The sequence below is a fragment of the Actinopolymorpha cephalotaxi genome, from assembly GCF_013408535.1.
Classification (GTDB): domain Bacteria; phylum Actinomycetota; class Actinomycetes; order Propionibacteriales; family Actinopolymorphaceae; genus Actinopolymorpha; species Actinopolymorpha cephalotaxi.
This window is the reverse complement of the sequence record NZ_JACBZA010000001.1, coordinates 5,447,642-5,562,249: the sequence shown is the minus strand read 5'-3', so window position 1 is coordinate 5,562,249 and position 114,608 is coordinate 5,447,642. Positions and strand designations below refer to the sequence as shown.

The 114,608-nt window shown below is 68.6% G+C and carries 98 protein-coding genes, 4 tRNA genes and 4 pseudogenes (1 of these 106 cut by a window edge); 47 read left to right on the top strand and 59 right to left on the bottom strand.

The window, feature by feature from the left end:
- Positions 1–804, top strand: the 3' portion of a protein-coding gene (locus tag FHR37_RS24710) for a phytanoyl-CoA dioxygenase family protein (protein ID WP_092885639.1). The gene continues 12 nt to the left of window position 1, outside the view; only the last 804 of its 816 coding nucleotides appear in the window; the start codon falls outside the window, past its left edge; the stop codon is at positions 802–804.
- 27 nt (positions 805–831) lie between these two features.
- On the opposite strand, the gene FHR37_RS24705 is transcribed toward FHR37_RS24710, so the two are convergent.
- Both FHR37_RS24705 and FHR37_RS24700 read right to left on the bottom strand, forming a co-directional pair.
- Entirely contained in the window at positions 832–1,320 is a 489-nt protein-coding gene (locus tag FHR37_RS24705; protein WP_092885637.1) for a vitamin K epoxide reductase family protein, read from the bottom strand.
- Positions 1,307–2,212, bottom strand: coding sequence for a DUF929 family protein (locus FHR37_RS24700; RefSeq protein WP_175542646.1), 906 nt, complete (start codon positions 2,210–2,212; stop codon positions 1,307–1,309). Before FHR37_RS24700 ends, FHR37_RS24705 begins: the two co-directional genes overlap by 14 nt.
- 398 nt (positions 2,213–2,610) lie before the next feature.
- On the opposite strand from FHR37_RS24700, the gene FHR37_RS24695 reads away from it, so the two are divergent.
- The 3 genes from FHR37_RS24695 (at position 2,611) to FHR37_RS24685 (ending at position 6,751) form a co-directional block, all read left to right on the top strand.
- Positions 2,611–3,630 carry a Fic family protein gene (locus FHR37_RS24695; RefSeq protein WP_092885633.1) on the top strand — a complete coding sequence of 340 codons (1,020 nt, stop codon included), beginning with the start codon at positions 2,611–2,613 and terminating at the stop codon, positions 3,628–3,630.
- 157 nt (positions 3,631–3,787) lie between these two features.
- On the top strand, positions 3,788–4,849 hold the full coding sequence (locus FHR37_RS24690) for a glucose 1-dehydrogenase (protein WP_092885631.1): 1,062 nt from the start codon (positions 3,788–3,790) through the stop codon (positions 4,847–4,849).
- A gap of 51 nt (positions 4,850–4,900) precedes the next feature.
- Positions 4,901–6,751 (top strand): glycoside hydrolase family 15 protein, encoded by a 1,851-nt coding sequence (locus FHR37_RS24685; RefSeq protein WP_202818224.1) that lies wholly within the window; start codon positions 4,901–4,903, stop codon positions 6,749–6,751.
- An 11-nt stretch (positions 6,752–6,762) separates the two neighbouring features.
- Here the strand turns inward: FHR37_RS24685 and FHR37_RS33285 are convergent.
- Together FHR37_RS33285 and FHR37_RS24680 are read right to left on the bottom strand one after the other, a co-directional pair.
- A pseudogene (locus FHR37_RS33285) lies at positions 6,763–6,858 on the bottom strand (VOC family protein); the annotation flags it as partial.
- 153 nt (positions 6,859–7,011) lie between these two features.
- Positions 7,012–9,750 (bottom strand): cation-translocating P-type ATPase, encoded by a 2,739-nt coding sequence (locus FHR37_RS24680; protein ID WP_092885629.1) that lies wholly within the window; start codon positions 9,748–9,750, stop codon positions 7,012–7,014.
- Between the two features lie 66 nt (positions 9,751–9,816).
- Between FHR37_RS24680 and FHR37_RS24675 the strand changes: the two genes are divergently transcribed.
- Together FHR37_RS24675 and FHR37_RS24670 are read left to right on the top strand one after the other, a co-directional pair.
- Entirely contained in the window at positions 9,817–10,785 is a 969-nt protein-coding gene (locus tag FHR37_RS24675; RefSeq protein WP_092885627.1) for a phosphotransferase family protein, read from the top strand.
- Between the two features lie 83 nt (positions 10,786–10,868).
- Positions 10,869–11,372 (top strand): DUF2510 domain-containing protein, encoded by a 504-nt coding sequence (locus FHR37_RS24670; protein WP_092885625.1) that lies wholly within the window; start codon positions 10,869–10,871, stop codon positions 11,370–11,372.
- On the opposite strand, the gene FHR37_RS24665 is transcribed toward FHR37_RS24670, so the two are convergent.
- The 5 genes from FHR37_RS24665 to FHR37_RS24645 form a co-directional block, all read right to left on the bottom strand.
- Positions 11,349–12,011, bottom strand: a complete 663-nt coding sequence (locus FHR37_RS24665; protein WP_092885623.1) for a nucleotidyltransferase domain-containing protein — start codon at positions 12,009–12,011, stop codon at positions 11,349–11,351. The two genes, FHR37_RS24670 and FHR37_RS24665, sit on opposite strands and share 24 nt — an antisense overlap.
- 28 nt (positions 12,012–12,039) lie before the next feature.
- Positions 12,040–12,933 (bottom strand): NYN domain-containing protein, encoded by an 894-nt coding sequence (locus FHR37_RS24660; RefSeq protein ID WP_092885621.1) that lies wholly within the window; start codon positions 12,931–12,933, stop codon positions 12,040–12,042.
- 15 nt (positions 12,934–12,948) lie between these two features.
- A complete protein-coding gene (locus FHR37_RS24655) occupies positions 12,949–13,920 on the bottom strand; it encodes a magnesium transporter CorA family protein (protein WP_092885619.1) in 972 nt (323 codons plus the stop codon).
- 132 nt (positions 13,921–14,052) lie between these two features.
- On the bottom strand, positions 14,053–14,316 hold the full coding sequence (locus tag FHR37_RS24650) for a GlsB/YeaQ/YmgE family stress response membrane protein (RefSeq protein ID WP_092885617.1): 264 nt from the start codon (positions 14,314–14,316) through the stop codon (positions 14,053–14,055).
- 160 nt (positions 14,317–14,476) lie between these two features.
- Positions 14,477–14,899: a pyridoxamine 5'-phosphate oxidase family protein gene (locus FHR37_RS24645; protein WP_092885615.1), complete on the bottom strand. Its 423-nt coding sequence runs from the start codon at positions 14,897–14,899 to the stop codon at positions 14,477–14,479.
- Between the two features lie 143 nt (positions 14,900–15,042).
- Here FHR37_RS24645 and FHR37_RS24640 point away from each other — a divergent pair, with 143 nt between their 5' ends.
- The gene (locus FHR37_RS24640) at positions 15,043–15,228 is read left to right on the top strand and encodes a hypothetical protein (protein ID WP_237768945.1); all 186 of its coding nucleotides are present in this window, start codon (positions 15,043–15,045) and stop codon (positions 15,226–15,228) included.
- A gap of 64 nt (positions 15,229–15,292) precedes the next feature.
- Here the strand turns inward: FHR37_RS24640 and FHR37_RS24635 are convergent, their stop codons facing one another.
- Positions 15,293–16,366 carry a DUF3048 domain-containing protein gene (locus tag FHR37_RS24635; protein ID WP_092885613.1) on the bottom strand — a complete coding sequence of 358 codons (1,074 nt, stop codon included), beginning with the start codon at positions 16,364–16,366 and terminating at the stop codon, positions 15,293–15,295.
- A gap of 140 nt (positions 16,367–16,506) precedes the next feature.
- Here FHR37_RS24635 and FHR37_RS24630 point away from each other — a divergent pair, with 140 nt between their 5' ends.
- The 3 genes from FHR37_RS24630 to FHR37_RS24620 all read left to right on the top strand — a co-directional run bounded on the left by FHR37_RS24630 (position 16,507) and on the right by FHR37_RS24620 (position 19,868).
- Entirely contained in the window at positions 16,507–17,325 is an 819-nt protein-coding gene (locus tag FHR37_RS24630; protein ID WP_092885611.1) for a PIG-L deacetylase family protein, read from the top strand.
- A 101-nt stretch (positions 17,326–17,426) separates the two neighbouring features.
- Complete coding sequence (locus FHR37_RS24625; protein ID WP_092885609.1) at positions 17,427–18,362, top strand: trypsin-like serine protease; 936 nt, start codon at positions 17,427–17,429, stop codon at positions 18,360–18,362.
- 285 nt (positions 18,363–18,647) lie between these two features.
- Positions 18,648–19,868, top strand: coding sequence for a Gfo/Idh/MocA family protein (locus FHR37_RS24620; protein WP_202818223.1), 1,221 nt, complete (start codon positions 18,648–18,650; stop codon positions 19,866–19,868).
- A gap of 156 nt (positions 19,869–20,024) precedes the next feature.
- Here the strand turns inward: FHR37_RS24620 and FHR37_RS24615 are convergent, their stop codons facing one another.
- Positions 20,025–20,552 (bottom strand): AAA family ATPase, encoded by a 528-nt coding sequence (locus FHR37_RS24615; protein ID WP_237768944.1) that lies wholly within the window; start codon positions 20,550–20,552, stop codon positions 20,025–20,027.
- A gap of 77 nt (positions 20,553–20,629) precedes the next feature.
- Positions 20,630–21,337, bottom strand: a complete 708-nt coding sequence (locus FHR37_RS32050) for a YciI family protein (RefSeq protein WP_237768943.1) — start codon at positions 21,335–21,337, stop codon at positions 20,630–20,632.
- A gap of 326 nt (positions 21,338–21,663) precedes the next feature.
- On the opposite strand from FHR37_RS32050, the gene FHR37_RS24600 reads away from it, so the two are divergent.
- Positions 21,664–22,782, top strand: a complete 1,119-nt coding sequence (locus FHR37_RS24600; RefSeq protein WP_092885607.1) for a phosphotransferase enzyme family protein — start codon at positions 21,664–21,666, stop codon at positions 22,780–22,782.
- A 9-nt stretch (positions 22,783–22,791) separates the two neighbouring features.
- Here the strand turns inward: FHR37_RS24600 and FHR37_RS24595 are convergent, their stop codons facing one another.
- Positions 22,792–23,205, bottom strand: a complete 414-nt coding sequence (locus tag FHR37_RS24595) for a DUF6069 family protein (RefSeq protein ID WP_092885605.1) — start codon at positions 23,203–23,205, stop codon at positions 22,792–22,794.
- Between the two features lie 238 nt (positions 23,206–23,443).
- Between FHR37_RS24595 and FHR37_RS24590 the strand changes: the two genes are divergently transcribed.
- Positions 23,444–23,986, top strand: coding sequence for a DUF7144 family membrane protein (locus tag FHR37_RS24590; RefSeq protein ID WP_092885603.1), 543 nt, complete (start codon positions 23,444–23,446; stop codon positions 23,984–23,986).
- A gap of 16 nt (positions 23,987–24,002) precedes the next feature.
- Positions 24,003–24,125: a hypothetical protein gene (locus FHR37_RS32715; protein WP_269086095.1), complete on the top strand. Its 123-nt coding sequence runs from the start codon at positions 24,003–24,005 to the stop codon at positions 24,123–24,125.
- 132 nt (positions 24,126–24,257) lie between these two features.
- On the opposite strand, the gene FHR37_RS24585 is transcribed toward FHR37_RS32715, so the two are convergent.
- The 3 genes from FHR37_RS24585 to FHR37_RS24575 form a co-directional block, all read right to left on the bottom strand.
- Positions 24,258–28,769 carry a DUF4082 domain-containing protein gene (locus tag FHR37_RS24585; protein WP_175542645.1) on the bottom strand — a complete coding sequence of 1,504 codons (4,512 nt, stop codon included), beginning with the start codon at positions 28,767–28,769 and terminating at the stop codon, positions 24,258–24,260.
- Between the two features lie 27 nt (positions 28,770–28,796).
- A complete protein-coding gene (locus tag FHR37_RS24580) occupies positions 28,797–31,925 on the bottom strand; it encodes a DUF4082 domain-containing protein (protein ID WP_202818222.1) in 3,129 nt (1,042 codons plus the stop codon).
- A gap of 256 nt (positions 31,926–32,181) precedes the next feature.
- A complete protein-coding gene (locus FHR37_RS24575; RefSeq protein WP_092885597.1) occupies positions 32,182–34,596 on the bottom strand; it encodes a glycoside hydrolase family 2 TIM barrel-domain containing protein in 2,415 nt (804 codons plus the stop codon).
- 130 nt (positions 34,597–34,726) lie between these two features.
- Here FHR37_RS24575 and FHR37_RS24570 point away from each other — a divergent pair, with 130 nt between their 5' ends.
- Entirely contained in the window at positions 34,727–35,965 is a 1,239-nt protein-coding gene (locus FHR37_RS24570) for a glycerophosphodiester phosphodiesterase family protein (protein ID WP_092885595.1), read from the top strand.
- A gap of 13 nt (positions 35,966–35,978) precedes the next feature.
- Here the strand turns inward: FHR37_RS24570 and FHR37_RS24565 are convergent, their stop codons facing one another.
- From FHR37_RS24565 to FHR37_RS24540, 6 genes are all read right to left on the bottom strand, one after another.
- The gene (locus FHR37_RS24565; RefSeq protein ID WP_202818221.1) at positions 35,979–36,446 is read right to left on the bottom strand and encodes a pyridoxamine 5'-phosphate oxidase family protein; all 468 of its coding nucleotides are present in this window, start codon (positions 36,444–36,446) and stop codon (positions 35,979–35,981) included.
- A gap of 11 nt (positions 36,447–36,457) precedes the next feature.
- Positions 36,458–37,084 (bottom strand): dihydrofolate reductase family protein, encoded by a 627-nt coding sequence (locus tag FHR37_RS24560; RefSeq protein WP_092885591.1) that lies wholly within the window; start codon positions 37,082–37,084, stop codon positions 36,458–36,460.
- Positions 37,085–37,158: 74 nt separating this feature from the next.
- Positions 37,159–38,001, bottom strand: coding sequence for a helix-turn-helix domain-containing protein (locus tag FHR37_RS24555; RefSeq protein WP_092885589.1), 843 nt, complete (start codon positions 37,999–38,001; stop codon positions 37,159–37,161).
- Positions 38,002–38,103: 102 nt separating this feature from the next.
- Positions 38,104–38,640 (bottom strand): NUDIX domain-containing protein, encoded by a 537-nt coding sequence (locus tag FHR37_RS24550; RefSeq protein WP_092885587.1) that lies wholly within the window; start codon positions 38,638–38,640, stop codon positions 38,104–38,106.
- 98 nt (positions 38,641–38,738) lie between these two features.
- Positions 38,739–39,704 (bottom strand): sensor histidine kinase, encoded by a 966-nt coding sequence (locus FHR37_RS24545; protein ID WP_092885585.1) that lies wholly within the window; start codon positions 39,702–39,704, stop codon positions 38,739–38,741.
- A complete protein-coding gene (locus FHR37_RS24540; protein WP_139239073.1) occupies positions 39,701–40,579 on the bottom strand; it encodes an MEDS domain-containing protein in 879 nt (292 codons plus the stop codon). Before FHR37_RS24540 ends, FHR37_RS24545 begins: the two co-directional genes overlap by 4 nt.
- Before the next feature lie 201 nt (positions 40,580–40,780).
- Here FHR37_RS24540 and FHR37_RS24535 point away from each other — a divergent pair, with 201 nt between their 5' ends.
- Together FHR37_RS24535 and FHR37_RS24530 are read left to right on the top strand one after the other, a co-directional pair.
- A complete protein-coding gene (locus FHR37_RS24535) occupies positions 40,781–41,836 on the top strand; it encodes a glycerophosphodiester phosphodiesterase family protein (RefSeq protein WP_202818220.1) in 1,056 nt (351 codons plus the stop codon).
- A gap of 25 nt (positions 41,837–41,861) precedes the next feature.
- Positions 41,862–42,452, top strand: a complete 591-nt coding sequence (locus FHR37_RS24530) for a peroxidase-related enzyme (RefSeq protein WP_092885579.1) — start codon at positions 41,862–41,864, stop codon at positions 42,450–42,452.
- Between the two features lie 41 nt (positions 42,453–42,493).
- On the opposite strand, the gene FHR37_RS24525 is transcribed toward FHR37_RS24530, so the two are convergent.
- Positions 42,494–43,006 (bottom strand): hemerythrin domain-containing protein, encoded by a 513-nt coding sequence (locus FHR37_RS24525; protein WP_092885577.1) that lies wholly within the window; start codon positions 43,004–43,006, stop codon positions 42,494–42,496.
- 34 nt (positions 43,007–43,040) lie between these two features.
- Positions 43,041–43,829, bottom strand: a complete 789-nt coding sequence (locus tag FHR37_RS24520; RefSeq protein ID WP_092885575.1) for a mechanosensitive ion channel family protein — start codon at positions 43,827–43,829, stop codon at positions 43,041–43,043.
- A gap of 261 nt (positions 43,830–44,090) precedes the next feature.
- Between FHR37_RS24520 and FHR37_RS24515 the strand changes: the two genes are divergently transcribed.
- From FHR37_RS24515 to FHR37_RS24505, 3 genes are read left to right on the top strand one after another with little or no spacing between them, the layout of a single operon-like run.
- Positions 44,091–44,441 carry an ArsR/SmtB family transcription factor gene (locus tag FHR37_RS24515; RefSeq protein WP_092885573.1) on the top strand — a complete coding sequence of 117 codons (351 nt, stop codon included), beginning with the start codon at positions 44,091–44,093 and terminating at the stop codon, positions 44,439–44,441.
- Positions 44,438–44,908, top strand: a complete 471-nt coding sequence (locus tag FHR37_RS24510) for an SRPBCC family protein (protein ID WP_092885571.1) — start codon at positions 44,438–44,440, stop codon at positions 44,906–44,908. Before FHR37_RS24515 ends, FHR37_RS24510 begins: the two co-directional genes overlap by 4 nt.
- Entirely contained in the window at positions 44,895–45,470 is a 576-nt protein-coding gene (locus FHR37_RS24505; RefSeq protein WP_092885569.1) for a TIGR03086 family metal-binding protein, read from the top strand. Before FHR37_RS24510 ends, FHR37_RS24505 begins: the two co-directional genes overlap by 14 nt.
- 7 nt (positions 45,471–45,477) lie before the next feature.
- On the opposite strand, the gene FHR37_RS24500 is transcribed toward FHR37_RS24505, so the two are convergent.
- Together FHR37_RS24500 and FHR37_RS24495 are read right to left on the bottom strand one after the other, a co-directional pair.
- Positions 45,478–45,960 (bottom strand): YkvA family protein, encoded by a 483-nt coding sequence (locus FHR37_RS24500; protein ID WP_092885567.1) that lies wholly within the window; start codon positions 45,958–45,960, stop codon positions 45,478–45,480.
- Positions 45,961–45,978: 18 nt separating this feature from the next.
- Positions 45,979–46,605 carry a Chromate resistance protein ChrB gene (locus FHR37_RS24495; protein WP_175542643.1) on the bottom strand — a complete coding sequence of 209 codons (627 nt, stop codon included), beginning with the start codon at positions 46,603–46,605 and terminating at the stop codon, positions 45,979–45,981.
- Positions 46,606–46,722: 117 nt separating this feature from the next.
- On the opposite strand from FHR37_RS24495, the gene FHR37_RS32710 reads away from it, so the two are divergent.
- Positions 46,723–46,851 carry a hypothetical protein gene (locus tag FHR37_RS32710; protein ID WP_269086094.1) on the top strand — a complete coding sequence of 43 codons (129 nt, stop codon included), beginning with the start codon at positions 46,723–46,725 and terminating at the stop codon, positions 46,849–46,851.
- Between the two features lie 5 nt (positions 46,852–46,856).
- Entirely contained in the window at positions 46,857–47,585 is a 729-nt protein-coding gene (locus FHR37_RS24490; protein ID WP_237768942.1) for a sulfite exporter TauE/SafE family protein, read from the top strand.
- Positions 47,586–47,663: 78 nt separating this feature from the next.
- On the opposite strand, the gene FHR37_RS24485 is transcribed toward FHR37_RS24490, so the two are convergent.
- Together FHR37_RS24485 and FHR37_RS24480 are read right to left on the bottom strand one after the other, a co-directional pair.
- Positions 47,664–48,641, bottom strand: a complete 978-nt coding sequence (locus FHR37_RS24485; protein ID WP_092885876.1) for an aldo/keto reductase — start codon at positions 48,639–48,641, stop codon at positions 47,664–47,666.
- A gap of 53 nt (positions 48,642–48,694) precedes the next feature.
- Positions 48,695–49,573 (bottom strand): helix-turn-helix transcriptional regulator, encoded by an 879-nt coding sequence (locus tag FHR37_RS24480; RefSeq protein ID WP_092885563.1) that lies wholly within the window; start codon positions 49,571–49,573, stop codon positions 48,695–48,697.
- 539 nt (positions 49,574–50,112) lie between these two features.
- Here FHR37_RS24480 and FHR37_RS24475 point away from each other — a divergent pair.
- On the top strand, positions 50,113–51,129 hold the full coding sequence (locus FHR37_RS24475; protein WP_092885874.1) for an aldo/keto reductase: 1,017 nt from the start codon (positions 50,113–50,115) through the stop codon (positions 51,127–51,129).
- 44 nt (positions 51,130–51,173) lie between these two features.
- Here FHR37_RS24475 and FHR37_RS24470 read toward each other — a convergent pair whose 3' ends face one another.
- From FHR37_RS24470 to FHR37_RS24455, 4 genes are all read right to left on the bottom strand, one after another.
- Entirely contained in the window at positions 51,174–51,761 is a 588-nt protein-coding gene (locus tag FHR37_RS24470) for a dihydrofolate reductase family protein (RefSeq protein WP_092885559.1), read from the bottom strand.
- 4 nt (positions 51,762–51,765) lie between these two features.
- Positions 51,766–52,362: a dihydrofolate reductase family protein gene (locus tag FHR37_RS24465; RefSeq protein WP_092885557.1), complete on the bottom strand. Its 597-nt coding sequence runs from the start codon at positions 52,360–52,362 to the stop codon at positions 51,766–51,768.
- Positions 52,363–52,515: 153 nt separating this feature from the next.
- Entirely contained in the window at positions 52,516–53,403 is an 888-nt protein-coding gene (locus tag FHR37_RS24460; protein WP_092885555.1) for a phytanoyl-CoA dioxygenase family protein, read from the bottom strand.
- A 132-nt stretch (positions 53,404–53,535) separates the two neighbouring features.
- Positions 53,536–54,321 (bottom strand): hypothetical protein, encoded by a 786-nt coding sequence (locus FHR37_RS24455; protein ID WP_092885553.1) that lies wholly within the window; start codon positions 54,319–54,321, stop codon positions 53,536–53,538.
- A 257-nt stretch (positions 54,322–54,578) separates the two neighbouring features.
- On the opposite strand from FHR37_RS24455, the gene FHR37_RS24450 reads away from it, so the two are divergent.
- The gene (locus FHR37_RS24450; protein WP_092885872.1) at positions 54,579–55,166 is read left to right on the top strand and encodes a GNAT family N-acetyltransferase; all 588 of its coding nucleotides are present in this window, start codon (positions 54,579–54,581) and stop codon (positions 55,164–55,166) included.
- A gap of 93 nt (positions 55,167–55,259) precedes the next feature.
- Here FHR37_RS24450 and FHR37_RS24445 read toward each other — a convergent pair whose 3' ends face one another.
- The 3 genes from FHR37_RS24445 to FHR37_RS24435 form a co-directional block, all read right to left on the bottom strand.
- On the bottom strand, positions 55,260–55,778 hold the full coding sequence (locus FHR37_RS24445; protein ID WP_092885551.1) for a hypothetical protein: 519 nt from the start codon (positions 55,776–55,778) through the stop codon (positions 55,260–55,262).
- Between the two features lie 61 nt (positions 55,779–55,839).
- Positions 55,840–56,277 (bottom strand): hypothetical protein, encoded by a 438-nt coding sequence (locus FHR37_RS24440; RefSeq protein WP_092885549.1) that lies wholly within the window; start codon positions 56,275–56,277, stop codon positions 55,840–55,842.
- An 89-nt stretch (positions 56,278–56,366) separates the two neighbouring features.
- Positions 56,367–57,155: a class I SAM-dependent methyltransferase gene (locus FHR37_RS24435; protein ID WP_202818219.1), complete on the bottom strand. Its 789-nt coding sequence runs from the start codon at positions 57,153–57,155 to the stop codon at positions 56,367–56,369.
- 285 nt (positions 57,156–57,440) lie between these two features.
- Between FHR37_RS24435 and FHR37_RS24430 the strand changes: the two genes are divergently transcribed.
- Positions 57,441–59,048 carry a long-chain fatty acid--CoA ligase gene (locus tag FHR37_RS24430; protein WP_092885547.1) on the top strand — a complete coding sequence of 536 codons (1,608 nt, stop codon included), beginning with the start codon at positions 57,441–57,443 and terminating at the stop codon, positions 59,046–59,048.
- Positions 59,049–59,645: 597 nt separating this feature from the next.
- On the opposite strand, the gene FHR37_RS24425 is transcribed toward FHR37_RS24430, so the two are convergent.
- From FHR37_RS24425 to FHR37_RS24410, 4 genes are all read right to left on the bottom strand, one after another.
- Positions 59,646–61,016 (bottom strand): DUF1254 domain-containing protein, encoded by a 1,371-nt coding sequence (locus FHR37_RS24425; protein WP_175542642.1) that lies wholly within the window; start codon positions 61,014–61,016, stop codon positions 59,646–59,648.
- 950 nt (positions 61,017–61,966) lie between these two features.
- A complete protein-coding gene (locus FHR37_RS24420; RefSeq protein WP_175542641.1) occupies positions 61,967–62,827 on the bottom strand; it encodes an NADP-dependent oxidoreductase in 861 nt (286 codons plus the stop codon).
- Between the two features lie 383 nt (positions 62,828–63,210).
- Entirely contained in the window at positions 63,211–63,804 is a 594-nt protein-coding gene (locus tag FHR37_RS24415) for a hypothetical protein (RefSeq protein ID WP_139239072.1), read from the bottom strand.
- Positions 63,805–64,258: 454 nt separating this feature from the next.
- Entirely contained in the window at positions 64,259–64,813 is a 555-nt protein-coding gene (locus tag FHR37_RS24410) for a hypothetical protein (RefSeq protein ID WP_092885539.1), read from the bottom strand.
- Between the two features lie 961 nt (positions 64,814–65,774).
- Between FHR37_RS24410 and FHR37_RS24405 the strand changes: the two genes are divergently transcribed.
- On the top strand, positions 65,775–66,641 hold the full coding sequence (locus FHR37_RS24405; RefSeq protein WP_092885537.1) for an MEDS domain-containing protein: 867 nt from the start codon (positions 65,775–65,777) through the stop codon (positions 66,639–66,641).
- Entirely contained in the window at positions 66,638–67,666 is a 1,029-nt protein-coding gene (locus tag FHR37_RS24400) for an anti-sigma factor RsbA family regulatory protein (protein ID WP_092885535.1), read from the top strand. The genes FHR37_RS24405 and FHR37_RS24400 overlap by 4 nt, the downstream gene beginning before the upstream one ends.
- Positions 67,667–68,219: 553 nt before the next feature.
- Here the strand turns inward: FHR37_RS24400 and FHR37_RS24395 are convergent.
- Positions 68,220–70,571 carry an ATP-binding protein gene (locus FHR37_RS24395; protein WP_175542640.1) on the bottom strand — a complete coding sequence of 784 codons (2,352 nt, stop codon included), beginning with the start codon at positions 70,569–70,571 and terminating at the stop codon, positions 68,220–68,222.
- Positions 70,572–70,688: 117 nt separating this feature from the next.
- On the opposite strand from FHR37_RS24395, the gene FHR37_RS24390 reads away from it, so the two are divergent.
- From FHR37_RS24390 to FHR37_RS24370, 7 genes and pseudogenes are all read left to right on the top strand, one after another.
- Entirely contained in the window at positions 70,689–71,171 is a 483-nt protein-coding gene (locus tag FHR37_RS24390) for a GNAT family N-acetyltransferase (RefSeq protein WP_092885868.1), read from the top strand.
- Positions 71,168–72,118: a hypothetical protein gene (locus FHR37_RS24385; RefSeq protein WP_139239070.1), complete on the top strand. Its 951-nt coding sequence runs from the start codon at positions 71,168–71,170 to the stop codon at positions 72,116–72,118. The genes FHR37_RS24390 and FHR37_RS24385 overlap by 4 nt, the downstream gene beginning before the upstream one ends.
- A 443-nt stretch (positions 72,119–72,561) precedes the next feature.
- A pseudogene (locus FHR37_RS33525) lies at positions 72,562–72,900 on the top strand (hypothetical protein); the annotation flags it as partial.
- A gap of 73 nt (positions 72,901–72,973) precedes the next feature.
- Positions 72,974–73,126 (top strand): hypothetical protein, encoded by a 153-nt coding sequence (locus tag FHR37_RS32045; RefSeq protein ID WP_237768941.1) that lies wholly within the window; start codon positions 72,974–72,976, stop codon positions 73,124–73,126.
- Positions 73,127–73,153: 27 nt separating this feature from the next.
- Positions 73,154–73,744 carry a hypothetical protein gene (locus tag FHR37_RS31035; protein WP_202818217.1) on the top strand — a complete coding sequence of 197 codons (591 nt, stop codon included), beginning with the start codon at positions 73,154–73,156 and terminating at the stop codon, positions 73,742–73,744.
- On the top strand, positions 73,734–74,618 hold the full coding sequence (locus tag FHR37_RS24375; protein ID WP_092885527.1) for an aminoglycoside phosphotransferase family protein: 885 nt from the start codon (positions 73,734–73,736) through the stop codon (positions 74,616–74,618). The genes FHR37_RS31035 and FHR37_RS24375 overlap by 11 nt, the downstream gene beginning before the upstream one ends.
- Positions 74,619–74,625: 7 nt before the next feature.
- Entirely contained in the window at positions 74,626–75,057 is a 432-nt protein-coding gene (locus tag FHR37_RS24370) for a hypothetical protein (protein ID WP_092885525.1), read from the top strand.
- Between the two features lie 334 nt (positions 75,058–75,391).
- Here the strand turns inward: FHR37_RS24370 and FHR37_RS24365 are convergent.
- The 5 genes and pseudogenes from FHR37_RS24365 to FHR37_RS24345 all read right to left on the bottom strand — a co-directional run bounded on the left by FHR37_RS24365 (position 75,392) and on the right by FHR37_RS24345 (position 79,221).
- Positions 75,392–76,298: pseudogene (locus tag FHR37_RS24365) on the bottom strand (IS5 family transposase).
- A gap of 542 nt (positions 76,299–76,840) precedes the next feature.
- Positions 76,841–76,917, bottom strand: a tRNA-Phe gene (locus FHR37_RS24360).
- A 35-nt stretch (positions 76,918–76,952) separates the two neighbouring features.
- Positions 76,953–77,026, bottom strand: a tRNA-Asp gene (locus FHR37_RS24355).
- A gap of 53 nt (positions 77,027–77,079) precedes the next feature.
- Positions 77,080–77,152, bottom strand: a tRNA-Glu gene (locus FHR37_RS24350).
- A gap of 200 nt (positions 77,153–77,352) precedes the next feature.
- Positions 77,353–79,221, bottom strand: coding sequence for a metallophosphoesterase family protein (locus FHR37_RS24345; protein ID WP_092889074.1), 1,869 nt, complete (start codon positions 79,219–79,221; stop codon positions 77,353–77,355).
- A 102-nt stretch (positions 79,222–79,323) separates the two neighbouring features.
- On the opposite strand from FHR37_RS24345, the gene FHR37_RS24340 reads away from it, so the two are divergent.
- A complete protein-coding gene (locus FHR37_RS24340; protein ID WP_202884560.1) occupies positions 79,324–79,725 on the top strand; it encodes a metallopeptidase family protein in 402 nt (133 codons plus the stop codon).
- Between the two features lie 134 nt (positions 79,726–79,859).
- Here FHR37_RS24340 and FHR37_RS24335 read toward each other — a convergent pair whose 3' ends face one another.
- Positions 79,860–80,384 carry a GreA/GreB family elongation factor gene (locus FHR37_RS24335; RefSeq protein WP_139239190.1) on the bottom strand — a complete coding sequence of 175 codons (525 nt, stop codon included), beginning with the start codon at positions 80,382–80,384 and terminating at the stop codon, positions 79,860–79,862.
- A 197-nt stretch (positions 80,385–80,581) separates the two neighbouring features.
- Here FHR37_RS24335 and FHR37_RS24330 point away from each other — a divergent pair, with 197 nt between their 5' ends.
- Entirely contained in the window at positions 80,582–81,115 is a 534-nt protein-coding gene (locus FHR37_RS24330) for a flavin reductase family protein (protein WP_237769083.1), read from the top strand.
- Positions 81,116–81,127: 12 nt separating this feature from the next.
- On the opposite strand, the gene FHR37_RS24325 is transcribed toward FHR37_RS24330, so the two are convergent.
- Positions 81,128–82,603 carry a dihydrolipoyl dehydrogenase family protein gene (locus FHR37_RS24325; RefSeq protein WP_175542793.1) on the bottom strand — a complete coding sequence of 492 codons (1,476 nt, stop codon included), beginning with the start codon at positions 82,601–82,603 and terminating at the stop codon, positions 81,128–81,130.
- Positions 82,604–82,726: 123 nt separating this feature from the next.
- Here FHR37_RS24325 and FHR37_RS24320 point away from each other — a divergent pair, with 123 nt between their 5' ends.
- Entirely contained in the window at positions 82,727–86,200 is a 3,474-nt protein-coding gene (locus FHR37_RS24320; protein ID WP_139239189.1) for an AfsR/SARP family transcriptional regulator, read from the top strand.
- 28 nt (positions 86,201–86,228) lie between these two features.
- Here FHR37_RS24320 and FHR37_RS24315 read toward each other — a convergent pair whose 3' ends face one another.
- Positions 86,229–87,152 carry an alpha/beta fold hydrolase gene (locus FHR37_RS24315; protein ID WP_092889061.1) on the bottom strand — a complete coding sequence of 308 codons (924 nt, stop codon included), beginning with the start codon at positions 87,150–87,152 and terminating at the stop codon, positions 86,229–86,231.
- 147 nt (positions 87,153–87,299) lie between these two features.
- Between FHR37_RS24315 and FHR37_RS24310 the strand changes: the two genes are divergently transcribed.
- Positions 87,300–87,375: transfer RNA gene (locus tag FHR37_RS24310), tRNA-Lys, on the top strand.
- A gap of 222 nt (positions 87,376–87,597) precedes the next feature.
- Here FHR37_RS24310 and FHR37_RS24305 read toward each other — a convergent pair.
- Complete coding sequence (locus FHR37_RS24305) at positions 87,598–88,014, bottom strand: hypothetical protein (RefSeq protein ID WP_139239188.1); 417 nt, start codon at positions 88,012–88,014, stop codon at positions 87,598–87,600.
- Positions 88,015–88,420: 406 nt separating this feature from the next.
- Between FHR37_RS24305 and FHR37_RS24300 the strand changes: the two genes are divergently transcribed.
- Positions 88,421–88,687, top strand: coding sequence for a hypothetical protein (locus FHR37_RS24300; protein ID WP_092889055.1), 267 nt, complete (start codon positions 88,421–88,423; stop codon positions 88,685–88,687).
- Between the two features lie 32 nt (positions 88,688–88,719).
- Here FHR37_RS24300 and FHR37_RS24295 read toward each other — a convergent pair whose 3' ends face one another.
- Positions 88,720–89,424, bottom strand: coding sequence for a hypothetical protein (locus FHR37_RS24295; RefSeq protein ID WP_139239187.1), 705 nt, complete (start codon positions 89,422–89,424; stop codon positions 88,720–88,722).
- A 129-nt stretch (positions 89,425–89,553) separates the two neighbouring features.
- On the opposite strand from FHR37_RS24295, the gene FHR37_RS24290 reads away from it, so the two are divergent.
- Positions 89,554–90,129 carry a hypothetical protein gene (locus FHR37_RS24290; RefSeq protein ID WP_139239186.1) on the top strand — a complete coding sequence of 192 codons (576 nt, stop codon included), beginning with the start codon at positions 89,554–89,556 and terminating at the stop codon, positions 90,127–90,129.
- A 161-nt stretch (positions 90,130–90,290) separates the two neighbouring features.
- On the opposite strand, the gene FHR37_RS24285 is transcribed toward FHR37_RS24290, so the two are convergent.
- Positions 90,291–91,025 carry a hypothetical protein gene (locus tag FHR37_RS24285; protein ID WP_139239185.1) on the bottom strand — a complete coding sequence of 245 codons (735 nt, stop codon included), beginning with the start codon at positions 91,023–91,025 and terminating at the stop codon, positions 90,291–90,293.
- A 49-nt stretch (positions 91,026–91,074) separates the two neighbouring features.
- Here FHR37_RS24285 and FHR37_RS24280 point away from each other — a divergent pair, with 49 nt between their 5' ends.
- Entirely contained in the window at positions 91,075–91,617 is a 543-nt protein-coding gene (locus FHR37_RS24280; protein ID WP_092889046.1) for a hypothetical protein, read from the top strand.
- 21 nt (positions 91,618–91,638) lie between these two features.
- Here FHR37_RS24280 and FHR37_RS24275 read toward each other — a convergent pair whose 3' ends face one another.
- The gene (locus tag FHR37_RS24275) at positions 91,639–92,922 is read right to left on the bottom strand and encodes an FAD-dependent oxidoreductase (RefSeq protein ID WP_092889043.1); all 1,284 of its coding nucleotides are present in this window, start codon (positions 92,920–92,922) and stop codon (positions 91,639–91,641) included.
- Positions 92,923–93,240: 318 nt separating this feature from the next.
- On the opposite strand from FHR37_RS24275, the gene FHR37_RS24270 reads away from it, so the two are divergent.
- On the top strand, positions 93,241–96,135 hold the full coding sequence (locus tag FHR37_RS24270) for an MFS transporter (protein WP_092889040.1): 2,895 nt from the start codon (positions 93,241–93,243) through the stop codon (positions 96,133–96,135).
- A gap of 73 nt (positions 96,136–96,208) precedes the next feature.
- Here the strand turns inward: FHR37_RS24270 and FHR37_RS32040 are convergent.
- Positions 96,209–96,280, bottom strand: a pseudogene (locus FHR37_RS32040) (BBE domain-containing protein); the annotation flags it as partial.
- Between the two features lie 153 nt (positions 96,281–96,433).
- On the opposite strand from FHR37_RS32040, the gene gdhA reads away from it, so the two are divergent.
- The 6 genes from gdhA (at position 96,434) to FHR37_RS24235 (ending at position 101,670) form a co-directional block, all read left to right on the top strand.
- Complete coding sequence (gdhA, locus tag FHR37_RS24260) at positions 96,434–97,783, top strand: NADP-specific glutamate dehydrogenase (RefSeq protein ID WP_092889037.1); 1,350 nt, start codon at positions 96,434–96,436, stop codon at positions 97,781–97,783.
- A gap of 76 nt (positions 97,784–97,859) precedes the next feature.
- Positions 97,860–98,030 (top strand): hypothetical protein, encoded by a 171-nt coding sequence (locus FHR37_RS24255; RefSeq protein WP_175542792.1) that lies wholly within the window; start codon positions 97,860–97,862, stop codon positions 98,028–98,030.
- A 236-nt stretch (positions 98,031–98,266) separates the two neighbouring features.
- The gene (locus FHR37_RS24250; protein ID WP_202818375.1) at positions 98,267–99,016 is read left to right on the top strand and encodes an alpha/beta hydrolase family protein; all 750 of its coding nucleotides are present in this window, start codon (positions 98,267–98,269) and stop codon (positions 99,014–99,016) included.
- A 75-nt stretch (positions 99,017–99,091) separates the two neighbouring features.
- Positions 99,092–99,532 carry a very short patch repair endonuclease gene (locus tag FHR37_RS24245; protein ID WP_202818374.1) on the top strand — a complete coding sequence of 147 codons (441 nt, stop codon included), beginning with the start codon at positions 99,092–99,094 and terminating at the stop codon, positions 99,530–99,532.
- A gap of 47 nt (positions 99,533–99,579) precedes the next feature.
- A complete protein-coding gene (locus FHR37_RS24240; protein WP_202818373.1) occupies positions 99,580–100,680 on the top strand; it encodes a DNA cytosine methyltransferase in 1,101 nt (366 codons plus the stop codon).
- 54 nt (positions 100,681–100,734) lie between these two features.
- The gene (locus tag FHR37_RS24235; protein ID WP_139239184.1) at positions 100,735–101,670 is read left to right on the top strand and encodes an HNH endonuclease; all 936 of its coding nucleotides are present in this window, start codon (positions 100,735–100,737) and stop codon (positions 101,668–101,670) included.
- A 195-nt stretch (positions 101,671–101,865) separates the two neighbouring features.
- On the opposite strand, the gene drmB is transcribed toward FHR37_RS24235, so the two are convergent.
- The 6 genes from drmB to FHR37_RS24205 form a co-directional block, all read right to left on the bottom strand.
- The gene (gene drmB / locus FHR37_RS24230; RefSeq protein ID WP_092889025.1) at positions 101,866–103,572 is read right to left on the bottom strand and encodes a DUF1998 domain-containing protein; all 1,707 of its coding nucleotides are present in this window, start codon (positions 103,570–103,572) and stop codon (positions 101,866–101,868) included.
- Positions 103,562–106,738: a helicase-related protein gene (locus FHR37_RS24225; protein WP_092889022.1), complete on the bottom strand. Its 3,177-nt coding sequence runs from the start codon at positions 106,736–106,738 to the stop codon at positions 103,562–103,564. Before FHR37_RS24225 ends, drmB begins: the two co-directional genes overlap by 11 nt.
- Positions 106,735–108,459, bottom strand: a complete 1,725-nt coding sequence (locus FHR37_RS24220) for a UvrD-helicase domain-containing protein (protein WP_139239183.1) — start codon at positions 108,457–108,459, stop codon at positions 106,735–106,737. Before FHR37_RS24220 ends, FHR37_RS24225 begins: the two co-directional genes overlap by 4 nt.
- Positions 108,459–113,114, bottom strand: a complete 4,656-nt coding sequence (locus FHR37_RS33280) for a sacsin N-terminal ATP-binding-like domain-containing protein (protein ID WP_092889016.1) — start codon at positions 113,112–113,114, stop codon at positions 108,459–108,461. The genes FHR37_RS24220 and FHR37_RS33280 overlap by 1 nt, the downstream gene beginning before the upstream one ends.
- Positions 113,115–113,437: 323 nt before the next feature.
- Positions 113,438–113,830 (bottom strand): ferredoxin reductase domain-containing protein, encoded by a 393-nt coding sequence (locus FHR37_RS24210; protein ID WP_202884559.1) that lies wholly within the window; start codon positions 113,828–113,830, stop codon positions 113,438–113,440.
- Positions 113,831–113,887: 57 nt separating this feature from the next.
- Entirely contained in the window at positions 113,888–114,607 is a 720-nt protein-coding gene (locus FHR37_RS24205) for a TMEM175 family protein (RefSeq protein WP_202818371.1), read from the bottom strand.
- Between the last annotated feature and the right edge of the window lies 1 nt (position 114,608).

Below are 114,608 nucleotides of genomic sequence, written 5' to 3'. Positions count from 1 at the left end.
GTCGGGCACGGACAGGTGCTCGCAGACACCGAGGCGGACTTCTTCTGGGAGCGTGGATACCTACGGGTCCCCCAGGTCTTCACCCCGGAGGAGACCGCCGAGCTGAAGCGGGAGCTGGACCGGCTGATCCTCGAGTGGGCCAACCGCGACTCCGAGTGGACGGGGCCGTGGCGGCAGGCGTACATGGACGAGGAGACCGAGCGCGCCGGGAAGTTCGCCGGGATGCACGACCTGCAGTACTACTCGGCTCCCTGGCTGCGGGCGATCTCCAACCCGAAGCTGGTCGCGGTCCTGTCCAAGCTGCTCGGGCCGGACGTGGAGTTCCACCACACCACGATGCACGTGAAGGTGCCCGAGACCGGGATGCCGTTCCCGATGCACCAGGACCACCCGTTCTACAAGCACGACGACGGCCGGTTCATCGACGTACTCCTGCATCTGGACGACACGAACAGCGGGAACGGCGAGATCCGGTTCCTGGAGGGCTCGCATCAGGGCGGCGCGCTGCAGCACATCACCGAGACCGAGGACGGTCCGTGCTCTCCGCACCTGCCGATGGACGAGTACCGCCTGGCCGACACGGTGCCGGTGCCTGCGAACGCCGGTGATGTCGTCCTGATGACGATCAACACCGTGCACGGGTCCGACATCAACCGGTCGTCGCAGCCGCGGCGGCTGGTGCGGATGGGCTACCGCCACCCGCACAACCGGCAGACCGCCGGGCAGTCCCTCGGGCGGCCGGGCCTGATGGTCGCCGGAAACCGGGAGCGGCGCGAAGGGGACCAGGCCTTCCCGACCGAGTGACCCCGGGAGCGACTGTGGCGGGTCTGGCTAGGGCACTTCCTGGGCCAGGCCCGCCGCGTCCAAACGGCCGATCGACATGACGTCGGCGGCGAGGATCGCCACGAACAGCAGGAACGTCACGACGTGGACGGCGGTGCAGTACAGGCAGACCGCGCCGACGACGAGTAGCTCGACGTAGATCAGGTAGCAGACCATCGCGACGCCGACGACTCCGCCGGCGAGCCGCAGCCGGCGCAGCAGCGCCGATCCGGAACGCCAGGCGACCGGCAGGCAGAGGATCGTCATGCCGATGAAGTACGCCAGGCCCGCGACCGCGACCGGGACGAGCCCTGCCAGCATCGACTGGGGGCTGGTGGTGACCCTGACGCAGTTGACCGTTCCGTTGTCGGGACAGGCCAGCGCGCTCGCGCTGGTGAAGTGGGCGTACGTCAGATAGACCGACAGGCCGAGCCCGGCAAGACAGAACACCAGCGACACCGGTGCCGCCCAGGTCGGCGCAACCCTAGCTTGCGGCATCGAGTTGCCTCTGCAACTGCTTGACGGTGCTCGTCCCACACACGTTGCCGGGCTGGTTGTTGGTCAGCTTGCACAGCGTCGCGGTGATCGTGTTGGCGGAACCGTCGACGGCCTTGGCGACCGGATCGTTCGGATCCTTCAGCGCGGACGCGATCTGTCCCATCGTCTTGCCCTGCAGGACCGACGGGTCGTACTGCGAACCGGACACCAGGTAGCGGCCGCCAAAGTCGACGGTCGGGAACGACAACTGGCCGCCGCCGGTGACCTGGTCGATCTGCTTCTGCTCGGTCGCGGTCAGCTTGTCCAGCGGGGTGTAGCCGTTTCCGCTGCGCTGGTTGGTGGTCAGCTCCTTGCCGACGAAGCTGAGGTAGCGGCTGGAGTAGCTCGCGCCGTGGAAGCTGAACGTCGCGGTGTTGGGGTAGACGTCCTCGGATGCGGAGTGTGTCGTACCGAGGTTCTTGAAGCTGCCGAACCTGCTCAGCGCCACCACCATCGACCAGCGCTCGGCCGCGCAGTAGGGGCAGTACTCCGCCCCGACGTAGAGCACCTTCGGCTTTCCGCCCTCCGTGACCGGCTTCGCCTTCACCGCCTGGGGCCACTGCTTGACGCTGCCCTTGCCGACCGAGGCGAAGGTTTCGGCCGGGACGTTCGCCACCGCCTTCTCCACCGACGGCTGGGGCCCTTTCCCGCCGGCCTGCGGGGTGCTGCCGCCGCCCCTGGTCAGGTAGATCCCGACGATCGCCGCGATCACGACCAGGACCACGGCCACCGCACCGCCCACGATCGCCAGCCGGCGACGCTGCGCCTGGCGGGCCTGCTCCGCGCGGAGCGCCGCCACCTTCGTACGCGTGGACCGCTCCGCGTCCCCGCCCTGCCCCTTCGGCCTCGCCATCGCACGCTCACTTCCGGTCATGGCGTCCTGCGTTCCCCGATGCCTTGGTGGCCACCCGGTCCGGTGACCGGTTGCCACCGAGCACTATCCCATCCCGACCCCGGAGCGGAGCGGACCTCCCGCCTGGCCGCGCCCACTGCCGCGTCGTACGGGTTGATACCAGGCCCGGCGGGAACATATCGCCCATGTCGTACATACGGTCAGGACGCGATCGCCGTCAGGAAGGCCCATCGCCGGCTGACCGAGGCGGCCGGGGCGGAACGGCGAGTGACCTGGGAGATCATCCCGCCGAGAAGTTGTCCTGTGCACTTCACCGCCTATCTGGTGTATCAACTTCGCAAAGTTGTCCTGTACATTTAGCCGTCGACCGGGTGTATCAACTTTGGAGAGGACCGTAGATGGCGCCGAACGGGAGGCCGAGCCGGGAAACGGTCTACGCGCGGTTTGCGGCTGCTGCTGAAGAGTTGCGGCGGTTCGGCGGCCTCCCTCAGCCCGCTGCCGCGGAGCAGATCTGGGACGAGATCTGGCACCTGGAGGCCCACAACTCGACCGCCATCGAGGGCAACACGCTGGTGTTGCGGGAAGTGGAAATGCTCCTAGACGAACGCCGGGCGGTCGGAGCCAAGGACCTGAAGGACTATATGGAGGTCCTGGGCTACGGGGAGGCAGCGCGCTGGGTTTACGGGCAGGCTCTCGAACCCGAGGAGTGGCGGCTGGACGGGCTGATCACCATCACCGAAGTTCGCCAGATCCATTACGAGACGATGGCGAAGGTGTGGGATGTGGCACCGCACCCGGATGCCACCGCGGACGAGTCGCCCGGCAAGTTCCGCCGCCACGACATACGGCCGTTCGGCAAGGGGATGCGGCCACCGTCCTGGACCGACGTGGAGCCACAGCTGACGGGCTGGGTGCGTGCGGCCAACGACTTCGGCGAGGCTGTGCACAGCGGCGCATGCTCCCCGGCTGAGTTGCCGGTCTGGCTGGCCGGGCTGCACTGTGGGTTTGAGCGGATCCACCCGTTCATCGACGGCAACGGCCGGGTGGGCAGGCTGGTGCTCAATTTGGTCCTCGTTCGCCTGGGCTATCCGCCCGCCATCATCTTCAAGCGGGACAGGGATCGGTACCTCGACGCGCTTGCCCGAGCCGACAACGGCGATCCAGGAGCGCTGGGGGAGCTGATCGCGCGTTCGGTCATCGACAACCTGCATCGCTTCGTCCTACCCAGCGTCGCCGGGCCGGAGCGGTTGGTGCCGCTGAGTTCTCTGGCCACGAAGGCCCTTTCCTACCAGGCGCTGCGGCAGGCGGCGCGCCGAGGAAGGCTCGAGGCCGAGCTCGCTTCGGACGGCACGTGGCGGTCCAGCCGTAAAGCGGTCGAGACGTACAAGAAGAACCGCTTCAGGCGTTCGAAAACCTAGGGTCTCGCAGAGGCAGCCCCCTCCGCCCTTGAACATTTCTTTGCCGTGCGCGCCTGTCGTCGTGGACAAGCCGTGGGCGAGGGTCGACTGCTGGGAGAACAGGCGTACGTTGCTTCTCCCACGGCATGCGAACCCGAGTCGACTTGGAGCCAGCCAGATGCGCGCACTCACCGTCCAGCCAGGCGCCGCCGGCAAGGGCAGCTCGGTACCCGTGTCGGTGGAGGAGCTGCCCGACCCCACGCCCGGCGACGGCGAACTGCTCGTACGCGGACTGGGGATCGGCATCTGCGGCACCGACAGGGAGATCATCGGCGGCCACTACGGCTGGGCGCCTCCCGGGTCCTCCCGGCTGGTGCTCGGGCACGAGTCGTTCGGCCGGGTCCTCGGCGCACCGGACGGTAGCGGCTTCGCCGAGGGCGACCTGGTCGCGGGAGTGGTCCGCCGCCCCGACCCGGTGCCCTGCGGGGCATGCGCCAGGGGTGAGTTCGACATGTGCCGCAACGGCAAGTACACCGAGCGCGGGATCAAGGAACTCGACGGGTACGGCAGCGAACTGTGGACGGTCGAGACGGAGTACGCGGTCCGGGTGGACCCGCGGTTGGAGTCGGTCGGAAACCTCATGGAGCCGACCAGTGTGGTGGCCAAGGCATGGGACCAGGTGGACCGGATCGGCGCGCGGTCGTGGTTCGAGCCGCGTCGGGTGCTCATCACCGGGGCAGGTCCCATCGGTCTGCTCGCGGCACTTCTGGGGCAGCAACGCGGCCTTGACACCCATGTCGTCGACCTGGTGAAGGACGGCCCGAAACCCGAGGTGGTGAAGTCGCTCGGTGCGGAGTACCACTCAGACCCGATCGGCGACGTGGTGGGCAAGCTGCAGCCGGACGTGGTGATCGAGGCGACCGGCATCGGGGAGGTGGTCTTCGACGCCATCGCGGCCACCGCGCCGTACGGCATCGTCTGCCTCACCGGCGTGTCCGCCGGCGGGCACAAGCTGACCATCGACGCCGGGGCCACCAACCGGAGCATGGTGCTGGAGAACGACGTGGTGATCGGCTCGGTGAACGCCAACCACCGCCACTACGCCGCCGCCGCGTCGGCGCTTGCCGCGGCAGACCTGGACTGGCTGAACCGTCTCGTCAGCCGCCGGGTCCCGCTGGAGCGGTTCACCGAGGCGCTCACCGCCGAGGCCGACGACATCAAGGTCGTTCTCACACTCTGACGGCCTACACTCTCGCCAGCCCCACCGCGTCGTCGTCGAAAGGATCGGCCGTTGTCCGCTTCGATCGAGAGCTACGCCATGATCGGGGACCTGCAGACCGCGGCCCTGGTCGGCCTGGACGGCTCCGTCGACTGGGCGTGCCTGCCCAGGTTCGACTCCGCCGCCTGTTTCGCGGCACTCCTGCACGACGAGCAGGCCGGTCACTGGCGCATCGCGCCGGCGGGGAGCGACGGCGACGGTGGCGGCAGCGGCGGAAGCGCTTCGGGACAGGCCACCTCGCGTCGCTACCGTGGCGACACGCTGGTCCTGGAAACGTTGTGGGAAACCCCGTCCGGCTCGGTCCGCGTCATCGACTTCATGCCGCCCCGGGGGCACGCCGCCGACATCGTCCGCATCGTCGAGGGCGTGTCCGGCACGGTGCCGATGACCATGCAGCTACGGATCCGCTTCGACTACGGGCACATCGTCCCGTGGGTGCGGCGCGAATCGTCCGGGCTGTGTGCCGTCGCGGGCCCGGACGCGCTCTGGCTGCGTACGGACGTACCGCTGCACGGGCGTGACATGACCACCCACAGCGAGTTCACCGTGCAGGCCGGCCAGCGGGTTCCGTTCGTGCTGACATACAAGCCCTCCCATCACTCGCCGCCGCCGCCGATCGATCCCGACCGGGCACTCGCGGAGACCGAGGCCTTCTGGACCGGGTGGATCGAGCAGTGCCGTTACGACGGGCCGTGGTCGAGCGAGGTCCGCCGGGCGCTGATCGTTCTGAAGGCACTGACGTACGCACCGACCGGAGGCATCCTGGCCGCGGCCACCACCTCGCTTCCGGAGCAGTTCGGAGGAGAGCGCAACTGGGACTACCGATACTGCTGGCTACGCGACGCCACGTTCACCCTGCAGGCCCTGCTCGGCGCCGGTTTCGTCAACGAGGCAACGGCCTGGCGCGACTGGCTGCTCCGCGCGGCGGCCGGCGATCCGGCCGACCTGCGGATCATGTACGGACTGGACGGCACCCGCCGCCTGCCGGAGTACACCCTGGACTGGCTGAAGGGGTTCGACGGCTCGTCGCCGGTACGGGTCGGCAACGCGGCCGCCGACCAGTTCCAGCTCGACGTGTGGGGCGAGGTCCTCGACGGTCTGCACCTGACCCGGGAAACCCGCATCGGCGCCACCGACGACGCGTGGGATCTGCAGCGCGCACTGCTCGACTACCTCGAGGGCAACTGGCGCGAGCCGGACAACAGCCTGTGGGAGGTACGCGGGGCACGGCAGCACTTCGTGCACTCCAAGGTGATGGCGTGGACCGGCTTCGACCGGGCGATCAAGGCGGTCGAACGCCACCACCTGGACGGCCCGGTCGACAAGTGGCGCGCGCTCCGGGACGAGGTGCACGCCGAGGTGTGCCGGCGCGGATTCGACGCCGAACGCAACACCTTCACGCAGTACTACGGCTCCGGCGGGCTCGACGCGGCCCTGCTCCTCATCCCGCGTACCGGCTTCCTGCCCTGGACGGACAAGCGGGTCGCCGGCACGGTCGACGCCATCGTGCGCGAGCTCAGTGTCGACGGATTCGTGCTCCGCTACGACCCGGGTCACGAGAACGTCGACGGCCTGGCGGGCAGCGAGGGAGTGTTCCTCGCATGCAGCTTCTGGCTCGTCGACGCCCTGCACGCGCTGGGCCGCCGAGAGGAGGCACGGAACCTTTTCGAGCGTCTGCTCTCGCTGCGCAACGACGTCGGCCTGCTCAGCGAGGAGTACGACCCGTCCACGGGCCGGCAGCTGGGCAACACGCCGCAGGCGTTCAGCATGGTCGGCCTGGTCAACAGCGCCCGGCACCTCAGCGACGCGACCGGCTCCCTCGCGACCGCGTCCGAGCCGCACCACACCCTCGACCTCCGCTGACGGAGTCGCTCTCAGGCACGTGCCAGGGCTACGGGGTTGCCGTCGGGATCGGTGACGTACGCGATCCGCTCACCCCACGGCATGTCCTCGGGCTCGCGCAGAGCTGGACATGCCGCTCGAAGCCGAGGCTCTCGTAGAAGCGTGCGGTCTCGGACACCGCGCCGGCGACGATGACGGGGAACGCTCGGTCAACCATCCGGCGAAGCTACCGCCGGCTTGCGGCCGCCGAGGTGAGCCACGCGGATGGCGCGGGCCGCGAGCTACCGACTCTGCTTCGCGGCTGCTCTACGGCGTACGAGCCAGCGGCGGATCTCGTCGGCACCCCACACGATGAACGGGAACGGAAGGACGAACGCGATCATGTCCGGGGTGAGCGCGGCGGTGCCGAGCAGGTCCTGGAACGGCGGGGTGTAGATGAGCAGGGCCGCGAGTGCGAGTTCGAAGCCGATTCCCCACAGCAGCAGGGGATTGGAGAACACCCCGACAGACCGCAGCGAGGCGCGGTCGGTGCGGGCGGCGAACGCGGTGCCGACCTGCCCGGCGATCATCCCGAGGAACGTCATCGTGGTCGCCTGTTGGTAGACGTGGTGGAGTGGCGCACCCGGCCCGGTGGGATCACCCGGATGCCAACCCGCACTCAGGAGTACGTAGAAGAAACCCGCCATTGACAGCACCGAGCTGATCACGCCGAGGAAGAGCCAGGCCCGCACCAGCATCCCCGGCCGGATCACTCCCTCCGAACGCCGGCGCGGTGGTCTGTTCATCAGGCCGGGCTCGGCGGGTTCGCGGCCGAGCGCGAGCGCGGGCAGGGTCTCGGTGCCGACGTCGAACGCCAGCAACTGCAGCACTGTCAACGGCAGCGGAATGGATCCACCGGACAACGCGAAGACGAGGAACGGCGTGATCTCCGGTGTGCTGTGGGCGAAGATGTAGACGATGAACTTGCGGATGTTGTCGTACACCTGCCGGCCCGCCCGCACCGCGGTCACGATGGTGGCGAAGTTGTCGTCGGTCAGCACCATCGTCGCCGCTTCCTTCGCGACGTCGGTGCCCGCGCGGCCCATCGCGACGCCGATGTCGGCGCGGCGCAGCGCCGGTGCGTCGTTCACCCCGTCACCGGTCATCGCGACGACGTGACCCTCGGCGCGTAACGCGTCGGCGATCCGCAGCTTCGCCTCGGGTGAGCTCCTGGCGAACACGAGTTCTTTCTCGTTGCGCAGCAGGACGTCCAGGTCGGGTTCGTGCATGCGCTCGAGTTCGTCGCCGTTCACCACGGTCGGGTGCTCGCCGGTGATTCCGACCTGGGACGCGATGGCGGTCGCGGTCAGGCCGTGGTCACCGGTGACGACGATGATCCGTACGCCCGCGGTGTGGCACTGCGCGACCGCGTCGGCCACCTGGGGCCGGGGCGGGTCCTGCATGGCCACCAGGCCGAGGAGTTCCAGGTCGCGTTCGGCATCCTCACGTCGTAGGGGAACCGGCTCGTCGGGGCGCAGGCGGCGTTCGGCGACCGCGAGGACGCGGAGACCTGCCCGGGCGTAGGAGTCGACGCGTTCTCCGAGTTCGTGCCGCAGGCCTTCCGAGAGCGGACGGCTCGTTCCGCCGTCCTCGGCCATGGTGGCGCAGTGCGGCAGCAGTGCCTCGGGGGCGCCCTTCACGTCAACCCAGATGCCACCGTCGCGTTCGTCGACGGTGGACATCAGCTTGAGCACCGGATCGAAGTGGAACTGCCGTACGCGCCGGCGCCGCCGTTCGTCGGGGTCCACCTGGCAGCCGAGTGCGGACGCGGCTTCCAGCAGGGCGATCTCGGTCGGGTCGCCCACGTGGGCACCGGCGTCACCGAGTTCGGCGTTGTTGCAGGCCGACATGGCGGCGGCGAGCCGGTCGGCGACCTGCCGGGACGACGCGGGTGCACTGTCAACACCGTCTTGCATGCGTACCGCACCGGCATTGGTCCACACGGTGGTGACGCGCATGTGGTTCTCGGTGAGGGTGCCGGTCTTGTCGGTGCAGATGACGCTGGTCGAGCCCAGCGTCTCCACCGCACTCAGGCGTTTGACGACGGCCCCGGCATGGACCAGGCCGCGTACTCCCAGCGCGAGCGCGAGGGTGATCACCGGCAGCAGCCCCTCCGGCACGTTGCCGACGAGCAGCCCGACGGCGAACACGACCGCGTCTCCCAGAGACAGCCCGGCGAACACCATCGCCACCGGGATGAACGCCACCCCCAGCGCCACGGCGATGATGGCGATCAGCCAGGCGACCCGGCGTACCTGGGACTCCAGCGGGCTCTCCGCCCGCTCGACCCGTTCGGACAGTGCGGCGATCCGCCCGATCTCGGTGTGCATGCCGGTCGCGAACACGACCGCCCTGGCCTCGCCCTCGGTGCAGGTCGTGCCGCTGAAGACGAGGTCCCGGGCCTGCAGCAGGCTCACCCGGGTGTCCAGCAGGTCCGCCGAACGGTAGGCCGGCATCGACTCACCGGTCAGCGTGGACAGGTCCACCTCGAGTCCGCCCTCGACGAGGCGGGCGTCGGCGCAGATCCGGTCACCCTCCCCGATCACCACCACGTCGCCGGGTACGAGAGTGGTCGCCTCGACGGTCTGGACGCGGCCGTCCCGGACCGCCTTCGCGCGCACCGGCAGGTACGCGGCCAGCGCCTCCACCGCGCGTTCGGCCTGGGTCTCCTGGACGAAGGCGAAGAGCGCGTTGACGACGATGACGATCACGATCGCGATGGCGACCGGCACGATGCCGGCCAGCCAGGCGAGACCCGCGGCGACCCACAACAGCAGAGCCAGCGGATGGGTGAACTGGAAGGCGAGTTCCTTCGGCCAGCGTCGGCCACCCCGGCGGGTGATCTCGTTCGGGCCGTAGTGGACCAGTCGCCGCTCCGCCTCCCGCGAGGACAGGCCGTGCCGGGACGTACGGAGGTCACGCAGCAGCAACTCGACCCGCTCGGTCGGGTCGAAGCGCGGTCGCTCGTCCTGCTCGGTCACTCTCGCCCTCCGTCGTGGGCCCTGCCTGCCTCTCTCCCTACCCAGAACGTGGCGGATACTGGCCCGATGGGTGCCGACGAGTTGACCAAGGACGAGGTCGAGGCGTTCCTGGCCGGACGGCCGGGGGGCGCGGAGGATCTGGAACCGCTGTCGGGCGGGGCGTGGTCCTCGGCGTGGGCCTACCGGGCGGGCGGCGAGGACCTGGTGGTCCGCTTCGGTCCGGACGCGAGCTGGTACGAGGCCGACCGGACCGCGATGACGTTCGCCGGTCCGGACCTGCCCGTGCCGGAGGTCCGCGAGGTGGGCACCACCGCGTTCGGCCGGGCGTACGCCATCTCGGTACGCCACCACTACGGGTGGTTCCTGGAGGACACTCCGGTCGAGCTGGCCGACGCGATCAGCCCGACCCTCACCCGCCTGCTCGTCGCGCTCTTCCAGGTGCCGGGGTCCCCGGACTCCCCGGTGGTCTGGCACCAGCCGGTGGCGTCAACCCGGAGTTGGCGGGAGTTTCTCCTTGCGGGACTGGCCGACGACCCGGACAAGATGGTGAACGGATGGGCGGACGCCCTGGCCGAGGACCGGGAACTCGCGGCGCTGTCCGCCGCGGTGACCGAGCGGGTGACAGCCCTGGTCGACGCCTGCCCGGAGCGACGCGACCTCGTCCACGGTGACCTGCTGCACGGCAACGTGCTGGTGAGTCCGGACGCGAGCCGTATCGAGGCGGTGCTGTCCTGGAAGTGCTCGGTACGCGGCGACTTCCTCTTCGACGCCGCCTGGTGCAGCTTCTGGGCGCCGTGGCATCCGGGGATCGCCGCCGCGGATCCGCTGTCCGGCGTGCTGCGGGACCCGGGCGTGCGGGCCGACCCCGGCGCCCTGGTCGACGCCGCCACCCGCCACCACTGCTACGAGCTGCACATCGGCTTCACTCACCTGGGCTGGAACGTGTGGACCAAGAACCACGAGGCCCTCGCCGCTACGGCTGCTCGGCTCGCCGAAGTCCTCGAGCGCGGTCCTCTGCCGCTGTCGGTCGAGTGAGCACGACCGAACCACTCCCGCGGATCGCAGTGTGCCGCTAGTCTCCCTGCCACGACACAGTCGTCGAGCCGCAGGAGCGCCGGATGAGCAGCGAGCCGGTCGTACCTCCGCCACCAGGGTGGTACGACCCCGGGACGAACTCCGGCGAGCTCAGGTACTGGGACGGCGGGCAATGGACGGATGACACCGCGGCCGCGACGGAGGTGGCTGCCGGCCCAGTCCCGGTCGGTCGCAAGCCCCGCGGTGTGATGTTGAGGGCTCTGCTGACCCTCCTCCTGTGGATCGGAATCTGGTGGAGTGGAGCGCAGGTAGCGCTGATCCCCGGGGCGAGCATGGCGAGCGACTCGGGTTCGGGCCTGACGGCCCTCTACGTCCTCGTGGTCTACGGCGCGCTTGGCAGGTTGGTCTCCTATCGGAGGCGGGACTGCTTCTTCGTTCTCATCCCGTTCTGGAACATATTCTGGACCTTGCGAATTGCTTGGCGAATTGCCTTCCTGCCGTGTCGGGACTGGAAACCTCGGCCCGACGAACTCAAGGATCTGGTTCCGGTCCCTCATGCAGGCTCAAGGGTCTATGTGCGCAGGTGAACCGCCCCCACTCGAGGAGCGGTGCTGGTCGAGGACGGTTAGCCAGGGGTGGTCCGGGTGGGTTAGCTCGATCGTCTCGCGTAGCCAGGCGATGTCGGCCGGCTCCAGGAGCGGAAGCGTAACGGCGAGGTCGGTCCGGTCCTTGGCCCGGTTGAGCTTCGCCTTCATGTGCAGCGAGACCTTGGGAGCCAGGTAACGGATTCCGTCGGTCGCGACGAAGGTGGCCTGCTCGAGCGGCAGCCGGATACGCGAGTCCCGCTTGGAGATCCAGGTCGTACCTTCGTGCGGGGTGAGTCCGAGATCGGCAAGCCACCGGCTCGTTCCGTCCCTGCGTACCCACAACTGCTCGCATCCGTCCAGCAGTTCGTCCGGTGTTCGCAGCGGCCGAAGCGTTCCACCGTGGTTGGACCAGACGCACACCTGCGGGAGCAGATGCGTGAGCACGGCCGGGAGGTCGGAGCGGAAGAACCCGACGTCGACGTCCTCGTGTTCGCGAGCGATGCCGGTGAACGCCTCGATCGACCAGCCACCGAAGATCCACCAGGGAACGGAGATGCCGTCCAGCAGCGCGGCGACCTCGGGTGGGGACAGGCTCGCCCACGGGCCGTACCAGCGGTAGAACTCGTCGTCGTCCATCATCGTCCGTCGATGGTACGGCGCGGTGGGGTCACGCGGAGGATCGGCCAGAAGCCTTCTTCGCCGTCTTCGCCGCGGTCTTCTTCGCTGCCTTCTTGGCGACCTTCTTCACGGCGGCCGCCTTCTTGACAGGCTTCTCCGCCACCGCGACCGGTGCCTTCTCCTCGGCGGGCCGGCGTCCCTTCAACCGTAGCCACAGCCGGCCGCGCCCACCCGCGCCGATGACTGTCTTGGTCTCCAGGAACGGTTGCGCCTTGACGAGTTCGCTCAGTTTGCCGAACCCGTAGTTGCGTGCGTCGAACGCCGGGTCGGTGCGGTTCAGGTGGTTGCCGAGCGCGCTGAGGGAAGCCCAGTCGTCGTCATCGGTGTCGACCCGGTTCAGTGCCTTGGTCAGCACGCTCTGGATCGGCCGCGGCTGGTCGGCCTTCGTCGACTCGGTCGTCGAGTCGGTCGTCGTCCCGGTTACCGTCTCGGGCGGCGTCTGGACGCCGGTGAGGACCTCGGTGAACACGAACTTCTCGCACGCCTCCACGAACGCCTTCGGCGTCTTGCGTCCCCCGACACCGATGACCCGCTTGCCCGACTCGCGCAGCCGGGTGGCCAGCGGGGTGAAGTCGCTGTCAGAGGAGACGATCGCGAAGCCGTCGACGTTGCCGGAGTACAGCAGGTCCATGGCGTCGATGATCAGCGCCGAGTCGGTGGCGTTCTTGCCGTAGGTGTAGGCGAACTGCTGCTGCGGTGCGATGGCGTTGCCGAGCAGCACGTCCCGCCAGCCGGTCAGGTGGGGGTTGGTCCAGTCGCCGTACGCCCGCTTCACGGTGATGGTGCCGTAGCCGGCGAGCTCCTCGAACATCTCCTTGATCAGCTTCGAGGAGGTGTTGTCGGCGTCGATGAGTACGGCGAGGCGGGTGCTGTCGTCGGTCATGGGCGGTAGAACTCCCTAAAGCCAGTCGCGTCGTTTGAACAACAGGTACAGGCTGCCGGAGATGACCAGGATGGCGAGGGTGGAAAGCCAGAAACCCCACGCCTGTTGGAAGCCAGGGTAGGGGACGTTCTGACCGTAGAATCCGGTGATGGCAGTGGGCACGGCGATCACCGCCGCCCAGCTGGTCACCTTCTTCATGATCGTGTTGAGCCGGTTGGCCTGCAGGCTGAGCTGGGTCTCACGGATGGTGGCCACCAGGTCGCGCAGGGATTCGGTCCACTCCGTGGCTCGCAGCACGTGGTCGTACACGTCCTGGAAGTACGGCATCAAGGTGTCGTCGACGATGTGGAGGTCGCGGCGCATCAGTGCGTTGACGAGTTCACGCATGGGCAGAACGACGCGACGTAACACGACCAGGCTCTTGCGAAGGTACAGCGAACGCCGCTGCATGTCCGCGTGGTCCACCTGGTCGGCGAAGACCATGTCCTCCAGCGCCTCGATCTGCTCGTCCAGTGCCTGCACCGCGTCGAAGTGACTGTCCACCACGTAGTCCATCAGCCCGTGGACGAGGAACCCCACACCGCTCTTGGTGAGGTCGGACGAGGAGTCCCATCGGCTCAGTACCGCGTCCATGTCGAACTGCTCGTCCTTGCGAACCGTGACCAGTGCGCGGGCGGTGACGAACGCGGCCGCTTCCGAGAGGGCGAGTACCCCACTCTCCTTGTCCAGCCGCACCGCGTACACGGTGAGAAAGGCGTGGCTGTCGTAGCGGTCGAGCTTGGGGCGCTGGTGTTCGTGTACGGCGTCCTCGACCGCGAGCTCGTGCAGGCCGAGCTCCTCACTGATGGAGGCGAGGTCCTCCTCGGTGGGAGAACACATGTCCAGCCAAACCGTGGCATTCGGGTCCGAGAGGTGGTCCGAGACGTCGGCGACGGGGAAGTTCTCGGCTTCCAGAACACCGTGGCGGTAGAGGCGGGTACGAGCCATGACGGCTCAGACTAACCACAGAACCCCCTCGGGGCTCGACCGAGCCGTCGTGTCCCCGTAGACCTGTGAGGAGGCGAGCCCCTTCGTCAAGATTCGTGGGTTATGCGGGTTATGGCCGCCGCGCACGTCGACTCAGCGGCGGCGTGTTCCGCCTGCGACCAGAGCAACGCCGACAGCAGCGAATCCGACCTGGATCGCAAGCTGGATCCAGTTGATGCCGGGAGTGTGCGCGACGTTGAGAGCGCCGGCGACAACGGTGCCGAGCAGTGCCGCGAGGATACCGATGCCGACCGTGAGCAGGCAGCCGATCTTCTGCTTCCCGGGAACCACAAGACGTCCGAGGGCGCCGATGATGGCGCCGACGACAACCGCAGCGACGATTCCACTGATGACCACGACAGCCTCCTGCTTCGCCGCGCGGTCACCCGGTTGACCGCGGGGAGGTGTGACGCTACCAGGGCAGGGTGGCCGCTGCTCGTCAACGTGGCCTTGTCAGCTACCGGATGAGTCAGCTACCGGATGAGGAGCGGGAAGGCTCCGGCGGGCCTCGGTGCTGCTACGGCACGAACGCGGGGGCCTGGAACTTCCGTCCTTCGAGGTAGTCGACGTAGACGCACACGACCTCTCTGCCCGCGTCAGACGCCCAGGGCTGCGGAAGCTCGCTGAGCACGTGCTCGACCTGGTAGGGATCGGTGACGTGGCTGGCCGGACCGCTGGCCACGACGCTCCAGCCGTGCCCGTTGATCGGGTCGATGTGGTCGATCTCCACGCTCACGTCCTGGCGTTTGTCCCCGACCTCCACCTTGGTGCCGTTCTCGGTCCGGAACAGGATCCGCGCGTCGTCCTCACACATGTACCGCACCGGGTGGACGGCGTAGTGAGTCCGGTCCCAGAACACGAACCGGCCGATGGTGGTCTCGCGAAGCAGGTGGCGGCACTCCGCCAGGCCCAGGGCCTCAAGCGCACCGGATTCGTACATCCCGGACCTTCTTTCGGCATGACAGAAAAGCCAACGACTCCATCTTCCACGCGTCGCCGCAGGACCACAGCCGCACAGCCAACGAAGTCGGCCGGGCCCGCGCAGGACGAACTGGGACAAGCGGCCGTTGTTACAGTGCGGCCGTGCATCGCAGCCGATTCTCCACCCTCCTGATCGACGTCCCCCGCGACGAGGTGCCTGCCGCGACAGGCTTCTGGTCGGCGGCGCTGGGAGTTCCGGCACGGCCGGAACCAGGCGAGGAGCAGTTCACGTCTCTGCCCGGCGCGTTCCCGCAGCCACCTCCTGTGCGTGATTCCGCTGCACAGTGATCCGGAGACCTTCGAGAAGCACGCCCAGGTCTGGGACTGACGCCACCGGGCTGCGCCAAGCCGGTCACCTGGGAGCGAGCATCACCCAGGTCTGGCCCGGAGCGAAGGTCATCGGCCGCCCCGCACTGGTGGTGAACTTCGTTCCCCCGGCGGCGCGTGGGCGGGACCAGCGGGCGTCGTACGCACGGCCGTTCCGCAGCACCAGCGCGCGACCTGAGCCGACGGTCTCGGTGTACGGCGTGTAGTTGCCCGCCGAGTCCTTCAGCGCCGAGCGGCGAATCCTGGAGTACTGCACCACGACCGTCGCCGGGGTGGGCGGCGCGCCGTCGGTGGCCCGCATGGGCGTGCCGTCCATCGACACCCGCCAGCGGTGTTCCTTCGCCGACCAGCGGAAGTCGGCGCGGAACGAGGGGAAGCGCACCTGCTGCGAGGTCACGGCCCGTCCGCCCGCCGGCTGGGCGCCGAAGCGGAAGCCGATGTCGCGCGGGGTGCTCGCCTTCGGCGCCCGGGCCAGCAGCCGGCCCGTCCGGGCGTACAGGTTGTGCGGGGCCGGCCGCGCACCACCACGGAAGTACGCCGAGCCGGCGTGCGCCGGTGAGACGTCGTACACCGGAGCCTTCGTGAGCTTCGAGAGCACCGTTGAGTTCGCGCCGGAGTAGGCGAACGCCGGCCGCCCGAACTGGCGCAGCAACTCGATGTCGGACTCCCGCGCGCTCCGGACGGGCCCGAGAGCCGTCGGCGTCCGGGAGGAGAAGACGGCGAGGATCCGGGAGAGTCCACCCTCGACCTGTTCGACGTAGATGATGTCCGCTCGCGCCAGCCCGGCGGCCGGTCTGGCTGCCGGCACGTTGTCGATCTTCACCGCGAGGACGCGCTTCGCCGGCCCCCGCGCCGGCAGGCCCGTGAACGGCGACCCGCCCCGGACGGCCGACGGCTTCGGCGTGGCTGAGGCCGTGGGTGAGGCCGTGGGTGAGGCCGTCGGTGAGGGCGTACGACTCGCCGCTGTCGGTGGCGCGGTGGTGGGGGAGGGGTCCGCTGTCCAGAAGTGGTCACGGCCCGCACCCAGGGCCACCACTCCGGCGGTCACGACGAGGATGCCGACAGTGGCGGCGAGAACGATGCGGAGGGTCCGGTTCATCCAGCTATCCGAGGTCTGTGTGGACGAGCCCGAAGGCCCGTCGCCCTGTCGTACAAGGAAAATCCCCCGCAGTGCGCGGCCGACGTTGCCCCGTCCGGGCGTCCCGGTCAAGTCCGCGCTGTCGGGTACTCTCCGCGATCATGGAGCTGTCCGGGGCGAAAGTGCTCGGGGTGTTCGCTCACCCCGACGACGAGACCTTCTTCGCTGGTGCGACGTTCGCCGCGTGCGCCGAGGCCGGAGGTGACGTGCGGCTCGCGACCCTCACGGCCGGCGAGGCCGGTGCGATCGGGGCGGGGCCCGCACGTGCCGCGCTCGACCGGTCCGATCGCGGCGCACTGGAGGCGGCGGCCACCACCGGACTGTCGCGGTACGCCGCGGCGTGCACCGCGCTCGGCGTTCGCCGGTTCGGTGTCGTCGTCCCTGGTCGCTGGCGCGACGCCGGTGACGCGGGTGCGGGTTCGTTGGCCGCCGGGGACCTGGCCGAGCTGGCGGAGGCGATCAGGGAACTGGTGGCGGACCATCGGCCGGACGTCCTGGTCACGGTCGACGCCGACGGGGTGACCGGCCACCCCGACCATGTGCGCACCCACGAAGCCGTCCAGCGGGCACTCGACCTTCTGGGACGCACCGGGACCCCGGCCCTGATGCTCGGCGGCTGCGTCCGCTCCGACGACGTCGCCACCGCCCGCGAGCGCCTCGCCGGGCTCGTGCAGGGCCGTGAGATCGGTACGACCGGGATCGTCGGGACGTCGGCCGAGGACCTGGTGGCGGCCGAGTGGTCCGCCGAGGCAGGCGCCGCCAAGCTGGCGGCGTTGGACGCCTACGCGCCCGGCCTCGGCACCGCGCCGCTCGCCGAGCTGGTGCCCGACCGGCCGCCGGTGGGCGACGGGGTCCTGCTCAGGACGATCGCCGAGGTGGCCGGCCCGTCGCGGGAGTACTTCCGTCCGCTCCGCCCCTGACGGCGTTCCGACCGCGCTTCGGGCACTTCTCCTCGCCTCGATCCGGGTGCACTATATGCGGCACCACATGCGGCACCACGCACCTGACAAGGGAGCCCCGGATGCGTATCAGAATCCTGCTCGTCGCCGTGGCATCGGTCCTCGCCGTGGTCGCGGGCACCGTACCCGCGCAGGCGATCACCCACGGCACCCCCGACGGCCAGGGACACCCCTTCGTCGGGGAGCTGTTGTTCTACGTGCCCGACGAGGCCGACAGCCGGTTCGACGATCCGGGCTCGTGGTTCACCTGCTCGGGCACGCTGCTGAACGGCCACATCGCGCTGACCGCCGGCCACTGCACGTACGCCATCGGCCGCAACGGCGCGTCGACCACGGCCGGCGGCGGCTCGGGGTCGGGCGGCAACGACGTGTGGATCAACTTCGACGAGAAGCCGAACTTCGACATCCTCAAGCCCAGTTCGTCGTACGGGCGGGACCAGAACGCCCAGCGCTACCACGACTGGTCCACCGCGCTGAACTCCTCCACCAGCTGGCACCGCGCGACGTCCCACCCGCACCCGCAGTTCGACCCGGACGCGTTCTACCTCCACGACGCCGGCGTGCTCGACCTGCAGGACTCGGTGTCGATGCCGACGTACGGCAAACTGCCCACGCAGGGCTACCTCGACCAGTTCCAGACCGGGCCGCGGCCCGAGGCCCTGTTCACCGTCGTCGGGTACGGCCTGAACAAGGTCCTCCCCGGCAGTGACGTCGGCGGCGACACCAGGGTGCAGGGGACCACCCAGCTCGTCACCCTGCAAGGCCTCTTCGGTATGCCGTACGGCACGGCCGCTCGGTTCAGCAACAACAACGGCAAGGTCCACCAGGGCGGCACCTGTTTCGGTGACTCGGGCGGGCCGACGTTCCACGGCGCGAACACCGTGGTCACGGTCACGTCGTTCGGTGTCAGCCCGAACTGCACCGGCACCGACGACGAGTACCGCATCGACCAGCCCGACGACCTGGCGTTCCTCGCGGGCTTCGGCGTCACGCCCTGAGCTGTGGCCGGTACCCGGCACGGCCGGTCGCTCACGCGACGTACCGTGCCGGGTACCTCTCTGTGACCTGAGAGGTGGAGCCGCGCCGGTCGACCGGGGCGTCGGCGATCGTCCGGAGTCCGACTCCGGACTTCTGCGGCCCCCAGTGCCCAGCGATCGAGAGGGGCGCGGGGAGGACCTGGGAAGATTGACACGATTCACGGAAACTACGAAGTACGCCGGTGTGGAGCCGGCGGGGCAGTCCCCGCTCGAACCTGATCAAGACCAGCGGCAAGGATGATCTACATGAAGATCGGCGTCATAGGTACCGGGCAGTTCGCCCGCAGCTTCATCTCGTTGTGGCAGATGCATCCCGACGTCGAGGCGGTCTACGCCTGCGATGTCGTTCCGGAGCGTGCAAAGGAGCACCAGGAGAAGTACGACCTGGCCGGTGTCTTCGCCGACGCCGACGAGATGCTCGCCTCCGACGAGGTGGACTCGGTGGCGGTCATGACGCAGCGCTGGAGCCACGGCCCGTTGGTGCTGCAGGCCCTGGAAGCCGGCAAGAACGTCTACTCCGCGGTGCCGATGGCGATCTCCGTCGACGAGATCAAGGCGATCATCGACAAGGTCGCCGAGACCGGCCTGATCTACATGATGGGCGAGACCAGCTACTACAACCCGGCCGTCGTCTGGGCCCGCGGCAAGGTCGCCGAAGGTGCGTTCGGGCGGGTGTTCTACTCCGAGGGCGACTACGTCCACGACATGGACAACGGCTTCTACGCCGCCTACAAGTACAGCGGCGGCGAGGACTGGAAGAAGACCGCCAGCTACCCGCCCATGCTCTACCCGACGCACGCCATCGGCGGTGTCCTCGGCGCGCTGCCGACGTACGCCACCAGCGTCAGCTGCATCGGCATTCCCGACGACCGCGGCGACGGCGTGTTCGACAAGAACGTCTCGCTGTGGGGCAACGACTTCTCGAACATGAGCGCGCTGTTCCACCTCGCCGACGGCGGCGCGATGCGGACCAACGAGTTCCGCCGGGTCGGCTACTGGCAGGGGCACGAGTCCCGGTTCCGCTTCTACGGCACCGAGTCGGTGATGGAGCAGACCGGTCACGGCGCCACCTGGAGCATCAAGACCGAGGGCGAGGACTACCGCAAGGGCGACACCCTCGACATCAGCGACCTCTTCTACACCCGCGGCGGCCAGGTGCCCGAGGGCTTCGGCGACGTCGACCCGGCGCTGATGCAGAGCTTCGCCTCCGGCAACGCCAAGGTGCAGGACCGCAGTCGGCTTCCGAAGGAGTTCGAGGGCGCGCACAACGGCCACGAGGGCTCCCACCACTTCCTGGCCGACGACTTCGTCCGCGGTGTCACCACCAAGACGCAGCCGCCGGTGAACGCGTGGAAGGCGGCGAGGTTCACGCTGCCGGGCGTGATCGCGCTCGAGTCGGCCCGCCAGAACGGCGCCCGGCTGGAGATCCCGGACTTCGGCGACGGCCCCGAGAACCCCGCCTGGTAAGGCAGATGTAGCGGACTCACGGGAGCCGGGTCCGAGTCGCCGCCGAGTGTCGCGGCGTCTCGACCCGGCTCCGGCTCGTGACCTCATCGGGGTCATGCGGGACGTGGCGCCGGACTCGTTCGAACTGGTGATCTCGCAAGCGTGAAGGTTCGCGAGCTATTGCGCCTCGCCGAGGGTCGCGGTCCAGGAGAGAATCCGTAGCGCGATCTTCTCCGCGTCCTCGTCGTCGGTCGTGATGACGGTGGGGATCAGCTCGCGGGTCTCGGCCGCATCGGCCACCGCATCCTCGATCCACTCAGTGGACCAACCGCGCGTGCGCAGGCGGGCACGCCTGAGTTCGTCGGCGCAGTCGAGCAGAGCCCAGTGCACGGGGCCGTCCGGATCCGCTGTCGTGGCCGGCTCCTCCGGGTACGGCGTGGGGCCGAGCAGGAGGACGGGGTGGCCTGCCCGCCGGACGATGTGGACGATGCGATCCCACATCCGGTTGTACGCCGGCCAGTTCGGTGCCGCGTCCGGGAAGGCGATCGGTACGCCGAGCAGTGCGCCCTCGTCCAGTAGCTCGTCCTGGTCGATCACCACCAGCCCCTTCCCGAGCCGGACCAGTTCGGGCAGGAGTGTCGTCTTCCCGACGCCCGGTGCGCCGGTGACCAGGAACAGGGGAGCGGAGGCAGGTTTCGACGTCACCCGCCGCACGGTAGCGCCGTCGGCCGACGGCAACGCAACGGGATTTCCTGCTCCGTCAGATCGCCGTCACCGGGGTCTCATTCGACCATCGGGTCGTACATGAACATCCGAACGTCCTGCGCGCGGCGGCCGGCGACCGCGAACTTCGCGGCCCACTCCAGCGCGGCCTCGTGGGAGGGCGCCGTGATCACGGTGAAGCCGGCGAGAGGCTTCCTGGTCTTCGGGCGCGGGCCGTCGGCGACCGTCCCGTCGCCGGTGACCGCGCCGACCCATGCCGGCGTACTGTCGTCCTGCGGCTCGTAGTTCAGCCCGCCGCTGAAGACGTACACCCCGGCGTCCATGCAGTCCTGGATCGCCGCGTGGGACGTCTCGCCCACCGCGACCCAGTCCTCGGTGGTGGGGAAGTCCATGTCGCCGTTGTCGAACGAGATCAGGTAGCGCGCAGGCTCGCCACCGCCTCGCCTGAACGCACGGACCTTCTGCGGAGTCCGGCAGCCGGCCGCGACCCTCGCGCCCCACTCCAGGCCTGTCTCCCGATCGGGACCCTCGACGATGGTGACGCCGCCGAGGAGTTCCTTGCTCTCCGGGTACGGGCCGTCGGTGATCATCCCGTCGATCGCGATCACGACGGGCTTCACGTCGTGGTCCAACTCGCCCGCGAAGACGAACGCACCGGCGTCCCTGGCCTCCTGGCGTACCGACTCGACGGCCCTGGCCACCTCGGGCAGGTCCTCCCCGGGAAGGTCCGTCGCACCGCTTTCGAACGAGATCAGGTACCGCGCCATCTCATGACTCCTTGTCGCAGGCGACCTCGTCCGGCCGCGTCTCGTTCCTCCTACGAACGCGCCGCCCCGGATCCGACAGGCCGACGGCGGAGAATCTAGCTCCTTTTCAGCCGGGGCCGCGTTCTCGGGGGCGAAGGTTGACGTCGTGTGGGTTTTCGCATGATGATCTGCCGGGTGGCGTTGACCTGACGCCGAGCCTGCGAGGACCTGCCCCAGCCGGGACCTCGGGATGGCGAAGGGGAATCTTCCCTCAGGGGTCGCGATCGGTTCAGGCCTGTTCGAGTGTCACGTTGCTGGGGAGCGACGACACGTCGAGGAGGCTTGTCATGACCAGGCAGAGCAGTTTCAAGCGCGTGGTCCGCGAGAGGGCCCGCGCGACCGGGCAGCGGTACACCCAGGCGCGCGCGGATCTGGAACTGGCGAATCGCCAGGAGTTCGTCCATTCCCGTCCGTTCGAACAGGTGACGCTGAAGGCCCACCTCGAACAGCACTACGGCATCGAGATCACCTCGATCCTGCCGATCGACGACGATCCCGCCACGCGACCCGACGGCTCCTGGCCGGGCCACTATGCCTCGACCCTGGTCGTCACACACGCCGACGGCCGGCGGTGGATCGCGCGGGTCTTCTCCTCGTCAGCCGACCGGGTCAGCCGCGTGGAGGGTGACGCGGAGATCCTGCGGTTCCTCGCCTCCCACGACTTTCCCGCCGAACGGATCGCCCACGATGATCCGGTGACTGTCCTCGACGGCAAGGGGATCATCGTCACCAGGTTCATCGACGGCGGACGCCCGCGCGCCGGCACCCCCGTGTGGGAGGAGATGGCCGAGATCCTGGGCCGGCTGCACACACTTCCCGCGGCCGGTGGCGCTGTCTCCCGGGACGGCGGTGCCGAGGAGACCGACGGCGGCTTTCATGTGGGACGGCCGAAAGAGGATCTGGCAGCTGCGATGGGCTTCCTGGTCAGCGTCGAGGACAAGGTGAACACCGCGGCTCGGGAGAAGTTCGAGTGGCTGCGCGCCCAGGTCGAGAACGCCGACGACGCCGAAGGCCTGCCCGAGGCGCTCACCCACGGCAACTATCACCCGTGGGCAGCAGTCGGCACGCCCGGCAACCTCGCGATCATCGGCTGGGCAGGATCCGGGTGCGGGCCCCGACTGCCCGCCCTGGCCTGGCTCCTGCGCACCGCCGCCGAACACAACGCCACCGAGAACATCGCCGCGGTCATGCACGGCTACTCCAGGCACGTCCAGCTCACCGACGAGGAACTCCACCGGCTCCCGTCGATCCTCAATATGCGGGCGCTCTGGCTGGAATGCCTCGGCTTCCGGATGACCGTCAACGACGGCGGTACTCCCATGATGGACGAGGGCTGGATGCAGCCGGCCAGCCGCGAGCGTGCCGAACGCGTCGTGGCGCAGGCGATCACCGCACTGCGGGGCTAACCCCGTCCGTCATCCGGCGAGCCGGCGCGCGATCGCGGGGACCACGATCGCCGCCGCGACCAGGTGGGTGAGCATCAACAGCGCCTTGGTGGCCGGGGCGGCGTCCGCGAGGATGTCCGGGACGAACGAGAGGGCGAGCAGCGCAACGGTCGTACGGACGAACGCCCGCCGCGGGTGCCGGGCCCAACGCGCCAGCGCCACGGCGATGACCAGGCCGATCAACGAGAAGCCGGCCGTCAGCACGCCGAAGCCGGTGACCGGGATCGGGGCTCCGGCCATGTCCAAACTGATCCCCGCGGCGTGGCCGGCGGCGGCGACGGTCATCGTGGCGACGCTCGCGACCGCCGCGGCGGCCACCCCGGTCACCGGAAGGGTGGCGAAGCGGGAGGTGGTGATCCGGGCAGTGTTCAGCGTGGTGGTCATTTCTGCCTCCGGTGAGTTCCGGACGGGCAGTGTGCCCGTCGCTCACTATGACTTCGAACGAGGCGGGCACTCATCGACAGGCGGACGCCGGCTTTTTCGTCCCGGCGGGAAATGCCGAGCTTTCACGAATTCGCGTGCGCTGCCGGATATCGCCCGGTGGGTGGGGACCCCGCTCCGGAGTAGCGTTTGTGGAGGACCTTCCGAACCGTTGGAAGGGACGAAGTATTTGGGGGTTGCCATGACCGACATGGGACGGCGCGACACCGGCGCCGGTGCGCAGGAGAAGCGGGCGGAGATACCGGAGCAGGCCCAGCGGGGTGAGGTCACCACCTCCTCCGCCGAAGCGCCGGCCGGGCGGATGACCGCCGAAACGGAAGTGACACGATCGGCCGGCGGCGAAGGACTCGGCTGGATCATGTTCGCGGGAGCGGTGCTGATCACGGTAGGCGTGTTCGAGGCGATCTGGGGCCTGACCGCACTTTTCCGGACGACGTACTTCGTGGTTCCGTCCAGCGGGCTCGTCGTTTCCTTCAACTACACCGCATGGGGATGGGTCCACATCGGGCTTGCCGTGCTGTTGGTCGCGACCGGACTGGCGGTGCTCGCGGGTCAGCGGTGGGCACGCTACGTCGGTATCTGCCTGGCGGCTCTGGGCATGATCGCGAACTTCCTGACGTTCGCGGCCTTCCCGTTCTGGTCGCTGGTGATGGTCGCCGTCGACATTCTCGTCATCTACGCCCTCTCCGTTCGCGGACACGAAATGGAGAAGTTGCGTACCTGAGCAAGGGGGAATCAGCATGCATGTCAAGTCACCCGCAGTCGCGGCCGCCGCCGTCGGACTCGGTGTCGCGGGCACCATCGCCGCGATGCGGCATCGCCGGCACGGGAAGCACTACAGAAAGCACCACCACCACCACTGAGTACGGCTGACGCGACAACTCGGCGACCACGCCGAGAACGTGAGGGCTGTCAGGACCCGGGCATCGCCCGACTCCTGACAGCCCTCACTCATGCCCGTCGTGGCACTGTCCGTCGCTCAGCGCCCGTGGCGCTCAGCGTCCTTCGGCATCCTCGGGCGGGGCGGTGCCGTTGTGGGAGAAGCCGACGGCCCACAACGACGGGGCGTTCGCGCCGATCCCGGCGGTGAGCTCCAGCCGGTACTGCAGGTACCGCGACGCGCCGCCGATCCGTCCGTTGGCCGGCACCCTGGTCCAGTCCGTCCAGGTCGCGTCCGGATCGGCGGTGCTGCCGGTCCGCACCTGCAGCGACGCGGTGGCGCCCTTCGGAATCGTGCCGTCCCACACCGCCCGGTCCCAGACGACCATCGCCCGGGTGTCCAGCAGGCCGGAGACGAAGGTGCCGGACCTCGCCGTGCCCGACCCGCCGGACAGGGTGACCCGGCCGAGCGCGTCCTGGTCGTCGACGGTCGCGTCACCGTCGACCGTGCCCCGCCTGAACACCGGCGCGCTCTGCTCGCCGACGCCCCAGGCGGGCGTGACGAACTTCAGGGTGCCTGACCGGCCCTGGTTTCCGGCGGCATCGGTCGACAGCCCGTCGACCAGGTACGTCCTGCCCGGGTCGAGCCCGGTCAGCACGAGGGCGTGGCCGGTGGAGAGCTCGTCCGCCCGGGCGACAGGTGCGAGGTCGCCCTTGCTGGTGCCCACCTGCACCACCGCCGTCGACGGCTCGTCGGTGGTCCACCGGACGGTTGCCGTACCTCCGGGTAGTGGGGTCACCCGCGTGGACGTGACCCTGGGTGCCCTGCCGTCTGTGGTGGGTGTGGTGAACGTGGCCGGCGCCTTGTCCGCTGCCGGGTAGGTGCCCGACCGGCCCTCCAGGTCGGTCGAGGTGACCCGGTAGTAGTACTTCGTGCCGGCCCTGAGCCGCCGCGCCTCGAGCCGGTGCTTCCGGGTGGCGCCGCCGAGCTTGACCCTGGTGTTCAGGGCGGTCGGGGACGTGCCGATCGCCACCTCGCTGGTCGCCACCCGGGACGTGGTCCAGGACGCCGTGGCACTCGGGGTCGCGGTCGCCGCTCCGTTGTCGACCGTGAGGGCCGAGAACGCCATCGCGCCGGCGGGCGGTGCCGAGTAGGTGGCCGTGTAGGCGCCGTCGGTCGCGCGGAACGAGGCGTACTCCAGGCCCTTGACGGTGCTGGTGGTATAGGTGACCCCGCTGCCGGCCCTCGACAGCGCGGTCAGCACGGACCCGCCGGGACCGGCGGTCGGCAGCATCCCCGTCAGCCCGTTCGAGCCGGTGCCGCCGGTGACGGTGAAGCTCAGCGTGGTGCCGTTCCAGGCGACCTTTCCGAACGCGGAGGCGTTGCGTCCGTCCAGCCAGGTGAGCAGCTGCTGACTGCTGACGATCGGCACGTTGTGGCTCTTCGCCGAGGAGATCAGCGCGTCACTTTCCGGCTCGGTCGGAAGGTCGGTGTGCATGTTGGCGGTGAAGGCGCCGTAGAACCCCAGCGGACCCGTCGCGTTGTTCAGCAGTTGGTCGACGGTGAACGGGTAGGTCTGGTCGGACTCGTCGGTCAGCTGGGTGACCGCCTGGTAGACGTCGACAATGCTGCCGTCGGTGTCGGCGAACCGCATCGGCATGCCCGAGCCGGACATGAACCCCGGCCGGTCCTGCACCCAGCTTCCGGGGAAGTAGTAATAGTTGTTGTCCATCCGCATGCCGTTGGCGAGTTCGGTCTTCGGCTGCGACGCCCAGTCGCTCCACACGACGCAGTGGGTGCGGTTGCTGACCGGCGACGGGAGCCCGGGGTAGATGCTCCGCCACACCGACAGGTCGTCGGCGTAGTTGCCGGCCAGCGACGCCGGGGTGAAGTCGCCGCAGTACGTCGTCTCGTGGACGCCGATGTCGAAACCCTGGTTGGCGTACGACACCGCGGCCGCGTTGGTCAGGCCCGGAGTGTTCGGATAGACGTAGGAGCTGTATCGATAGCAGGTCCAGTCGGCCACCGAACAGTTCGCGGGGCTGTTGGCGAGCAGCTGGTCGAAGCGGCCCGCCGTCCCGCCGTTGCCGTGGTCGTCACCGGTGCCGACGAGTACGGCGTTCAGGCCGCGCGGGAAGTACCAGAACCGCGGCAACGGATACCTGTCCCGGTTCATCACCTGGATCAGGTTGGCCAGCAGCCGTTGCTGCTCGTCGGCCTGCGGGATCGCCACCTTGTTCAGGTCGACCCAGTCGGGCGCGCTGCTGCCCCCGAAGAACATGGTGTCGGCGCGGCGCGGCGACAGCTGGTCGCGGGCCTGCCCGGCCCAGGCCTGGTTGCCCTGGCGGGTGGCGACGATCGACCGGGGCAGGTCGTAGGTGAAGGCGGCGGCTTCCCCGCCGTTGCTGCCGACGCTGCGCAGCGTCACGGCCGGGTTGGTCGTCGCGGTGGTCGCGTCGGTGTAGAGCGTGGCGATCGACTGCGCACCGGACAGGGCGTAGCGGTCGGCCGGGGCGTGGAACTGGATCGTGTCGGCGACGATGCCCGATCCGGGTGCGGTGGTGGTGTCGACCTTCAGGTATCCGTCGTCCACCGAACCGCCGGCCGCGGTGAGCCCGAGCAGACCGGACAGCGTGCCGCTCGGCCTCATCGCGATCAGGTTGCCACCCGCGCCGACCCACGAGGACAGGGTCGCCGCCTGGCCGGCGTCGACGGACACCGCGCCGAGGATCGCCACGTCGTAGCCGGCCAGCGTCGAGGCCGACAGGTTCGAGACGTCGATCGTGCGGTGCTCGTTCAGGCCCTCGGTGCGTAGGATCTCCGCGAGGTACTTCGAGTACGGGTTGTCCGAGCTCGTGACCACCGCGATCGGCCCACCCGGACCCTGGACGACGCCCGGCGGCGGAGGCGCACCGGTGGTGAAGGACCAGGTGACCGGTGTCAACGGGTTGTTGGCAGCGTCTTTCGCCCCGCCGACCGAGACCGTGTAGCTCGTCGAGGCGGCCAGCGGTGTGGTGGGGGTCAGGGTCGCGGTCATGCTCTGCGCGTCGTAGCCGAGGGTCGCCGGCACGGTGGTGCCGTTCGGTCCGGTCAGCGTCATGGTGGTGCCGCTGACGTTCTCCGAGAACCCCGCGGTGATCGGTGTGGACGCCGCGACTCCGGTCGATCCGTCGGCCGGTGTCCTGGACACCACCGAGGGCGGCATGGTGTCGGTGGCGCTGATGTCGAACACGACGTCCACCCAGTAGTTGGTCGCCTGGAAGGCGTTCGACGGGAACCCGCTCGCGCCGTACTTGTAGACGCCGTTCAGACCGTCGGTGCCGCTGCGAAGGGCGGTCAGCGGGCCGCGGGTCGTCGCGGTGTTCGCGAAGTAGCTGCCGCTGTTGGCGTACCGGCCCACGGGTGCGTAGTAGGACGCGACGTAGGTCGTCGCGGCGGTCACGGGCACGGGTGAGGCGAAGGTCGCCTGCTGCCAGCCGGTCGCCGTCTCGCCGGAGAACGTGACCGAGGCGAGCTTCGTGCCGCTGCTGCTCCACAGGCTGCCCACGTGGGTGCCGGTGTTGCCCGCGCCTTTGTAGAAACGGATTCCGGTGACGAAGCCCTTCTCGCTGCTCCGGAACTTCACGCCGACCTCGACCGCGGAGTCGTCGGCGGTCGCCTCGGTGACCGGGATGGCGGTGTTCGGCCACACCGTGCACGGGCAGGTGGACGCGATGGCGGCGGTGGTGAACGTCCAGGTGACCGGGTCCATGACGTTCCCGGACCCGTCCGCCGCCCCGCTGAGCCGTGCCGTGTACGTCGTCGAGGTGGCGAGCGGAGCGTCGGGTGTGAGCGTCGCCGTCCGCGTGGACGGGTCGTAGCTCAGGGCTGCCGGGACGGCGCTCGCGCCGGTCAGCGTGAACGTGACGCTCGACTGCTGGACGTCCTCGCTGAAGGTCGCCGACACCGGCGTACCGGGCAGAACTCCGGTGGACCCACCGGCGGGCTGGACGTCGGTCACTGTCGGCTTGGTGGTGTCGGCCGCGCTGGGACTGAAGACCACGTCCACCCAGTAGTTCGTCGACCGGTACGTGCTGGTGGGGAATCCGCCGCCGGCGCCGTAGCGGTAGACCCCGTTGCCGCCGTCGCTGCCGTCCTGGAGAGCCGTCAGCGGGGCCTGCACCTTGTTGCCGGCGGCGAAGTACCCCGAGTCGGACGAGTACCGCCCGACCGGCGCGTAGTAGGAAGCGACGTAGGTGGTGTTGGCGGTGACCGCCACCGGAGTGGGGAAGGCCGCCTGCTGCCAACCCGAGGTCGACTCGGCCGTGAACGTCACTGTCGCGAGCCGGACGCCCGCGGTGGTCCACAGCGAACCGGTGTGCGTGCCGGTGTTGCCCGGGCCCTTGTAGAAGCGGATCCCGGTGACGGACCCGGCCTGGTCGGCGCGGAACTTCACGCCGAGTTCGATCGGCACGGTGTCGGAGTCGGCGAGCGTCGCGGGCGTCTGGGAGCCGAAGATCGTGCACGGGCAGACCGCCGCCCGCGCGCTCTGGGTGGACAGGCTGCCCAGGACGCCGGGCATCAGGGCGAGTACGAGCACCAGGGCAAGCCGGCGCCACGAGGTACGGGCAGGGCTGCCCAAGGACATGACCGACATCGAGTCCCCCGACTCAGATCAGTTCGTGGTGACAACCACGTCGACCCAGTAGTTGCTGGACCGGTAACCGGCGCTGGGGAATCCACTGGCGCCGTAGCGGTAGACACCGTTGGAACCATCGGTGCCGTTCTTCAGGGCGGTCAGCGGACCCCGCGTCGTCGCGGCCGCGAAGTAGTTCTCGTCGACGGAGTAGTGCCCGGCGGTGGTGAAGTACGACGCGACGTAGGTGGTGTTCGCCGACACGGCCACCGGGGTGGTGAAGGTGACCTGCTGCCAACCCGAGGTTGACTCACCGGTGAAGGTGGCCGTCGCGAGCTTGGTGCCGGTCCGGCTCCAGAGCGTGCCGGTGTGGGTGCCGGTGTTGCCCGGGCCCTTGTAGAAGCGGATCCCGGTGACGAACCCCGCCTGGCTGGTACGGAACTTCACGCCCAGCTCGATCGCGCCGGAGTCGGGGTCGGCCGGCGTTCCCGGCGTCGCGGTGTTCGCCCAGATCGAGCACGGGCAACCTCCGCTTGACGCCGCCGCCGTGGTGAACGTCCAGCTGTCCTGGCTCATCTGGTTGCCCGCGACGTCCTTGGCGCCGGACACAGTGACCGTGTAGGAGGTGGCGTTGCCCAGTGCGGTGGAGGGGGTGAAGGTGGCCGTCCGGGTGGTGGCGTCGTACGACGTCGTTCCGGCCACGGCTGTGCCGCCGGCCGAGGTGACGCCCATCCGAGCGGTCCCGTCCTGGATCGGTTCGCTGAAGGTGGCCGTGACGCCTGCGCCGGTGGCGACGTTCGACGCGCCCGGCGCCGGAGTGCGCGACGTGAGCGTCGGAGGTGTGGTGTCCGCGGTGCCGCCGCCGTCGGCGAAGACAACATCCACCCAGTAGTTGGTGGAGCGGTACCCCTGGTTCGGGAACCCACCGGTGCCGTAGGTGTAGAGGCCGTTCGGGCCGTCGGCGTTGTCGGCCAGCGCGGTCAGCGGCCCGCGCGTCACGGCTGTGCCGAAGTAGGAGTCCGAGGTCGCGTAGTGGCCGTTCGGCGCGTAGTAGGAGGCCACGTAGGTGGTGTCGGCGGCGACGGTCACCGGGCTGGCGAAGGTGGCCTGCTGCCAACCCGAGGTTGACTCGCCGGTGAAGGTGACCGAGGCCAGCTTCGCCCCACCGGAGGTCCACAGCGAACCCACGTGCGTGCCGGTGTTTCCGGTGCCCTTGTAGAACCGTACGCCGGTGATCGATCCCGCCTTGGCAGTACGGAACCTGACCCCGAGCTCGACCCCACCCGAGTCGGAGTCGGCAGCCACGGCAGGCACCGTGGTGCTCGGCCAGATGGTGCACGGGCAGTCGACCGGCGGCGGCGACCCGGTGCCGACGGTCACCGCGCGCGCCGCAGCGGGCGTCTCCGTCCGCGCGCTGTCGTCGGTCGCCCGCGCCATCACCTTCAGGTCGGTGTCGTTGGTGGGCGTGAACGTGTACGACCAGGACCCGCGGCCGGTGGCCCGGTGCCAGGACAGGCCGCCGTCGACGGAGACCTCGACCCCCGCGACGACGCCACCACCGGCGTCGGTGGACGTGCCGCTGATGGTGAGCGGCTGGCCGACCGGGACCGTCGCGCCGGCCGCCGGTGAGGTGATCGTCGTACCGGGTGGTGTCGTGTCGGTGGACTGGGTGGCCGCGAGCAGGCCGGTCCGCAACGTCGCCGGCTGGACGCCCATGTCGGCGAAGAGGTTGACGGTCGCCTGCTTCACCGCGGTGTCGGACGTGGCGCCGGAGACGTCGCTCCAGTGGGTGTCGTCCAGGCCCCACGACCACTGGATCGTCCCGGCGCCGAAGACCAGCGCGCCGCTGCCTGCGCGGTACAGCGAGAGGTGGTGGGTGGCGGTGCCCGATGCGTACGACGAGCCGTAGTCCTGCAGATAGCTGGGGACGTTCTGGGTGTCGGTCGACAGGTGGATCAGACCGTCGGGCTGGGATCCGTTGTCCGGGCTCTCGTCCCACTCGTAGCCGAGAATCCCGTGCCCCAGCGTGGCTGTCGCGGTGGAGGCGAGGTTGGCCACCTTGGTGGTGCGCCAGAACCGCAGCCTGGCGTCGGCGCCGCCGACGTGCATGTCCGTGGCACAGCAGTTGACCATGAACATCGTGCCACTGAGGCTGTTCTCCGGCCGGCCGCCGTCGGCGGGCGGGCTGAACCGCGGGTCACGCCAGGTGCCGGTCCACACCGTGGGGTCGAGCGGGTCGATGGTCGCGTTGGCGTGGGTTTCCTTGTAGGTGACCAACGTCCGGTAGTTGTTCTCGTACCGCGTCTTCCAGAAGATCTCGTTGCCGCTGAAGAACGCGAGGTTCACCCCGGCGTCGCGGGCCGCCTCGACGTTCGTGCGCTGCTGACCCGACCAGTACTCGTCGTGGCCCACCGACAGGAAAGCCCTGTGCTGCTTGATCAACGAGCCGTAGCGGTCGGTGTCGACGCCGGACGCGTAGCTCACGTCGTAGCCGTTGGCCTCCAGGAAGCGGACCATCGGGTACTCCGCGCTCCACACGAAGTCGTGGAAGGTGTCACCGCTGTTGGTGTTGAAGGGGCGGTTGTAACTGACCTTGTAGGCGCGACCGGCCGGGCCGCCGGTGTAGAGGCTGTTGCCGCCGTAGTCGTTGTACGCCTGCCAGGTGGTGTCGGAGGTCTGGAGATACAGGTCGGAGCGGCTCGCGTCGTCGCGTACCACGAACACGATGTGGCCGCGGGTCGTGCCGGACTTCAGCTCGGCGAAGTAGATGCCGGACACCGCCGTCGACGGCACGGCCCAGGAGGCACTGGTGGACCAGTTGCCGCAGTCGACCAGGCCGGTCGAGGTGTCCTTGCCGCAGCTGGGCTGGTCGGTCGGCGCGACGTTCGCGATGCTCGTGACCTTGCGGGCGCCGGCGCCGCTGTAGTAGCCCATCCGGTAGATGTCGATCGTGTACGTCAGCGTGGTGTCGACCTTGAACCCGATGGTCGAGCCGCGGTTCACGCTGATGTCGGTGGAGAAGCCCTGCAGTGCGGGGCTGTCCGGACTCGACACGTCCCAGTCGGTGGAGCCTGCCTGGGTGTTCTCACAGGCGACCGGATTGAGCACCGGCGGGTCGCACGGCGCCGCGGCCGCTCGTGGCGTCGACAGGAAGAGCAGCGACGCCACGCCGAGGCACAACGTGAGGAGCAGTGCAACGGCCCGGCGGTGGTTACCTCCGAGCGCAGGCGTAAGCGATGAAGCACGCACGACGTCTCCCCCCGAGATGCCGAGATGATCACCGATCAAAACACGGCGGGAGAACGGCGCGCTGGCAAACGCGAAATCGCCCATCGGCAGAGGAAGCTTCGGCGATTCGCCTCCGGATCCGTCCGGATGTGCTGGGGCTTCGAGCCGGCTTCGCCTGCCAGGACAGGCCGCAGGGTCAGTTCACGGCGCGGAGGGTGACTTCGGCCGGGGCGCAACCCGCGGTTGTCGCGGTGACGGTGATGGATCCTTCGGCAGTGGGGCGTACGACGGCGAGGGCGCGGCCGTCGAAGGTGTGCCAGCTGTGGTCGGCGAAGCGTTCGGCGGTCTTCGGGTTGGCGCTGCACATCCCGGCCAGCGTGCCGGCGCCGGACACCTCGACGGTGACCGGACGGTCCTGCCCCGTCACCAACCGGCCCTCGTGGTCGGTGAGTTCGAGGCTGACGTACGCGAGGTCGGTGCCGTCGTGCCGCAGCTCGGTCCGGTCCGCGGTCGCGGTCAGCCGCACCGGTCCGGTCGCGGTCGAGAGGCTGGTACGCCCCACCTCCCTACCGTCGGTGTAGGCGACCGCGACCAGCGTGCCGGGCCGGAACGTCGTCTCGACCTCGGCGACCTTCGGCCGGCGGTCGCCGATCGGGTTGACCGGGCCGCGGCCGACCTCGGCGCCGTCGAGGAACAACGCGACCTCGTCGGCGTCGGCGTAGACCTCGACGGTCACCGGCTGCCCTTCGTACCCCGGCCAGGTCCACGAGCTCACCGAGTCGCTCCACGCCCAGGGTGACTGCAGCGCCACGGAGTGGCCGTGGTGCTCGGGCCGGCGTACGGCGAGGTACGGCTCGTGGCGCAGCCCGTAGACGATCTCGCGGTAGTAGGACACCGGGCGGCGGTGACCGGTGATGTCCAGGTCGCCGCACCAGGCGGTGAGGTAGGGGAACTCGCGCTCGAGCGCGGCGACGGCGGAAGTGTCCTCCGCGTACGTCGTGGCGCCGATCCCGGCCTCGCCGAGGTAGTCCCAGCCGGTCCAGGTGAAGTCGCCGATGACGTGGGAATGCTCCTCGACCATCGGCCACAGCTTGCCGATCCGGGAGGGGAAGGTCTCCGAGCCGACGATGACCCGGCGCGGAAACAGCTCCCGGTCCATGGCGTAACGGCTCTCGGCGTAGTTGAGCCCGACCACGTCGAGCACCGAGTGGGACTCGGCCGTCCGCCGGGTGACGTTCTCGCCACTGGACAGTGCGTTCATCGCGTCGTCGAGCATCTCGTTCAGCCCGGTCGGCTGCTCGCGCAGCTGTTCGGCGAGTTCGTCGAGGACGACCAGCGCGGAGTTGACGCCGTTGGTGACCAGCCGGGTGGGGTCGACGGCGCGCACCACCTCGGCCATCCGGCGGGCGAAGACGGCGCCGTGCGGCGTACCCACCTCGGCGATCTCGTTGCCGAGTGAGTACATGATCACGCTCGGGTGGTTGTAATCCTTCGCGACCATGGCGGCCAGGTCGGACTCGTACCACTGCGGGAAGTCCAGCGCGTAGTCGTACGGCGTCTTGCCGCGCACCCACATGTCGAACGCCTCGTCCATGACCAGCATCCCGAGCCGGTCGCAGGCGTCGAGCATCGCCACGGACACGGGATTGTGGGCGGCCCTGATCGCGTTGAACCCAGCCGCCTTGAGGAGTTCGATCCGGCGCTCCTCGGCCCGGCCGACGGCGGCGGCGCCGAGCGGCCCGTTGTCGTGGTGGATGCACGCGCCGCGCAGCAGCACCGGCTCGCCGTTGATCCGCAGCCCGTGGCGGGGATCCACCCGCACGGTCCGTACGCCGAAGGTGGTCTCCCGGTCGTCCTCGGCCGACCCGATCGAGGTCCTGACGCGGTAGAGGGCCGGCCGGTCGACACTCCACAGAGCCGGGTCGGGCAGGTAGCAGCGCCGGCGGACCAGACAGGTCTGGCCGGGCGGCACGGTCACCGGCACCTGGTCGGCGTCGACCGTTCGATCCTCGGGGTCGAGCACGGTGGTGGAGAGCGTGACGTGGGCGGTGGTCAGCCCGCGGTTGGTGACGTGTGTCGCCACCTCCACCACCGCCTGGTCCGGCTCGACGTCCAGGGTGGTGATCCGGATTCCGTCGGGGCCGATGTGCACCGGGTCGGTGACGTGCAGCAGTACGGGGCGATGCAGTCCGGCGCCGGAGTACCAGCGGGAGTCCTGACCGGACCGCAGCTCGACGCGTAGCTCGTTGCGTTCGCCCACCCGGAGGTACGGCGTGAGCTCGACCATGAACCTGGCATAGCCGTTCGCCCTGTTCCCGGCGTACTCCTCGTTGCAGAACACCATCGGATGCGCGTACGCACCCTGGATCTCCAGGAAGACGACCTTCCCGGCCCAGTCGGGCGGCACGTCGAAGGCCTTCAGGTAGGTGAAGTTGCCCGGCGGGTAGTACGCGGACGCGCCCTTGGACGGCGCGTCGGGTGTGCGTTCGGCGTCCCGCAGAGCGTCGTGTGGCAGCACCACCGGCACCGGCGTGGCCTGGGCCGCCGCCAGAACGGCGAACGGACTCATGGGCTCGCGACAGGTCCAGTCGTCGTTGAACGAGATCCGCATCGGCCAGACTCTTCCTCACCGGTGGGGCCGGCCTCAAGGACCAGTTCACGGACCGAGCCCGTCAGAGGCGTCGGCCTATGCTTCGACGATGAGCTCCCAGGTGTGCCGACGGCTCGACAGGAGGCCCTGAATGCGCGGGTGGACGGGACGAGTGGAACCCGGCGGGTCCCCGGTGGTCATCGCGCACCGCGGCGCGTCGGGAGACGCACCCGAGAACACCGTCGCCGCGTTCACGGCCGCCCTGGACCAGGATGCCGACTTCATCGAGACCGACGTACGGCGAACTGCCGACGGCGAACTCGTGCTCTTCCACGACGGCGACCTGCTCCGCACGACCGACGCCGCGCAGGTCTTTCCCGAGCGCTCGCCCTGGCGGCTCCGCGACTTCACCCTCGACGAGCTCCGCCGGCTCGACGCGGGTTCGTGGAACGACGACCGCTTTGCCGGTCAGCGCATTCCGACCCTGCGGGAGGCCATCGACCTGGTACGCGGTCGGCGCACCAGTCTGCTGCTCGAGCTGAAGCGGCCGGGCGAGGAGGACGACCTCGCCGGCGAGGTGGCGGCGGCGCTGGACCACGCGGCCTGGTCGGCCGGTCCCGGCACCGCCCCGCTGCCGCAGGTCGTGATCGGTTCGATCGACCGCGAGCACGCGGCCCGTTACCGGCGTCTTCGCCCGGAGGTGACCGTCGGCGCGCTGGTCGTGCGCGCGCACTCACCGCTTCCCGAGCTCGAGGAGATCGCGGGCTACGCCGACTTCATCGGCACCGGGCAGCCGAGCTTCCCGCGGGACCAGGTGGAACGCCTGCACGGGCTCGGGCTCGGCGTCCTGCTCAACACGAGCACGGCGGCCGACGTCTCGGGCATGCTGCCGTACGGGATCGACGGCGTGGTGACCGACTACCCCGGCCGGATGGTGCGGGCTCTGCGCGGCGGCGAGTCGTTCTGTGTCGAGGCGGAGTCCCTGCTGCCGGTCGCGCAGGCGTCCGGTGGGCTCACGGCGCAGGGCAACCGGGGGATGAACGGCTGCAAGTGGTCCGGCGATGCTCAGCTCCTGGTGGACTCGTCGGGGCCGGACAACTGGTTCCGCGCCACCTTCGACATCGACCGCCCCGGGCCGTGGTCCATGGCGCTGACGGTGAGCAAGGACCGCGACGGCGGGCGGTACCTCCTGTCGGTCGACGGTGAGGCTGTCGGCCCACCCGTGGACACCTACCGTCCGGCGGTCGCCCGGCAGACGCTCACCCTGCCCGGTCGCGTTCTCACCGAGGGGCGGCACGTGCTCGAGGCGGTCGTGGTGGGACGCGACCCGCGGTCGGCCGGATTCGCGCTCGGGCTGGACGTCCTCGAGTTCTGCCGGAAAGCGGCATAAACCACAGCGGGCTTCAGACCTCGACCGTCATGTCGAGCTCGTTTCCGAACTCGGGGTTGCCGCCGCGCACGAGCAGGTAGCGGTGCCGCAGCTTGGCCCGGTAGAGAACCATCGGGCCGTACGGATGGAGGTCGTCACGGCTCAGCCGCTTGTGCTGCGGCAGGCGAGCGTCGAACGACCGAAGGGCCGCCTGGATCTCGTCCTCGTCCCGCGGCGCGCGTTCGGCATGGGCGTCGAAATAGGCGGCCTCCGCCTTCCCCACGTCGACGGTGGAGTCGAACACGGTGATCGCGACCGCAGCCCGCGTGGCGATGTTGCGGGAATGGCGACTGTCCGGGGACGACACCCAGACCACGTGGTCTGCGTCGAGGGGCGCGAAGAAGACGGGGGAGACCCACGGATTCCCATCCTCGTCCGCGGTGCCGAGGACGAGGTAGCGGTTCGCCGCGAGGAGCCGGTCGACGTCGGAGCGATCGATCACGTCGTCCGCCCTCACCGGCCGGTCGCGGTGCGGCGCACCTTGTACCGCAGGTGGAGCACCCGGTCGCCAGGGATGACCACGTGGGGATCCTCGAGGAGATGCTGCCGGTCGATGTTGCCGAAGTAGCGACGGCCCGACCCGAAGACGACCGGTACGACGTCCATGGCCACCTCGTCGATCAGACCTGCGGCGAGGATCTGTCCGCCCACGTCGCCGGCGTTCACGGCGACGACCCGCTCCCCCGCGAGTTCCTGGGCCTTGTCGATGGCAGCCTTCACGTCGTCGACGAAGTGGTAGGACGCCTCGGGGTGCCAGCCCTCGGGCTTGGGCCGATGCGAGACGACGACCACGTGGTCGCCCACCGGCGGATGACCCTCCCACCCGTCGACCAGGTCGAACAGCCGGCGGCCCATCACGATCGTGCCGATCGAGTCCCACGTCGACCGGACGTACTCCGCCGAGGCGCGGGAGACCCTGAAGCGAGCTCCGGCACCCGAGTGATCGAACCCCGCGTCGTCGCCGTCGGTGATCGGGGTGTCCCCGCTGAAGTACCACTCGTGCAGCGGCCCGACGTCGTCGTTCCGGTCGGCGATGAAGCCGTCCACCGATGCCACGTTGTGCATCACCACGGTGCCCACCAGATCCTCCTCGGTTCTTCGTACGGAATCGCGTCGATCCTGCCGCACCGGGAGGGGCCGGGGCTTGTAGAAAATCACTCGGTCGGCATCGGGCCGCGATCCGGCGGGAACCCCTGCTCGGCCGGCAGCCGGCGGCGCAGGGCGAGGTAGTCCGTCGGTGTGTGCCCGGTGAAGTCCTTGAACTCCCTGCTCAGGTGGGCCTGGTCGAAGTAGCCCCCCGCATGGGCGAGTTCCGGCCAGTCGACCGGACCGCGGGCGTCGACGGACAGGATCAGCCGGGCGAAGCGGTAGATCCGCGCGACCTGCTTGGGCGTGACCCCGACATGAGCCTTGAACAGCGTGGCCAGATGGTTGGTGCTGACCCCGGCCGCGTCGGTCAGCGCGCCCACCGGAACCACGCCATGACACGCCTCCAGGCGTACGCCCGTGTACCTCACCAGGTCGAGGCCGCGCTTCGGCGCCTCGGCAAGTCGCGTCCGTAGTTCTCCCTCGACCAGCCGCAGCGTCTCGGTGGCCGACGCGGCGGTGCCGAGCCGGTTACGGATCCGGTCCAGAGATCGCCGCCACACGTCGTCGACCGGTACCCACCTGTCCCGCAACTCGCTCGCCGGAACGTCGATGAACGGCGACAAACCCCACGGCTTGAAGTGCACGCCGACCAGCCGCACCCGGGCGGGGTACTCGACGACGAAGCGCCGGGTCCAGACACCCGTGAACCACCCGTCCCTCAGCACGGCCGGCTGTGCCGGTGAGTCGCTGTCCCACAGGTGGACGGGGTCGCCCAGGTTGAGGAACAGGTGCGCCGACGGCATCGGCGGGACGTTCATCCGGGTGTGGTGGGGCACCCCGGTCAGGCAGTAGATGTCGTCGACGAACCGGTCCAGGGGGGAGGCGGGTGGCCGGCCGACGTACTCCATGACCTCAGTGTGGCCGACCGCTCGTGGCCCGGGTGGGCAGCCTTGCCGACGGGCCGCCGCGCCATCTGGCCGCACAGCCTGGCTGGCGCCGTCGTGCTCTGCTCAGGTGGGCGGCCGGCCGTCCTCGAGGTAGACGACGCGCCCGGTCTCGCGGGCTTCGGCAGCGGCGACCACCCATCGCGCATGCAGGGAATCCAGCCGCTCGACGGCCTGGTCGAGAGGGAGGAAGGCGTAGTCCTCCATCTCGCTCGGATCCAGTGTGATCGCGGCGATGTCGTCGGGTGTCAGCACTCCTCCGTCGAAGACGAGCTGCACGCCGTCAAGGAACCGCTCGGACCATCCGGCGGCACGTTGGCGCTCGGTGAGATTGCGTCGGCGAGAGGGCTGCCAGGCGACGACCAGGAGTGCGCCGGGCTCCGTGCGCAGGCCGATCTCCTCCTCGACCTCGCGGCGGACCGTCGTACGCGGAGTCTCGTCGGCCTCCGCGACGCCGCCCGGGATGCCCCAGGGGTTGGCTCCGTAGGTCGCTTTCACCACGAGCAACCGGCCGTTGACATCGAAGAAAACCGCGCCGTGCGCTTCCAGCTTGGCCGGCAGCGGCCCGGGCGGGAGCGGTTCCTGTTCCGTCGGCTGGTTCACCCTCGCGACGGTACCGCTGAACAGGAGGCGGCGGTTGTTCGCCGCAGCCGTTCGACGCCGGCGGATCCGTGTCAGGCGACGCTTGACAACGAAGTGGGTTACTGGCTGACCGGTGCGGGGGTCGCGCCGGCGCGCAGTCGTAGCGAGAAGCCGTCTTTGGCGAAGACGAGGGCGGCGTCGATGTCGAGCAGGTGGGTGACCCAGAGGCCGAGGCCGGTACCGAACATGGTTTTCGACGTGGGCACGAGGCCGGCGAGCAGGTCGGTCGGTCCGTCGCCCTGGTCCTTGACCGTTGCCACCACGCGATCGTGGGCGGCCCAGATGGTGACGAGGATGGGTGGAACGCCGTGCAGGCGCGCGTTGGTGACGCCCTCGGAGATGCCGATCAGCAGCTCGTCAAGTACGCGGTCGCTCACCCGGCCACGCCCGGTCCGCTCGAGGACGTGCCTGGCCTCGGCCGCGCTGGGGTCGCTGAGTTCGGCGGTGGGCGCCGACGCCTCCAGCGGATCGGCGGGTACGGGGAGGTGAGGGTTCGCGGCGAGACCTTCGTAGTGGTTGTTGGTGCGGTGTTCCCCGGCCCCGGTGAGGATGTGCGGATGTGCCCGTTCGACCAGATCCCGCACCCCGTCGGGGACCGTGGCCGCGTCGTACATGCACAGGCTGCGCGCGGGGAACCGCGCCCACACGGTGTTGAGGGCGAACTCGTAGCGGTCCCAGCCTTCGAAGCACCCGCCGTTGCCCGGATGCGGCACGCCACCAGTGAGCCGGACCCGCGGTGCGCCGGCCGCGACGGTGCGTTCGATCAGTCCCTGAAAGGCCGCGATCGCCCGTGCGGGCGTGGCGTACAGACCGTTGCCGGCGGCGTAGGTGACACCGGGCGGTTCGCCCAGCCACGACCGCAGCTGCTCGGACTTACGCTCGTCGTAGCAGAGGACGACCGGCTCGCCGCCGGCGACGCCCTCCTCCACGAACGGGACGATCATCGCGTGGAACTCCGCGTCGGAAGCGTAGAACCCGGCTTCGTGGAAGTATCCCGCCGAGCCGTCTGCCACTTCGGTCCTCATACCGGCACCTCCTCCGCCATGACGAGGTTCGGCAGTCGGTCCCAGCCCGCCAGGTGAAACACGATGCACTGGGCGGGTTCGAGATCGTGCAGGACCAGTCGGCTGCCACGTAGCGCGAGCCTGTCGGACAGGAGGGCCAGCATGCGTGCGCCCGCGACGTCGATGAAGCGCAGGCCGGCCAGGTTCAGATGCAGGTCGGTGTCCGTGCCGGCTGCCGCGTGACTGATCCACCTGAGCCAGGCGGCCACCTGCGCGATGTCCAGCTCCCCGACCATGCGGTAGCCCGGCGGGCTGAACATCCGGGTGATGAACAACCGCGCGTCCTGGTAGACGGGATCGGGGACCACTGTCGTGGTGTGCCCGGACTCTGCAGCACTGATCTCGGCCGGGGAGAAGACGCGGCGGTCGTACTGGCACAAACCCAGGACCGGGCCTTCGGCGAACACCTCGGCCGTCTTCTGCTCGTACTCGAGCAACCTCTCCGAGCCCGGCCGGCCGCGCAGCGCACTCTCTTCTCCGGTGAGCCGCAAGGCCTGGTAGCCGGCGTCGAATGCACGTACGGCTACCCGCCTCAGCCGCCCGATCATGATGTCGGGATCGAACGGTGTGCAGGCGAGGAATCCCTCTTCCGGCGCCATCACCTGGAACTGACCGCTTGCCAGGAAGCTGTCCGGCTCGAGTGAGCTGTCGCGGAGAAAGTCCAGCACCGTCGTCGGATCACCGGCGGCGAAGTACATGACCTGTTCGTGGCGGTCCAGCCCGGTGTGGATGTATGAGGTGAGCACCTCGCGCTGCTCAGCGTCGGTGTCGAAGCTGAGACAACCATGGTCGCCGGCCTGCATCCGACCGACCGGCTGCTGGAGATTACAAGTCACGGGGGTGTCCTCTCGGCGCAACACTACGTCGCGTGACAGGCAGGTCAAGCCTGCCCGGTCGGAACTGCTCAGGCGCTTCGGACCGCGGAGAGCATTTCGACTTTTTCTCCCGTGTCAGCTACCCAGCGAGCCGGTGACGATCTAGGTTCTGAGGATTCGAGAAGACCGGACATTTGCGAGGTTCTCATGTCGTTACGTCAGATGCTGGCATCGTTGGCCGTGCTGCCGGTTGTCGCCGTACCCGTGACCGCACAGGCGGCCTCCGCGGCTGGGCCGGAGGTGCTGCCGCAGAAGACTCATTTCGACCTGCAGGCGCACCGCGGCGGCATCGGAATGACCACCGAGGAGTCGTTGCAGGGTTTCGCCAAGGCCCTGCGCCTGGGTGTCAGCACGTTGGAGCTGGACGCACACGTCACCAAGGACGAGAAGGTCGTCGTCAACCACGACCGGCAGATCAGTGCCCAGAAGTGCCGCGACACCGCGCCTGTCACGCCGGGCGACCCGATGTATCCGTACGTCGGCAAGTACATCAAGGACCTGACGCTCGCGCAGATCAAGACCATGGACTGCGGATACCAGCAGCTGCCCGGCTTCCCCGAGCAGGAGGTGATCCACGGCTTCCGGATGGTCGAGCTCAAGGACGTGCTGAACCTCGTCAGGAGCTATCACGCCAACCAGGTCACGTTGAACATCGAGACCAAGGTCGAGGCGGGCGCGCCCGAACAGACCGCGCCGCGCGAGCTGTTCGTCCGCCGGGTGTACCAGGAGATCCACGCCTCCGGCATCGAGGATCAGGTCACCATCCAGTCGTTCGACTGGGGCGCGCTGCAGGAGATGCACCGGCTCGCACCGAGGTACCCGCTGGTGGCGTTGACGAACTACGACTTCCTCCAGGTGGGCCGGCCCGGCGCCTCGCCGTGGCTCGGAGGGATCGACGCCGACGACTACGACGGTGACTTCGTGAAGGCCGCCGTCGCCGCCGTCCCCGGCGTCAAGGCGCTGTCCCCGGTGTACGGATTCCCCCAGAACGGAACGATCGGCGATCCCGCGTTCCGCTTCTACGTCAGTGAGGACATGGTGGCCGAGGCACATGCGCGTGGCCTGAAGGTCGTGCCGTGGACCTGCGACGACCCCGCCACCATCGAGGCCCTCATGGACATGGGCATCGACGGCATCATCACCAACTACCCCAACCATGTCCGTCAGATCATGGCCGACCGCGGTATGCGGCTGCCGAAGGCCTACCAGCCTCGCTGACCGCAGCAGGTTCGAGGAGGATCGAATGTTCATCGAGTCGGTGCCCGAGGACGCCGCCGAGGGTGAGGTCGCCGCGTACTACGCGCAGCAGCGAGGCGCCTGGGGGTTCCTTCCCAACTACGCCGCCTGCTTCTCGTCGCGCCCGGATGTGGCGGCGGCCTGGAACACGCTGAACAGGACCGTGCGGGACGGGATGGACCGCCGGCGGTTCGAGATCGCCACGATCGCGGCGGCCCGGGCGTCGCGTTCGACGTACTGCGCCGTCGCGCACGCGTCGTTCCTGCGGGACGTGTGTGCCGACGAGGTGACGGTGGGAGCGATCGCCGAACACCCCGACGGGTCCGCGCTGGAACCGCAGGATCAGGCGGTGTACCGGTTCGCGGCCAAGGTCGCCACCGACGCCGCGTCGGTTCAGCAGTCGGACGTCGACGCACTGCGCGATGTGGGGCTGTCCGACGCGGACGTCGCCGATGTCGTCTTCGCCGCCGCGGCGCGCGCCTTCTTCACCAGGGTGCTCGACGGCCTCGGCGCCCAACTGGACGCGCAGACCGCGGCGACCTTCCCGGCCGACGTGCTCAAGTCGATGGTCGTCGGACGTCCGGTGGCCGACGGCTGACCGAGTTGCTCCGGAGTGGCTCCGATGCCACTCCGGAGTGGTCAGCCTCCCGACCCGTGGCGGGGTTGCTCTCCGACCAGTTCGTGCATCCCTGCCAACAGGTCGGCCATCGACACCTCGGTCGACGCCGCCAGCAGCGGGAGTACCTGGTCGTTCTCCTTCGCAAGGTGGCTGTCGAAAAGCGCCTGCAGCGCACGGGCGGCGGCCGCCGCCGGCACCGGTCCGTCCGCGGAGGCCACCTCGCGCACCAGGCCGATGATCGACCGGTGCTCGGCGAGCATCCCGTCCACGAGCAACCGGCCCTCCTGGCTCACGTGCGCGGCCGGGTACATGGCCTTCTCCTCGGCCACCGCATGGGGTATCAGCTCCGCTTCGCACCAGGTCACCAGTTCCCTGCGCGCAGCCTCGGCCGATTCCGCGTCCTGGCTGGTGGCGGCTTCACCGAGTGCCGCCGCCCGCCTGGCCAAGGCCGCGGTCAGCTCCGCATGATGGCGTACGACCGCCTCCGCTGCCCGCGCATCGTCCTCGCTCGTGGCGATGATGGCGTGGTTCATCCGTACTCCTTGTTTCCGGATCTGCCGGCGCGGATCACAGTCCGGGCGGGGGCCGGTGCTCTCCCGGCGGGAGGTTCGTCCCGGGCGTAGGGCGCTCTCCCGCGGCGGGCCCTCGTTGGTAGCCCGTCTCGTCGGAACGTCTCACGGACTCCCGGCGGTCCCTTTCCTCCCGCTGCTCCTGACTCCTGCGGTAGGCGTCCTCCAGCATCCGTTGCGCGATCGGCCGGCCGCCGAGTCCGAACGCCAGGGCGAGACCGAGGGCGAGCGCTCCCATGGTCGCCGCGAAGGCGATCTGCACGATCTGCTCGGCGATCCTCAGTTGCTGCAGGATCATGAAGCCCGCGATGACCATGATCAGCGCGGGAAGGACCGTTCCGGCGATCTTTCCGGTCGGGCTGTCGCCCATCGTCCTGTTGACCGCACCGGCGACCAGGCCGGCGAGGATCGCCGCGACCACGAAGATGAGGATCGCCGCGACGATGTTCGGCAGGTAGGCGATGATCTTGTACATGAACGTCGTGAGCGCGGCGATGTGGAGCACGCCGACCGCGATGAACACGAAGATCAGGAAGATAATCCAGAAGACTATTCGGGCGACCAGGCGCGCGGGACTGTCACCGGCCACGGCCGAGAGGTACCTGTGCGCATGGGACTCGTGCAGACGTCGATCGACACCCATCTTCTCCAGGAGTTTCCGTACGGCCGCCGCGACCAGTTTGGCGACGATGTAGCCGATGACGAGAAGGAGCAGAAAACCGACGAGGTTAGGGAGGAACCCGATCACCCGGTCCAGAACCGGACGGAAACCTTCGGCCACGTACATCACAAACCCCCAAGCCTGGCAATGCTGTTGTCAATCGCGTCTTGTCAGCCACCGGGCCGATGGACCGGAACGGGAATCGCAGGGATCGCCGGCCTGGCGCTCGGTTCGTTTGCAACATTTGCCGGACAAAATCGCGCAGCCAAGGGGCGGACGTCCCCGCCGGGACCGTCGTGAGTCACCGCCCTGTAGGTGCTCCCTTGACCGGGGTCACCCGCGGGGTCTACCTTTCCCTTTAAACCGATCGGTTGAAAGGGGCTGCTGATGCCGGTCGACACCCTGTCCAGGGTCTTCACTGCCCTGGCCGACCCGACCCGGCGCGACATGGTGGCCCGGCTCGCGGTCGCCGACGCGACGGTCAACCAGCTTGCCGAGCCGTACCAGATCAGCGTCCAGGCCGTGTACAAGCATCTGCGGCTGCTGGAGCAGGCGGGCATGGTGCGCCGGTTGCCCGGTCCGCAGCCGCGGCCGGTGCATCTGGAGACCGAGGCGCTCGACCTGCTGGACGAATGGGTCGAGCGGTATCGCCGGAAGGCCGAGCAGCGCTACCAGCGCCTGGACCGCGTGCTGGCCGAGTTGAACGAGACCGAAAAACCCGAGGAGCACCAGGCATGACCAGGATCGAGGCGGACAGCACTGTCCCCGTCATTCACATCGCGCGCGAGTTCCGGGCCACACCCGCACAGCTGTTCCGGGCGCACACCGACGCCGAGCTGTTCAGGCAGTGGGTCGGCCCCGACACCACGCGTACCCGCATCGACGTCTGGGAAGCACGCACCGGCGGTAGCTTCCGATACGTGTCCGTCGTCGGCGATGGGCCGGAGTACGCCTTCCACGGCTGCTTCCACGACGTACGCCCCGACCGGATCGTGCAGACGTTCACCTACGAGGGCGATCCCGACGGGGTGGCCCTGGAGACGCTGTGGTTCGACGACCTCGGCGACGGGCGAAGCAGGCTGCGTGTCCAGTCGCTGGTGGACAGCTTCGAGGCCCGCGACGCCTGGCTGAAGAGCGGCATGGAGACCGGCGTGGAAGACGGCTACACCAAAATCGAGAGGATGCTTTCCGATGGCACTGTCTGACCTGCTCCCGGCCGAACGGCACCGCCAGGTCGCCGGCGCGTTCACCGATCGCGTCCGCGGCGCGAAGGACTGGGACGCTCCCGCGCCGGTCGACGGCTGGACCGCTCGCGACGTGGTACGCCACCTCGTCGACTGGCTCCCCGCCCTTCTTGCCGGCGGCGCCGGCATCGAACTCCCCTCGGGGCCCAGCGTCGACGACGACCCGGTCGCGGCCTGGGAGACGCGATGCGCCGCGGTGCAAGCGCTGCTTGACGACCCGGACACCCCGCAGCGGCTGCTGACCAACCCGCACATCGGCGAAGTGCCCGTGGACCGGGCGATCGACCAGTTCTACGTCTCCGACGTGTTCATGCACACCTGGGACCTGGCCCGTGCCACCGGCCAGAACGACCGGCTCGATCCCGAGTTCTGCGCCGCCCTGCTGGGCGGTATGCAGCCGATCGAGGAGCTCCTGCGCTCCTCGGGCCAGTACGGCCCGGCCGTCGCCACACCCGACGACGCCGACGTCCAGACCAGGATGCTCGGCTTCATCGGCCGCGACCCGTTCTGGACGCCGCGCTGACGGTCGGTCAGGTCGGTTCGTTGTCGAGGTCTGCCCGAGGGTCGACCTGGAGGTCTGCTCGGGGGTCTGCCGGCACGGTCGGTTCGGACCGGGTCCGGATGCCGGTGAGGCGGCACAGCGCGGCGAAGCCTTCGTCGGAGCCGGGCCAGTGCCGGCGTACGGCGTCGATGCCGGCGCGACGGACGACGGCGCGGAGTACGGCGGCGACGATGATGGCGTCGTCGGCGTACCCGAGTACGGGGATGAAGTCGGGGATGAGGTCGATGGGCAGGGCCAGGTAGGCCATCAGCAGGGTGAGCCGGATCCGTACGCCGCGGGGGAGGTCGGGGTCGGCGGCCAGCCGGCGGAGGAGGCGCAGCAGGTCGGGCAGGATGCGCAGCGCCTCGGTCAGCAGCGATCCCTTCGGGCGCAGCAGGGCCAGCGCGGCGATCAGGAGCAGCCAGGTGGCGAGCAGGGCGACGCCGATCCCGATGGCGAGGTTGGTCCACACGTGAGGTTTCCGTCCTGATCAGTCGTGCGTCGCCGTGGTCGGCAGGCTGTGCGCGTCCCCGGAGCGGGCGCTGCCAGGGGCCGCGGCGGCGGCGTCGTCGGTGCTGGTGTCGGCGTTCATGGCCGCGGTTTCGAAGTCGGCAAGTGCTTGTCTGCACTGCTCGACAGCCGTACGTGCCGTGGCACCCACCGGCGCGTCGAAGTAGTCGCGGGCCTGGATGGCGGCGAGCCAGCGTTCGAATCGTTCAAGGTCGGCCTCGGACTCCTCTACCTCGGTGTAGGTGGCTCTGCCACGCGCAGTCTCGGTCTCGATCTCGGTGAGGAACTGCGGCGTCCGTTGGAGGACCTCCGCGTACTCGTCGTCTCGGCCGGAGCGCTGTTCTTCGACCAGGGCCGCGTGCTCGGCCGGGTCGGCGAGGTGGATCCGGAGGACGCGGGCCTGTCCGCCCTGGGCGCGGACTCTGGCTTCGAGTCGAGCGACCGCCTTCGCGACGCGGGGAAGGTCGGGCAGCAGACATACCGACTGCTGGAGGTAGACCGCGCCCAGCTTGCGAAGGTTTCGCCAGACGTGGACCCGCAGACTCGCGATCTTGCCTGTGGACACGCTGACCAGAAGCCAGTCCCTCTCACCCGCCTCGGCCTGCATGTAACGAACGTAACAGTTGGCTGTTACGCTGGCCAGCGGCAACGGACCGACGGGGGTGGACGCGTCCCGGCTCGGCGTTCGAACCCGGGCCGTCGGGCCGGCTGATGGGTGGCTGACATGTGGAACGACTTCGACAACATCCTGGAGCTCGTCATCGGCTTCACCGTCGGCGTCGCGGTCTTGTTGATCCTGCTCGGCTGGATCGAAGATCGCCTCGACCGTAATCCGAACCAGCACCCCCACTAGTCCTGGTGGCGGCCCCGACCGTCCTGCTGGTGATCGTCGCGACGTTCGCCACGGCACTGCTGTCGGCGGTGGCCGGCTTCGGCGGCGGGGTGTTGTTGTTGCCGGTGTTCGTCGCGGTGTTCGGTGCGCGTGACGCGGTGGCGATCCTGACCGTTGCCCAGCTCGTGAGCAACGCGAGCCGGGTCTGGTTCAACCGCCGGGAGATCGAACGGCGGCTGGTCGCTGTGTTCGCTCTCGGTGCGGTGCCCGCGGCGGTGGTGGGTGCGGTGCTGTTCGCGAAGGCGCCGTTGCCGTCCCTGAGCAGGATCATCGGCGCGTTCCTGCTGGCGATGGTGGTGTGGAGGCGGCTGCGGCCGGCGGCGGTGAACCTGGGCGACCGGTGGTTCGCCGGCATCGGGGCCATGTCCGGTTTCGGGTCGGCGCTGGTCGGCAGCGTGGGACCGATGGTCGCCCCGTTCTTCCTCGCCCGGGGCTTGGTGCGCGGCGCCTACATCGGCACCGAGGCCGCGTCGGCGGTGGTGATGCACCTGACCAAGCTCGTCGTCTTCGGCGCCGCCGCCGTGCTCACCGTACGGTCGGGGCTCACCGGCCTGGCGCTGTTTCCTGCGTCGGCCGCCGGTGCGTGGGCCGGCAAGAGGGTCGTCGAACGCATCCGTACCGGGACGTTCGTCACGGTGATCGAGGTGAGCCTCGTCGTGTCCGGAGTCCTCCTGTTGGTGACCGGTGGCGCCTGATGCCTTTGTACGAAGCCGATTCGGCCGCCGCAGTCGGAGGGAACGTGACGGCGACGGCCGCCGGGGCTTCGGGAACCTCTAGAAATACGTGGGCATGCGTGGGACGTAGGGCTTCTCGAGGGCGTCCACCTCGTCGTCGGTGAGCTCGATGTCGAGGGCTGCGACCGCATCGGCGAGGTGGTGCGGCTTGGTGGCCCCGATGATGGGCGCGGTGACGACGGGGTTCTTGAGTACCCAGGCCATCGCGATCTGGGCCATCGACACTCCTCGCGCCTCGGCGATGCGCTGCACCGCGTCGACGATGCTCTGGTCGCTGGGCAGGAACAGGGGCCGACCGTACATGTCGACATCGGGGTTGGTCGCCGACCGGTTCGTGCCCTTCTCGCCCCAGGGCCGCGCCGCTCGCCCGGCGGCGAGCGGGCTCCAGGGGATGCTGCCCACGCCCTGGTGGGCAAGGAGTCCGAACATCTCCCGTTCCTCCTCGCGGTGGAGGACGTTGTACTGGTCCTGCATGGACACGAACCGCGTCCACCCGTGCAGGTCGGCGGCGTGTTGCATGGTGGCGAAGCGCCAAGCCCACATTGACGACGCTCCGAGGTAGCGGACCTTGCCTGCCTTCACCACGTCGTGCAGCGCTTCCATCGTTTCCTCGACCGGGGTTTCGGGGTCGAAGCGGTGGATCTGGTAGAGGTCGATGTAGTCGGTGCCCAAGCGGGTAAGGGATGCGTCGACCTGTTCCATCACGGCGCGACGGGACAGCCCGGCGCCGCCGGGGCCGTCGCCCATCTTCTGGAACAGCTTCGTCGCCAGTACGACATCCTCACGGCGGGCATAGGACTTGATCGCCCGGCCGGTGATCTCCTCCGACGACCCGTAGCCGTAGATGTTCGCGGTGTCCCAGAACGTGATGCCGAGCTCGACGGCCTGCCGGAAAATCGGCTCGGCCTGCTCGTCGTTCAGGGCCCACGGCATCCGGGTGCCGTCGCCGAAACTCATGCAGCCGAGAGCGATCCGGCTGACCTTCAGCCCGGAGGATCCGAGTCGTCGGTACTCCATCGTCATCACCAATCTGTCGTGGTGGGGCGCGCCGTGGCGGTCCGGCGGCACGGTCAGGGGGTTGTCGGCTGGGGCTGGTCGAGATCCTGGGTGGCGGCCCAGCTGGCGAGCATCTTCAGGCCGTCGGCGGTGGGGGTGCCCGGCGAGGCGGTGTAGACGTTGAGGGTCAGGCCGGGTTCGGACGGCAGCTCCATCGACTCGAAGTTCAGGTCCAGCTGCCCCACCACCGGGTGACGCAGCCGCTTCCGGCCGCTGCGGTGGTACTGCACGTCGTGGGAGGCCCACCGCCTGCGGAAGATCTCGCTCCGGGTGGACAGCTCGCCGACCAGTTCGATGAGTTTGCGGTCGTGCGGATTACGTCCTGCCTCCAGGCGCAGCATCGCGGCGGCGTCGTTGGCGACGCGGTCCCAGTCGACGAAGAAGTCCTGCGCCGCCGGGTCGAGATAGATGAACCTGGTCGTGTTGGCCGGACGGCGCGGGTCGGCGAGGACCGGAGCGTAGAGGGCGCGGCCGAGACGGTTCATCGCCACGATGTCGTGGCGTCCGTTGCGCACCCAGGCGGGAGCGTCACTGATCGCGTCCAGCACCAGCTGGACCGTCGGCCGTACCGTGGTCGGTGGTGTACGGCGGCGAGGGCCGGGCTCGGCGGTGCGGGCGAGGGCGTAGAGGTGCTGACGCTCGGCCTCGTCCAGGTGCAGTGCGCGGCTCAGGGCGTCCAGTACGCTCTCGGACGCTCCGGAGAGGTTGCCGCGTTCCATCCGAACGTAGTAGTCGACCGAGACGCCGGCGAGCATGGCGACCTCTTCGCGGCGTAGCCCCTTGACGCGGCGGTTCCCGCCGTAGGCGGGCAGCCCCGCCTGTTCGGGGGTGATGCGTGCCCGGCGCGTGCTGAGGAACTCGCGTACCTCGGCGCGGTTGTCGATCTCGCCCATCCCCCCAGGGTAGGCGGCCTTCTTGTGACCGCGGCGTGGACGGGGGCGTGGATGGGGGCCCTGTCAGTACCTGGATTGGCAGGATCTCCCTCATCGGGGACGTCTCCGGTTCACTGGGTGTCAGCCGGGTGGATGGACGTGATCGTTCGCGTCGACAAGCGTCCGCCCGCGGTTCGCATCAGACGACGCACGACGACGCACAAGGAATTCATGATCGACAACGACATTCTGGTCGCCCCCGTTTGCGGGCGTGGCGTGGATGTGACGGTGCCCGCGCCCGTTCGGGCCGGCACCAGGGCAGCTGTCCGAACCCTTCGGAGGCGGGGCCGATTGGGCCAGGTCCTGCGGAGGGCCGCCGACATCCGCTGCCCGGGAGCGGGTGGCCACGAACTCCAGCCGCTCCTGGGCCCGACCGGCTCGCAGGTGTGGGCGGCGACGCCCCTGGCGAGCGACCGCGGCGACTGCGGCGACCGTGGCACCCGAGGTCCCCGCCCGTACTGATGGTCACCGATCCCCGGACCGACCCGAAGGGAAATCCCATGGAACTACGAACGCTCGGCACCGGCCTTACCGTCTCCGAGATCGGACTGGGCTGTATGAGCCTCACCGGTGCCTACGGCACCGCGGGCGGCCCGTCACGGGAGGACTCGATCGCGTTGATCCGGCGCGCGGTGGACCTCGGCGTGACGTTCTTCGACACCGCCGAGGTGTACGGGCCGTTCGCGAACGAGGACATCGTCGGCGAGGCACTCGAACCGGTGCGCGACCGGGTGAAGATCGCCACCAAGTTCGGCTTCGCCTTCGCCGAGAACGGCGTCGAGCCGGGCGGTCTGTGCAGCCGGCCCGAAAGCATCCGGCGGGCCGTCGACAGTTCGCTGGCCCGGCTGCGTACCGACCGCATCGATCTCTACTACCAGCACCGGGTCGACCCCGAGGTGCCGATCGAGGAGGTCGCCGGCGCCGTGAAGGAGCTGGTCGACGCGGGCAAGGTGCTGCACTTCGGGCTGTCGGAGGCGGCGGCCGGCACGGTGCGCCGCGCCCACGCCGTGCATCCGGTCGCCGCGGTGCAGAGCGAGTACTCGATGTGGTGGCGCGAACGCGAGCACGACACGATTCCGGTGCTGGCCGAGCTCGGTATCGGGCTGGTGCCGTACAGCCCACTGGGCAAGGGATTCCTCACCGGCAGCATCGATGCCACGACGACCTTTGCCGACAGCGACTTCCGTGGCAGGACGCCGCGTTTCCAGGGCGACGCGCTCAGCGCCAACCTCGCGCTGGTCGACGTACTCAACAAGATCGCCGCGGAGACCGGCGCCACCCCGGCCCAGCTCGCGCTGGCCTGGCTGCTCGACCAGCAGCCGTGGATCGTCCCCATCCCGGGAACCAAGCGCGTGTCCCGACTGGAGGAGAACATGGGCGCGGCGGCAGTCGAGTTGAGTACGGCACAGCTCGCCGAGCTTCGTGCGGCGGCCGACCAGATCCAGATCGTCGGCGCCCGCTATCCCGAGGCTCAGGACGCGATGACCAACCGGGAAGCGCCCCTGCCGTCGGAGTAGGGTCACCCGCCCGGCAGCCGAGATCGGCTTCGGCTCGCGATGCGTCAGGGACGGTGGACGCGGTAGCGCAGGTGGGTGACGCGGCGGGCGAGGTCCTCCTCGTCGGGTGTGTTCAGTACGCGGTCCAGGGTGAGCTCGACGTGCTCTGCCGGAAGGTTGTCGAACAGCCGTCGTCGCTGTCCGAGCAGCACGGGCACGACGTGCAGCTCCAGTTCGTCGAGCTCCCCTGCGCGCAGCAGGGCCTGGGCCGCGCCGGCGCCGTGCACCATCACGTCACCGTCCCCGGCTGCCGTCCGGGCCTGCGTAGTGCACTCGCGTACGTCGGTGACGTAGCGGACGCTGCCCGGCGGCGGGTCGGACGGGACGTCGTGGGTCAGGACGAAGATGGGTACGCCGTCGTGGTGGTCGCCCTGCCAGCGGCGCGCGTGCTCGTACGTACGGCGTCCGGAGATCACGGCACGGGTGGCGTTTCCCTCGCTCGCCACCTGACCGCTCGGCCCGGGATCGTCGCGCCGGTCGAGCCAGTTGAAGAGCCGGAACCCGCCGATGCCCATCGGCGCGTCCATGCTGTCCTTCGGCCCGACGACGTAACCGTCCAACGACGTGGTCATGTACAGCCGGATGGTGCCCATCGCCTCAGGCCTCCGTCCGGACGCGGTAGTGCTGGTGCAGCACGCCGGGCCCTTGCAGGGAACGCGTCAGTTCCAGCTCGACGTGGTCGGGTGGCAGGTCCTCGAAAAGCCGGCGTCCCTGCCCGAGCAGTACGGGCACCAGTTGCAGCTCCAACTCGTCCAGCAGCCCGGCCCGCAGGCATGCCTGCGCGGTCGCGGCGCCGTGCAGCAGGACGTCGCGGCCACCGGCCGCGGCCTTGGCCTGCGCGACGCAGGACTCGATGCCGTCGGTGACGTAGCGCGCGTGTCCTGGTGCGGGCTCCTCGGGTGCGGCATGGGTCAGCACGAAGATCGGAACTCCGTCGTGGTGATCGCCGGCCCAGCCACCCGCGTGGTCGAAGGTACGCCGGCCGGTGATCACCGCTCCGGTGGCCATCGCCTCGTCGAACACGATGGCGTTGGTCTCGTCGACAGGTCGGTGCGAGCCGGGATCGACGCCACCCGCGCTCAGCCATTCGTGCAGCCGCTCACCGCCCACGCCGAGTCCGTGATCCGTTCCGTCGTCCGGGCCGGTGATGAACCCGTCCACCGACATCGCCATATGCAACACGATCTTGCTCATGGGGCAATAGTCCTTCTCCGGTCCGGTAGGTCGCTGCCCTCCGTCGGCGGTGCGGCGGAGCGGTTTCGGCATACAGACCTGGAAAGACCGCGAGACTCATCGCTGCCGCGTCGTTTTCGTCGGCACGCGGCGTGCCGGGCGGCTCGTCGACGCTCAGCCGCCCACCGCGTTGTGCGGGAAGGCTTCGGCGGCCAACGTCCGTCCGGGGCGCATCCGGGGTGCCGTCGGCATCACCATCGCGCGGCGGTCCGGAGTCAGGCGAGCTATCAGCTCCTCCGACGGCAGGTAGTTCATGCGGGGCGCCAGCAGGTGCGGTGCGTACCGGTAGATCAGCACCCGCCGCTCGCCCGGATTCGTACGCGGCATCGAACCGTGGCAGATCCCGTCGGTGAACATCAGTGCGTCACCGGCCTTCAGGTGTACCTCCTGCATGCCGATCGCCTGGTCCGCGCTGTGTCCGGCGTTCCAGTCGTTGTGCGGATGCACGCTGTGTGCCTTGTGGCTGCCTGGCACGATCGTCGTCGCGCCATCGCCGGCACCGATGTCGGTCAGCGCCATCAGGATGTTGATCTGGCCGACCGCCCAGTTGCCGTTGTGCCAGCGGAACAGCCCGCTGAACCGTACGTTGTCGCCGCCGGAATGGATCGGGATGTAGCCGCCGCTGCGCCGGATGTTCAGGAAGCACTCGTCGATCCGCATCTGCCGGTGCGCGCCGGAGATGATGTAGCGCCGCACCTCCTCGATCCACGACGGGTGGTCGATCAGCTCCTCGAAGGCCGGGCCTCCTTCGACGATGTTCTGGAAGTTGATGCCGTCCTCGGCGCCGTAGGTGTGCACCTCGACGTCGCCGATCCATTCCCCTGGACGCAGGGCGGCGAGGTCCTGCGCGTCGACCCAGGCGTTGATCTCCCGCAGTTGTTCTCCGCTGAGCGCACCACGGAGGACGCGGAAACCGTTGACGTCGAAGAGGTAGTCGCGTTCCTGTTGGGTGAGGTCTTCGCCGCTGGGCGACACGACATCGGCGTTGGCCACTGTGGTCATCTGATGATCAATCCCTCAAAGGACGGAGCCGTCTTGCCTTCGGCCACAGGGTGACACGCGCCGGAGCGTCTCCGCACCGCTCGGCTCGATGTTGGTTGCATCTGGTCAGGTACGTCTTGCAGGCGGACGGGGTCAGTCCAGGCGGCAGGGCTTGACTTGCCGGAGGTCCTGGTCGGCCCGCTTGTAGGCGCTGATCCGGAACGGCGCTTTCTCGTACGCCGACATCCATTTGTGCATCGCGACTCCGGAGTCGAGTCGCCCGGCCCGCCGGTCGGCCATGGCCCGGAGGTGCGCCTTCCACTCGGCGACGCTGGCGCGGGCGGCGCCGACTGCCTTGTCGGCCTCGTCGGTGTAGGTACGGCAGACCTCGACGCTCGCCTTCTGCCGCGCGGTGAGGGGTGCGGTGTCGACCTTCGTGCATGCCTCGCGGGCCGGCCGGAACGCCTGGTCGGCCGCTGTGAAGGCGGAGACATGACCTGGCCCGGCCAGGCGGGTCCTGGTCCAGATCGCCTTGGTCTGCGCCTCGGTGTTCTTCCCGCTCTGCTCGTCCTTCATGGCCTGGATGTGGGCGGCCCAGTCACCGACAGCCACTCGCGCACCCCTGGCCGCTGCGGTGGCGTTGTCGGCCGCTGCCTTGCACGCGCGCAGATCCTCGGTCACCTGCTTGGGTATCCGGGAACCGGCGCCGCCGGGCTGGTCGGCCCTCGCGGGGGCGTTCTTGTTCTTCTTCGTCGTTGCGGGCGTGGACGCCGGCTTCTTGCTCGGGGACCCCTGGACGGCGTGCCGGCTCGTGCCGTCTCGAGACGGGAGGACGGCCCACGCGATCCCCGCGACAGCGAGGGCAGCGACGACGACGGCGGCGATCAGGACGGAACGGTGCGACCGGGAACGGTGCGCTCCTCTGTGTCCACTTGTCATCGGGGTTCCCCCTGTCGCCACCAGCCTGTGCGCGCGAGAGTAGGCCCTGGACCGAGTCAGAGGAAGCCGGACAATCTCTGTATTTGTTGACGAAACAGCCCATCTCGGCCGAGCGGATTCGACCGCTCGTCCTCTGGTCGCGGCCACCCTCGGACGGCCGGCGTCGTGAGTTGGCGCACCCAGCGCAGGGTTGCCGCCCGCCTGGCGGCGTGAGCTACAGGACGCCGAACGTCCGCAATCGGGTGTACGTTGCCGCCGTGTCCGACTTCACGATCAAGGCGCTCACGCCGGAGACATTCGACGACTTCGCTGGTCTCGTCGAGCGGAACAAGGGCATGTTCGCCAGCTGCTGGTGCACGCACTTCCACCCTGACTGCGCGGAGAAGGGGCAGAGCGCCGAGGGGAACCGGGCGCTCAAGCAACGACTGGTGGCCGAGGGGATCGCGCACGCGGCTCTGGTCTACGACGGCGACCGCGCCGTGGCCTGGGCGGAGTACGGATCACCCGAGGAGCTGCCCGGCATCCAGCACCGCAAGGAGTACCTCGCCACCGCCGAGCGACTGCCCGACTACCGGGTCACCTGCATCCTGGTCGAGCGCGGCTACCGCGGCCAGGGCCTGGCGGCGGTAGCCCTGCGCGGAGCCGTCGAGCTGATCGCGCAGGCCGGCGGCGGCATGGTCGAGGGCTACCCGCACGACACCGGCGGGGTCCGGAAGAAGAACTCGTCGTTCCTCTACAACGGCACCCGCACGATGTACGAGCGCGAGGGCTTCACCTACAACCGGCCCAAGGGCCTGGGCAACTGCGTGATGGTGCGCGAGGTCGCCCCGAGCACTCACGACTGAACCGGTCCAGCGCTCCACGCGGGGACGCCGCCTTCCCAGCACGCCACCATCGCTACGCTTCGGCTCTCCCGAGTTCGGTCTGGCGCGGCGCGTTCAGTGGAGCCAGGACACCATGTCGAAGTCGGTGGTGAGCGGCACGTTCTGCCAGGCAAGTCTGTTGGTCTCGTTGTGGTCTCGCAGGGTGATGTGCACCCGTACCCCGTCGACGGTCCGCACGATCGTCGTTCCGCCAATGTCGGTAGGGCAGCCGCCGCTGGTGTTGGCCGCGTGCTCAGCGCACAGCTCGACGTCTCGGAGGTGGTCCTTGGCCTTTGCCCTGTCGGTGGGAGGGAAGCTGACCGAGGTGCTGTCAGGTGGCCCATCCGCAGGGCCGCCGCTCCCGTAGCCGTCGGGCACCTGGTAGCCCGGGGGCAGGTCCACGGGAAGCGCCACCGGCATACCGTCCTCGACCATCAGGTTGTCACGGAACGACTCGCGGTCCTCGCGGAAGTCGCCACCGCGCAATGTCCACTTGCCGATGAGGGCGAAGACGACGACCCAGCCGATCACTGCCACAACAACGGCCCGGATGATCCAGGTCGCCTCGGATGCGCCACTGCGCGGTGCCTGCATCGCGTGATCATCCCACCTCGCGAGACGGGACGGGAGCGCTTTGGCCCTCCCCGCTCGGGGTTCAGGGGTGCGCTGCTGTGACGACGATGGTCAGCGCCACGATGCCGATGCCGATGCCTGTGGCGGTGAGCACCAGTCGGCGGGCACGTCTGCCCGATCGGGTAAGGAGCGAGAGTCCGGCGATGAAGACCAGGCCGGCGCCGGTCATCGATGTGGTGGCGACGGTCATCGACGGGAGGGCTGCTCGCAGGCAGGCCTTCTTGTCTGCCTTGATCTGTGCGTCGGAACGCGGTTCGCCTTGGTGGTAGGCGCCTTCGTTCAGGTTGAACATCTCGTCCAGGACGGTACGTGGGCAGCCTTGGTTGCCGTCGAAGGTGACGTACCTGTCCGCATGGTTCAGGAACAGGGCTGCCAGCGGGATAGCAAGCGCGAGCAGCAGCGCGGCCGCGGTGAGGGTCCGCACCCGAGCGCCGACCGATGTGTCCTCGATCGTCGTCACGGTGGGAGCATGGCAGGTCGACAGGACGTCGTACGGCCGAATCGGAACCTCAGAGGGCGACGGCTTCAGCCTCAGTCAGGTCTGGAGTGTCAGGCCGGCTTGCGGCCCCATGCGGTGATCATCGGTGCGAGCATGAGGTCCAGGTCCCCGTGTGCGAGGTTCGCAAGATGCGTCTCGATCTCCCCGGGCGTCGCCAGCTCCGCGGCCAGGAGCTGGTCGCGGACGTGCCGGACCGTGGCCGCCTCCAAGACCGCGCAGGCGCGTGACGCGATGGGGAAGTACGCCTCGGCGCCAACGTCCGTCAGGTCCGACTCACGCAGCAGCCGGGGCAGCGTGCGACCGTACGCGAGATCCGCTCCGCGCTCGGCCATCAGCGTTCGGATCCGGGTGCGCAGCCGGTTCGCCAGTGCTTCGTCGGGGCCGCGTTCGTCCGGGCAGGCCAGTGGCTGCAGGGCTGGGTCCCCGTCCTCGATCACCAGCCATCCGCCCGGCCGGAGCGCATCGATCATGACTCCCATCGCGGCCGCGCGATTCTCCAGGTGAACCAGGACCAGCCGGGCGTGGACCAGGTCGAACGTCTCCGCCGGCGGTGGGTCGCGGACCACGTCGTGCCGGCGTACCTCGAGCGCGCCACCGGCGGCGGGCTCGGCCCACGACACGTCGATGTCCGTGGCCAGCACCCGGCCGCTCGTCCCCACGCGCTCCGCCAGGCCACGCGGCACCGAGACGCCGCCGGCGCCGACCTCCCAGCACCGCCATCCTTCACCGAGCCCCAGGTCGTCGAGGTGACGGAAGGTCCACGGGTCGAACATCTCGGCGAGCGCTGCGAACCGTTCGCCGGCCTCCGGGCGACCGTTGTCGAGCAGATAGCGGTTCACCGCCTCAGTATGGCCCGGTCGACGTCGCGCCCGGACGCACTCGCCTCGTCCGGCGGACCCGGACTTCGATCATGAGCAATGCCTCAGCCGGCGCTCCGGACCACTGCTCCGGCGCACACAGTGCTGGTGAGGGGATGTTCCTACGTACTGTCGCGGTCCCGTGACGCCACGGTGAGGGTCCGCCCCGCCCCCACGTCCGCGACTGCGCCGCCGCTCCGCTCCGGACGGATCGTGTCTACGCTTCGCCCAAGCACCTCGCCGCGGTCGATCGAGGAGAGTGACCAGATGCTGGGGCAGATGTCGGACCACCCGCTGACGCTCGTCCACGCGTTCAACCGCGCTGAGCGGCTGTTCGCCGAGAAGACGATCACGACGCTGACGGCGACCGGACGGGAGCGGCAGACCTACGGCGAGTGGGCGCGGCGGACGCGCCGGCTCGGCGGGGCGCTCGACGCGCTCGGCGTCGCGCCCGACGCTCGCGTCGGCACGTTCGCGTGGAACAGCGCGCGCCACCTGGAGCTGTACTTCGCGGTCCCGTGCAGCGGGCGCGTGCTGCATACGCTGAACATCCGCCTGTTCCCCGAGCAGGTGACCTACGTCGTCAACCACGCCGAGGACGAGGTCGTGTTCGTCGACCGCTCGCTGGCCGCGACGCTGCTGCCGCTGATCGCGGACGCGCCGTCGGTGCGCCACGTGGTCGTGATGGACGACGGCGCCGGCGAGGTGCCGGCCGACGATCGCATCGTCGATTACGAGGCGCTGATCGGCGCGTCCTCGGCCGTCGACTTCCACGTCGACGACGAGAACCAGGCCGCGGCCATGTGCTACACGAGCGGGACGACCGGCCACCCCAAGGGGGTCGTCTACTCCCATCGCTCGACGGTGCTGCACTCGCTCGGGGTGATGCTGGCCGACACGCTCGGCGTCAGTGAGCGGGACACGATCCTGCCGATCGTCCCGATGTTCCACGCCAACGCCTGGGGCCTGCCGTACGCGGCCGTGATGGCCGGCAGCGCGCTCGCGTTCCCCGGGCCGCGGATGACCCCGGTGGCGATCGCCGAGCTGATCGAGAGCGAGCGCGTCACCGTGGCCGCCGGCGTGCCGACGATCTGGGCGGCCGCGCTGGACGAGTTGGACGGCCGCGACCTGTCCGCGCTGCGGGCGGTCGTCTGCGGTGGGTCGGCCGTACCCCAGGCGCTGTCGGAGGCCTACGAGCGGCGGATCGGTCAGCCGATCCTGCAGGCGTGGGGCATGACCGAGACCAGCCCGGTCGGCTCCGTGTGCACGATCAAGAGCACGCTTGCCGACCTGCCCGCGGACGAGCTGGCGCGCCTGCGGGCGAGCCAGGGCATTCCTATGCCGCTGGTGGAGGTACGGATCGTCGAGCCGGGGACGACGCACGAGGTGGCGTGGAACGGCAGTGACCACGGCGAGCTGGAGGTCGTCGGGCCGTGGATCGCGGCCTCCTACTACGGCGCCGAGGGCGACCGTGGATCGTCGTTCGCCGAGGACGGCTGGCTGCGGACCGGCGACGTCGCCACGATCTCGCCCGACGGATACATCCGGCTCGTCGACCGCACCAAGGACCTCGTGAAGTCCGGCGGTGAGTGGATCTCATCCGTCGAGCTGGAGAACGCGATCATGGCCCACCCCGCGGTGCTGGAGGCGGCGGTGATCGCGGTGCCCGACGAGCGGTGGGGCGAGCGCCCACTGGCCTGCGTGGTCCTCGCGGACGACCACGCGCTGACCGCGGACGACCTCCGCGCGTTCCTGTCGACGCGCGTCGCACGCTGGTGGATCCCCGAGCGGATCGAGTTCATCGACCAGGTCCCCAGGACCTCGGTCGGGAAGTTCTCCAAGAAGACGCTGCGGGAGCGATTCGGGGCGGGCTAAAGCCCGCGATGCTCGCCGTCGGCGGCAGCAGACCCATTTTCAGACTAGATCTACTGCAGGAGTGGGCTGGTGCGATGTCTTTCGCTGCACCTCCACGCGTGCTCCATTGGTTTTGACTCGGGTCAGGTCGACGAGCTCGGACCAGTCTCGCGCCCGCAGTAGGTGCCGGACGATCTGCGCCCGCGTAGCTGGCCACGCGGCGGGATCTCCGGCGCGTGGCTGAACGCGACAGCAAACATTGGGATCGGCGCCGGTGCTGCCTTCGGTGGCCTCGTACTCGTCACCTACGACATCCGCACATTGGCCCGGCCCAGCTCGATCCCAATCCGTCTGGCGTAGCGACGGTCCTTGTTGGGCGCAGAGGCTTTCCAACAGGTGCGGCTCCCTATGGATGGCGGCCTGAGCGGAGCAGGGTGCCATGCCCACTGCCCTTCCCGCGGTCGATGCGTCGCACCGGCGGGAGCGCGGCAGTGCTGACTGGCGAGGTATAGCCGACACGACCCGAGCGTCGGCCAAACGTTGAGGCGGTGCGGATCTGTGATCGGCTGAGAGCGCCACCGTGGGACGCGCGATCGCAGATCGGTTCGCGGGCGACGCTCAGCCGACTCTGGTGATCCCCGGACAGTGCCACACCGCGTCGACGACCTCAGGATGTGGTCGGTACATCCGCAGGACCACGAACCACTCGCCCTCCTTCGTGCACGGCAGCCAGTTCGCCTCCTTGTCCGGCCCCGGTGACTTCGCCTGCATGTACAGCGTCAGGCCACCATCGCTGTCGTATACCAAACCCGTGGTCCGATCGCCGATCGCGTAACGGTCGACCGGGTTGGGGATTAGATTCAGGTCGGTGTCGTACGCCGTGAGTGACCAGAACGCGTCGACGGGTGGCAGACAGCCGGGGGCGAAGCGCAACTGGTAGCGGTGAGCACCGGACAGCCTGACCCCGTCGGCGTCGTCGAAGTTCACCAGATACACGGCTTCTTCGGGATCGTTGCACGTCATGCCGACCAGGGACTGTTCCGCTGCCCGCTTGAGGAAGTCGTCACCGAAACGTCCTACCTGCGGCGGCGGGTAGCGCCACCCGTGGACCAGGGTCGCCCAGTCCCCACTGAGGATCTGCTGCTGCAACAAGGGTGTGCCGATGGCGGCCACGCGGGCCAGGCTCTGTTTCACGGCGACCGGTTGGTCCTCCACGTCGAGGCCGGGCCCGACGCCGATCTCGGCGAACTGCCTGAGCAGCACCTCGTGGTGTTCGGGTGGCGGGTTCTCCGCGAGCATCGCGTTGAGTGTCTTCCACGGACCCAGCGGATCCTCGGTCATGCTGACCGGCTTCAGCACGTTGCGGCGTTGCGGGACCCTGGCGTGTGGCACGCCCCACTGGCTGAGCGGAGTGAGCCTGTACTGCCGTTGCAGGGCGCGTACGTTCGCCACATCCGCCGCGTCCGCCACGAGGGTGCGGCCGACCACGACGATCCAGGGGCTGGGCGCCGGCTCGATCCGCGCGACATCCGGTGGCAGGTCTCCTGACCATCCGGGGCCGACGAGAGCGAATTGGCCCGCCTTCGACCCCGTTGTGCGTTGGCCGACGTACCCGAAGTTGTCCGAAGTGATCCCAACCAGCTCGAAGGTGAAGTACCTGTCGCCCATGTCGGGATGGGACAGGATGATCGGCTCGTTGCTGAGGTTCACCCATGCGAACGAGTACAACGTGTCGATGTTGGGACACGAGACGTCCCGGAAGGTCGCGTCCAGGAGACTCGACGCGTGCCAGAAGTGGTTGACCGCCGCGTAGGGAATATGCGTCCGGTCCCGTGGCTGAGTCACCCAGTTGTATCGGATCTGGGCGTTGTATACATAAGGGAAGCCGTAGATGAACGCCTGCTCGCCCAGGGTGTAGGCGTATTCACTGCGCCAGTCGTCGATGCGCCCGGTCAGGACCTGGCTTCCTGCCCGACGAGCTGCCGGCATTCGCCGTACGGTGTCAATCACAGCTTGCGGCTTGAGTACCACGTCGACCGCAGCTCTTCCTGTCGCGGTCACCACGCGGGCGGCGTTTGTCAGGGCGGCGCCGAACCCGTCCGGTCCGGTCCCTGCTGGTTGGTCGCGTCTTTCCTTGGACATTTCCCATCCGTTTCCGGTAGCGGCGAACCAGAGGCTCGGAACGGGCCGTCCCGAGGATCCAGGAGTTTCCGGACATTCACCACTACCCGCGTAGGTAAGCTCTCGATCTCGATCCCATCACTCCCGGTTGGTGAACGGCCCCACCACTTGGTCCCCCACAGAGATGAACTTCGCCTCCGGCACCGGCGGCTTCCTCTCACACCACCGGCGAGTCAGCGGAGACGTTGAACGAATGGGCGCGAGCTTCCGGGCCTTTGCCCGGGTACTGGCGGGTGCCCGAGGTCCAGGGAAGGTGCTTGGCCCCTAGACGTGGAGGACCCGCCTCGCCCGCGTTGATGCGCCATCTACGACCACGCGCATCCGGCGTAGACAGAGAGTGTTGAAGATTCGGATGAGCTCGGAGACGTCATCGACGTGGACGGCGACCGCCTCAGCGCTGGGGCATGACGTCATTGAACGACGCCTCCGGTCTTCATGGCCGACCACCGGTAGCGCAGCGAATGAGACCACATCCGAGACCACGCGAGCGAACTGGCCGCCCCAATCAGCACCTCGCCTGCGTGGCGTTCCCAAAGCGTTGCAGTGTCTGCATCGGTCTCCCCAAAGCCGAGAACCTTGAGGTATCCGCTCCGCCGATCGTCCGCTTCCGAAGCGGAGCCTCACAGGCGGCTGACCAGGCATGATGCCGCAGGTGGTCTCAGTTTCAAGGACCGCTGGTCTCAGTTACAACGGCTCCCGGCAGGCATCTGCCGGGAGCCTCTGGCGTTGGTCGACCCTGGAAGGTAGCGCAAGCCTGCTCAGGGGATGAGCACGATCTTTCTCCCCCCGGTCCGTCCGGCGGCTACGCGGGTGAATGCGGTCGGCCCCTCGCGCAGCGGGAGTGGTTCTGGCGTCAGGTGCAATGTGCCGTCGCTGAGTCGCTTCGCCAGCTGGGCGAGCTGCGTGGCATCGGGTTGGACGGTCAGGTCCGTGGTGGTGATGGCGCGTTCGGGTGCGGGTGCATCGAAGGTCAGGGAGCACAGCCGCCCGCCGTCGCGCACCAGGGGCATGGCGGCCGCCGCTGTGCCGGTCGCGGCGGTCAGCGCACCGTCGAACTGTCCATGTACCTGGTCCGGCCAGTCCTGGTCGTGGTAGTCGACGACCTGTGCCGCTCCGAGGCCGCGCAGCCGTCCGGTGGCAGAAGCGGATGCGGTCGCGGCCACCTCGATACCCAGACTTACGGCGAGCTGAATGGCCAGCGAGCCGGTGTTGCCGGCTCCGTTGGTGATGAAGAGTCGCTGTCCTCGGCTGAGGTCCAGCGTTGCCAGGGCCTGCCATGCGGTGAGGCCGTTGATCGGCAGTGCTGCCGCTTCCGCAGGTGACAGCCCGGATGGGCACGGCGCTGTATCAGCCGCGGTGAGCAGGACGCGTTCGGCCCAGAAGCCGCTTCCTCCGGGCAGCGGGGCCTCATGCGCGAGCACCTGGTCGCCGACGGCGAAGTCATCGACATCGGTGCCGACTGCTACCACTCGGCCCGCGCCTTCTACTCCCAACGCCGCCGGCGGGCGCAATCCCACGTCCCAGCCATCGCCGTTGAGCAGACCATCCCATGGTCCGACTCCGGCTGCTTCGACCGCCACGAGGATTTGACCGGGACCGGGAGGCGGTGGGTCGGGCAAGTCCAGCAGGCTGATGTCCCCGCCCGGCCCGGACACTCCGCACGCTCTCATCGGCATCCCTTTCGCCCAGCGAGATACCTCGCATATCCCGTCCACGCTATGACCCGCATTCCCGATCGCACGACATTCCATGTCAGTCGGTTCCGAGGTGCGCCTGCGCCGGAAGGGGCCGAGGGTTGAGTACGTCTGTGCAGGTCAGCACGATCCGCGGTCCCCGCCGACCAGTCGCGAATGTAGGCGAATGAGACCAAGTCTGAGACCACACTCAGGCTGTGACGCGGACCATTCGAACGTCGATCGCGTCGCTTCGTGATCTTCGGGCCTTGACCGTTCCGCTTCGGCTTTCAATCTGGCTGGTTACGAGGCGGATGCGGGGGGAGCGGTCACTGTGACCCGTCGATGATGTGGTGGACCTCTTCGATCGCAGGTTCCGTTCGTGCAATCTCGGTCATCTCGAGATCGACAGCGGTACGGGCAAGTTGATCGAAAAAGGCCCGGAGAGCTTCTTCGCTTTCCCAGACGGAGATCATGCGGAGTTCGTCGCCATCGCGGTAGCAGACGTGGTAGAGCCGCTCGGCCGGTGCGCCGAGCCCAGCTTTATCGAGGGACTTGGCGATCTCGTTCGACTGTCCGACGTTCATCCCGGGCGGATCGAACTTGACCAAGAGACGCCTGGCCACCCCAGTGGCCGTCCGTTGAGGCTTGATGATGCTGTGTACTCGGTAGACATCGGGTTCCTGCAGGACGACGCCGAGTTCCTTGAGAGTAGGAACGAGCGTTTCGGCGAATTCCTGGAACTGCCCCGGGCCCAGGTCGGGCGGCGATTCCCAGACGTCGACAACCTTCAGCCGGTCCTTAGGCCCGTACGTGACATGGTAAAGGCGGCCCGGGGGAGAGCCGGCGCCGGTTTCCTCCAGCATTACGACGAGGCGGTCGTACGTCTCGGCGGTCATGACGGCCAGTTCGAACTTGAACAAGAGCGCCATCCTGACCACTGCCTTCCCTGCGGTCCCGCCACCGAACTGGTCGCTTTGTGAGGTCCCGCCGACGGGCGGTACGCGAGGGCGAGGCGTGCACGGGCAAGCCTCGCTTCATCCATACTCGCACCGTGATGCCGTCGAGGGACAACGAGCCGGCCGGCAGACACTCCGTCCCATTCGTCGGTGTTCGCGCCGCCGTTCACGCAGGAACGACCGGCCTCAGCCCGCGCCCGCGGAAGTCTGGGGGAACAGCCGTGTGAACGGCCAGCGACTAACTCAGAACTCCACTAGCTTCGTCGATGATCGCCCCGGTTGGTCCTCGTGTGGCTCCGGCAAGGGGAGGGTTAGGGCCCGTGTCGATGACCATGAGGGGGGCCGGGGCGGTCACCAGGTTGGCACAGCACTGGCCGGTGGCCTGTCCCGGATTGATCGGCCAGGTCGCAGGCTGGTGCTAACCGCCCACCGTTGGTTCGACGGCGTGGTCGTGCTGGTCGGGCTTCTGCTCGTGTTGGTGCAGCCGCTGTTCGCACTGGTCCAGCAGGCGTTCACGGTGGTCTAGAAGGCGCTCGCGTTCTGCGAAGAGGCGCTGGCGGTCTTGGGCCTGGCGCTCGCGTTCGTCGACGATCCGATCACGTTCGTCGGCTATCTGGTCGCGTCGGTCGGCGTCGGCTTCGCGTTGGTCGGCGATCCAGTCTCGGTAGTCGGCGGCCGTGTCTCGTTCCGCGGCGGCCCGGTCATGCTCGTCCGGGCCGAGGGTGCCTGCCTGGTCGATGAGTCCGCGGCGGGTGTCGGCGGCCAGCTGGCGGAGGAGGGCTGCGAAGGTTCGATCGGCGACTGCCCGGATGCGTTCGGCCGCGGCGAGGTGGCGGCAGTGGTACGCCTCGTCGGCTTCGCTGGCCTGGTCGGTGCCGTCATGAGCCGCGCGGTGCCGCAGCTGCGCGGCGAAGCTCCGCTTGTTCGCGGCCTGCTCGTGCAGCTCCTCGGTGGAGTACAGCCTGGGGTCCACTTCGGGTCATCTGTCGCTTTGCTGTGCGCTGGGCTAGCCCCAAGGGTAAGTCTGTGCAACTCAGGGCGTCGAGACTGCAGGAGTGTCGAGCCGGCCACCGACGGTGGGAGGGGTTGGCCGCGGCGCCGGCATCGTTCCGGTGACGTCTGCTGCTCGAGAGCGTGGTCAGCCGCGGGGGGTGCCACATCCGGAAGCACCTGCAGGTCGGCGAAGCCTGGTCAGACCGCATGCAGCTAGCGTCAGGGCACCCGGCTCGTTGGTTCATTGCCGTGCTTCTGGCAAACCTCCGTCGTCAGTGGTCAGCGTCCTCCATCTTTGGGCCAACGGGCCGGGCTCCACGCCCTCTCTCGCGCCGGCCGCTCCCATGGCGCCGCCTTCTTTGGCCCGGCGCGCGGCAGGCAGGGCCGAACTCGTTCCCATCGCTCAGCAGCAAGTTGCGCCGGACTGCTGTAGCTTCGCCGGACGATCGTCCCGGCGGCCTTCGCCAGGTCTCAAGCCCAGCTGAGCGTCTTTCGGAGGTCAGCGCAGGTGGCCGGGGCGATCACCGCGCCGGGTAGCGGTGGCCCGTCACCAGCAATGCACGATCTCCCGCGGAGCGGCGGTCGCGTTCGTCGGCTTCGTGGTTGCGTTGGTCGCAGAGATGATCGCGTTCGTCGGCGCTGCGCGTACATTCTCGGCCTCGACGAATAGGAGTTCATCGAGCCGGCGGCGGGCCGGTGGGTAGCCTGTCCCGGCGCAGGGGACAGGGTGTTGGCCGCCGGTTAGCGGTGGCCGCAGCTCTTGGGGCCCCTCGCGAAGCGAGGTGGCTAAAGCCTCCGTCCCGGCACCAGCCACTCACGGTCTCCTGCGGAGCTGGAGGCACCTGACGTTGACGGGTTTTGCGCAGAACTTGGTCGTGGCCCCGGGGAAGGTTGACCTGCCGGTCACACGGCGTAGTGTCGCTGTGAGAGGAAAACCCGCCGTGACGTTCCCGCAGCCGGTCGCCCAGATGCAGGCCGGTGACCATGGTTGTTTCAGTTTCGGTACCGAGGCTGAGCAGCACGAGGTGCTGACTTCTTATATCTACACCGGCCTGCGGCAGCATGAGCAGGTCATGTACTTCGCTGCCGGTGATCCGGCGTCGGTGTTGGACTTCCTCCGCGACAGCGCACTCGAGCCGGACAGGTTCGTGGCAAGCGGCCAACTCCGGGTGATAGCCCCACAACAGGGATTCCTCGCCTACACGCCGTTCGATCCCGACATCATGGTCGGGCAACTGAGGCGGGCAGCTGCAAGGGCGTTCGATGCGGGTTACGAGGGTTTGCGGCTCACCGGAGAAGGCAGCGTCCTGCGCGGCCAGCCGGGCTCAGACAGATGGCCCGAGTACGAACAGAAGGCCGCCGAGGTCTTCGCCGTAGATCCCGTTGTGGGTTTGTGTCAGTACGACCGCCGCGTCTTCTCCCCGGCCGAGGTTGCCGAGGCCGAGTCCTGGCACGCACGCACAGTGGGCCCAAACCCGATCTACCAGGACGCACGGTTGTCCATCACCCGTATGTTCGAGCCGCCGGGCTTCCGCATGGTCGGGGAGTTGGACATCGCGCAGGTGGTCGACTGGCTCAACTGGATCAGCCGGGCGGCAGACATCGAGACCGACCTGCATCTGAACCTGGAGGAGTTGCGCTTCATCGACCTCGCGGGGGCGCGCATGCTGGCCCTTCTGTCGGACCGCCTCGCCCTCCATGGGAGACGTCTGGTCCTGCATGAGCTGGAACCCGCCCAGTGCCTCGTGTTCCACCTGGCGGGCTGGGACCGACTGCCGAACCTCGTTCTGTCGGAGGTGCAGACATGAGAGTCGGCGTGCCGGCTGGTTTCGTGGGGCACTTCCACGAAGCTGGGTTCTACGCGTCCGACACAGAGTTCCGCGCACTGATCCTGCCGTTCGTCAAGGAAGGCATCACCGCAAGCGAGCCGGTCGTCATCGGCTACGACGAGCGCAAGTCCGACCTGCTGCGGTCGTGGGTGGACGAACCATCGGCAGTCACCTTCGTCGCCGACAACAGCCTGTACGCCACGCCCGCGCGGGCGATCGCGAACTATCGGGAACTGTTCGAACGCTACGTCGTGGCCGGCGCACCGCAGGTCCGGATCGCCGGCGACGTCCCGCATCCGGGCAACGGCAGCACCTTCGAAGGTTGGGACCGCTACGAGTTCGCCGTCAACACCGTGTGGGACCAGTTCCCCGTACGCAGCCTCTGCCTGTACGACGCCACCACCGTCCCCGCGCCGGTAAAGGATGTCGTCGAGCGGACACATCCAAGCATCCTCACCGCGGACGGCGAGCACCGCGACAACACCCGCTTCGAGGGCGGTCTCGTCACGAGCGCATGCCTTCCCGCTGTCGCCGACCCACTGCAGGCCACGATCCCTGCCGTCGAACTCAGCAACCCCACCGCCGCCGACGCCCGGCACGCTCTGGACCAGATTGGTCGCGGCCGGGTCGACGACCACACGCTCCATCACCTGATACTTGCTATTTCCGAGGCCGTCACCAACGCGCGTCTGCACGGCGTGCCGCCCGCAACCGTCCGCATCTGGGCCACCCGCGATCGCTTGGTGGCCACGGTGCACGACAGCGGCGACGGACCACTCGACCCGCTCACCGGTCTCGTCCCCATGTCACGAACCACGTTCGGCACAGGACTAGGCCTGTGGATCACCCACCTGCTCGACATCGACGCGGCCTTCATCTCCACCGCAGACGGCTTCACGCTACGACTACGCGCCAGCCGTGACCCCCGCTCGTGTAGCCGAGAGGGCGACGAAAGTCTGTGCGTGCGGGGTGAGTCGCCGACCTCGGCGAACGCAGGCGAATGAGACCAGGTCTGAGACCACGTGGAACGGAATGGCCGAGCCAGGATCGCCTCAAGCATCCGCACGCACGGCGTTTGCCGACGAATGGCGGATCGGTGCAGTCACTGCGGAGAGCCGCGGGTGGCTCGCCGATCCCTCCGCTTCCCAAGCGGATCCCTACAGGCTGCTGACCAGGCACGACGCCGTCGGTGGTCTCACTTCCGGGGCCTGCTGGTCTCAGTTGTTCCGGCCGCGAAGTGCACCAGCTGGAGACCTTGCAGGCCGCTGACCTGGGGGAATGTGGTGGGCAGGGGCGGGGTCGAACCGCCGGCCTTCCGCTTTCGGGGCCACGGATCCACGTCCACCGCGATCCTCCCGGGTACGTCTGCGCAGGTCAGCGCAAACCGCGGACGCCGCCGGAAGACGGCGAACGTAGGTGAATGAGACCACGTCTGAGACCAGGCTCACCGTTGTGATGTCGTCCATAGGAATCGCTGGGATGCCGGCGCCTAGCCCGCAAGAAAGAAGTAGGTGGGCGGAGCCCCGTGCGTGGGGACCGTAGCACTGTGATCCAGCCCTACAGGGTGGGCTGCCGAGAGTTTTGGGGGCACGCGCGGGTTGACGATGGACGGCGGCCGGCATCGCGTATGGCGAGCTCCGCGACTGCGGCTGCGTCGAGTGTCCGGCCGGCGTCGAGGGCTTGGTCGTGGGCGTGATCGCCCATGACGGCTCGTGCCGCTTTCTCTGCGGAGGCTCGCAGGCTCTGGTCCGGATGGTAGTAGGCATAGACGTCTGCGCCGACCGTCTCCCGGAGTCCGGCCGCGGCCCCGAGAAGGGTCGCGACGCGCAGGTGGCTGCCCTCCTTCGACTCGACGACCGCGAGCGTTTCGATGAAGTACGCGAGGTTGGCCAGGTCGCGGGTCTCCTGGGAGAGGGCGATGCCCTCCACGACGTGCGTGCGGGCGAGGTCGTAGTTTCCGAGGGCGAGGGCGGCCTGGGAGAGGTTGTAGAGGGCAACGTACGTCGACAGCCGGTCGCCTCGGGCTCGGGCGAGGTGGAGGCCACGTTCGATCTCGGATACGGCGGCTGCGGGTGTGCCGCGGAGCAGGTGCACCGTGCCGAGCCAGACATGGGAGAGGGAGGCCGTCCAGGGCGAGCTGTGGTCCTGGAGGGCATAGTGGAGCCCGGCGCGGAAGCGGTCCTCGGCAGCGTCGAGGTCGCCGGCGGCAAGGGCGGCGAGACCGGTACCTGCGCGTGCCTTGCTGCGGACCTCGAGGTCGTCCTGGCCGGAGGCGATGTGGTCGGCCTCGGCCCAGCACGACGCGGCCGTGGCGTGGTCGCCGTCGGCGTACGACATGGTGGCCCCGGCCAGGTAGACACGGCTGCGCTCCCAGGGCGGGAGGTCGGTGGCGAGGCACCGGTCGGCGAGGCGGCGACCGACGCTGAGCTGGCCGCGCAGCCACCAGTAGAGCCACATGAACCAGGTGATCCGGGCGGCCGTGCGCGGGTCGTCTGCGTCGAGGGAACGGTCGACGGCGACGAGGATGTTCGCTTCCTCCTCCTCGATCCGTGCAAGCCAGTCCACTTGGTCCGCGCGTTCGTACCCGGCGGCCGCCTGCTCGCTGAGGTCGAGGTAGACGCGGGCGTGAGCGCGTCCGATGCGGGCGGCGCGGTCGCCGACGAGGCGGCTGCGGGCGTACTGGGCGATGGGTTCGAGCATGTCGAAACGGTCGCTGCGGACCCGCACGAGTGAGTGCCCGGCGAGCTCGTGGAGGATTCCGAGCACGTCGTGGGCGGCGATCTCGTCGCCGGCTTCCGCCACGGCCTCGATCGCCTCGAGAGTGGCGCCACCGCGGAAGGCCCCGAGCAGCGTGAAGAGGCGTTGCTGGCCGTGATCGAGCAGGCTGTAGCTCCAGTCGAGGGTGGCCCGCATGGTCCGCTGCCGCTCGGGCAGGTCGCGGGCTCCCGACGCCGTGCTGGTGGCCTCGAGTCGGCCGAGGAGTGCACTCGGAGACAGCAGCCGTAGCTGTGCGGTGGCGAGTTCGATGGCAAGGGGCAGGCCGGCGAGGCGGTAGCAGAGTTCGGCGGTTGCTGGTACGTCGTTCACCGCTAGTCGTGCTCCGACCGAACGTGCCCGGTCCAACAGCAGAGCCCCGGCGGGGTGGGCGCGAAGCTCCTCGACGGTCGTGGCGTCGCGGGCGGGCAGGCCGAGCGGCTCGACAACGTACTCGTGCTCGGCCCTCACCCGCAGCGGCGAGCGGCTCGAGACCAGCACGGTGAGCCCGGGGCACTCCGCGGCGAGCTGTCCGACCTGGACCGCCGCGCTGAGCAGGTGCTCGAAGTTGTCGAGGAGCAGCAGAAGGCGGGATGTCCGCAGTTGCGCGGCCACGAGGTCGTAGGCGTCAGGGGCGTCGATGCCGACAAGGCCCAGGGCGCGCCCGATCGTGGCCATGAGCGCGGAGGCGTCGGCGAGGGGCGCGAGGGAGAACTGCAGGACGCCGTCCGGAAACAACCCGGCGAGGACGTCCGACGCCGCGGCGGCCAGGCGGGTCTTCCCGACACCGCCGGGTCCGGTGAGCGTGACCAGGCGGGCTCCCGAACGTAAGAGATCGGCGACCGCTGCGATGTCGTCGTCGCGGCCGAACAAGGGGGTTGGCGGAATCACCAGGGTCGACGGCCTGGCCAAGGGTTCGGCGGCGGGCTTGCGGCGTGGAACCGCGGCGATGAGCGCGACGCGGTCGCTCTCAGTGGCGCCGAGCGCGTCGGCAAGGGAGCGGACGGTGTGTGGGTACGGCCGCGTCCGTGTGCCGCGCTCCAGCGAGCTGACGGCGTGCGGGGTCAGACCGGCCCGCTCGGCAAGCTCCTGCTGGGTGAGTCCGGCCCGTTCGCGGAGGGTGCGCAGGAGGCCGCCGAATGTCTGCACAGGCACGCTCCTCCTCCCCCGGGCATGCGCTGGAGCACCAGTGTCGTGCACCGCCCCGACTGTACGAGCAGTGTGTGAGTTCTGCTCGTGGTCTGTAACGCGCGCGGCAATGAGGCTGGTTCCATGACAGCAACCGCCTGGCTCCCGGAGGAGTGGGGCCACCCGCTCCGGGTGCCTCTGACCACGGGGCACCACCTGCGCCCGATCCGGGCCACTGACGTCGATCTGGACATGCAGGCGGTGATGGGCTCGCAGGAGCGGCTCTGGTCGCTGTACGGCGAGGCCTGGGGGTGGCCCCCAGCGACGATGACCGCCGAGCAGGACCGCGAGGACCTGGCCCGGCACGAGGCCGAGACGGAGCGGCACGAGTCGTTCAACTACGCGCTCTTCGACAGGGGCGAGACCGAGCTGCTCGGCTGCGTCTACATCGACCCGCCGATCCACGACGGTACGGACGCCGAGATCTCGTGGTGGGTGGTCGACTGGCTCGTGGGCGGGCCGATCGAAACCGCCCTCGACGAGCTCGTACCGCGCTGGATCGCAACGGACTGGCCCCTCACCAACCCGCACTACAAGCACCGTCCGACCCAAGGAGATCCAGCATGACCAGAACGTTCGCCACGGCATGCGGTGCCGCAGTGGCGCTCGCGCTACTTGCGGTCACCGCGCCATCGGCAAGCGCGGACCCTCGCGAAGTGGTGGTGGAGAGTTCCGAGCCGACTGTGTCGTGCGAGGGGCGCACCACGGACGACTCCGTGATCGACTTCACGCTCAGGACGAACGCCGAGGGGGAGGTGCTCGAGAGCTACCTCCAGCTCTTCGAGTCCGGCTCGGGCGACCACCTGGCCGAGGGCGTCCCGCTCGAAGCCACCTTCGCCGACGGCAAGGTCGACGCCGGCTTCGAGCTCATCGACCCCGCTGGTGACTCGGTGGGGAACGCTCGCCTGGTCGGTACCTACACCGTCGGGGAAACGGTGACGTCGAAGGACCACATTCGCCGGAACAACAGTCAGTGGCACTCCGAGCGCTCCTACACCCCCTACTCCCTCACCTGGTCCGGCGTCGCGCTCGGACCCTGGCAGGTCGGGAGCATGGACTGCACCGCATGGGCGAGCGAGGGCACCAACTCCTTCACCGTTCCGCATCGCGGCGTGGCCTTCGGTACCTACTGGACCCCCTCGCCGGAATGCTCCACCGAGGAGATCAGGTTGCTCGACGTGTCGACGTACGAGGACGAGACGCTCATCCTGGTCGACACCGCCGACGCGTGGGGGTGGGCAGCGGTGTCGGGCGACGGCGTACAGACCGGCGCGATCGACTGGTACGACTCCGAAGGGGAGCCGCTGGGCACGGGGTCGGCCTCGGCAACGTGGCAACAACTGAGCCCGGCCAAGGTCACCACGGCGTCGCCGACCCCATCGAGCAACCTCGTCACGCACACCACGGCGCACCAGCTCGGCTTCGACCTGGAGCGCGTGGGTGGCAGGCACCTCGGCACCACGTGCGGCGTCGGCTTCGTCGAGTGGCGCCAGATCGGCGGCCTCGGGGAGTAGACGGCATCACGACGAAGCCCGCCCCTGCTGAAGGGGCGGGCTTCCGTCGTCAACACCTCGGCACGCCTAATCGCCGTTCGAACGAGGCCCGCTCAGGTTGAACGGCTTGCTTTGACCGCGGACGCAATGGACGCAATGGCTAGAACCCTGCGCCGACCTTCCGCTTCCGAAGCGGAGCCTCACAGGCCGCTGACCAGGCATGATGCCGCAGGTGGTCTCAGTTTCCGGGCCTGGTGGTCTCAATTACAACGGCTCCCGGCAGGCGTCTGTCGGGAGCCGCTGAGTCGCTGACCTTGGGGAATGTGGTGGGCAGGGGCGGGGTCGAACCGCCGACCTTCCGCTTTTCAGGGCCAGGGATCCACGTTCTCCTCCCTCCGCCTGGGTACGTCTGCGCAGGTCGGCGCCTTCGACGGCCGCCGACGACCTGGCGCGCACGTAGGCGAATGAGACCACGTCTGAGACCAGCACCCGCGAGCGGTAGCGCGCCCAAGCGGCTCATCCACTCGTCCGGCTCGAACATCGGCACCGGGAGAGTGGGCGGCGTGAGCCCTTGCTGGAAGACCTTGTTCATGACCGGAGTGCTCAGCGAGGCCATGTCCATGCCCGGCCCGAACGTGGAGGTCAACACGTCCCGTACGGTGATCGGCCGAGCGCGCCGGTCCCGTCCGCCGGCTCGAGTCTCCAGTAGCAGGAGACCCCATGATGGTCCCATGGACGGATCCATGCTTCTCTCGATCGGCGAGCTCGCGCGGCGAACGGGCCTCACGGTCGGAACCGTTCGGTTCTACTCCGACCACGGCTTGTCATTCCGGCCGAGCGTGCCCGGCCGGCTACCGCCGTTACTCCGCCGACGCCTTGGCGCGTCTCACCCTGGTGCGCACGCTGTGCGACCTCGGGATCGACCTGGTGAGGCTCCGCGAGGTCGCCGAAGCGCACGCCGACGCAGTGGCCGTCCAGATCCGGATCCTGCGACTGCGGCACGCAGTGCTGACCGCCCTTGCCCGCTAGGGCGACGATCCTGAGGAGAGAGAACTCGTGAACCACGTCACCACCCACTCCGAGAGCGAGCACCGTCGCCTCGTCGACGAGTTCCTGGCGACGGTCTTCGACGACCTCGCCGCGACTCACGCCGGCGTACGACGTTCCATGACCCCCGACCTCCCAGACGATCCCAGTCCCGAGCAGGTCCGGGCATGGACGGAACTGGCCGAGCTGGCCTTGGACCCCGACTTCCGGGCCACCATGCGGCAGATGGCCCAGTGCCATGCGACTGAGACAGAGCAGGCCGGCCTCGTGCCCCCACGGCGCGACATCGCCGCCTTCGTCCGTGACCTGGCCGACGAAGCGGTGGCCGCCCCCATCGATCCGGCCTCGACCGACGCCGATCCGACCGTGGCCGCGATCGCCGCCCATTACGCGGCCCGGCTCGACACCCCCGACGGTCCCGGTGTCCGCGGCAGGTTGCTCGCCCGGCTGGCGACCATCAGCGATCCGCGCAGAGATCGCTACGCCGAACTGCTCGCGATGGTCAACGGCTGGCCGGCGCCGCAGCAGTTGAAGCCAGCGCTGGATTGGGCAATCCAGGCCCTTCAGGCTCGACCGCAAGGGAGGGACCATGAGCGGTGAGCTGCGCTTCGAGCAGGACTTGGTGCGGGCGTTGCTGCGCGATCAGCATCCGGATCTCGCGGACCTGGAACTGCGTGATGTCAACGGAGGTTGGGATAATCAGCAGTGGCGCCTGGGCGAGGGACTGGCCGTGCGACTGCCCCGTACCGAGAGAGCGCCCGGTCTGCTGCTGACCGAGCAGACGTGGCTGCCGAGCCTGACCGAGCGCTTGCCGTTGCCCACACCCGCGCCGGTGCGCATCGGGAAGGCTTCGAGCCTGTTCGAGCACACCTGGACGATCGCGCGCTGGGTCGAGGGCGAGCCGGCAGATCATTCGCCGGTTACGCGCAGCGAGGCGGCCGAGGTCCTTGCCGGTTTCCTGAGGGCGCTGCATCACCGGGCGCCGGCCGATGCCCCGACCAACGATTCGCGCGGCATTTCTCTGGCAGGGATGCAGGTGGATGTCGACGGCTGGGAAGAGCTCGTCGGCGACTACGCGGACGCTGCGCGGGAGGTGTGGAAGAGGGCCGTGGCAGCGCCCGCCTCGGTGGGTGCGCGGCTGTGGCTGCATGGGGACCTGCACCCGGCAAACGTGATCGTTCGAGACGGGATGCTCGCCGGCGTGATCGACTTCGGCGACATGTGCGCAGGCGATCCAGCAACCGATCTTTCAGCTGCGTGGATCCTTTTGCCAGCCGGCACAGAGAGTCGCTTCTTCGACGCCTACGAACAGGCCGACGAGGCCACCATCGCCCGGGCTCGCGGCTGGGCTGTACTGCGTGCCCTTGGCTTGATCCGGATCGGACGCGACGGGAGGCTCGGTCTGCCCGGGGGTAAGCCGACCTGGGAGCCGGCCGGCTACGCCACCCTTGAACGGGTCCTGGCGGAGAAGTGACTCGCTGGTGACGTTCGTACTGGCGATGTTGATTGGCCTGACGGCATACCTCTTCGGCACCGTCCACTGGGTGATCGCGCTTGTCCGGCGAGGCTGGCGACAGCCTGCCGGATGGTTCGCCGGCACCGGCGTGTTGCTCCTGCCGCCGACCGCCCTCACCTATTTCGCAGGTGCGTTCGCCGGCGGGCTCGACGTGCCCGAGGAGTGCGGGCTGTCCGGCCACATCTACGACGGCGACTACGCCCTCGCCCATCGCAGCGACATGTTCCCGCTGAGCCACCCGTGCAACGCCGAACACGACTTGGTCTCCGGTTGGGTCAACCCCACGCTCGCTGTGCTGACACTCCTGATGGTGGGGTGCGCAGCCACCGCGGTCGTTCTCGCCCTCAGGCGGCGACGTCGCCCGCCGGCCGGTACCGCGACCCGAAAGGAACACTGATGCACCCAGTCGGCTCGACGCCAGGCCGCCTCGGACATCCCCAGCGCCATCCACGCAGTGCCGCGGATGTAATCCCATGAGGCTGCCGGCAATCACGATCTTCACAGCCCCGGCATTACTACTGCGACCCCGGGAACTGGCTGATGTCGACGGACTGATCAGGCTCTTCTAGGACGGCGCCCCGCGCCGTTGGACCAATTCGAGGGTCCATGTCGCGCTCGGGGCGGTGGCCTGGGTCCGGGAACAGCAGAGCGGATGGGAAGCAAGGAACCGCTTCGGGCTCGCCGTCGTGGAGCTCGAGACCTCCGGTGACGGCTGACGGCCAGTGGGCCACCTAGGGCGTGTCTCCCAGTTCGCGTAGCCAGGTGATGATCGCGCCGAGTACGACGCCGCCGCGGTAGGTCAGGGCGAGCTTGTCGTACCTGGTGGCCAAGCCTCGCCACTGCTTCAGGACGTTGAAAGAACGCTCGATGACGTTGCGCCCCTTGTACGCCTCGGCGTCGAACGTCGGTGGTCGGCCACCCTTGGAGCCCTTGCGTTTGCGGTTTCCTGTCTGGTCGGACGGTTCGGCGATCACGGCGGTGATGCCACGGGAGCGCAGCAGCGCCCGGTTGCCGCGGGAGGAGTACGCCTTGTCCGCCAGGACCGCGTCGGGTCGGGTCCGCGGGCGCCCTCGACCCTGCCTGGGTACGCGAATCGCCTTGAGCAGGTTCGCGAACATCGGCGAGTCGTTGGCCTGGCCGGGCCCGAGCAGCAGCACGAGCGGGCGGCCCTTGCCGTCGCACAAGTGGTGAATCTTCGTGCTCAGGCCTCCGCGGGAGCGGCCGATGGCGTGGTCAGCCGGCTCGATCCGCAGATTCGTGTGATTCGACAGTTCCCCCTGTGCCAGTGGCGGGCCTGGTCAGGTTGGTGCCGTGCTGGTGCGCGCGGTTGATCGTCGAGTCCACGCTGACCGACCAGTCGATGTCACCGGCCGCGTCGGCGTGCGCGAGCAGCGCGGTGTGGATCCGGTCCCAAGTGCCGTCGCCGCAGAACCGGCGATGCCGCTTCCAGACCGTCTGCCACGGCCCGAACCGCTCCGGCAGGTCACGCCAGGCGATGCCGGTCCGGAACCGGTACACGACACCCTCGACGATCCTGCGGTGGTCCCGAAACCTGTTGCCCCGCTTGCCGTCCGAGGACGGCATCAAGGGCTCGATCAGCTCCCACTGGGCATCGGACAGCACGGCTGAACGCGACATCGGTCAACCATCGCAGCCCGGAAGGCCGACATTCGGGAGACACGCCCTAGTCCTCAAGCGCCCGGGTCTCAGCTCTCCGTCGGGCGAGGTCGGCTACTGGACCGCGGCGCACGCACGCGGCCGGGGAATTGCCCCCCAAGGCAGTACGGGCGCTCACTGACGGGGCCTTCACCGCCTTCGCGGACGATGGGCGGAGCGCCTCGAACTGCGGCACCAGGTGAAGCGGCTTCCGCGCACGATTGGCAGGTTCACCGCCCGGTGCCGCCGTCGACGCTGAGACACTCACTGCCGCGCACCTGGTGGGATCAGAACCCGATGGCGGCACTACGCACATGGCCGTAGGTCGAGAGCGCTCCACGGACGCATTGGACGCAACCGCCACGCCCCTGCGGCGACCTTCCGCTTCAGAATCAGCTGTTGACAGATCGATGACCAGGCACGATGCCGCCGTTGGTCTCAGTCTTCGGGCTTGGTGGTCTCAGTTGCAGCGGCTCCCGACAGGCATCTGCCGGGAGCCTCTAAGCCGCTGACCTGGGAGAATGTGGTGGGCAGGGGCGGGGTCGAACCGCCGACCTTCCGCTTTTCAGGCGGACGCTCGTACCAACTGAGCTACCTGCCCATACAACAAGGTGATCGGCTGTGCCGATCACCCAGCGACCCCGACGGGACTCGAACCCGCGGCCTCCGCCGTGACAGGGCGGCGCGCTAACCAGCTGCGCTACGGGGCCATCGTCATGCTTTGTTGCCTTGCGACGTTGAATGCTATCGCACCCATCGCGCGTGCCCCCAACGGGATTCGAACCCGTGCTACCGCCTTGAAAGGGCGGCGTCCTAGGCCTCTAGACGATGAGGGCAAGTCCAGCCGGATCTCTCCGCCGTCAGGGACCGCACAAGTGTATGGGTAGGCCGTCGGGCGGGCCAAACCGGGCACCCTCGAGTGTCCGAGCCGCACAAGACACCCTCGCTGACCTGCGGATTCGTCCGATCAGGACCGATCCGTGGCGGATCCGGGGTAGGCGAAGGGGGGGCAGAGATCAGGGGCCGCCCGGCCAGATCATCCCGGGTTCGGCCGGCCCTGCCTGGCCGGCGCACCGGCCGGCGACGAGGTGTCCGACGGAGAGGCGGGCGGCGATCCCGCCGGAGTCTCGCCCGGCGTCTCCGTCGGCTCGTCGGTCGGCCACCGGGTGATCGTCGGCGTCGGCAGCGGCGAGTCGGGGTACGGCCCGGTCGGCGTGGGCACCGGGCTCGGCGTGGTCGCCTTCTCCGGCCTGACCTGGTGGCGTTCGATCTGGGCGGACGTCAGCCCGAGGCCGCCGAGGGTGATCTCGTCCCAGGCCTCGAGTTCCTGCGTCGACTTGTCGAGATACAGCACCGACATCTCGATCGGCGCGGGGGTGGACTTCTCCAGCGCCCGCAGCCCGGCGCCGCCCGTCGTCCCCTCCTGCATCATCAGGCTCCCCTTGGGCAGCGTGAGGTTCAGCCGCTTGTGGGCGTGCCCGGTGAGGATCAGGGACGCCTTGCCGTCGAAGCTCGAGGCGCCCGCGCTGTCGTGGAAGACGATCGCGTCGACCGCGGGCCGCGGGTTGAGGATCGGCTCGCCGTTCGGCCCGACCGTCTGACCGGGCGAGGGCGTCTCCCCAGGTGTGGCCCCGGGCGTGGCTTCAGGAGTCGCGCCGAGCGTCGGCTCAGGAGTCGCTCCGGCCTCCGCGGACGGCTTGCCCTTGTGCGACACGTCGTACTTGTCGGCGACCCTCCCGAGCCCGATCGCCTGGCGTACGACAGCCTCGGTCTCGGCCGGGATGTTCCGGTTGCTGCGGTCGGGGGTGAAGCGTGGATCACCCGCGCCCAGGAACGTGATCCCCTTGACCGTGCGTACCGAGCCGTCCAGCACCACGGCGTTGGGCAGCGCCTTCATCGCGTCCTCGGTGACTGTCGAGTCGTGGTTGCCGCGCACCCAGACGTAGGGCACCTTCAGCGACGGGATGCGGTTGAGGAAGACGTTCTCGGCGACGGTTCCGTGGTCGGTGATGTCGCCGGAGTCCACGATCACGTCGACGCGGTACTGCTTGACCACGGACGCGATCACGTCCCAGGCGTGCTCGCCGAGGTGCAGGTCGGACACGTGCAGGACGCGGGTGACGCCGGAGTCCGGCTGGTACGCCGGCAGCGTGGCGGTGACGTCGTACAGCTTGGTGACGTTCGTGACCAGCCGCACGAGCTCCTTGGAGTACGCGTCGAAGTTGTGCGCCAGGTCCTCCGCGTCGCCGATCAGCGACGGGGCGCCGGTCAGCAGCCCGGTGTAGCGGGGCTCGGAGATCGCCCGCGGATGCAGGGTGAGCCCGGCGAAGGAGTAGATCCCCGCGATCGCCACCGCTGCCGCCCCGCCTGCGACCAGCGTCGGGCGGGGCCGCCGGACCGCGATCAGCGTCACCAGCATCGCGCAGAAGGTCCCGGCGACCAGGCCACGCCCGGCCGTCGCGTACACACCCCTGCGGACGTCGTTGATCACCTCGCCCTCCAGCCCGGCGAGGAGGGTCGGGTCCTCGAAGATCTGCTTGGCCGCGTCCTGGTTGATCCGGTCCACGGTCACGTCGAGTTGCAGCGGCCCGTCGTGGCTGTTGATCGTCAGCGTCCCGAGGGGCGGGAGCGACAGGACCGACTCGCCGTGCAGGGACGGCACCAGCCGCATCGACGTCTCCACCGGGCCGATCGGCCGGCTGGTCGTACCCAGCACCGCCATCCCGAACCACGCGCCGGCGCCGGCGAGCAGCACCACCCCGGCGACCATGGCGGGCTTGCGGAGGTACGCCCCCAGCAGGACGAGGAGTTGCGCCACCGCCCGTACGGCGGTGGTCACCGTGCGCCTGAGCGCGTCCGTACGGGCGGCGAGATCGGATTCGGGAGGCTGGGGCTGGTCAGGCATCCCCACCGTTGTACCCCACGCCGCCCACACCGTCGTCCGCAGCGGCGGGGGAGCCGGGATCCCCGCGGCCAGGTTGCCGCACCTGATCCGGTTTTCCCGAGCATGATCAAGCGCCCGGCCGGGACCGCCTCGTTGTGCTCGAATGAGTACGTGCTGGAGATCTCCCGGGAGCAGTTCGAGGAACTCGTCGGTATCGCCTTGGACGAGGTGCCGCCCGAGCTCGCCGCGCTGATGGACAACGTGGCGGTGTTCGTGGAGGACGAGCCGCCGGCGGGGGAGCCGGACGACCTGCTCGGGCTGTACGACGGGACGCCGCTCACCGACCGGGACCACTCCTACGGCGGGGTGCTGCCGGACCGGATCACGATCTTCATGCGCCCGACGCTGCGGATCTGTGAGACGTACGACGACGTGGTGGACGAGGTGCACGTCACCGTCGTGCACGAGATCGCACACCACTTCGGGATAGACGACGCCCGGCTGCACGAGCTGGGCTACGACTGAGCCGGCGCTACGACTGAGCCGCCGCTACCGCTGAACCGGCTGAACCGGCCGAGCCCGAACGTGACGGCACCCGCCGGTCAGGACCGTCACGGTCTCGACCGGCGGGTGCCGGTGGTGCTTCTCAGGCGGCTGCGTCAGCTGCCGGCCACCTGCACGATCTCGACGCTGAGCTCGCCGACGGGTGCGGCGTAGGTGACCTTGTCGCCCACCTTGTGACCCATCAGCGCGCGGCCGAGCGGGCTGGTCGGGGTGAGCGCGACCACATCGTCGGCCTGTTCCTCGATCAGTCCCACCTGGTAGGTCTCGGTGCTGCCGTCGCCGAAGCGGAGCGTGACGACGGATCCCACCGCGACCGTGTCCTCGGGCGCGTCACTTGCCACGGTCGTTGCCGACAGCAGGTCGTGGATGCGGTTGAGCCGTCGGTCGATGGACTCGATCTCGATCTGCTGCGTCGCGAAGGACGCCTGGTCGACGAGATCGCCACCGGTTTCGCTGCCCTGCTCGGCGACGAGCTCTGCTCGCCGGGCGGTGAGGTCGATTTCGTCCTGCTGCAGCCTCTTGCGCGCCGATGCGGAGAGCTGGTGCATTTGATGGTCGAGGACACTCACGGCGACCACACTCCCTTTTACCCCCAGACGTGCCCGCGGGCAGGCGTACACACACCTGTTGAGACCCCGGTACCCCGTCGTCAATGAAGGCACCCATCTTCTCACGGCGAACGCGTTCGCGCTGCTACGTGTCAATGCTTGGACGCCGTACGTGAGTACCCGGTTACGCACTGCTGGGAACGAAAAGTGTCGAAGTGGAACGCCGCCCGGGGTGAAATGTCGCGGCCGGACCGGGCAGAGTGAGGGGCGTGTCCGAGACCGGAGGCGAGATCCACGCCGAGCACCCGTTCCTGCCGCCCCCACACGAACGCAACCCGGTACGCCGGCTCCGCGGTCGGCTGGCCGCACCGGTCACGTTGTGGACGGCCGCACTGGGTTCGCGGCGCGCGGGACTGCCGGTGTCCGGCCTGGTCGTCGCGGACGGCGAACCCGGCAAGGTGCTCGGCCTGGTCGACGAGGACTCCGACCTGTGGCCGGTGGCCGAGGCGTCGGGAAGGTTCGCGTTGTCGGTGCTGCGCTGGGAGCACCGGTCGCTGGCCGACGCGTTCGCGGGGGTGATGCCCGCGCCGGGCGGGGCGTTCCGGCTCACCGAGTGGCGCGACACCGACTGGGGCCCGGTGCCGGTCTCGGCGCAGACCTGGGCCGGCTGCCGGGTGCTGGACACCCGGCCGATCGGCTGGGCGCTCGCCGTCGAGGCCGAGCTGGAGCACATCGAGCTCGGCGAGGAGAACGACCCGCTCCTGCACCGGCGCGGCAGGTACTTCACCCCGCCGGGCGAGTAGCTAGGACACGCCCTACATCCCGTACGTCTCGAGCAGTCGCAGCCAGACCTCGCTGACCGTGGGGTACGCCGGGACCGCGTGCCACAGCCGGTCCAGCGGCACCTCGCCGACGATCGCGATCGTGGCCGCGTGCAGCAGGTCGCCCGCGCCCGGGCCGACGGCGGTGAACCCGACCGGGACCAGCCGCTCCTGGTCGACGACCAGCTTCGCGTGCCCTGAGTAGCCGTCGACGTAGAGCGAGGCGCCGGCGACGTTGCCGATGTCGTACTCCGCGACTCGTACCGTGATCCCTTGGTCGATCGCGGCCTGCTCGGTCAGCCCGACGGTCGCCACCTCCGGGTCGGTGAACACGACCGCGGGCACCGCGCCGTGGTCGGCGGTCGCGGCGTACGGCGACCAGGCGACAGGCGCGGCGTGCTCGCCCTTGGCCCGGGCGGCAATGGCGTCGCCGGCGATCCTCGCCTGGTACTTGCCCTGGTGGGTGAACAGCGCACGGTGGTTGGTGTCGCCCGCGGAGTACAGCCAGCCGCCCTCGACGCCGCTGACCCGGCAGCTGTCGTCGACGTCGAGCCAGGTGCCCGGCTCCAGCCCGATGCTCTCCAGGCCGAGCTCGCCGGTGGAGGGTGCGCGGCCGGTGGCGGCGAGGATCTGGTCGACGACGATCTCGCCCTGGTCGGTCTTGATGCTCAGCGGGCCCTCGTCGCCCTCACCGCCGCCGGTGCCGGCCAGCCGGGTGACCGACTGGACGGTGATGTTGGTACGGATGTCGATGCCGGCCTCGGTGTGCGCCTTCGCGACGTACTCACCGGCGAACGGCTCCAGCGAGGGCAGCATCCGGTCACCGGAGACCAGGAGCGTCACTTCGGAACCGAGGTCGTTCCACGCCTGGGCCAGCTCGCTGCCGACCGGGCCGGCGCCGATGACGGCGAGCCGGCGCGGCGCCTCGCGCGCGCTGGTCGCGTCCCGGCTGGTCCAGGGGCGGATCTCGCGCAGGCCGGGGATGTCGGGGATGCGGGGGAGCGATCCCACGCAGGCGGCCACGGCGTGCCGGGCTTCCAGGGTGCGTTCCTCCCCGCCGTTGTCGCCGGCTCCGTCGCCGCCGTCGTTCAGCCGTACGACCACCCGCTTGGGCCCGTCGAGGCGGGCGCGGCCCTTCAGGACGGTGATCCCGGCGCCGTCCGCCCACTCCCGCTGACTGGAGTCGTCCCAGTTCTTGGTGAACGAGTCACGGCGTTCGAACACCGCGGGCACGTCGAGCTCACCGGTCACCGCCGAGGAGGCGCCCTTGACGTTCTTCGCCGCGCGGAGCGCCTCGCCGCTGCGCAGCAGCGCCTTGCTCGGCATGCACGCCCAGTAGGAGCACTCCCCGCCGAGCAGTTCGGACTCGACGATCGCGGCCGACAGGCCTCGTTTGACGACGCGTTCGGCGAGAACCTCGCCCACCGCGCCGCCGCCGATGACGATCACGTCGTAGGTGTTGTCTGTCATCGGTGCGTGACCTGCCTTCCGGGAGAGATCAAGGTTATGAGAGTAGTTACCGTTTCCTTCTGCGACCAACCACTCGGGAGCCACGGGCGTCGGGTAGGGGTCAGGACCTGAAAGGCTTGGTGCGTGCACGTTCGGATGTTGGGCCCGCTGGAGCTGCGGGACGACGACGGGCGACCGGTCGAGATCGGCGGGTCGCGGCTGCGTGCACTCCTGATCCGGCTCGCCCTGCACCCGGGCGCGATCGTCACGGTCGAGGCGCTGATCGACGGGCTCTGGGGTGAGGAGCCGCCGTCCGGGGCGCTGAACGCGCTCCAGTCGCTGGTGTCCCGGCTCCGGCGCGCGCTGCCGTCGGGCGGTCCGGGTGCGGCGCTGATCCAGTCGCACCCCGCGGGCTACCGGCTGGCGGTGGCTCCCGATCACGTGGACGCGCACCGGTTCGAACGCCTCGCCGCGAGGGGGCGGGCCGCGCTGGCGGCGGGGGAGTACGCCGAGGCCGCGGCGGTTCTGCGTACTGCCGAGGATCTGTGGCGCGGGCCCGCGCTGGCCGACGCGGTGGACGCGCCGTTCGCCGAGGCGGCCGCGGCCCGGCTGGCGGCGCTGCGGCTGTCCGCCACCGAGGACCGGCTGGAGGCCGACCTCGCCTGCGGCCGGCACGCCGACGCGCTCGCCGAGCTCGAACGCCTCGCCGCCGCCCACCCGCTGCGCGAGCGGCTGCAGGGGCAGGCGATGCGCGCGCTGTACGCGGTGGGGCGCCAGGCCGACGCGCTGGCGACGTACGAACGGGTCCGGGGCGCGCTGGCCGACGAGCTGGGCGTGGACCCGGGCGCCGAACTCGCCGACCTCCACCTCGCCGTGCTGCGGCAGGACCCGAAGCTGCTGCCGGCGATCGGGTCCAACGGGTCGGCCCGCGCGCAGGAACCCGCCTCGGACCCCGACGCCGGCGCGGAGGACCTCTCGCACGACGTGGGTGAGCGGGGCGAGCAGTCGCGGACCAACCTGCGCGTACCCCTCACCAGCTTCGTCGGCCGCGACGCCGAGCTGCGCAGCCTCGGCAAGCTGCTCACCGAGGAACGCCTGGTCACCGTGGTCGGCTCCGGTGGCGCCGGCAAGACCCGGCTGGCCCTCGAGCTCGCCGCCCGCACCACGCCCCGCCCTGCGGAGGAGACGTGGTTCGTCGAGCTCGCCGCGATCGCCGAGCCGGGTGAGGTGCCGCAGGCGGTCCTGTCCACGCTCGGCGTGCGCGACCTGGCGTTGCTGGCGTCGTCGCAGCTGACCGGCGCCCAACTGGAGACGGTGCCGGTACGCGACCCGGTGACCGTGTTGGTGGAGGCGTTCCGCGCGAAGCAGATCCTGCTGATCCTGGACAACTGCGAGCACCTGGTGGACGCCGCCGCCGCGCTGACCGACCGGCTGCTCGGCGCGTGCCCGGGGCTGCGGGTGCTGGCCACCAGCCGGGAGCAGCTCGGCGTGCCCGGTGAGCGCCTCTATCCGATCCCGCCGCTCGGCCTCCCGCCCGAACCCGAGCTGGCCGAGACCAATCCGGACGGCCCGGCGCACGGCCTCGGGCATCCGGTGAGCTCCGATCTCGCGACCTCGGACCAGGTGGCGGCCGCGTTGGCGTACCCCGCGGTCAGGCTGTTCGCCGACCGTGCGGTGGCGGTGCGCCCGGAGTTCGAGGTCACGCCGGACACGCTGGGCTCGGTGGTGGAGATCTGCCGGCGGCTGGACGGCATCCCGCTGGCGATCGAGCTGGCCGCCGCCCGGCTGCGGTCGCTGTCGGTGGGCCAGATCGCCGCCCGGCTGGACGACCGGTTCCGGCTGCTCACGGCCGGTCGGCGTACCGTCCTGGCGCGGCACCAGACGCTGCGCGCGGTGGTGGAGTGGAGCTGGGACCTGCTGGATGAGCCGGAGCGGATCCTGCTGCGGCGGCTCGCGGTGTTCCACGGCGGCGCGACACTGGAGTTCGCCGAGCTGATCTGCGCCGACGACGTCGACTGTGCCGGCGACAGTGACGCCCCCGCTGCCGCCGGCGGCGACCTGCCGCGGGACGCGGTGCTCGACGTACTCGCCGCGCTGGTGGACAAGTCGCTGGTGGACGCGGTGCTCGACCGGCCGCGCGGTGGGTTCGGAGACACCGGCACGGGTGAGGTGCGGTACCGCCTGCTGGAGACGGTCCGGGCGTACGGACTCGAACGCCTCACCGAAGCCGGTGAGTCCCAGGCGATGCACGCCGCGCACGCGCAGTGCTTCGCCCGCCTGGTCGAGGAGGGCGTCCCCTACCTGCGCGGCGGGCTGCAGGTGGAGTGGATGGCGCGGCTGCGGGCCGAGCACGACAACGTGCTCGCGGCGATGCGTACTGCCGTGGACTCCGGAAACGCCGATCTGGCGGTACGTCTGGTCGCGGGGTTCTCGTGGTTCTGGTTCCTGGAGGGGCACCGGGCGGCGGCATCGAACTGGACCCGCGCCGCGCTCGGCGTACCCGGGGACGCACCGCCCGGACCGCGTGCCCTGCTGCTGATGCTCGCCGGGTTCGGCTACCTCACGGCCGGGGATCCCGACGCCTGCAAGCGGTCGCTGCGGGAGGCGCTCGCGCTCGTCGACGCGCCCGGGTCGAGGATCCGCGACGAGTTCCCCGAGCTCGGCCTGCTGGAGTCGATGGCGCTGACGTTCGAGGGCGACGGCGAGGCCGGGCGACGCCGGCTGGAGGCGGTGTTCCCCGCGCTGCGGCCGTGGGGACAGGCGATGGCGAAGCTGTTCCTCGGCAACATGGAGGACAACGCCGGCGACACCGATGCCGCCGAGGCGCACCTGCTCAGCTCCCTGGACCGGTTCACCGAGCTCGGCGACAGGTGGGGGCGGGCGTCCGCGTTGCGCAGCCTGGCCGGGTTGTGGGGGAGGGCCGGCGGGCACGCCCGGTCGATCAGCGCGCGGGAGGAGGCGCTCGCGCTGCTGCGGGAGCTCGGCAGCGACGCCGACCTGCCGCTCGCGCTCACCCAGATCGCCGGTGACCGTGCCCGCTCCGGTGACCTCGCCGGCGCGCGGTCCGACCTGGACCGGGCCCGTGCCCTGGTGGACGCCGGGCAGGTGCCGGAGCTGGCGGTGTGGGTACGCCTGGGCGAGGCGGAGTACGCGATCCGAGTCGGCGACCTTGCCGAGGCGAGGCGGCACGCCGAACTCGCGCGCGCCGACCTGGCCGGACGCGGGCCCACGCCGCTGCCGATGCGGATCGTCATCATGGCCGGGCTGGGGTTGGTGCTGGCCGCGGCGGGCGCTGTCGAGGTGGCGGCGGACGTCCTGCGGGACGCGCGGGGCTTCGCCGCGAACGGGCACGACCGGCCGATGCGGGCGATGGTCGTGCACGCGCTGGCCGCGGTGGCGTACCGGTCGGGCGACACTTTGCGGGCCGCTTCGCTGATGGGCGTGGCCGAGGCCGTGCGCGGCGGGCCCGACCGCAGCGGCGCGGACCCCGGTCGTACGGCGGAGGAGGCCCGGTCGCTGCTGGGCGCGGAGGCGTACGACGCGGAGTACGCGCGGGGTGCGGCGATGTCGGACGAGGAGATCGTCGCGCTGCTCGCGCCGTCGGAGTCTTCTTCCTGATCCTGGTCGATCCCTGGTTGATCCCTGGTCAGCCTGCGCCGAGCACGGCCCGGAGCTTCTCGGCGAACGCGCGGGGCCGGCCGAGGTAGCCCGCGTGGTCGCCGGGGAACTCCACGAACTCCGCGTACTCCCGTCCGAGGCGTTCGGCCAGCACCGCACCCGCGCGGTAGGGGTAGTGGGCGCTGCTGCGCTCGCCGCCGCCGATGACGAGTCTCGTGCCGGCTCTGGCTGCGGCTCGCAGCGCGGCGACGTCCGGCTCGTAGCGTACGAACGCCAGCATCTCCGTGCCCAGGAACATGTCGAAGTTGCCGGCGAACCTCTGCACGATGTCGCGGTCGGGCGGAAGCTCGGGGTCGTACTCGAAGTCCTGCTCACTGCCCGCGTGGTCCGCGTTGAACGCGGCCATTGCCTGCTCGGTGCCGTCGGTGCGATGAAGAGCGCGAAGTTCCTCGAAGCGGGCCAGGTGCGCTGACGCGTCGGGGAGCACGGTGACGACCGGCGGCTCGTGCGCGACGAGGGTGCGTACGCGGTGCGGATGGCGGGTGGCGAGGTCGAGGGCGATGATCGCGCCGCCGCTGCCGCCGAAGACGTACGCCGGGGCGGGTTCCTGGTCGTCCTGGTCGTCCTGGCCGGTGCCGCCGAGGAGGTCCAGGAGGGCGAGGGCGTCTGCGATCTGCTCGCCGATCCGGGCCTGTTGATGTGGGCTGGCGACGGTGCTGCGGGAGTTCCCACGTCGGTCGTACGTCACGACGCGGTAGTCGCCGGCGAGCGCCGGGCCGATGGAACTGTAGAAGCCGGCGTCGCCGAGGCCGCCCGGGATCAACAGCAGGAGCGGGTTGCCGGAGCCCTCGAAACCCCAGGTCTCGTAGTAGAGATGAGCACCCGGCACCTCGAGTGTGCCGGCCGCCTTGCGCGGGCGGGTCGTGGCGGGGCCGGCGTTCTGGCTGGTCATCCGGGTTCCTCTCGGCGTGAGCGGCGACGTCCGACGACCACCGTGGCCGGAGGCGCTGAGAAACCGCGTACATCCCGCTGACGCCCGCGCCGCCCGTGCGCCCAGGCGGCAACCGGGCCGTCGCGCCCGGTAGGCTGCCGGATCACCGGGCCGTTAGCTCAACTGGCAGAGCAGCGGACTTTTAATCCGCGGGTTCTGGGTTCGATCCCCAGGCGGCCCACCACCCGCGCAGGTCGGCGGGGGCTAAGCGCATCCCGCTCCGGCGGGTGGCTTAGGCAGCAGCTAGGGACAGCCCAGCCAAGCTGCCCACCGCGCCGGACGAGGCTACGGGCCGCCACTCTCCCGGACCAAGCCAGGACACCGGCCAAACCCTCCGGCCCTGGGTCTTGGGTTGTTCATCGGCCGCAGCCGGACTCCAGGTCGAGGGCGATCTCGATTTCGCGGATCAGCCCTCGGCAAACTCCCGGTCCGCAGCCGCCACGACGGCGGCGAGCTGGTGCGGGTACAACCGTGCACGAATAGCCGCCATCCGCGTGAGGTCGCCCGCGGCCTGGGCCTCCAGGAGCTGAACGAGCACCAACTCGGCCTCTGCAGCGGACAACTCTGGTGCCGGCTCGGCCACCCAGTACCAGCAGGCATCTTCTTGCCGTGGCCATCCCGGGACCCAGGCCACCTGCCGTCCCAACGCCACATCGGCCCACGCCTTTGCTGCATCCGCTTCCAACCGGCCGCAGCTGGCGATGACCGTCCCATCGACGAACAGCTGCCAGCCATTCAACAACTCCGTTACCAGGATCAGTTCGACCCGGTACCAGCCTGGCGCCTCCGCACAGACCTGAGAGTTCTGTGTCACCGATGCCACCCCACAGAGCCTGTCCAACTGGTCGCACCGCTTCTGTGCGACGGACTCCAGGCCTCCGTCTTCACCCTCGCCGCTTCGGCACTTCGACACGCCAGGTACCGGACGCATGAAGCACGACTCACGAGCTCTTCGGCAACACCAGCGCCAGGTCCAGGGGATGCGCCCGGCGATCGCCCCGGCCACCTGCGCCGGCTCCGGAATAGGGTGCGCGCTCCGCCGCCGGAGCCCTAGCGAGAGCCGCCGGGGCGATCGTCCGCGACGGTACAGGACCCAAGCGATAGCCGCCGCACATATAAGCCGCACATATAAACAGCCTCTTCAGCAGCAAATCCCGGCTGGAAATGCGTGCGTAGACTGGACTTTCGTCCATCTGAACCGGCGAAAACCGAAACAGAGCCCCCCAAAAATGCCGCAAGACAAGCACGCCGCCGATGGCCGGCGGCCCGAACACTCCACCGACGGCATTAAGCCGTCCGAGATCGACCAGGCCGTGAGGGCCCAAGCCCATCACCTCCTCAGGCAGGGAGACCGCCGCCTCGAGGAGATGGGATACCTCGACCCCGACCACCCCAACGGCCACCGCAACCAGGGCGCCGGTGCGCACTGTCGACCAGCCGACGGCCACCACCCGACCAGGCCGGGGTCCGACGGGGACACCGACCCCGATCGCTGAAGGCCAGTCGATATCTCGAGGAACGTTGATTCCTACTCGTGGGCGCCCGCCAACCCTGCCCAAGCGTGGCGCGTACTCTCGAAGACATGCCTATCGGGAACGATGGCCGGCGGCACGAACCGGACCAAACATCCCGAGCCCAGCGAGTCGCGTCGACTTTTCGGCAGCGGGCCGCCGACGCACGCACGGTCACCGCACAGTTGCGCCGGGGGGCAACGGAAAGAGCCAAGCTCCTCGCCGCGCACGCCGGTGAGGCTGCCGTGCGTCGCCGTCAGGCCGCTGAAGAGCGATTGCACGCCGACGACGAACGCGAACGCTCCGCCAAAGACCGCAGCCGGATGGCGCACCTTCGTACTCTCGCGGCCGATGCCCGTCACCGGCTGGAGGAACTGCGCTTCATCCAGGCCAACGAACGATCGCGTGCCGCCGACGAACGCGACCACATCGCTGACCTGCGTGACCGCGACGCCGATAAGCGCGACCGCGCCGCTGACCAGCGTGAACGGATCGCTGATGAACGCGACCGGATCGCCGACGAACGCGAAGGAGAAGCCGACCGGCGCCAGCGACTCGCCGACGACCAAGAACAAGTCGCCGACGAACGCGACCGCGACGCTGACCACCGCGACCGGCTCGCCAACGAACGCGACAAGGCCGCCGACGACCGCGACCGCGACGCTGACCAGCGCGACCGGCTCTCCGGCGGCCGCGAACAAGTCGCCAACGAACGTGAACAAGGCGCTGACCAAAATGAACGCGAAACCGGCAAACAGAGCGGCCCTCGCAGTCTCTGAGGCGCCAGGGCGTCCGGCCTCTCCGTTCAACAAGCCGATACACCCGCAGCCGCGCCCAGGAGGTTCCCCGAAATGACCCAAGCACGCCGGATCGCGGAGAACCTGCGCAAGCGAGCCGTCGACACGCGTGCGCTCGCCGAACAGTTGCGCAACCGTGCAGCCGTGCAAGGCGCTCAAACCGCCCGGAACCGCGCAGCCAGAGTCGGGGAAAAAGGGGATGAGGCCCTTCGCCGTCGCGAGCGCGCCGCTGCCGACTACACCCAGGCCGCGAGCGACCGGGCTCTCAAAGCCAATTTTCTCCGTCTCGCCGCCGAAGCCCGCCGTCGGCTCGTCGAGCTGGGACCCCTCGACCTCAAAGAGCGCCAACGACTCGCTAACGAACGCGACAAGGCCGCCGACGAACGCGACCGCATCGCCGACCAGCGTGAAGCCGAAGCCAACGAACGCGACAAGGCCGCCGACGAACGCGACCGGCTCGCCGACGAACGTGACCGGCTCGCCGACGAACGTGACCGGCTCGCGGGCGAACGCGAAGATCTGGCCGAGGAACGGGGTCGGGCCGCCAACGACCGCGACCAGGCAGCCGACGTGCGCGACGAAGCCGCCGATCGGGACAATGCCACCATCCAACACCGCACAGACACGTAGCAAGCCCAACCTCCGCGCGCTTATGGGCGAGACTGGCTGCTGGATCCCCCGACGCCCGACAGCCCAAGCCACAAAGTGGAACCGACGCCAACGGTGACGCCAACACACCCGCTCTACGCCGCTCAGCACACATCTGACCAAGATCACGATGAGCGTGAAGATCACGCCATGCGCGATATGCCAGACCTGAAACGCAGACGGTTGGTCGCGCGAGGAGCCCCGGGGAGGTCCACCAAACTCCGCAGGTCTGAGCGATCAGACGGCCCGCGGAGCGGCGTACAGTCGACGGCATGCCCACCACAGAAGGTTGGCAGCACGAACCCGGCCAAATCCCCCGGCTGCAGCGAATCGCCCTGGAGTTCCGGCAGCGAGCCACTCAGACACGTGTGCTCGCCGCGCGGTTGCGCAGGGGAGCGGCGGAGAGAAGCAAGCTTCTCGCGGCGAGTGCTGGTGAAGCAGCCGCGCGCCGGCTTCGCGCGGCAGACGAACGAGGGCGTGCCGCGGACGAACGTGAACATGACGCCAAGGAACGGAGCCGGACCGCTTACCTTCGCGGACTCGCGTCCCAGGCCCGCCGTCGGCTGGAGGAACTGCGATTCGTCGAACGGACCGAGCGGATGCGCGCCGCGGAAGAACGCGACAACCTCGCCGACCAACGCGACCGCGAAGCCGACGAACGCAACCACGTTGCCGACCAGCGCGAACGGGACGCCGACGAACGGGAGCGCATCGACGACCAACGCAACCGGGAAGCCGACCAACGTGAACGAATCGCCGACGACCGCCAACACCTGGCCGACGAACGCGATCGCGACGCCGACCATCGCGACCGCGACGCAGCAGAACGCGAACAAGCCGCCGACCATCGAGAAGAAGTCGCCGGCGAACACGAACAACCGACCGACTGTCAACACCACGTTGACAACCGCTGATATTCGACCCGAAATGTCCCAGGAACACAGTGCGGAGACCCTGCGCAGACGAGCCGCCGAGAAGCGCGCGCTCGCCGCGCAGTTGCGTACGCATGCGGCCGCGCAACGCGCTCAGGCTGACCGGAGCCGCGCAGCCCGCTTGGCGGCAGGTGGCCAGGCATACCTCCGGCCGGACCAGGCCGCGGCGGAGCGGGCACAGGTCGACCGATCTCTCAAAACGCAATATCGACGTCTCGCCGCCGAGTCACACCGTCGACTCGCCGAACTGGGATCCATCGATCCCAAGGAACACCGACGAGTCGTCGACAAGCGCGACCAGGACGCCGGCCACCGCGAAGCCCGTGCAGATCAACGCGAAGCCGATGCCGACGAACGCGAACGCCTCACCGACGAACGCGAACGCCTCACCGACGAACGCGAGCGGGTCGCCGATGAACGCGAGCGGGTCGCCGATGAACGCGAACGCCTGGCCGAGGAACGTGAACGGGTCGCCGACGAGCGCGACCGGGTTGCCGATGAGCGCGACCAGACCGCCGACAATCGCTCGAGCACGTAGCGGGTACGACCCGTCCCCAGGTCAGTGGGACGCCGGAAGGTCGCCCGGCACGATCGCACCGTGCGCGCGCAGCGCCTCGTGGATGTCGGCCAGGTCGAGCTGTTCCGGCTCGACGCCGGACTGGGCGGACAGCGCCGCCATCACGCCGGCGGCCTGCCCCATGGCCATGCAGGAGGCCTGAACGCGGTAGGCGGAGTTGGCTTCCTGGTCGCCCGACGCGCACCGCCCGGCCGCGATCAGCCAGCTGCTGTCGCGCGGCAGGAGTGCCCCGCGCGGGATGGTCGGGAACGTGCCCTTGGTGAGAACGCGGTAGTCGATGCCGTGGCCGCTGGGCCGGTGCACGTCGATCGGGTAGAAGCTGTAGCAGACCGCGTCGTCCCACAGTCGGCCGCTCACGTAGTCGTCGACGGTGATCCGTTGCTTGCCCGCGATGGTGTACGTCTCCCGGATGCCGCACTCGGACGCGAAGTAGTCGATCGTCAGGCCTTCGAGTCCTGGTTGGGTACGCAGGAAGCGGAAGACCCGCATCAGCCCGGCGCGGCCCTCGACCTCCGCCTCGGACCGGCCCCGGCTCGTGCTGCCGTCGACGCCGGGGATGTGCATCGAGTTCCGCCCCCGAAACCTCAGGAACCCGCGTACGCCGTCCTTGTGCATCGTCAGGTCGGTGGGCCGCAGTTCCTCGCGTACGACGGCCTCGGCACAGGCTCGCTGCAGCGCGTCGTAGTCCAGCGACCCGGCGTCGTATCCGCTGAAGCACGCGCTGTACGTCGCGGGCTGGCGTTCGGCGTTCTGTTCGCGTTCGAAGCCGGCCAGCGCGACCGCGTTGGCGTCTCCTGTGCAGTCGACGAGGACGCGTGCGCGCTCCTCGTACAGGCCCTCCTTGCCGCACAGCGTGAGGCGCCACTCGGCACCGTCTCGCCGGACGGCGCCGAGCATGGTGTGGAAGCGCAGCGTGGCACCCGAGCCGAGCACGGCCTCGTCGAGCAGCGCGGCGTAGATCTCGCGGCGCAGCTGGATGCTCAGCTTGTACGCCGGCCGGTCGAAGTCGGCGAAGTCGGGCAGCTCGTCGCCCGCGACCTCGACGGCACGCCGTACGACCTCCCACCCGATGCCGGCGATCACCTGCGTACCCCAGGCGTGGAAGAGCCCCGGGATGTCGATCGCGGCGGCGGTCGTGGTGCCGCCGAGGATGGCGTTCTTCTCCACGAGCAGGGTCCGCGCGCCCAGCCGGGCCGCCTGGATGGCCGCGGTCGCACCCGCCGGGCCGCCCCCGATCACGACAACGTCGTACACGTCGTAGCTCATGCGGCACACGATCTCACGTGGGCCGGAGGCCCCCAGGCGCGGAACAAGGCGGCCGTTCGGCCGGGACCGCCTGCCTGGTCCGAACGGGTGAGGACGCCTCGACGCAGGGTCAGGTAAAGACTTCTTTTGCACAAACGTGCGCCAGTTCACAAGTAGTTGTGTTGTCTAAGCAACCCCTGCGCCGCATAGTTGACCTGGCTTAACTTGCATGGAGCAAGCAACAGATAGTGCCAGGCGCACTACCGAAGAGACGTCGAAGTTCGAGATACACCAGCCGCGACGGGGTGGGCGGAGTGTGCGCGGCAGCGGAGGGGACGGATGAGTAACGCGGTGCAGAGTACGGCGAACCGGACAGCGGACGCGGAGCCCAAGAAGCAGGCAGCAGGCCAGTCCCAGGGCCAGACCCAGTCCCAGGGCCAGGCCCACGGCCAGCTCAGTCACGGCCAGATCCTCACCATCATCTCGGGCCTGATGCTCGGGATGTTCCTGGCAGCCCTGGACCAGACGATCGTCTCCACGGCGATCCGTACCATCGCCGACGATCTCAAGGGCCTGAACATGCTGGCCTGGGCGACGACCGCCTACCTGATCACGTCGACGGTGAGTACGCCGCTCTACGGCAAGCTGTCGGACCTGTGGGGCCGGCGGCCGCTCTTCCTGGCCGCGATCACGATCTTCGTGATCGGCTCCCTCGCCTGCACCTTCTCCCAGTCGATGGTCCAGCTCGCCGGCTTCCGGGCGTTCCAGGGACTCGGCGCCGGTGGCCTGATGTCGCTGGCGTTCGCGATCGTCGGCGACATCGTGCCGCCGCGTGAGCGGTCGCGGTACCAGGGCTACTTCATGGCCGTGTTCGCGAGCTCCAGCGTTCTCGGCCCGGTGATCGGCGGGTTCTTCGCCGGCCAGTCCGAGCTGATCAGCCTCGCCGGCTGGCGGTGGGTGTTCCTGGTCAACGTGCCCATCGGCGTCATCGCGCTGATCGTGGTCGCCCGGGTGCTGCACGTCCCGCACGTCCGCCGCGACCACCGCATCGACTGGCTCGGCGCGATCACGATCGCGCTCTGTGTCGTACCGCTGCTGATCGTGGCGCAGGAGGGCCGGGACTGGGGCTGGGGGTCCCGGGACGCGCTGCTCTGTTACGTACTCGGCGGCATCGGCCTGATCACCTTCATCCTCGCCGAGAAGCGGATGGGGGACGACGCGCTGATCCCGTTGCGGCTGTTCAAGTCCCCGGTGTTCTCGCTGATCTCGTCGGGCGGCTTCTTCATCGGTATGGCGATGTTCGGGGCGATCGCGATCGTGCCGCAGTACCTCCAGATCGTGAAGGGCGCCTCGCCCACGCACTCGGGGCTGCTGATGCTGCCGCTGATGGCCGGCATCATGACCGGCTCGCTGTCCTCGGGGCAGATCACCGCCAAGACCGGCCGCTACAAGATCTTCCCCCTCATCGGCACGGTCCTCATGACCGTTGGTCTGGTGCTCTTCCACCAGGTCGCGTGGGACACCCCGCTGTGGCAGACCGACATCTACATGGCGGTGGTCGGCCTCGGCCTCGGCCTGTGCATGCAGACCCTCACCCTCGCCATCCAGAACGCCGTCCCACCCCGCGACATGGGTGTCGCCACCTCGTCCTCGATCTTCTTCCGCCAGATGGGCGGAACGCTCGGGACCGCGGTCTTCCTCTCGCTGCTGTTCAGTACGGTCGGCGACAAGATCGCGAACGCCTTCCGTACGGTCAGCCAGACGCCGGCGTTCCAGGCCGCGGTGCACGACCCGAAGGTGCTGGCCGACAAGGCGAACCAGCCGGTGCTGGCGATGCTGCACGGCTCCGGCGGGGGCGGCGGCGCGGGCGCCTCCGGCGTGCTGCAGGACTCGTCCTTCATCCAGCGGCTCGACCCGCGGCTCGCCGTGCCGTTCCGGATGGGCTTCTCCGACTCCATGGACCTGGTGTTCCTGTCGGCCGCCTTCGCTCCGATCGTGGCGTTCGTACTGCTGGCGTTCATGAAGGAGATCCCGCTGCGTACGCAGTCCGGGATGGCGGCACGGGCCGCGGAGGAGGCGGGTACGGCCGCGGACGACGAGAGCGTGACCGCCGTGCAGGCAGAGACCCCGGAAGCGGTGAGTACGACTGCTGTGCGGGCGGAGCCGGAGTTCGGCCACGAGCCCGCGACCTCCAACGGTCACGTGAACGGTCATGCGAACGGCAACGGTCACGTGAACGGCAACGGTTACGGATACGCGGCGAGCAACGGTCACGCGGAGGCGGGCAGCAACGGCCACTCCGGCGCGAACGGTCGGCACGCGCTCGCGGACGGGGAGGACTTCGGTCAGCTCCTCCGGGTGCGGCGCCCCCGGGCTGAAGGCGCACCGACGACCAACGGATCATCCGTCACGCCGCACGACGACGACCTTGACAGCGATGACGGCCACGACGGCCACGATGATCACGACGGCCACCGGATCGGCGGCAAGGTCCTCCGTCCGGACGGCAGTCCCATCTCCGGCGCCGCGCTGACCCTGATCAATCTCGACGGCCACCAGGTCGCTCGCGCTCTCACCGACCGGTCCGGCGGGTACGCGGTTCCGGTCCTGTCGGCCGGTACGTACGTCCTGATCGCCTCGGCCGGCGCGTACCAGCCGCAGGCGTCGACGATCACCACCGACGGGGGTCCGGTGGCGATCGACCTGGTGCTGTCCGGCAGCACCCGGCTGTACGGCACGGTATCCGTCGGTGGCAGCGGCGCCCCCGTGCCCGACGCGACGGTGACGCTGACCGACCAGAGCGGCGAGGTCGTCACCTCCCGGGTCACCGGCGCGGACGGGAGCTATGAGCTGGAGGGGCTGGGCGGCGGTCACTTCACCCTCGTCGTCAGCGCCGCGAACTACCGTCCGATCGCGACCGGTGTCACGGTGCCGCAGGGTGGCGAGGAGCGGCTGGACCTGCAGGTGGAGGGCGGTGGCCGGTTGACCGGCGTCGCCCGGTCCGGGAGGCACGGCCATCCGATTCGCGAGGCGCTGATCACCTTCGTCGACTCCTCGGGCGCGGTGCTCACGACCACGGTGACCGACGCCGATGGCAGCTACACCCTCGAGGACCTGCCCGCCGGCGACTACACCGTGATCGCCAGCGGCTATCCGCCGGTGGCCAGCTCGGTCCGGGTGGACCCCGCGGCCGAGGGCAGGCACGACGTCGAACTCGGTTACCCGAACGTCTGACCTATGGCGGTGACCTTCTCGCCGCCCTGACCTCCGGCCCGGCCTGGTGCCGGGCCGGTTGTCATGTCGGTTGTCATGGCCGGACGTTGTGGTTGCCGGCGAACAGGTTGCCGGGGTCGTACCGTCGCTTGACCGCCGCGAGACGCTCGTACGTCTCCGGCGGGGCATGCGGTGATGATCAAGGGGAGACTCCGGCCGGATAGCCTCGACGGGCGATGGTGCCGGCCTCGGCGCCGCCGTTCTCGACATCCCCACTCGGCTGGTGTCCACAGCCGAGCCGACGTGTGCTGGAGATGCCATGCGCGACCTCGACGACAAGCTCCACGACATCTATGCCGAGGTGCTCCGCCGGAATCCCGGCGAGGGGGAGTTCCACCAGACTGTCCGGGAGGTCCTCGGCAGCCTCGGGCCGGTGGTCGCCAAACATCCGGAGTACGCCGACGACGCCGTCATCCGCCGGCTCTGCGAGCCCGAGCGGCAGGTCATCTTCCGCGTGCCCTGGGTCGACGACGGCGGCCGGGTGCAGCTCAACCGCGGTTTCCGGGTGCAGTTCAACTCCGCGCTCGGGCCGTTCAAGGGCGGTCTGCGTTTCCACCCGAGGGTCTACCTCGGGATCGTCAAGTTCCTCGGCTTCGAGCAGATCTTCAAGAACGCGCTCACCGGGATGCCGATCGGCGGCGGCAAGGGCGGCTCCGACTTCGACCCGAAGGGCCGGTCGGACGCGGAGGTGATGCGTTTCTGCCAGTCGTTCATGACCGAACTGCACCGGCACATCGGCGAGTACGTCGACGTTCCGGCCGGTGACATCGGCGTCGGGCGGCGCGAGATCGGCTATCTGTTCGGGCAGTACAAGCGGCTGACCAACCGCTACGAGTCGGGCGTACTCACCGGGAAGGGCCTGGCCTGGGGTGGCTCGCAGGTGCGCCAGGAGGCCACCGGATACGGCGCGGTCTTCTTTGTCAACGAGATGTTGAAAGCGCGTGGCGAGACGTACGAGGGAAAGCGCGTCGTCGTATCCGGCTCCGGCAACGTTGCCATTTATGCGATCGAGAAGGTGCACCAACTCGGCGGCACCGTGGTCGCGTGCTCGGACTCCGATGGCTATGTCGTCGACGAAAAGGGCATCGATACCGAGCTGCTCAAGGAGATCAAGGACGTACGCCGGGGCCGCGTCCGCGACTATGCCGATGCGCGTGGCAGCGGGGTCGACCACGTGGCCGGCGGGTCGATCTGGGACGTTCCCTGTGACATCGCGCTGCCGTCGGCGACGCAGAACGAACTCGACGAGGCCGGCGCGGTCACGCTCGTCAAGAACGGCTGCCGGGTCGTGGGTGAAGGGGCGAACATGCCTGCCACGCCGGACGCGATCAGGGCTTTCGACGACGCCGGGGTGGGGTTCGCGCCGGGAAAGGCCGCCAACGCGGGTGGCGTCGCGACCAGCGCGCTGGAGATGCAGCAGAACGCCTCTCGCGACAGCTGGACGTTCGAGCACACCGAGGAGCGGCTCGAGGAGATCATGCGCGCCATCCACGATCGGTGTGCGGAGACCGCGGAGGAGTACGGCAGTCCGGGCAACTACATCGCGGGCGCGAACATCGCCGGCTTCATCCGGGTCGCCGACGCCATGCTCGCCCTCGGCATCATCTGATCCGCGTACGAAAGCGCCCTGGGAGGCATGTCCGCGGCCTGTGGACCGCGGGCATGCTCGGTGCCACCGTGTGGACATGAGTGCGGTGGTGGTCTGGATCCTGATCGTCGTCGGACTCGCGGTGCTGCTGGTGATCGGGTACCTGAAGCAACGACGCGAGGTCGACGGCCGGTGGGCCGACAAGTCCGAGTGGCGCAAGTACCAGAAACCGCGGCGAGAGAGCCGCTGGTTTCCGCCTAGTCTCTAGGGTCTAACGCGGGTCGCGGATCGCGCCGAGGATGAGGTCCAGGCCGTACTCGAACGCCTGGTCCTGGGTGAACTCCGGCACGTCCTCGCCGAACGACCGCAGCACGGGTTGCGCGTTGTCGGCGGCCGGGTGGGGTCACCGTCGGAGCGGTTCCGGGTCAAGGCCGCGGACGGCGTGACCGACCTCTGGGGATCCTGTGGCAGCCGTACGGGCTGGATCCGCGTCGGCGCTGTGCGGTGGTGGACAACCCGTATCCCGGTCCGCAGACGCAGCGCGCGCTGGCGGCGTTCAGCAACGCTTTCACCGGCCAGCCGGAGGCTCTGGCGGCGCTCGGCTTCGCGGTCGTCGCGCTCGACGAACGCGGGACGCCGGGCAGGGACAAGGCGTTTCACGACGCGTCGCACGGCGACCACGGCGAGGCCTGGCACGTGGAGGATCACGTGGCGGCAATCCGCCAGCTCGCTGCTCGCTATCCCTGGCTGGACGCTGGGCGGGTCGGGGTGTTCGGCTCGTCGGGAGGCGGCTTCGCTGCGGCTCGCGCCATGTTCACTCGGCCGGACTTCTACCGCGTCGGCGTGTCCATCTCCGGCAACCACGACTGGAGGCACTACATCCCGGCGTGGTCGCACCTCTATCTGGGCAAGGCTGGGCGGTGGGCCGACGTGGACAACGCGCGGGTGGCCGAGGACCTGCGGGGGAGGCTGCTACTCGTCCACGGCGAACTGGACGACAACGTGCTGCCATCCCAGACCCTCCGGGTGGTGGACGCACTGATCGCCGCGGACAAGGACTTCGACCTCCTCGTCGTCCTAGGCGAGCACCACGCCTCCTGCACGGCGAACCCCTACGTCACCCGCCGCGTCTGGGACTATTTCGTACGCCACCTCCTCGGCGCCACCCCGCCCGAGTATGTGCCCTCCATCCCCTCCCGCTCGACGGGGATGAACCGCACGGATGAGGCTGCGCCAACGCAGGCTAGGCACTGATTGCCGCTGGTGCAGAAGGCCTGCCTAGCGGGCGCGGTCCCCGGCCGAGATTCCAGGGCCGGCTAACGTAGGCCTATGGTCAGCAAGGCGAGTCGCGGGTCCTTGCCTACAACTCCCGCAACCTCCGGCCGTATGAGTCGGCAGGCCAGCCGCAACACCGCAGTCGAACGATCACTGCGATCCACCCTGCATCGTGCGGGCTACCGCTTCCGAATCCATCAAAGGCCACTCAAGGGCCTACGGCGCGAAGCAGACATCGTCTTTCGGAGGGCCAAGGTCGCAGTCTTCGTCGACGGATGCTTCTGGCATGCCTGCCCCATTCACGGGACGTGGCCAGCGACCAACGTGGAGTTCTGGCGGACCAAGATCGAGGGGAACGCCGCGCGGGACCGTGAGACGGACGCCAGACTCAAAGCCGCAGGTTGGGAGCCCGTCCGAGTATGGGAGCACGAGGCGGTGGAGGAGGCCTCGCAGCGTGTCATGGCTGCAGTTCGCGATCGCCTGTCGAACGCTTGAGCGAGCCATGCCCCGGTTTGTCCCCGGTGGGCTCTAAGCTTTCTGTCGTGGATGCTTCGATGATCGACCTCTTCGCTGGCTGCGGCGGCATGACCGAGGGCTTCCGCCAAGCTGGCGGCTACAAGCCTGTGATGGCGGTCGAGTGGGACCCGTATGCAGCGTCCACATATGCCGCCAACTTTGGTGAAGACCACATCCGGTGCGCCGACATTGCCGAGGTCGACGCCCCCGGCATCGATGTTGACGTCATAATCGGCGGGCCTCCCTGTCAGGGGTTCTCCAACCTTGGCAGCAAGGATGTCGATGATCCTCGCAACAAGCTGTGGAAACAGTATCTACGCTTCGTGACAGAAACTCGTCCGAAGGTCTTCGTCATCGAGAACGTCGAGCGGTTCCGCCGCTCGGCTGAGTTCGAGCTTCTCAAGCAGGAGGAGCACGGCGGCTTGCTTGACGAGTACAAGCTGACGTCGGGTCTGCTGCTCGCAGCCGACTATGGCGTGCCGCAGAGGCGACCTCGAACGATCATCATCGGCTCGCGACTAGGGAAGGCCATTCCGCTTCCACCTGCCACTCATAGTGAGAACGGTCGAGTCCCGGGGACCGAGCCGTGGCGCACAGTGGCGGACGCCATCACCGGACTACCGTCGAAGCCGGCGCATACGACATTGCCCACGTCGACCGTTCGGTTCTTCGAGAGGGACGTCCCGGGTATTTTCAAGGCGGCAGATCTCCACATCGGGCGCCAACCGACGCAGCGGTCGCTAGAGCGTTACGACTGCATCCCGCCAGGTGGTGGCCGATTCGACCTGCCGGATCATCTGCTGTCGAACTGCTGGAGGAACAAGCGCACCGGGACGACCGACGTAATGGGCCGCATGCGTTGGGATCGCCCTTCGCTCACGATCCGCACTGAGTTCTTCAAGCCCGAGAAGGGCCAGTACCTGCACCCGCAGTGGGACCCCAACGATCCGCAGAACCGGGTCAACCGTGTCATCACCCACCTGGAGGCGGCGCGGCTCCAGGACTTCCCGGTCTCGTTTGTTTGGTGCGGCTCAAAGATCGAGATCGCCAAGCAGATCGGCAACGCCGTCCCCCCCGGCCTGGCTAAGGCGATCGCCACTCACCTGCGGCAGTACATCGAGGCGTGAAGGAAAATCTCCAATTCGGCCCGGCGCTGTCGCTGTGCTGGCAAAGTCGGGGCTGTGACTGATCCCCAGAAGGTCAAGGCTGGTCTAGAGCGAGCCCGCGATGCACTTGAAGCTGTTCAGGTGGTGGTCGAGGAACTGCGAACCAAGGAGGTCACGGTCGTTGACTGGCAGCATGCAAGCGCTGAGACGGGCGTTCTGCTAGCGCAGTTCGATCGGGCTGCCAATCAAATTAGCAATGCATTCGGGCTCACAAGTACCCAGCAGCGTGTACTTGCGTACCTCCGAAGTCGTATCGGGCAGAAGGTCCCCAAGGAGGAGCTGCGCGGGGTTGCGGGCATCTACGAGTGGGCTCGACGGATCAGAGAACTTCGGGTTGAGCATGGCTGGGCCATCGTGACAAACGTCCAACGTCCTGATCTAAAGCCCGGCGAGTACGTCCTCGAGCATGACCAACCCGACAGGCTGCTAGCCGATGACTGGGCACTGGCCAAGCGCCTACGCAACAGCAAGGAGAGCGGCAAGGATCGAGGCCTGAAGTACCTGCAGGCCCTGAGTCCCCGAAGTGCCGACAAGGATCAACTCGCATATGTGATGCAGATCCAGTCAAGGGCGCGCCGGATACGCGAGCTAGATGAAGAGGGCTGGGAGATCCAGTCCAATGTTGACGACCCAAGCCTTGCTCCTGGTTCATACCGGCTGGCCAGCCTCGAGCGACGGCCACCGCGGACGCGCAAGGCGATCAAGCTCCGCCACACGATCCTTGAACGTGACGGCAAGCAGTGCCAAGACTGCGGACGCTCACCCGATAAGAATCACGTCACCCTACAGATCCACCACCGGGTGTTCGTGAGTCAGGGCGGCACCAACGACCCGGAGAACCTCATCACCCTCTGCTCCGACTGTCACGCAGGTCGACACGCACTTGTACGAGGACAAGTGGTGGATGAGCTACTGGTAACCGACTGGGAAGAGGACCTTCTGGATGCGTGAATGACCACTATGCGTGCAAGTGGGTCTGCACTAGTCGCCCAGGGGCCGAATTTCGCTGCCAGCCTGCAGCGGGTCGATAGGCCGGAAGGTCTCATCAGCCTCTTAGGCGTGCCCTGTCCCCGCAAGAGGTAGGGCGCAGGCTATTTCGCCTACGCCGATGTTCCTCGTGGTTGACAGGTTAGGGTGGGCCGGGAACTACTCGTAAGAGTCGCCAAAGAGCCCTGCCTTGCCACGGCTTCCTGGGAGTCCCACGAGCGTGGCGCGATCGAGTGTCAGATTGAAGCGTTCACAGCTCGTCTCGGGGAGCAGCAGGCAAGCATGGCAAGCCGCAAGGTTCATCCCGTTCACCCCGGACCCCGTGGACTCGATGCACACCGGATCCGCGGTGCACCAGCGCGCGCGGCGAATGCCATTGGCGAGGGTCTGCCGGAAGCGGTACTTGTCGCTGAGTCCGGCGAGCCCACCGAGGCTGCCTGCACTGTCCGCAGTTGCTGTGTAGATGAGAAGCCCCGCCTGCCCAGGTTCGTCGTAGATGCGCTCGCGCAGCGACGCCGCCGGGTAGCCGGAGGTCAGGGACATCTCATCCAGCAGGACATGCGCCAAAGAGTGCAGAGCCAAGACGCGCGGTGATACGTCGAGTGCGGCAGTCAAGGTGCTCCGTCCCAGTTGCGCCTGTGATCGCAACAACGCCCTGGACCGGGAGCGTGCGAAGTCGCTCGTCGCCCATCGGTCGAAGATGGTTTCGTTCAACCTTAGGAAAACGCCCTCTCCAAGCACCTCTACCGCCGGTAGCCAGATGGGCGTGCCTGAATCGACAAGTGGTGCCACCACAACGTCGTTCTCACCCGTCGACGGAACCACCCGCGTGAAGCCCGTGAGGGCCCTTACTTCTCGGAGTCGGCTTACTCGTGAGACTTGAGCGATAACGTCCGGCAGGCCGCTCTCACCGAGGTCTACTTCGACGCACAGGAACTGATCATGTGCATCGACAGCGCCTCGGCCACGGACGAGGGCGGTGTACTCCTCAGTGCGCAGTTCTCGATCCGAGGGGGCGGTAGTCGTAACAGCAGGGTTCCTCCACCGCTCGATGGCACGGATCAAGTCCTCCGTCGTGCAGCTGTCCGGAGGCCTGAACCCGCGGGCGATCTCCTCTGCGGAAGCGCTCGGATTCGCATCCGGCATCCGCGGCTCGATGAAGGCGTCGGCGATATTGGGCACGGAAGGGATCGAGATCGCAGACCGCATAACCGCGAACCAGACGTTCGAGGAACCACGCTGGAGCGTCCGCAGCTCTTGGTCGCATTGCGGGTCCGGGCTTGTGAGCCACGGCCGGGAGCCGGAGCACCTCTTCAAACCGCGCAACGCACTGGAGTCGAAGGCGCCCGCCATGGAGCGTTGGAGTCCGCACTCGCATTCGACAATGAGATCCGACAGGGCGGACGTGTGACCCCGGGAGACCAGCTTCAGGCCGTGCCCGCCGTGGCCGACGCCGGCGTCCTTATGGACCCATGCGCGGTACGGGAAGTCCTCGATGTGGCCATTCATGCAGCACGACACGAATCGTGAAGGCGACGTCGAGGCGTTGCACCTGGCACACATCTTGGTCTCGCGGTCGGATACCTCCCAGAAGGGCCCCAGTCGTCGGCAGTCCGTGCAGAACGCCCACTCAGGAAAACGGACGGCCGGCACGTCGCCGTTGCCCTTGCGCCCCGTCGGCGGGCTACGGAATTCCTTTACCCCCAGGCTCCTTGCCAGTCTGGGCTCTGTGATGAGGTCGCCTTCGTACCAGTCGTCAAGTCCGCGCAGCATGACGCTGTCGTCCTGAGCTGGTAAGAGGGAACCGACTCCGAAGGTCGATACGAGGCTGGTACGCCTCACATGGGCGACGATCTCAGCGTTCACGACGGTTCCTCCTCCGTCGAACCAGGAAGATACTGGACTCTGCATCGACGTCGCGCATGCTCGTGAGCGTCGGCCAAGGAGGCTCGGCCGGAGGAAAGTCGATATCTCGTTCCCCCTGTCCGAGCACGCGTGACGCCTCAACAAGTAGCGCGCCTCGCTGGCGGTTGAACCAACCCTCGTAATGAGAGACACGCGACTCGGCCCACTCGTCGATGAGGCCTAGCAGCTCGCTGCGGATCGTCTCGTCGGACTCATCGTCCGGGCACTTCCCGTCGTGGGCTCGAACAGCCTCGGCGCGAGTGAGGATTACGGCGACGAGCGCCTCGAGATCGTCGATCCATTTCGCGGCATCGGCGGCGGCACGGCTCGGACCGGCGGCGGCGATGCGGTGTCGGGCCAGCGAGACAAGGATCGCATGGAGGGCTCGGTCACGTGCTCGCGGCGCGAAGGGGGTGGCCCCCGTGGCCTCGACATGGTGGTACAGCGACCGGTGGTATGCGGCGAAGTTCTCGTAATGCGACAGGTCCCGACTCCGAGCAGAGTTGTACACCGTGACCACAAGCCCTGGCATTCGACGGCCGACCCGTGAGGTCGCCTGGATGTACTCCGAGCTCATCTGGGGCTGACCCATGACGACCATGAGACCCAGGCGGTCGACATCGACACCGACCGAGATCATGTTCGTGGCGAGAACAACGTCCGCAGCATCGGTCTCACCGCGCCGGCGTTCCAGGATCTCGAGCTCCTGGGGGATCTCCGAGGAGCGCTTACGGGAAGTCATCTCGCGGATCGCCCTTGGATCCCTCATCTGCTCCCCACGCCGACCTGCGATGACCTTCATCTGGTCCGGGACGTCGTCCATGACCTGAATGTAGGCACCGCCGAGGACCCGCAGGCTGTTGAAGTACCCGAGCAGGGTCCAATAGAGGTCGGCAGACGGGTCCGTCGCCGACACCATGGCTGCGGACTGCAGCAGCGAGGCATAGACGCGGACCATGAGAGTCGTCTGGCTCGCTCCGGGAGCCATCGCTCCCACGTACTCGCGGCTCGCCTTGGTGTCACGCGGCGCCTCGACTGCGAAGTACGAATCCCTATGGGTGAGTCCAGGCGGCGGGAACTGGCGGGCTTCCCTGGCGAAGACGGCCCGGACCTGATCATGCGCGCGCCGGATAGTAGCGGTGGACGCGACGACCTTGGCGGGGGCGTCCGCGCCCGTGATCGCATCGACCGCCGTCTCGTACAGGCCGACCATCGTGCCCAGCGGCCCGCTGATGAGGTGGAGCTCGTCCTGCACGATGAGGTCAGGTGGTGGATGATGGAATTGCGAGTCTCTGGCCAGGGGCACTGACTCCACGCCGAGCAGTGCTCCGACCTCGCATTTCCACGGCATCATCGCGAACTTGTCGACCGTGCCGATCACAAGTGACGGGCGGTTGCTGTAGACATCGCTGTCGATGATGTGGACGGGCAGGCCATCGCGGAAGGCGCACGTGGACTGACCGCAGGCGACCCGCATCCAGGCCTTGTCGATGACCTCGTAGTTCCGGTAGTCGAGCGCGTGGCCGCACCACGGGCACTGGCGCAGTTGGACTGGGTCGCTACCATCGTCGTCAGCGTCCTTCGAGCCGGGCCGTCGGGCACGCTGAAGGGCGCGGCGGGCCGTGTCAGCGTCATTGGGAGTCGAGGCCTGCCCCACCCACAGGCCGATCGAGATTGGTGCCGTTCGCGGCATGTGCTGGGTACGGATCATCTCGAGGGCACAGATGAGACCGGTTGCACGTTGGTACTGCTGCAAGGTGAGGAGGCGAAGCGTGTAGCGCATCAGGACCGAAACGCCGGCCGCTTCCGGGTCGCGCAGCCTTCGAAGCAGGATGGCGATGCCGATTATTCCGAGGTAGGCCTCGGTCTTCCCGCCGCCGGTGGGGAACCAGAGAAGATCGGCAATGCGACGGTCGGTGTGGTGACGATTCACCAGACCGCTCAGGTTCATGAGGATGAATGCGATCTGGAAGGGTCGCCATGCAGCCCCGGAGGTCGAATCCGGGTTCCCTATGCCACCTGATCGATGGTGCTCCTGCCTGCTCCGCTGCTGCGCCATCGCGAGATTCGTCAGCTGGAAGGCCCGACGAACGTCCGCGTCGTTGCGGAGCACCTCGAGACCCGACTCCATGCGGCTGGCGGCTTCCCGCGCCTCCGCGACGTGGCGCCGCAGGGTCTCTATGTCGTCGTCCGACGGACGAACCGCCGACGCGGACTCGAGCTCGTCGATCCAGGACCGGTACATGGCAATGAGCCCTTCGAGCACTTCGAACGACTCCTCAACAGCCAACACGTCCATCGACAGGTCCAGGCCGTCGCCGCCCGCAGCTTCGCTGAGCAGGAGCTCGTGGCGGGGGAGGAATGTCGTCGCGACAGCGTCAGGCGTGTTCCCCTCCCACGTCACGGCACATCCGTGCCCGACGGCGAAGGACCGGACGTCACGGAACAGCATCCGTTGGGAGGCGACCTCAAGCTCGTCAACACCCGCAACCGTAACCGGTGGCCTCTCGCGGAGCTCCGTGCCGGTTGCCGCCGCGACGATGCTTGGTCGGAACCAGCAAGCGGCGTCCTTCTCACCATGTGCGGCGGTGAGGCTGTTCACCAAGGTCAGGGTGATCGCTATGGTGCCGTCGAGCGGCTCTCGTGAATTGACGACGAGCTGGAGACCCTCTTTCACCGCAATACGGTCAAGCCGGGGTGGGTGAGCCTCGATTACTCGATGCCACGGCGGTAGCTCGCATGACTTCCAGCTCGTCTCATCCGACTGCTCGTACCTCGACGCCGATACGGAGACGGCGACACCCGCCCCTGCCTCGTCGCCGACGGTGAGGGTCATTCCCATCGATCGTGGGTAGCGGATCCGGGACATCGAGACACCGGGGTCGACGACGGTGTCCGGAGCCTCATTGCCCGCCTCGGCCTCAACGTCGTTCTCGACGTCGTCCTCGACGGATGCAGGTTGTTGGGCTGTCGAGTCGCTCTCGACCTGCGGGAAGAGGATGCCCATGACGAAGCGCGATAGCGGGAGCTCCCTCAGCGTGTCATCAGCCGGGCCGCCGAGGAGATCCTCCGAGAGGCGCCTCAGCATGAACTCACGCGTGTCGTACGCCTGCTCAAGGGTGTTCATCTCGTTGACTCCCACTCGAACGATAGAGGACCGCTCACCATTGCCCCCAGCCACAGACCATGCCGGCCGGGGCCATCCCGCCCAGGAGATCCGACAAGGGTCTCCAGCCCCTCGACGCGGCCGCCCAGGAGTCGCGGGACGGCCCCTCCGAAGGACAGTCGCCGGATCAGCTCCCCGAACTTCTCACCGGTTCGGGCGATGACGACGTCGCCAGCCACCGCAACCCATGACGGGACCTCGTTCCCGTCGGCGGTGACAAGATCATCGGTGCGGGACCATGTCACCGTTGAGCCGACCACCCGCGAGAGGTCGTGTGGCACGGGTCCGAGGTCCCGGGCAAACGCCGGTTCAAGCAGGAGCCCGACGGTCCCTCGGCCATTGGGAGACTTGTTGAGCCATACTCCATCGCGCGGGTCCTTTCTCCAGAACTTCGTGGAGATGTCACGGGTTCGCAGCAGCCGCGACCTCGCCCGGGACATCGCGACGAAAAGGCGACGCGCGGATGCAGCCTCATCTGCGTCCTGGAACCACGACTCGGGCTCAACCAGGACCACGTTGTCGAATTCGAGTCCCTTGGCACGGTGCACCGTCGATGAGATTGTCTGGGTCCCTGGGGTGCGAAGCAGGGACGCGGGGAACCTCCGCGAGCGCAGACCGGATGAGAGATCGCGAAGGTCGAGTCCCCTGTGCGATCGCGCCACTCCGACCAGCGTCCGCCACTTGTCCTCGGCATCCTCGAGCTGGGCGCGATCCGCCAGATCCATGAATTCGTCGAAGTCCACCGCACGGGAGTCATGATCGGCGAGGAGCACGGCGATCCACGGTGCGAGAGTCGGATCGGTCGCGGTGACGGCCAACTCCACCGGTACGCCGAACGCCGAGAGCCGTGCGGCGACCAGGCCTGCACGGGCATTGGTATCACACAGAAGCGCTGTCGTACCCCGCCACGCGCGTAGATCGTCGGCCGCGTCCTCGTCGAGTTCGCCTAGGGGAGGGACGTCGGCTGCGAGGCGGCGCAGTCGGAGTAGCTGGTCCGAGGGCGTCGACCGGTCGAGGGACTGCCGTGCAAGGGTCGCTGCACGCGCATCCGGCGTTCGCGACCGGTACTCACCCTTGAGCACGACAGTCTCCACGCCGTAGCCTTCGCGCACGCCCTTGAGCAGCGTCTCCGACGTCCACGCACCCAGCTCGTCGAGCTGGAAGTCGTAGAGGCTCTGCATGGGGTCACCCAGGAGGGTGAAGCCGAATCCCTCGTCGAAGCCGTGGCCGAGAAGCGTCAGCACGAACTTGGCGCGGACCCCGACGAGGTCCTGCACCTCGTCGACGATGACGTGCCGCACTTCCGGGAGCACGGGTTCGTTGGCGCTCTCGAGCAGCCGGGTGGCGCGGACGATGGAGTCGTCGTACCCGGTGAAGACGAGTGCGGAGTCCTCCAGCCCTGCCCGAAGGCGCGCAGCAAGTGAGTCAATAGTCGCGCAGTCGACACCTTGACCCTCGTCGACAACGTTCCTCGTTCGGGCTCGAACGATGTCGACAGCCGCATTTGAGAAGGAGATGACGAGGATCTCCTCCGGATACACGTCCTTCTCGAGCAGGCGGCGACAGCGGTCCCCGACTACCTCGGACTTCCCGGCGCCAGGACCGGCTATCACGATCTGGCGGACCTCCGGGCCCGCTGAGGCGGCTCGCTCCTGATCGGGATCGAGGCTAACGGTGTCCATCACCTCTCGCGTCGCCCCCTGCCCCAAAGATGCTCGAAGTGGCGGAAGGCGAACTCCTCGCCGAAGTTCGTGAGGTTGTCCGCCACGTTGACGATGAGCACCTCGTCCTTGCCGCCGTTGAGAGGACCACGCAGTCCACGGCCGACCATCTGTTGGTACACGTTTGGACTGAACGTCGGCCTCGTGATGAAGACAGCGTCGACCTTGGGGACGTCGAAGCCTTCGGTAAAGACGTTGTAGTTCGTGAGGACACGTACTCGCTTCGCCTTGAAGTCCTCGACGTACCGGCGTCGCGCGTGGGCATCGGTTGTACCGGCGACCGCTCGGGCCTCGACACCGTTGTATGTCAGGAGAGCGGCAAGCACCTTGGCGTTCTCGACTGAGGTCGCGAAGAGGAGGGCTGTCTCGTCTTCCCTCAACTCGAGCACGGACCGGACGATCTCGGTGTTCCGCTTCTCATCTTGGCCCAGTCGGTTCTCGACGGACTCGGGAAGGCGACGCATCTGTGTTGCGTGGAGGATCTCATCCTCGGTGAGCTCGACGTCCGCGCCGCGCAACTCGTGATGCCTGATTCGAGCTAGGACTCCGTACTGCTGGAGATACCCGTAGACATCGTCGCCAGGGAACACTCCGTCGTCGAGGAGATTCTTGTGGTAGCGGTTGGCGAGCTGCGCCGTCTCGGCCGCGTTGAATCCCCGGAACGGCGTGGCGGTGAGGCCGAGGATCGGTGTGGTCATGTCTGCCACGCGTCTTGTGCCACCCACTGCGCTCAGGGTTCGCGTGTACTGCTGGCCTATAGAGCGGTGTGCCTCGTCGACGACGATGATCGTCGGGGCGACGAGCCAGCCGTAGCCCTCCTCCCAGTTGTTGCGGTTGATTACGGAGTTCAGCTTGGCCAACGACGCCACGACCACCTGATGGCCATCCCGCTCGTTCGGCTCATTGCCGGCCCAGAGGCGGCTCAGCGTCATGGGTGTTCCAGGCCTTCCCTCGGCCCGCCATACTTCTGACCAGGCCTGGATCGCCTGCTCGCACAGCTCGTCCGTCTCGGCCAGCCAGAGGATGCGAGCGTCGGACTCGGCCTCTGACATGTGCTCGACCAGCGCCTGAACCGCGACTCGTGTCTTACCGGCGCCCGTAGGCAGCGAGAGGAGGCCCCGACGCATCTCGCCGGCGGGGTCCAGCAGGCCACGCACGCGATCGGCGATGCGGCGCTGGTACTCGTGGAGCTCGCCGAGAATGGGCGGCCCCTCGACCTCCATCTCGGCCTCGCGCCGCATCCCCGAGAAACCGGCGAACTCGACCGGGAAGCCCAGTTCCCGAACCCACTCGCGTGCAGTGCGCTTACCCGCCCAGATCGACGGAGGGTTGAGGCCCTTTCGGCTCAGGCTCCCCACATGGCTCTGGAGAATCCCGTACCCGTCCACGGCGAGCGCAAGCTGGGCGATCTCCCGGTCCTCCAGCTCGCGGGCCGAATCGTGCTTCAGCCCCTCAAGGGCAGCCGCCGGTACGGCGCCCCTGAGCTCTTCCACCCCGACCGCGAGCAGCAGCTTGTCGAGGACGTCCGGGGACTCCGCGATGTCCTGCCGGAGCTGGTTCCGACGCTGTTCCTCCATTCGGCGCAGGACGACGTCGGGCTTGAAGGTCGCCTCGAGCGACCGGGCGACCTGGACAAGGATCGCGTGCGTGTCCTCGGCCGTAACGAAGATCCTGCGACCGTCGAGGTACTGCGGGAGCGGGCGTGACTGCTGCCCGCCCGGGGTCGAGGTGAGGACCTCCAGCCGCTTGCAAGGCTGGACGAGTAGGTCGTGATCCTCGAGGGCGAGTGACGCACGTAAGGGAGGGAATCGGTCGATGAGTGCGTATGCCTCGCCCGCCAGCTCGTAGTCGATCGTCTCGGTGAGCATGTCCTCGCCGTCGGGCATCCCCCAGGTGTCCCTGAGCACCTCGAAGTCGTGCTGTGACGGCGCGAGGACAGCCGGGACACCCGCGGTCGCGAGAGATTCGAATACATCGGTCCGGCACGTGACAGCCGCTTCGGATGGCGGAACCTCGACGAAGCCGGGGCCTCGCTGCACCCTAATCCGGTCGGGTGATGGCTGATCCATATAGGCGGCCCATGCATATACAAGGAATCGTCGGTCGCTCTGCCAGGCCTTGGCGTCCTCGAGGATCGCGGTCCAGTCTTCGGACTTGAGTTCGCCGGGCTCGACCTTGAGGCCGAGGGCGTCCGCTTGCTCCTCGCTAACCATCGGCTGGACGTAGGGAAGCGGCTGCTCGAGTCCGTCGATCTTGACCCCGTCCTCGTTCCACCTCAGACAACGCGACACGGGCTGGATCCCGATCTGGGTCCGGAGGCGTCCGTGGTCGCGCAGGTGGTACCACGTCATGTCGGTGACGTACATCTGCTGGGCGGCGCCACCGATCCGAGTGATCCTCCACCGCTCGTCGCCGAGCAGCTGCCGCATGACGGACTCGGTCAGGGCGGTCCGTGCCGCATCCGATAGGCGGGGGAGGACGTCGAGCGGCCAGACCGTGCGACCCTCGTCGATGTCGATCGCAGAGTCGGCGAGCCGCGGCTGGCCAGTCTGCTTTCTGTAGCGGTCCCGGACGGCGTCAAGTCTGGCCTCCCGCCACGCCTCCATCGGTGGCGAGGCGAGCCTGCGGGGCGCCGAGACCAGACCCAGTCGTTGCAGGAGCCTGATGTCCTGCTGATGGAATCGGGGGTCGACGAGAAAGTCGCCGTCCCGGGATCCATCTGCAGGGATAACCTCCCCCGCTAGGAAGACGCCCCCGGGCCCCTTCCACTTACCCGAGTAGGTGCGGACGCGCAACTTTTCCAAGAGCCGATCTCCGAACACGTCTCGGAAGATCGCCTCGGACTGCTCGATCGCGTTCTTCCGAGCGGATGCCCACACCCTCTCCCAGCGAACCTGGTCGTCGGTCAGCTCGCTGCGAAGCTCCCCAGCGTTGTCGAAGATCTCGATCCCAAGAGCGTTGAGAGCTGAGACGACCCTTCCGTCGGAAGCGACGACTGGGTTGATGATGAGCCGGCCCGGCTGAGGAGTCGGGCCCGGGAGGAAGACCTGCCCGCGCCGGCACGCGTCGACCGATCCGTCTTCGAGAAGAAGCACACGGGCCTTCTTCAGCTGTTCCACCTGATCCCGATCGTCGAGGCGGTCGATCAGCAACGCGACCAGGCGCACTGCTGCCGCGGATCCCTCCACGGTCGGCTCCTTGACCAGGTGCTCGACCCATTGACGCAGCCTCACGGCGTCCCTCTTGTGGTAGCCCAGGAGTCGGACGACCTTCGAACGGTGCTCCGCACTCACGACGGTATGGCTTGTCCACGCCTCCGGGTCAGGGCACACCGAGGCCCACAGCTCCAGCTCCTCGACCGTGAGCCCCTCAGGATGGAGTTGCACGCGAGTGGGATGCCGTAGCCCGCCACCGAGGCTCGGGATGCACTGCTTCTCGCTCACGGCTCGCATCACGGGCTCGTTGAGGATGTCGTCGGCGTGGTTGCGCGCCTCTTTGCCCCGCGCGGGTAGCACATCAAGAACGGCGGTGGGTTTGTCGTCCCGGTAGATCCTCGTGAGCGCGTCCCCCACAAGCTTCGGCAGAACGCCGGTCAAAAGCTCCTCGTTGAAGGCGCCAGGAAGGAGTGACTCGCGGTCGTCCGCCAGCTTCCACGGGGCATTGACGATACCGGAGAGTGTGGTTCCGGACGTCGTGGGGAAGTACGCCCAGAAGGTGCCGACCCCCTTTGGCGCTCCCTCCAGCGGAGCGGCCCAGGAGATCTCGACGCTCTCACGGGCCGCGGCGTACCCACCGTCCTCCAAAGCTTCCTTGCTCGGCTGGTGTCGCTGGGGGCTGACCACCCAGACGGATCGGCGCTTCCCATCGTTGAGGACGAAGGCTCTCGACTCGTCGCGGGACAGCGTGATAGCGCGGGCGGTGCCCGACACGCGGTCCTCGAGACCTAACTGCTGGACGTGCTGGGAGAAGAGGAGGAACTCGGCCGGGAATGTGGCCAGGCTCCGCGCGAGGATGTCCCGGTTGCCTTTGACAGGCGCGACGACGACCGTGGTGGCCCACTTCATGAGGCCTGTGAGGATCGTGTCGTCCCGACTCTCGTCGGTTGGGTCAACCGCCCGCGCCCAGCGCATGACCGGGTAGTGGGGGAGGCCCGGCACCAACCCACCCAGGACCTCCTCAGACGCTTTCCGGTCGAAGACGAAGGAGCCGGAGCGGCTGAGTACACGTGGGCGGTCGGTCACAGCGAGTAGGGACTTGAAGCCGAGACCGAAGCGGCCGATCTTGTCGTCGCGCTTGATCGAGTCATGCGTGCCCATGAGAGCGATGACGCCGTCGACGGTGAACGGCTCCCCCGAGTTAGCGACGTAGAGAGTGTCCTTGGTGAGAACAACCTCGCACCGCCCGCCTGAGGAGTCCATTCTCATCGCGTCGGCCGCGTTCTGAACCAGCTCGAAGAGCTGACGCTTCGCGTACGCCCCTTCGGCGATCGACCGTTCGATGTTCGCGTCCTGGCCCAGGCGCCGGGGCTCGTTGCGATACGTCTCGAGCGCGGTCCGGCTCTGCTCGTCGACGGCCTGCGCTAATGCGCCGTCGAGCCCCTCCCAAGACGGTGCCACTTCGCCCCCACTGCGTCGATGCTTGGTCTTGTCATCATCCGATGCCAACCCCAAATCACGATGGCACCTGGACCGTCCGAACCTTTGGTCTGCTCTCCCTATCATGATCTACACCCGGCGCGTGTTAATCCTGAGATATCCGTTGGATGACGTTGTCTCTGGCTGCCTCCTAGCCAAGTCGGCCCCGCCCTCACGCTGTCGGTCGAGACAGCTAGCGGGACTAGATGAAATCGAGGCGCGCGACCTCGGCCGGAGCGACTCCGGCTTCCGGTAGCGGACGCCGTCCTGGAGAAGGCGCAGTACCGCACTCGGCGGTTCGAGGGCTACTGTCGGAGGAGCCAGAGGTCGGGGCCGAAGACCTCGTAGTGGATGGCCTCCGGTGCGAGTCCGAGAGCCAGTAGCTGTCCTCGTACGGCACGAAGGAACGGCAGCGGCCCGCAGAGGTAAGCAGTGGCGTCAGCCGGAATCGACGGCCCGCCGAGGTCAACGAACCCCGTCCGCTCCGTCGGCCACTCACCATCAGGGACCTCGTACCACACCGCCGCCTGCGCGTTCCCCAGCTTGGCCACCAGCTGCTCCAGGTCGGACCTGAACGCGTGCGTCGCGGGGGAGTAGTCGCCGTGAGCGACGGTGATCTGCCGCGTGGAGTTCGTGGCGGCGAGGTGGTCGAGCATGCTCATGATGGGCGTGCAGCCGATGCCCGCGGAGGCGAGCACAACCCGCCGTCTCCGTGATCGAGATGCACAGCTGCGGCCAGCATGGCCAGCTTCCCGTCAGTCTCCGCGGAGTTCAGAAGCTGGCGGATGGGGACGCGGGCCCTCTCCTCGGATCGGCAGCCAGTAGAACGCGTTGAACGCAACGATCACGACTATCCCCAGCATCGGCAACAGCGCGCCGAGGGCAGTGCCGATCGTCAGCCAGATCAACGCAAGCTGGAAGCGTGCGCCGATGGCTGTTGCGCCCGCCTTGTCGAGGCCTTCGCCGAGCAGGGCTCGCCGGCGCGCGTAATGCCAGACAGCATTGAAAGTCAGCGCTGTCACGACGAAGGCGATGCCGTAGAAGACGACCGCGGTTCGTTGACCCTGGCCGCTTCGCAGCGCCCCGGCGAGTATGGATGTGGCGAACGGAAGGAAGGCCACGATCATGAGCAGGAGTGTGTTCAGCAGGAGGATGACGCGGTCGGCCGCACGAATGTGATCGAACATCACGTGGTGGTTGACCCAGACCTGCCCGATGAAGAGGAAGGTCACGGCGTAGGCGAGGTACGAAGGCCATAGCGCGAGAAGGCCATGGAGCAGATCCGCGTCCTCACTGGGCGGCTTGATCTCCAGGATCAGCAGCGTGATGCTGATGGCGAAGACGCCATCGCTGAACGCGACCACTCGCACGGTCTCGCGCTGGACGGCGGACGAATCAGCCCCGGCAATGCCCCCGGGAACTCGAGCTGACGCCAGCGAACGCAGCCACCGGACCATCCTGGACGAAGCCACCATC

Excerpts from the sequence above, each read along its gene's own strand:
- FHR37_RS24375 (WP_092885527.1), top strand. The coding sequence starts at position 73,734 with ATGAGCGGTGAGCTGCGCTTCGAGCAGGACTTGGTGCGGGCGTTGCTG.
- FHR37_RS24525 (WP_092885577.1), bottom strand. The coding sequence starts at position 43,006 with ATGAACCACGCCATCATCGCCACGAGCGAGGACGATGCGCGGGCAGCG.
- FHR37_RS24460 (WP_092885555.1), bottom strand. The coding sequence starts at position 53,403 with ATGACCACAGTGGCCAACGCCGATGTCGTGTCGCCCAGCGGCGAAGAC.
- FHR37_RS24635 (WP_092885613.1), bottom strand. The coding sequence starts at position 16,366 with ATGAACCGGACCCTCCGCATCGTTCTCGCCGCCACTGTCGGCATCCTC.
- gdhA (WP_092889037.1), top strand. The coding sequence starts at position 96,434 with ATGCGCGACCTCGACGACAAGCTCCACGACATCTATGCCGAGGTGCTC.
- FHR37_RS24505 (WP_092885569.1), top strand. The coding sequence starts at position 44,895 with ATGGCACTGTCTGACCTGCTCCCGGCCGAACGGCACCGCCAGGTCGCC.
- FHR37_RS24515 (WP_092885573.1), top strand. The coding sequence starts at position 44,091 with ATGCCGGTCGACACCCTGTCCAGGGTCTTCACTGCCCTGGCCGACCCG.
- FHR37_RS24670 (WP_092885625.1), top strand. The coding sequence starts at position 10,869 with ATGAGCAGCGAGCCGGTCGTACCTCCGCCACCAGGGTGGTACGACCCC.
- FHR37_RS24465 (WP_092885557.1), bottom strand. The coding sequence starts at position 52,362 with ATGAGCAAGATCGTGTTGCATATGGCGATGTCGGTGGACGGGTTCATC.
- FHR37_RS24345 (WP_092889074.1), bottom strand. The coding sequence starts at position 79,221 with ATGCCTGACCAGCCCCAGCCTCCCGAATCCGATCTCGCCGCCCGTACG.
- FHR37_RS24205 (WP_202818371.1), bottom strand. The coding sequence starts at position 114,607 with ATGGTGGCTTCGTCCAGGATGGTCCGGTGGCTGCGTTCGCTGGCGTCA.
- FHR37_RS24700 (WP_175542646.1), bottom strand. The coding sequence starts at position 2,212 with ATGGCGAGGCCGAAGGGGCAGGGCGGGGACGCGGAGCGGTCCACGCGT.
- FHR37_RS24455 (WP_092885553.1), bottom strand. The coding sequence starts at position 54,321 with ATGACAAGTGGACACAGAGGAGCGCACCGTTCCCGGTCGCACCGTTCC.
- FHR37_RS24545 (WP_092885585.1), bottom strand. The coding sequence starts at position 39,704 with ATGAGGACCGAAGTGGCAGACGGCTCGGCGGGATACTTCCACGAAGCC.
- FHR37_RS24705 (WP_092885637.1), bottom strand. The coding sequence starts at position 1,320 with ATGCCGCAAGCTAGGGTTGCGCCGACCTGGGCGGCACCGGTGTCGCTG.
- FHR37_RS24535 (WP_202818220.1), top strand. The coding sequence starts at position 40,781 with ATGCTGGCATCGTTGGCCGTGCTGCCGGTTGTCGCCGTACCCGTGACC.
- FHR37_RS24275 (WP_092889043.1), bottom strand. The coding sequence starts at position 92,922 with ATGAGCTACGACGTGTACGACGTTGTCGTGATCGGGGGCGGCCCGGCG.
- FHR37_RS24600 (WP_092885607.1), top strand. The coding sequence starts at position 21,664 with ATGACCAGGCAGAGCAGTTTCAAGCGCGTGGTCCGCGAGAGGGCCCGC.
- FHR37_RS24595 (WP_092885605.1), bottom strand. The coding sequence starts at position 23,205 with ATGACCACCACGCTGAACACTGCCCGGATCACCACCTCCCGCTTCGCC.
- FHR37_RS24475 (WP_092885874.1), top strand. The coding sequence starts at position 50,113 with ATGGAACTACGAACGCTCGGCACCGGCCTTACCGTCTCCGAGATCGGA.
- FHR37_RS24430 (WP_092885547.1), top strand. The coding sequence starts at position 57,441 with ATGCTGGGGCAGATGTCGGACCACCCGCTGACGCTCGTCCACGCGTTC.
- FHR37_RS24290 (WP_139239186.1), top strand. The coding sequence starts at position 89,554 with ATGACCCAAGCACGCCGGATCGCGGAGAACCTGCGCAAGCGAGCCGTC.
- FHR37_RS32715 (WP_269086095.1), top strand. The coding sequence starts at position 24,003 with ATGCATGTCAAGTCACCCGCAGTCGCGGCCGCCGCCGTCGGACTCGGT.
- FHR37_RS24530 (WP_092885579.1), top strand. The coding sequence starts at position 41,862 with ATGTTCATCGAGTCGGTGCCCGAGGACGCCGCCGAGGGTGAGGTCGCC.
- FHR37_RS32710 (WP_269086094.1), top strand. The coding sequence starts at position 46,723 with ATGTGGAACGACTTCGACAACATCCTGGAGCTCGTCATCGGCTTCACC.
- FHR37_RS24585 (WP_175542645.1), bottom strand. The coding sequence starts at position 28,769 with ATGTCCTTGGGCAGCCCTGCCCGTACCTCGTGGCGCCGGCTTGCCCTG.
- FHR37_RS24300 (WP_092889055.1), top strand. The coding sequence starts at position 88,421 with ATGCCGCAAGACAAGCACGCCGCCGATGGCCGGCGGCCCGAACACTCC.
- FHR37_RS32050 (WP_237768943.1), bottom strand. The coding sequence starts at position 21,337 with ATGGCGCGGTACCTGATCTCGTTCGAAAGCGGTGCGACGGACCTTCCC.
- FHR37_RS24495 (WP_175542643.1), bottom strand. The coding sequence starts at position 46,605 with ATGCAGGCCGAGGCGGGTGAGAGGGACTGGCTTCTGGTCAGCGTGTCC.
- FHR37_RS24470 (WP_092885559.1), bottom strand. The coding sequence starts at position 51,761 with ATGGGCACCATCCGGCTGTACATGACCACGTCGTTGGACGGTTACGTC.
- FHR37_RS24510 (WP_092885571.1), top strand. The coding sequence starts at position 44,438 with ATGACCAGGATCGAGGCGGACAGCACTGTCCCCGTCATTCACATCGCG.
- FHR37_RS24590 (WP_092885603.1), top strand. The coding sequence starts at position 23,444 with ATGACCGACATGGGACGGCGCGACACCGGCGCCGGTGCGCAGGAGAAG.
- FHR37_RS24665 (WP_092885623.1), bottom strand. The coding sequence starts at position 12,011 with ATGATGGACGACGACGAGTTCTACCGCTGGTACGGCCCGTGGGCGAGC.
- FHR37_RS24555 (WP_092885589.1), bottom strand. The coding sequence starts at position 38,001 with ATGGAGTACGTCGGCCGGCCACCCGCCTCCCCCCTGGACCGGTTCGTC.
- FHR37_RS24625 (WP_092885609.1), top strand. The coding sequence starts at position 17,427 with ATGCGTATCAGAATCCTGCTCGTCGCCGTGGCATCGGTCCTCGCCGTG.
- FHR37_RS24655 (WP_092885619.1), bottom strand. The coding sequence starts at position 13,920 with ATGGCTCGTACCCGCCTCTACCGCCACGGTGTTCTGGAAGCCGAGAAC.
- FHR37_RS24255 (WP_175542792.1), top strand. The coding sequence starts at position 97,860 with ATGAGTGCGGTGGTGGTCTGGATCCTGATCGTCGTCGGACTCGCGGTG.
- FHR37_RS24385 (WP_139239070.1), top strand. The coding sequence starts at position 71,168 with ATGACCAGAACGTTCGCCACGGCATGCGGTGCCGCAGTGGCGCTCGCG.
- FHR37_RS24315 (WP_092889061.1), bottom strand. The coding sequence starts at position 87,152 with ATGACCAGCCAGAACGCCGGCCCCGCCACGACCCGCCCGCGCAAGGCG.
- FHR37_RS24690 (WP_092885631.1), top strand. The coding sequence starts at position 3,788 with ATGCGCGCACTCACCGTCCAGCCAGGCGCCGCCGGCAAGGGCAGCTCG.
- FHR37_RS24480 (WP_092885563.1), bottom strand. The coding sequence starts at position 49,573 with ATGGGCGAGATCGACAACCGCGCCGAGGTACGCGAGTTCCTCAGCACG.
- FHR37_RS24245 (WP_202818374.1), top strand. The coding sequence starts at position 99,092 with ATGGTCAGCAAGGCGAGTCGCGGGTCCTTGCCTACAACTCCCGCAACC.
- FHR37_RS24675 (WP_092885627.1), top strand. The coding sequence starts at position 9,817 with ATGGGTGCCGACGAGTTGACCAAGGACGAGGTCGAGGCGTTCCTGGCC.
- FHR37_RS24485 (WP_092885876.1), bottom strand. The coding sequence starts at position 48,641 with ATGGAGTACCGACGACTCGGATCCTCCGGGCTGAAGGTCAGCCGGATC.
- FHR37_RS24575 (WP_092885597.1), bottom strand. The coding sequence starts at position 34,596 with ATGCGGATCTCGTTCAACGACGACTGGACCTGTCGCGAGCCCATGAGT.
- FHR37_RS24570 (WP_092885595.1), top strand. The coding sequence starts at position 34,727 with ATGCGCGGGTGGACGGGACGAGTGGAACCCGGCGGGTCCCCGGTGGTC.
- FHR37_RS24425 (WP_175542642.1), bottom strand. The coding sequence starts at position 61,016 with ATGCCGGCAGCTCGTCGGGCAGGAAGCCAGGTCCTGACCGGGCGCATC.
- FHR37_RS24520 (WP_092885575.1), bottom strand. The coding sequence starts at position 43,829 with ATGTACGTGGCCGAAGGTTTCCGTCCGGTTCTGGACCGGGTGATCGGG.
- FHR37_RS24280 (WP_092889046.1), top strand. The coding sequence starts at position 91,075 with ATGTCCCAGGAACACAGTGCGGAGACCCTGCGCAGACGAGCCGCCGAG.
- FHR37_RS24270 (WP_092889040.1), top strand. The coding sequence starts at position 93,241 with ATGAGTAACGCGGTGCAGAGTACGGCGAACCGGACAGCGGACGCGGAG.
- FHR37_RS24325 (WP_175542793.1), bottom strand. The coding sequence starts at position 82,603 with ATGACAGACAACACCTACGACGTGATCGTCATCGGCGGCGGCGCGGTG.
- FHR37_RS24445 (WP_092885551.1), bottom strand. The coding sequence starts at position 55,778 with ATGCAGGCACCGCGCAGTGGCGCATCCGAGGCGACCTGGATCATCCGG.
- FHR37_RS24695 (WP_092885633.1), top strand. The coding sequence starts at position 2,611 with ATGGCGCCGAACGGGAGGCCGAGCCGGGAAACGGTCTACGCGCGGTTT.
- FHR37_RS24400 (WP_092885535.1), top strand. The coding sequence starts at position 66,638 with ATGAGAGTCGGCGTGCCGGCTGGTTTCGTGGGGCACTTCCACGAAGCT.
- FHR37_RS24340 (WP_202884560.1), top strand. The coding sequence starts at position 79,324 with ATGATCAAGCGCCCGGCCGGGACCGCCTCGTTGTGCTCGAATGAGTAC.
- FHR37_RS24645 (WP_092885615.1), bottom strand. The coding sequence starts at position 14,899 with ATGTACGAATCCGGTGCGCTTGAGGCCCTGGGCCTGGCGGAGTGCCGC.
- FHR37_RS24220 (WP_139239183.1), bottom strand. The coding sequence starts at position 108,459 with ATGGACACCGTTAGCCTCGATCCCGATCAGGAGCGAGCCGCCTCAGCG.
- FHR37_RS24390 (WP_092885868.1), top strand. The coding sequence starts at position 70,689 with ATGACAGCAACCGCCTGGCTCCCGGAGGAGTGGGGCCACCCGCTCCGG.
- FHR37_RS24620 (WP_202818223.1), top strand. The coding sequence starts at position 18,648 with ATGAAGATCGGCGTCATAGGTACCGGGCAGTTCGCCCGCAGCTTCATC.
- FHR37_RS24660 (WP_092885621.1), bottom strand. The coding sequence starts at position 12,933 with ATGACCGACGACAGCACCCGCCTCGCCGTACTCATCGACGCCGACAAC.
- FHR37_RS24630 (WP_092885611.1), top strand. The coding sequence starts at position 16,507 with ATGGAGCTGTCCGGGGCGAAAGTGCTCGGGGTGTTCGCTCACCCCGAC.
- FHR37_RS24225 (WP_092889022.1), bottom strand. The coding sequence starts at position 106,738 with ATGAACACCCTTGAGCAGGCGTACGACACGCGTGAGTTCATGCTGAGG.